The following is an 85,966-nucleotide window of genomic DNA, read 5'->3' as shown; positions in this document are numbered from 1 at the left end:
ATAAAAGGTACTCCGGGGATAACAGGCTGATACCGCCCAAGAGTTCATATCGACGGCGGTGTTTGGCACCTCGATGTCGGCTCATCACATCCTGGGGCTGAAGCCGGTCCCAAGGGTATGGCTGTTCGCCATTTAAAGTGGTACGCGAGCTGGGTTTAGAACGTCGTGAGACAGTTCGGTCCCTATCTGCCGTGGACGTTTGAGATTTGAGAGGGGCTGCTCCTAGTACGAGAGGACCGGAGTGGACGAACCTCTGGTGTTCCGGTTGTCACGCCAGTGGCATTGCCGGGTAGCTATGTTCGGAATAGATAACCGCTGAAAGCATCTAAGCGGGAAACTAGCCTCAAGATGAGATCTCACTGGAACCTTGAGTTCCCTGAAGGGCCGTCGAAGACTACGACGTTGATAGGTTGGGTGTGTAAGCGCTGTGAGGCGTTGAGCTAACCAATACTAATTGCCCGTGAGGCTTGACCATATAACACCCAAGCAATTTGACTACTCTAACGAGCATCAGATTGCGGTGTGTGAAGATGATACGAACCGAAAGTTCGATATCTCACAAAACACCGATCTGTCACATACCCAATTTGCTGAAGCGAGGCCACCAGGTCACGACTCAGTACCCGAATTTCTTGACGACCATAGAGCATTGGAACCACCTGATCCCATCCCGAACTCAGCAGTGAAACGATGCATCGCCGATGGTAGTGTGGGGTTTCCCCATGTGAGAGTAGGTCATCGTCAAGATTAAATTCCAGAACCCCTGTTTGCTAACGCAGACAGGGGTTTTGTTTTGGGCGATCGAAAATGACCTGGAAGATCTGGTAGTCATCCGGATTCAGGCCATGCGCGAGAGCCTTGAGCGGCTTGGGCGATTTAAGTCTGATCGTTCGCGCGAACGAATTCTTGGTGGGGTCGACGCTAACGGCGCACTCTACATAGAGAAAGTATCCTTCACCTGGAGCACCCCTCTGTGCCAACGTTTCATCGGTGTGAACCCCGCGCTGCGTCAGTGCTGAGCGCGGTTTGGACATTCTGGTAGTGGCCTCGAATGCATTCGGTCGCTGAGCGCTCTCCAGTGCCTGTCAGAGGCTTGTGAGCGCGCGATGAGTGGTAGGGCGAATTGTGCTGGTCAGGCGTGTCGCAGGCGCGCCTGGAGGAGGTGCTTGAAGTGCTGAGTCGCTCTCAAAAGAATGACCGTGCGAGTCATGCACTTTTCTATAGGCGAAAAAAAAGACCTTGAATTTCAAGGTCTTTTTTTAAGATGGTGCCCCGAGGGAGACTCGAACTTCACCATTATGACCTTGAATCGCTTTCGGGCCAGTGTATACGCTTTTCTTATATTGTTTTGGATAGAATTTTTGGGTAGAAGTTTGGTTTGAAAATCCTTGAGAATTCTGAAATGTCTGATTTCCTGGTCCTAAAAGCTGGTACTTATCACGTCCGTCTGGACGTTCCCGCAGACGCCCGAGAGGCGTTTGGTGGCCGCAAGGTGCTGACTAAAAGCCTCAAGACAGGAAATCGTTCTGAGGCTCACGTACTTAAGCTGAGATGGTTGCAGCAGTGGAAAACCGAGATTGAGAAAGCACGACGTAAGGAGTTTCCTGATTTCCGTGAAGAAGTAATGTTGATAGTCGAGAAATATCAATCTGAGATTGAGAGAGAAAGTAAGACGCCTCTTAATTATTTCGATCAAACCCCATCTGCTGCTACGAAGCGAATCATTGAAGTAACAGACGTGATTAAGGCTCATCAGCTACGACCTAGCCTACAGCGTGAAGCTATTTCTATTCTTGCTGGTCATAGTGATTACTCCCCTAAAACGCCTTTCTTCAAGAGTCGGTTGGACGCGTTTCATGCTTATGAAACTGAACAACGTAAAGTCGAATTGCACACGGTGGATCGGCACATAAAGCGAATTCGCATGCTCGACGCATTTCTTAAAGAGAGTGAGTTGCTTCTTGATCGCGACACCGTTTCAATTTTTTTAGCATCTCTTAAAGTAGAAGCAAAAACTAAGAAGCAATATCTATTTTCATTTAGTGCTTTTTGGAACTATGCAATAAAAAAAGATGCTGCTTTTAAGTCAGTTTATGGTGCGTTACAAAATCCATTTAAATATCATGAACTAAACGAAGAAAAACGAGGCATATATAAAGAAAGTAGCAGGCGGGCGTTTGCTACAGAAGAAATAGAAATGCTCTATCATAAATCTATTGATGAAGAAAATCGGAAGCTTGCGGATCTTATCCAGCTTGGTGCATACACTGGAGCTAGGATAGAAGAAATCTGTCAACTTCGAATCGACTCGATTGTTGTTGAGGACGGCGTAGATTGCTTCCATATACGTGAGGGTAAGACCGATGCAGCCGTTCGTCATGTGCCTATACACCCTAAGCTGAAACAAACTCTCAAACGCCTTGTGGAAGCGTCAACTGACGGTTTTCTGTTACAGACGGGGAGAGGGGGGAAATATGGTGTAAAATCGAAAGATTTGGGAAATGAATTCTCTCAGTTCAAAACTCGCCTTGGTTTTGATAAAAAGTGTGTATTTCACAGCGTTCGCAAAACTGCCATTACGTTACTTGAACGTGCTGATGTGAAAAACCTTATCGTTATGTCTATCGTAGGGCATGAACCTGGTGGAGCATTGAACATTACTTTTGATAGATATTCAGAGGGTCCTACTCCAAAAGCAAAGCTGTCGGCGATTAAGAAAATTGTTTATAAATTTTAAATTCCTTTTCAAGGCTAATAGCCAAGAATAGCGGCTACTCTTTCGTCATATGTATTTACATGTTTGGTAAATACATAGTTTTCTTTGTCTTTACGTATTGACACTTTCGTTAAATTTGCTATTTGTATATATAGCTCTATAGTTTTTAAGATGCGAGCAATACCCTTGTAAATACAAATCTGCGATTTGCACTTACACATATCGAAACTACTTCGTAGCTTTCTTATGTCGGGTTTGTCGAAAATTCTAGCACTTCGTTTGAATTGTAAATTTAGGAGCAATAACTATTATGTAAGGAGAGTGATTATGTTGAGCGAGTATGAAATATACAAAAATGAAGCGACAAAACAGTTTAATTTTATTAAAGAGCAAAATTCATATTGCCTCTTTTTTGCCGGAACTAGAACGGAAATTGTAAGTTACCTAGCGTATAGAATTGTCTCGATGTCTGAGGTTTTTTCAGACTTGTCAGACAGAAGATATAGCGACGATGAAAAGCTTTTTATTGCAACATGGATGGGTGAACTACACGAAGCTCACATGAGTCTTTTCCCAATAGACTTTACTGACAATAAATGCTATGTCGTGACTCAGAAAAATGGTTATAAGGTAAAACCTATAGTTGAGGCTGCTCGTAAATTCGTCTCTAGAACAAGAGGTGAAGTATGAGTAACAGAAAGAGAAGCAAAATTTGCTCATACGCTACTACTGAAGCAGAGCAACGAGAAATAAACGAAGCTATAAAAATAACCAAACACAAAAGCAAAACAGATTTTATTCTGTCGTTAATCCGTAATTCTAATACAATCGTAGTAAGTGAATTGAAAAGCTACGACGATGTATTCAATCGAGCGGGTAACGTTGGAAATCAAATTTTAAGAGCTTTGAATACGATACTCAGCAATGATATTCAAGAGGCTAAAAAGAACGACGTTTTTCGCAAGCTTGAAAATTTCTTAGAGAAAGACAATGGACAAGTTCTTAACGTCTTAGCAAAGCTAGCTGAAAATCTTGATGCAGCAGTAGATGTTTATTCGAATTACGAAGACAACATAGAATTCGCAACTTCAAAAAAACTCGCTCAAGTCATGAAGCAAAAACGTAAAGAAGCAGGTGGCGTATGAAATTTAAGATTTTGACTAGAAAATCTCATACTGCTGCTACTGTTAATTACATTCAAAAGCATATTATAAACTCTGAGTCGATGCGTTCGACGATACCAAAGTATGAAGGAACAACCCATGCAGAGTATGCACAACTGGTTGAAAGAAAATTCGAAAAGGGTAGAGCAAAAAATCAACAACGTTTGTATTTTCACAAAATTGTAGCGTTTCACCCATCAGACTCTCACAAAACAGATTCTGAACTTCTAGACATTGCTGAAGAAGCTCTGAAAATTTCAATGCCCGGTAAACGACATTACGTCATGGCCATCGAAAGAAATACTGCCCATCCTCACGTTCACATCTGTGTAGCGTTACGATCTCTAGACACTAAGCTTGTGCATAGGGACTTCGTTGACTATATCGAGATTGGAAAGGCTCTAGAGATAAAGCACGGGCTTTACAACGCTGACAGAACGGATGAGCCCTCGCCCTATGCCCCTGCTCCAAACACAGTACAAATCGAGCGTAAAACAGGCTCTAAGACGATCAAGAACGACCTTAAGGAGTCGATTGGGTATGTGTTTGAAAACGCTCAAGACACTGCTGAATTTATCAATCAGCTCGAAGAATTGAATATTTTATTGCTACCTAATCTCAATAGTTCTGGCGTGTCAGGATTGAGTTTCGAAAAAGAAGGTGAGATTTTTAAAGGTTCACAGTTAAACTTCCCAATAAAGAAGATCAAAGAAAAATTTGGTTCTGATCCATTTTTTACTCAGCTTATGAAGTATTCTGCCGAGAAAAATCAGGGGGTTTTGGAGAAGCAGTCAATGGAAGGTACTGGTGAAAAGAAAGGAATTCTAAGGAAATACACAAACAGAACTATTGATAAGCATTTTCTGAGTAACGACGAAAAGACATACTTTTTCAAAGACACAAACAAAATAGCATTTACACATAACAGAGAAAAAAACGAAGTTAACTTCACATCATCTAATTTCAAAAGCATAAAAGCTGGTGCTCAAAAAATCCTCGAAACTGGTACTGCTGTTAGCGTACCCAGTACGTGCAGGGCTGAGTTTAAGAGACAAGCTTGGATAGTTTGTAAGCTGAACAACTACCCTATGAGCGATTTTTACGAGCCAACTGAAGCTGACTATGAGAAAGCTTTGAAGCTGGTTAAAGACGAAAAAGAAAAGGAGCGTTTGAGTCGAGAGTTACAGAACTTTCAAGAAAGGCAGAGGCAAGAAATGCAGCCAAACAAAAAATCTAACAGCCCAAAGCTCAAGCTTTAATAGCATTTCAGCCGCAATTTCTAGACTGTAATGCATTGTATTCTTCGACTAGCTTTGAATAGGCTTCGTCTTGCTGTTTTTTTACAGCCCCCGCTTCATGTCCAAAGACAGAATAGTCAAAACTACTATCGTGTACTTTATCTGCTTTATCTTTGAAGTATTGACTTCTCTTTTTGTCATCTTCGCATAGCTTAGTCATAGCTAGCCTGTTGGCCTTTTCACGAGACAATTTCTTTTTAGCTTGATTAGCTAATATAATATCTTCTGCTGAAACTCTAGAGCTATCAGTGAGCTTACTAAATTGCCCATAACCAAGAACGACAACAAGCACTGCGACAAAAAGGATGACATGAGCGAACCCCCATGCTTTCTGAGCACTCATCAAAGCTCTCTTATTTTAATGACATAATCGTCACCAATTAGACAATTTCCAGATAATCTCCTGATTGAAACCTTTGGACCATTGCTTATTTGTGAGTCTATTTTTCCGCACCCACCGGCAAAACCGCTTGCTCCCCAGTTGCAAAAGCTAGTCTCTACTACACAGGTGTTTTTCTCGTCGTAAAACATCGTATATTTTGTACTGTTTTTAAGTGCTGAAGTTTCAACGAATATGCTCAACCCCAACGAGCTATCGTAAAAAGCACCATTCTGACCGTTGTACCTGGTAGAGCCTGTGATTGGCTTAGGAAAGGTAGTCGTAAACAACGTGGGCTTAGCCGGTTTTACCGGCTCAACAGGCGGCTTAGGAGTGCTAGGGTCTGGATAGGGGTTTGGCGTGGCACCTAACTGTCCCAAATTTATAGAACCATTGGGTAAATGCCCACCCATATTTACTTCCAGCGGGATTTTTACTGAGTATTCAGCAGATACTGCTTGAGCTAAAACTGTTAAAACCAGACCAATTGTTATTTCATACTTCATTCATCCCCCTTCTTTAAGTTTCTCTTGTTTTTATAGTTGCTGACGTGGAAAAACACAACCCATCCGACAAACATTAAAATCGGTATAAAATAACCACTTAATAAACGTATAATTTCAAGAGCTTCTTTACTCATACTTCCCCCTTTTAAAAATTAATCCCGACCTGTTGTAGCGTTGCTTGAAGCATTTGAAATGAATGCGGCAAATCCACAATGAGAGCAGAAGCAATCATCGTAACTATGGGCTTACCGTAGCCTCCATCTTTAGCCGATCCGTTAGACACTTGTACCAGCCCATGCACGCCGACCAAGAAATAAATCAGGCCGATGAGTTGAAATACAGAGACAATAAATTTGAGATTATCCCAAAATATTTTGGCTGTTGATTCACTCGAAAGCTTCTCGACTCTAGCTTTTAATTCACCAGCTAATTCACTCATTTCGTCGTTGAAACATGTGCTGGAAAAGCCATCTTTCTCAGATGCAATGAAACATGGCTGCTCGGAGCTTCCACCCCAAGAACTGATTATTAAGCCTAGTCCAAGTCCCGCATTTAAGAATAAAACTGCTGATATCGCATACACTACTGTCGTTTGGCGTTTAACATCTTTACCGCCTCCGCCTAGGTCAAGCATTTTGAAACCCATTAAAATAAATGTCAGTACGCCCAGGAAATAGCCTGTATATCTAACAATTTGTATAAACGTACCAACAAGCTCAGCTCTGTTAGCAGAAGCTGAAGCTTCATCTAAAGAAGTATTGGCAAAAACTGGTGAAGAAATGATGAACAATAAAATCAATGTACTTAGTTTTTTTACTATTCTTATTGTTTTGTCATTCATCAATTTCCTCTTAGTGATTATCTTTTTTGTTTTTCAAGCTGTTTTGTTGCTTATCTTGGATCTTCCACCTTTTCTTCATCTCATCTAACTCTTTCAGAGCAGTTTCTATGTCAATTTCATTAACAAGATTTAGACTTTGTGACTGACCTCCATTTTTCCCCGCATTAGAAGCGATGATTTGAGTCTTCGCTGTGACGCTCAGAGCGTCTTCAATCACCCTTTTACAGATAGCTATCACTGCGTCTGGGTCTGACCCTTCAGGATCGGTAGACAGCCCTAATAACTGTCTAGTGAGCGACTCGTTGCAGTTTTTATCAGTTACATTAGCGACGTATGATTTAGCTGTGTTAATAGCTGCGAGTACGTCTGTAGGTGAATATTTGCTTTTCTTTTTACTCATTTTTCATTTCCTCCTTTTTTAAATTTATCTACTCTGTAAGCAATTATGCCTACATTCCTGTACCCGACTTTTTCATAACTCTGAAGGTACTCATCAATCATCGACTCAACAAGTTTGCTCATTGAAAAACTTTCAATGCTAGAAACATGTCTAAACTTGCTGAGCGTCCTACTGTCTATCGAAAAATGTGCTCTATGTTTGTTATCCATTTAATGGCTCCTGTCTTTATACTTTTGCACATAAAAAAATCTTTTCAAGAGCAAGTCAAAAATAAATAGACATTAACTGCGTTTTAAGTGGGCACAAAAAAACCGCATTTAAGCGGCTGATCTGTAATTTTTAGCAATTAGAACGGTAGTTCGTCTTCTTCAGATTCAAAATTTAAGCTGCTTGTATCGAGCCAAGCGGACTCAACGCCAGTAGTTTTAACTGACGTAGCAACTGACTGATCATCTGTAGCTGCTGTAGCTGCTGTTTTCTTATTATCCGACACGGGCGTTATTTGAATAGCAAATTTCTCTAGTTTTTTACCATTTTTTATTTCTTTAGCGAAGACTATCAACTTACGCTCAATTAATTCCTTATGAGCTTTTCTAATGCTTCTGTTTATTTCTTTGGTGGGTTGAGTTTCTCTGCACTGTAGGCGATACATTAAATCTTCTATCTTGAATGTATTTACAGCTGTAAAGTTATTCGACTTGTAAAATAAATACAAAGCTCTCGCAAAGGCAGAGTTTAACTTGTTAAATTTTTTAACTTCCAGATTGAAAATCAAATCATGGTCAGCTTCGTAGAAAACTTTTAACCCCTTGGACACTGAAATCATTAACCCTTCGTCATTTTTAACCACATCACTAACAAGCCCTAACAAATACTCTTTCTCGTTTTTTACAAAACGCATTGAAAACATTTTAAGCTTTTCAAAAGTGTCGAGCGTTTTTGTTTTGTACAGTGGGAAATTTTCTCTGCTGACATTTAAGAATTTAAATATACTCTCAAATGAAATGAAAATTTCAGGCTGCTCTCTGACTATCGCTTCTTTTATGTAATAAAGGAAAATATTAAAATCAAAATTCAATGATAGTAACGGAGTTTTTATTCTAACGTTTTGGTATTGAAAAAGACTTCTTATCTCTATATCTAGATAGATGCTATCGTCTTTTTTGTTTACCGCGTTAAATATCGGCAATGACATAAACGACTTTGCTAGCGATATATAGTCGTCGCGAATAAAAATTTTCTTAGCGGTGACTTTTCTTATCTTAAACTCTTCCATAGAACTCCTTTCCTGTTGATATAACACAGTTATACATCAGAAAAAGCGGAAGTCAATATCCCTGCTTATTAGAGCAGCACACCTTGAGTTTATTTTGCGACGTACAATTGCTGTGTTCTTATTATTGAACTACACCCAACCTTATTATTCAACTACACCATGGCTTATTATTAAACTACACCATAGATGTCTGTAGGCCTTGATTTGTATAGTCTGTAGCTAACCTAAAGGGTTTTTTAAATAGTTATTAAATGGAGAACGGTCGATTATTCATCGACTTATGCTGAGAAGGGCGAGCCAAGGCGAGCGGATCTGAAGATGAATCAATACCCTTTAAACAGCCTTAAGTACATGATTTAAACTACTTCTTATGGCCATACATACTTACCTACGTCTTAAATGAAACGCCCAAGACACGGCCCTGAATGAAGCGTATAGCGGAATTAGCTAAACCGGTGAACGAATTGGAAATGCTCAAAAAATTAAAATACTAAAAGTAATAATATAGATATTTTTTGACGTTCTTTGACTTGATACGTAGAGTAATACCGCTAAAAAATTAAGCGATTAAAGCGTTAGTTTCTCAACTTGATGAAAAATCATCGATGTTTTATTTTCTAGAAAATTTTACGATTTTTGAGCACGTCGAATTTTCTTGCGTCAGATTATGGCTTAATAATAGGATAAAGTCGTGTCAATAGTTCGGCAGAAATATATTTAGCGTTGATAGCTAATCAGTTATTATGGTTGGACGCTAAAATATTTATAAGCCCTAGTTTGTGCGGATACAAGTCTCCGTACAAACCAGGACTGAGAATTAGATCAATGTATTAAATCTAGCTCTTCGGCACTTTGACTGCTTTTGTTCCCCTTTCCTGAGGGAGTCTCAGTAAAAAACTTATCCACTTTATTGAATGTGAATTTTGGTCGGTCGGGATAAGCTTGATAGTAAAGGCTCATCGTGTCCGAGCTGCTGTTGTATTTGATATGGATTTGTTTATCCGGCTCTTGATAGCCGTAAATTTCGACAAAGTCTAAAAAGTTGCTCTGCCGTGCATATCCGACATATTCGTCAACTTTTGTTCCAAAATAGAATTTCTTCACGTTTACAAAAATGCCATTTACAAAAGTATCGCTATTCCAATTGCTTTTCATGCCTGTTTCTTGGCTGATTACATAGCCCATCCCATCTTCTTTATGCTCCCACCGAAACCCTTCAGTCTTTTTGAGCAAACCAAGAATTTGAGCTTTGTAAGGTGCACTGTCACGCTTCGGATCAAGTTTTAGAAGCTGATCATCAGCAGCGTAGCTGCACGTAGCGAACGATAGAGAGAGAAACGTAGCGAGAAGTGTTGGTAGTACACGCATTTCCTGGTCCTTGGACAGAGGGTGAAAACCAATGGTGACGTACTATATTTAGCGTAGCAACAGATATCCTTTAGGTAATCAATTTTTGAATTTAAACGCTTTCAAAAAAAAGGGCCGTTTTACGACCCCTTATATACAAATTATAGACATGTTGAATCGCTATTGTAGGGGATCACCCGTGCTTAACTGTCCACGACTATTCAAGTCATTGGCAAGCCATATACCTGCTTTTGTCATAAGTCCATATGTGGCCGCTGTAAAGCCTGCCTGAATATTATCTTTTGCTTTTAAAACCTTGCCGTCGACATGTACTTCAAGATCTTTAGTTGAACCTTCAAATCCATGTTTCGGCCCAACGTCAACTTTAAAAGCCTCAACCAGATCAAAGTATTTCAACATTTCAGACTGTTCAACTTTGTGCTCAAGATTATGGGCGAATTGATTTCTGATTTTATTCAAATGTTTCAAAGCTCTTCCAAGATTGGCAGGTAATCCACTAGCAATAGCCGTGGTTAGCCTTTCGTTGAAATGTCGTAATATTTCAGAGTTGCCTTTGCCAGTAGCAAAGAACTCAATATTTTCTGGCGAGATGCGTTCTTTTAAATAAACATTCAAAAAACGCTCGCAAATCAACTGCATTCTTAAAATACAGGCACCATCATCATTTTTGCCTAGTGCTTCATGGTATAGTTTTGGATCAATAAATTTGGCGAAGTCGTGATTCAGCTTAACGTAGGTCATATTTTTACTCGATAGATTAAAAAACATCTGCTCACTTAGCGGCGAGCAGATGAATTGATCGTTCTTATTCGATATTGTGCCCGAGCTTTTTGCTCAACAATTTGTAAAAATCTGACCTGCTGCGAGGATTGCTCAATTCAGAACAGCACTCGCTCAAAGCTAGCAATGCTTGACTTTCTGTTATTTTAAAATTGCTGACTAGCCGCTTTAATTTTTCGTCATAAATATATTGTAACTCGTTGTAATCACCACATTGACCACACGAAACAAGTGAGGCATCACGCTTACCTCCCCCTTTTGTATCTTCGTAATTGTATTGGTCATTAATATCCTTGATAGAGGTTGGGCTCTCTTTAAGGAGTTGGGCAAGAATTTCGCTGATTCTGGTAGACATGCTGGTCGTATCCCTTGACTGAATGATCAAATCTACATGGTGGCACATTGCTGTGATTTCAAGCCCTAATGCCGTTTCTTGTCGCGATTGCTCCCGGTCTGATCCCGGTGATGATACGACATCCAAAAAATCAAAGATAAAATACTACTGACTTGAACAAGTCGCCAGTAGACGATGAAACTAACCGCGTATGAGTATGCTTATAGAGTTCACTTTTCATCGTCTTGAGAGTTGAGATAGTTCGCGATTACATCACCATGGCAAGCTGCTGGCTTGCAGTGGCAACCAAGTGTCTTACCTCTGAGCTTTTCAATATTTTCATCAAATTTTTCAGGTAACTTCAAAAAACGCTTTTCGAAATCATAAGCAAACTTGGCTATAACTTCGTCGCGAGTGCCTTCTTTACCCATTTGGTAAGGGTTACCCCACAAGGTTCCCCTGCCGATGTAAACATCATAACTGTCACCGTTATCTTTATTAGACACTTTGGTGATTTTCAAATTTATAATTCTTGTGGGTATTTCTTTTTCTCGCAATTGATTATCGAGTATAAAGAAACAATTCCTTTCTTCATCTTGAAAAAGAATAGCGTGCGTGACTTCCTTCAACGCTTCTTTATCTGAGCCGAACGGAACTGCATGCAATCCCTTGGACTGTGAATATTTTTCGATAAAACTATTTTCATCGGACACGAAAATCAGCTCTGCCTTTTCAAGCGAGCTGATAATTTTATCGACTTTCCTTTCAAATTTTGAATATGAAAGGAAGTCAATAGGATATGCGATTAGAACTTTTGCGTCTTTGCTCATACTAAATCTTTAACAACTGCGTCAGATTGATCCCACGCTTGCTTGAGATAATTCGCAACCAGCCTTCTATGGCACTGATGCGGCTGATGCTCACTGCACAACAAGCATCCTTCATCAATAACTTCAGGCTTTACATGTTTCTCAATATTTCTCTTCGCCATAAGATTAAGAAATTTATCCTCATATTGCTGCCAAGAAATCTCTTTTTTCTGGTATGGCGATAAAATTTCCTTGGTAGGAGCTAAATCTGGAAGGTGTATATAATCAACATCACACAGTTCTTTTAGGAAATATTTTAAATCTTCTTTTTTTGCAAATCCTGCAAGCTGTGAAATATTATTGAGCCTCACGTCAACTATTCGCTTCGTGCCGCTGATCTTAATTAGACTGAAAAATCTTTCAGCCTTCTTCTCTGTAAATCCGATAGTATAAATTTTCATAGTGACCTTAGAAGATGCCCGCGATAACTTTGTAAGCAAAGCCCTGGCCCACAACGTAATTCGGCACGTTCGTATGAACCTCGCTTAAACTGATCGTTAGACCGGTGATCTTGTTTAGAGGATAGGTTCCAATTCCCTTTTAAGGAAATAAGCCTCTGCTGGTATATCAGTCAAGCTGAGTGCGTAATTTATGCCGTTATAATCGAAGGTAGCCCGAACGCTAATTTTGTGATTATTCCACTGCTTGCCTTCAGCATCAACTTTAACCGAGACATCTCCATCAGGTTTAATAAAATACAGCGTTTGCCTAGCTTGTGTCAGCAATCGCTCAGGTACACGATCATTCACGCCGGACGTACTTTTGTAATTTGATTCCCACAGACGTGCAGGTGTATCTATCAACTGGCTGAGATTTGCTTGAACGTAATCACCTTTTTTAACCCACTTCTGAGTGGCGTCGATGATGTAGTTTTCCTGCTGAAATACGTGCTGATGCTTTGCAGTATCCCAAATAGAAATTATATCCAATGCATTCACTGCCCCCCCAGCTTGGTAGGTGGCCTCATTCTCCGAGATCCCACGACTGGCTCTGTTGCTTACAGGTCTGTACCAGGTCCCGTCCGCAGGCCCGCCAATGAGTTTACCAGCGATACATCTTTCACCGTGTTTCTTAGAGTTTGCCAAGCACACAAATTCCCTTTGAGTAGCGACCATTTTCTCACCTAATCCATTGGGTGGCCGATTGCCACTCCAGAGGTGATATATGGTGCGGGATTTTTAGTCAATAACACGTTTGATGAAACTGTATAACATAACATATCAAATGCTAAAAAGTAGCTTTCAGTTTTGAGAAACGTTTGTTGATTTCAAGAGGTCGCAGGGGGGGGGGCAAGCGGTGCAGAAGGGAGCCGTCTTTCCGGCTAAGTTCACATGCAAACGCACATTTTTTTGAGCGATTTTGCAAGAAAAGAGTAGAAATTTTGGATAAAAAAAAGGGTAGAAATTTCTTTCTACCCTTTCTCTAAGTCCTTGATTTACAAGGATTTATATGGTGCCCCGAGGGAGACTCGAACTCCCACTCCTTTCGAAAACGGATTTTGAATCCGCCGCGTCTACCAATTCCGCCATCAGGGCTCAATGGCGGCGAAGTATAGAGATGAGATTACCGTTGGTCAATCACGTTTCATGGTCAATTTTCACTATTTCCGCTAAACTTCCCGGCCCTGCTAGACGAACCCCATCATGCGCGTTGCTGACTTTACTTTTGAACTCCCTGATTCGCTGATCGCTCGCCATCCTTTGGCGGAGCGTCGCGCCAGTCGACTGCTGACCCTGGACGGGGTGAGTGGTGCCCTCGCACACCGTCAATTCACTGATTTGCTTGAGCATTTGCGCCCTGGCGATCTGATGGTATTCAACAATACCCGGGTGATTCCGGCGCGGCTTTTTGGCCAGAAAGCGTCCGGCGGCAAGCTGGAAATTCTGGTGGAGCGGGTACTGGACAGTCATCGCGTACTGGCCCATGTGCGCTCCAGCAAGTCGCCGAAACCGGGTTCCTCCATCCTGATCGATGGCGGTGGCGAAGCCGAGATGGTGGCGCGCCACGACGCGTTGTTCGAGCTCAGGTTTGCCGAAGAAGTATTGCCGCTGCTGGAGCGCGTCGGCCATATGCCGTTGCCTCCTTATATAGATCGTCCCGACGAAGATTCGGACCGCGAGCGCTATCAGACGGTGTACTCCCAACGCCTCGGCGCCGTTGCCGCACCGACCGCGGGCCTGCATTTCGATCAGCCGCTGCTGGATGCGATTGCTGCCAAAGGCGTCGAGACCGCCTATGTGACCCTGCACGTGGGGGCCGGCACGTTTCAGCCGGTGCGTGTGGATAACATCGAAGACCACCATATGCACAGCGAGTGGTTGGAAGTCAGCCAGGACGTCGTGGACGCTGTTGCGGCGTGCAAGGCGCGTGGCGGGCGAGTCGTGGCGGTAGGGACCACCAGCGTCCGCTCGTTGGAAAGTGCGGCCCGTGATGGCGTACTCAAGCCGTTCAGTGGCGACACCGATATCTTTATCTACCCAGGCCGGCCATTCCATGTGGTCGATTGCCTGGTGACTAACTTCCATTTGCCGGAATCCACACTGTTGATGCTGGTGTCGGCATTTGCCGGTTACCCGGAAACCATGGCCGCTTATCAAGCCGCCATCGCCAACGAGTACCGTTTTTTCAGCTACGGTGATGCGATGTTTATCACCCGTAATCCGGCGCCACGCGGCCCAGAGGAATAACTATGAGTCGTATGTCGTTTGAATTATTGGCCACCGACGGCAAGGCCCGTCGCGGTCGCCTGACCTTCCCGCGCGGCACCGTCGAGACCCCGGCGTTCATGCCCGTGGGCACTTACGGCACCGTCAAGGGCATGCTGCCGCGTGACATCGTCGCCACCGGTGCCGAGATCATCCTCGGCAACACCTTCCACCTGTGGCTGCGCCCAGGCACGGAAGTGATCAAGAAGCACGGCGACCTGCATGACTTCATGAAATGGCAAGGCCCTATCCTGACTGACTCGGGCGGTTTCCAGGTGTTCAGCTTGGGCGCCATGCGCAAGATCAAGGAAGAGGGCGTGACCTTCGCCTCGCCGGTGGACGGTTCCAAAGTGTTCATGGGCCCGGAAGAGTCAATGCAGGTGCAGCGTGACCTGGGCTCCGACATCGTGATGATCTTTGACGAGTGCACACCGTACCCGGCTGACGAAGACGTCGCGCGAATTTCCATGGAGTTGTCCCTGCGTTGGGCCCAGCGCTCGAAGAATGCCCACGGTGACAACACCGCTGCGCTGTTCGGTATCGTTCAGGGCGGCATGCATGAAAGCCTGCGCAAACGCTCGCTGGAAGGCTTGGACAAGATCGGTTTTGACGGCCTGGCCATCGGCGGTTTGTCGGTGGGCGAGCCCAAGCACGAAATGATCAAGGTGCTGGATTATCTACCGGGCCTGATGCCTGCTGACAAACCTCGTTACCTTATGGGCGTTGGCAAACCCGAAGATCTCGTAGAGGGTGTGCGCCGCGGTGTGGACATGTTCGATTGCGTGATGCCAACCCGTAATGCCCGCAATGGGCATCTGTTCATCGATACAGGCGTGCTGAAGATCCGTAACGCGTTTCATCGCCATGATGATTCGCCGCTGGATCCCACCTGTGATTGCTATACCTGCCAGAACTTCTCCCGTGCTTATCTGCACCATCTGGACAAGTGTGGGGAAATGCTGGGTAGCATGTTGAATACCATCCACAATTTGCGTCACTACCAAGTCCTGATGGCTGGTTTGCGCGAGGCTATTCAACAGGGTACATTGGCCGCCTTCGTCGATGCCTTCTATGCCAAGCGCGGGCTCCCTGTGCCGCCCTTGGACTGAGTTTTCCGACCCTAAGATTCACTATTTGCAACTGGAGTGCTAAATGAGCTTTTTTATCTCTAACGCCATGGCGGATGCCGCTGCGCCTGCTGCTGCCGGCCCTATGGGTGGTGGTTTCGAGTGGATTTTCCTGGTCGGTTTCCTGGTCATCTTCTACCTGATGATCTGGCGTCCACAGGCCAAGCGCGCCAAAGAGCAGAAGAACCTGCTGGGCAGCCTGCAGAAAGGTGACGAAGTTGTGACCACCGGCGGCATCGCTGGCAAGATCACCAAGGTTTCCGACGCTTTCGTGGTTCTGGAAGTGTCCGACACCGTAGAAATGAAGTTCCAGAAGGGCGCCATCGCCGCCACGCTGCCTAAAGGCACGCTCAAAGCGATCTAAGTAACAACCTTTACCAATCGACGGGGCGCGCAAGGCGCCCCGCGTTATAAGCGGGCGGCGTGATGCTGAACAAATACCCTCTGTGGAAATACGTACTGATCCTGGCGGTGCTGGCGATCGGTTTTATTTATTCCGCTCCCAATCTCTATCCTGATGACCCGGCGATCCAGATCTCTGGCGCCAGCACTACGCTGCAGGTCAATCAGGCTGATCTGGAACGCGCGAGCAAAGCGCTCAACGACGCGGGCATCCAGGTTAAAGCGGCAACATTGGCAGCTGGTGCGAAGGGCGGCTTGTTACGCCTGACCAAGCAAGAAGACCAATTGCCGGCCAAAGACGTCGTGCGCAAGGTCATGGGTGACGACTACGTTGTCGCACTCAACCTGGCACAGACCACGCCGCAATGGTTGCGCAGCATTGGCGCGCACCCGATGAAGCTGGGTCTGGACTTGTCCGGTGGTGTGCACTTCCTGCTGGAAGTCGACATGGACAAGGCGCTCGATGCACGTCTTAAAGTCTACGAAGGCGACGTGAAGAGCCTGCTGCGTAAAGAGCGCCTGCGTTATCGCAGCCTGCCGCAGCTCAATGGTGCCATCCAGCTGGGCTTCTCTGACGAAGCGTCCCGCGAACAGGCCCGTGCGCTGATCCGCAAAAACTTCAACGATTTCGATATCGTACCGGCCGACTTGAATGGTCAGGCTGTGCTGCGTCTGGCGATGAGCCCGGCCAAGATCGCGGAAATCCGCGAATACTCGATCAAGCAGAACCTGACCACGGTGCGTAACCGCGTCAACGAGCTGGGTGTGGCCGAGCCTATCGTGCAGCGCCAGGGCGCCAACCGCATCGTGGTTGAGCTGCCGGGTGTGCAGGACACCGCTGAAGCCAAGCGTATCCTGGGCAAGACCGCCAACCTGGAGTTCCGCCTGGCGGCTGAACCGGGTGCTACCCGCGCCACCGCCGAAGAGTTCGAATTCCGCGAAGGCAACCGTCCTCCAGCGTTGATCGAGCGTGGCTTGATCATCACCGGTGACCAGGTGACGGATGCCAAGGCTGGTTTTGGTGAGCACGGCACCCCTGAAGTGAACATCCGCCTGGATGGTCATGGTGGCGAACTGATGAGCCGCGCCACGCGCAGCAACGTCGGTCGCAGCATGGCGGTGATCTTCATCGAGCAACGCCCGATCACCACCTACACCAAGCAGATGGTCAACGGCGTCGAGAAAGACGTACCGGTTCAGACCTTCAAGGAAGAGAAGAAAATCATCAGCCTGGCGACCATTCAGTCGCCACTGGGTGCGCAATTCCGTATCACTGGCCTGAATGGCCAGGGCGAGTCCTCGGAACTGGCGCTGCTGCTGCGTGCCGGTGGCCTGGCGGCACCGATGTACTTCGCTGAAGAACGTACCATCGGCCCGAGCCTGGGTGCCGACAACATTACCAAGGGCGTCGATGCGGCGCTGTGGGGCATGTTGTTCGTGTCGCTGTTCATCATCGCCATCTACCGCTTCTTCGGCGTCATCGCCACCGTGGCCCTGGCGGGCAACATGGTGATGCTGCTGGCCTTGATGTCGCTGCTGGGCGCTACACTGACCCTGCCAGGTATCGCCGGTATCGTACTCACCATGGGTATGGCGGTTGACGCCAACGTACTGATCTTCTCGCGGATTCGTGAAGAGATCGCGGCGGGCATGACCGTGCAGCGTGCAATCAACGAAGGCTTCGGCCGGGCATTTACCGCGATTCTCGACTCCAACCTGACCACTCTGTTGGTCGGCGGGATTCTCTTTGCCATGGGTACCGGCCCGGTCAAAGGTTTTGCGGTGACCATGTCCCTCGGTATCTTTACCTCGATGTTCACGGCCATCATGGTGACCCGCGCAATGGTCAACCTGATCTTTGGCGGGCGTGACTTCAAGAAGTTGTGGATTTAAGGGGCTGCCATGTTACGTACAATCAACTTCATGGGCGTTCGCAACGTTGCGTTCGGCGTCACCGTGCTCCTTACCGTTCTGGCGTTGTTCAGCTGGTTCCATAAGGGCCTGAACTACGGTCTGGACTTCACCGGCGGTACGCTCATCGAGCTGACCTACGAGAAGCCGGCCGACGTCACCCTGGTGCGCAGCGAGCTGGTCAAGGCCGGCTATCACGAAGCCATCGTGCAGAGCTTTGGTGCAACGACCGACCTGCTGGTGCGTATGCCGGGCGAAGACCCGCAACTGGGTCACCAGGTAGCCGAGGCCTTGCAAAAGGTCGGCGGTGACAACCCTGCGTCGGTCAAGCGCGTCGAGTTCGTAGGCCCGCAGGTCGGTGAAGAACTGCGCGACCAGGGTGGCCTCGGCATGCTGATGGCGCTGGTCGGCATCATGATCTACCTGGCGTTCCGCTTTCAGTGGAAGTTCGGTGTCGGCGCCATTGTGTCGCTGATCCACGACGTGATCGTGACCGTAGGCATCCTGGCGTACTTCCAGATTACCTTCGACCTGACGGTGTTGGCGGCGGTGCTGGCGATCATTGGTTACTCCCTCAACGACACCATCGTGGTATTCGACCGGGTTCGTGAGAACTTCCGCGTGCTGCGCAAGGCGACGTTGATCGAGAACATCAACATTTCGACCACCCAGACCCTGCTGCGGACCATGGCGACGTCGATCTCCACCTTGCTGGCGATCGCTGCGCTGATGATCTTCGGCGGCGACAACCTGTGGGGCTTCTCCCTGGCGCTGTTCATCGGCGTTCTGGCAGGCACCTACTCGTCGATCTACATCGCCAACGTGGTGCTGATCTGGCTGAACCTCAACAGCGAAGACCTTATCCCTCCGGCCAGCACTGGCAAGGAGGTCGACGACCGCCCTTGATGGGCGCTTGTTGATCGCTGTGACAAGAAAGGCGCGAGAATTGAACTCGCGCCTTTTTTTTGCTCCAAGGCTGGGTATAGCGCGGACGTTTCGGTCCGCTTGTGATGGTCAGGAGGTTCAACGTGAACAAGTCGTTGCTGGTTGGTGCGGTATTGGGTGCTGTCGGTGTAACTGCCGGGGGTGCTGTTGCCACCTACAGCCTGGTAAAAAGCGGCCCTGAGTATGCGCAAGTGCTGGCGGTGCAGCCGGTTAAAACCCAGATAAAGACTCCCCGTGAAGTCTGCAAGGACGTCACCGTGACCCGGCAGCGTCCGGTGCAGGATCAGCATCAAATCGCCGGTACCGTTGTAGGCGCCCTGGCGGGTGGCTTGCTGGGTAATCAGATCGGTGGTGGTAATGGTAAGAAATTGGCCACCGTGGCCGGTGCGGTCGGTGGTGGCTACGCCGGTAACAAGGTTCAAGAGGGTATGCAGAACCGCGATACCTACACCACTACGCAAACCCGTTGTAACACCGTCAATGACATCAGCGACAAGGTTGTTGGGTACGACGTGCGTTACAACCTGGACGGTAAGGAAGGTTCCGTGCGTATGGAGCGCGACCCTGGCAGCCAGATTCCAGTCGACAAAGAAGGTCGTCTGATCCTGGGTCAGAACCAGCAATAACCGGTTCTGCAGGCATAAAAAAAGCACCCCGAGGGGTGCTTTTTTTGTGCTCGCCCGCTTAGCGCTTCAGCGAGGCCGGCAGGTGCGGCTGGATCGCCGTCAGGACTGCCTTGAAGCATTTGGTGTTGCCGGCAACCACGTGGCCTTTCTCAAGGAAGTCGTGACCGCCGGTGAAGTCGCTCACCAGGCCGCCTGCTTCCTGGATCAGCAGGGCGCCTGCAGCCATGTCCCACTCGGACAGGCCCGACTCCCAGAAGGCATCAAAGCGACCGGCGGCAACGTAAGCCAGGTCCAGGCTTGCTGCGCCAGCGCGGCGGATGCCGGCGGTCTGGCCAACCAGGGCGCGGAACATGCCCAGGTAGTTTTCCAGGTTGTCCATCTGGTCATCACGGAACGGGAAGCCAGTACCCAGCAGGGCGCCGTCCAGGCTGGTGCGGCCACTTACGCGCAGGCGACGACCATTGAGCTGTGCGCCACGGCCACGGCTGGCGGTGAATTCTTCCTGGCGGACTGGGTCGAGAACAACGGCGTGTTCCAGGCGACCACGGTATTTGCACGCGATGCTCACGGCAAAGTGCGGGATGCCGCGCAGGAAGTTGGTGGTGCCATCCAGTGGGTCGATGATCCACAGGTAGTCTTCGCCTTCGCCGCTGCCTTTGTGCAGGCCGGTTTCTTCGCCGAGGATGCCGTGGGTAGGGTAGGCCTTGCGCAGAGCGTCGATGATTTTCTGTTCGGCGGCGCGATCCACCTCGGATACATAATCCTTGGCGTCTTTTTCGTCGACCTTGATGGTATCCAGGCGCTCGATGGAGCGGAAGATCAATTCACTGGCGCTGCGGGCGGCGCGCAGCGCGATATTCAGCATGGGCTGCATGGATGTGTCACCTAAGGTTGTTAAAGAAAGCCGGGCATTCTAGCAGAAACTTTCTTCAGGTGAAGGACGACGTTAGCTTTCATGGCATAACCTTAGGCTGTTCTGTAAGATTTGCTCCCCTTTCCCGTGTCCGAGAGCGCCTCCCTTGCTGCAAAACATTCGTGTCGTCTTGGTCAATACCAGTCATCCCGGCAACATCGGCGGGGTGGCGCGAGCCATGAAAAACATGGGGCTGACGCGCCTGGTGCTGGTCGAACCGCGCGTGTTCCCGCACCACGAGGCCGATGCCCGTGCGTCCGGCGCCAATGACCTCCTCGAAAAGGCCCAGGTCGTCGCCACCTTAGAAGACGCCTTGGTCGGCTGCAATCTGGTGCTCGGCACCAGCGCCCGCGACCGTCGCATCCCCTGGCCGCTGCTCGATCCGCGTGAATGCGGAACCAAAGTGGTCGAGGAGGCCGCGGGCGGCGCTGAAATCGCCTTGGTCTTTGGCCGTGAAGATTCCGGCCTGACCAATGAAGAGCTGCAGCGATGTCATTACCACGTGCACATCCCATCAGACCCTGAGTTCAGTTCGTTGAACCTCGGGGCCGCGGTGCAGGTGTTGACTTACGAAGTGCGCATGGCCTGGCTGGCCGCTGCTGGTCAGCCGAGCAAGGTAGAGAAGGAAGAGGTTGCGTCGACCAAAAGTGGCGAGTTGGCCACCATGGACGAGCTGGAGCGGTTCTATGAGCACCTGGAGCAAACCCTGGTGGCCATCGAATTCCTCGATCCGGAAAAGCCACGGCACTTGATGGCGCGCCTGCGTCGCCTTTACGGACGCAGCTCGGTCAGCCGGGCGGAAATGAATATATTGCGTGGCATCCTCACGGAGACCCAGAAAGCGGCCCGTGGCGAGCTTCTTAAGCGGAAGGATTAAAAATGTTCGAGCGTTTGCGAGAAGATATCCAGAGTGTTTTCCACCGTGACCCGGCGGCGCGCAACGCCTTTGAAGTGCTGACGTGCTACCCGGGCATGCACGCCATCTGGATTCACCGGCTGTCCGGTGCCTTGTGGGGCATGGGTTGGAAATGGCTGGCTCGGTTGGTGTCGAACTTTGGTCGGTGGCTGACCGGGATCGAGATTCATCCGGGGGCCAAGGTAGGGCGCCGCTTCTTCATTGATCATGGCATGGGCATCGTGATTGGCGAGACCGCTGAAATCGGCGATGACGTGACCCTCTACCAGGGCGTGACGCTTGGTGGTACCACCTGGAACAAAGGCAAGCGCCACCCAACCTTGGGTGATGGCGTGGTGGTAGGGGCGGGCGCGAAGGTGCTTGGCCCGTTCACCGTCGGCGCGGGCGCCAAGGTCGGCTCCAATGCCGTGGTGACCAAGGCGGTGCCGCCTGGCGCAACTGTGGTGGGTATTCCTGGCCGAATCATCGTCAAGCCGGAAGTCGGCGATGAGCAGGAAGCCAAGCGCAAGGCCATGGCCGAGAAGATCGGCTTCGATGCCTACGGCGTCAGCGAAGACATGCCCGACCCTGTGGCACGCGCCATTGGCCAATTGCTCGACCATCTGCAGGCGGTGGATGGCAAGTTGGACGGTATGTGCGGCGCGCTGAAGGAGCTGGGCAGCAGCTACTGTGCGAAAGATCTGCCTGAGTTGCGCGAAGAAGACTTCGCCGAGATCAAGAGCGAAACTGCCACCAAGGCTGGCTGAGGTCTGAGGATCACCCGAGATTCCCTGTGGGAGGGGGCTTGCCCCCGATAGCGGTCTGTCAGCCATGGATTTCTTGGCTGACCTGCTGCCGTCGGGGGCAAGCCCCCTTCCACATTTTGGTCTCGATTCCTGCCTGGCCCTGTTCCTGCTGTTCGTGCTCACCCCATTCTGCTATGATTCGCGCGCCCTTTTTACGGGTAATCCTGACTAAAGTACTAGGTCTTATAGTTGACTTAAATACTCGGGAATCGCATACTTGCTCCCATTCTGAAACACCTTGGTACTTGTCCATGAGACTGACTACAAAAGGCCGATACGCGGTGACTGCCATGCTCGACCTGGCTTTGCATGCGCAAACTGGGCCGGTGTCCCTGGCCGATATCTCTGAGCGCCAAGGCATTTCCCTGTCCTACCTCGAACAGCTGTTCGCCAAATTGCGCCGTAGCAACCTGGTTTCCAGTGTGCGCGGGCCAGGCGGTGGTTACCAGTTGTCCCGCGACATGCAGGGTATCCAGGTCGCTCAGGTGATCGACGCGGTCAACGAATCCGTCGACGCCACCAAATGCCAGGGCCTGGGTGATTGCCACGCCGGCGACACCTGCCTGACACACCACCTGTGGTGTGACTTGAGCCTGCAGATCCATGAGTTTTTGAGTGGTATCAGCTTGGCTGATCTTGTGACTCGCCGTGAGGTGCAAGAAGTAGCCCAGCGTCAGGACCAGCGCCGTTGCAATACCAAGGCGCCGCGTCTGGACAAGATCGAAGCGTCCGCCGTCGAGTAACAGCCGCAGAGCTAACGGCACGCCAGCCAGCCTGATTTAGGAGAAAGTCCATGAAATTGCCGATTTACCTTGATTACTCAGCGACCACCCCGGTTGATCCGCGTGTCGCGCAAAAGATGAGCGAATGCCTGCTGGTTGACGGAAACTTCGGCAACCCAGCCTCCCGTTCCCACGTATTCGGCTGGAAAGCCGAGGAAGCGGTCGAGAACGCGCGTCGCCAAGTCGCTGATCTGGTCAATGCCGATCCGCGTGAAATCGTCTGGACCTCCGGTGCCACCGAGTCCGACAACCTGGCTATCAAGGGCGCGGCGCATTTCTACGCGACCAAAGGCAAACACCTGATCACCACCAAGATTGAGCACAAGGCTGTCCTCGACACCATGCGCCAACTGGAGCGTGAAGGTTTCGAGGTCACCTACCTCGAGCCAACCACCGACGGTATCGTCACCCCGGCCATGATCGAAGCCGCGCTGCGTGAAGACACCATTCTGGTTTCCGTGATCCACGTGAACAACGAAATCGGCACCATCAACGACATCGCGGCCATCGGCGAGCTGACTCGCTCGAAGGGTATCCTGCTGCACGTCGACGCTGCTCAGTCCACCGGCAAGGTCGATATCGACCTGTCGAAACTGAAGGTCGACCTGATGTCGTTCTCTGCCCACAAGACCTACGGCCCTAAAGGCATCGGCGCCCTGTACGTGAGCCGCAAGCCACGCGTGCGCATCGAAGCCACCATGCACGGCGGCGGTCACGAGCGCGGCATGCGTTCGGGCACCCTGGCGACCCACCAGATCGTCGGCATGGGCGAAGCCTTCCGTGTAGCCAAGGAAGACATGGCTGCCGAAAACGTGCGCATCAAGGCCCTGAGTGATCGCTTCTACAAGCAGGTCGAGAACCTTGAGGAGCTGTACATCAACGGCAGCATGACCGCCCGTGTACCGCACAACCTGAATTTGAGCTTCAACTACGTCGAAGGCGAGTCGCTGATCATGGCGCTCAAGGACCTGGCGGTTTCGTCCGGCTCGGCCTGCACCTCGGCGTCCCTTGAGCCTTCGTATGTGCTGCGCGCCCTGGGCCGCAACGACGAATTGGCACACAGCTCGATCCGCTTTACGTTCGGCCGCTTCACCACCGAAGAACAAGTCGACTACGCCGCGCAGAAAGTCTGCGAAGCCGTCAACAAGCTGCGCGTTCTGTCGCCGCTGTGGGACATGTACAAAGACGGCGTCGATATTTCCAAGATCGAGTGGGCGGCACACTAACTATAGAAGCCGCCACCCCAGCTCTGTAGGAACGTGGCGGAAAACGCAGGCGTTTCTACAGGGTTCCAGAGCGGCCCTGATGAGTGAGGATTCAGTACCATGGCTTACAGCGAAAAGGTCATCGACCACTACGAAAACCCGCGTAACGTCGGCAAGATGGACGCGGAAGACCCAGATGTCGGCACCGGCATGGTTGGCGCTCCGGCGTGCGGCGATGTGATGCGCCTGCAGATCAAGGTCAACGACAACGGCGTTATCGAAGATGCCAAGTTCAAGACCTACGGCTGCGGTTCCGCTATCGCCTCCAGCTCCCTGGCGACCGAATGGATGAAAGGCAAGACCCTGGATGAGGCTGTCACCATCAGCAACACCCAGCTGGCCGAAGAGCTGGCCCTGCCGCCAGTGAAAATCCACTGCTCGGTACTCGCTGAAGACGCCATCAAGGCGGCCGTTCGCGACTACAAGCAGAAGAAAGGCTTGATCTAAGCATTTGGCGACGAGTAAGGAGTCAACGATGGCTATCAGCATGACAGAAGCGGCTGCACAGCACATTCGCCGCTCCCTGAATGGGCGCGGTAAAGGTGAGGGGATTCGTCTGGGTGTTCGCACCACAGGCTGTTCCGGCCTTGCCTACGTGCTGGAGTTTGTCGACGAGGTGGTTGCGGAAGACCAGGTGTTCGAAAGTCACGGCGAGAAAGTGATCATCGACCCTAAGAGCCTGACCTACCTGGACGGCACCGAACTCGATTTCGTCAAGGAAGGGTTGAACGAAGGCTTCAAGTTCAACAACCCCAACGTGCGCGGTGAATGTGGCTGCGGCGAAAGCTTCAACATCTGAGGCTATTCGTGGGTACTCCTTGTCATTTCGCTTTATTCGAGCTGCAGCCGAGCTTTCGGCTGGACCTTGAGCAGCTTGCCACGCGTTACCGAGAACTGGCGCGTGGCGTGCATCCAGACCGCTTCGCTGACGCTTCCGAGCGTGAGCAACGCCGGGCGCTGGAGCAATCGGCCAGCCTCAACGAAGCCTATCAGACCCTCAAAAGTCCCCCGAAGCGCGCGCGTTACCTGCTCGCGATGAACGGTGGCGAGCTGCCCCTTGAAGTCACGGTGCACGACCCGGATTTCCTGATGCAGCAGATGCAGTGGCGCGAAGAGCTTGAAGATTTGCAGGACGAAGCTGATCTTGCGGGCGTCGCTGTCTTCAAGCGTCGCCTGAAAGCGGCCCAGGATGAGCTCAACGAAAGCTTCGCAGCCTGTTGGGATGATGCAGCGCAACGTGAACAGGCCGAACGCCTGATGCGGCGCATGCAGTTCCTCGACAAGCTCACCTACGAAGTGCGCCAGCTAGAAGAGCGCCTCGACGATTAACCCAGTGTGCTGCCCGTGATGCACGCCTGATAGACAGATAAGACCTGATTACCATGGCCCTACTGCAAATCGCCGAACCCGGCCAAAGCCCTCAACCGCACCAGCGTCGCCTGGCGGTCGGGATTGACCTGGGCACCACCAATTCCCTGGTTGCTGCCTTGCGCAGCGGCCTGTCCGAGCCGTTGCCCGATGCCGATGGCCAGGTCATCCTGCCGTCTGCCGTGCGTTATCACGCCGATCGCACCGAAGTCGGTGAGTCGGCCAAGTTGGCGGCGTCTACCGATCCGTTGAACACCGTGCTGTCGGTCAAGCGCTTGATGGGTCGTGGTTTGTCCGACGTCAAGCAATTGGGCGACCAACTGCCGTACCGCTTCGTTGGCGGTGAGTCCCATATGCCGTTCATCGACACCGTCCAGGGCCCGAAAAGCCCGGTGGAAGTGTCGGCCGATATCCTCAAGGTGCTGCGCCAGCGCGCGGAAAAAACCCTGGGCGGCGAACTGGTGGGTGCAGTCATCACCGTTCCGGCTTATTTCGATGACGCTCAGCGCCAGGCCACCAAGGACGCGGCGAAACTCGCCGGCCTGAATGTGCTGCGCCTGCTCAACGAGCCCACTGCGGCGGCCGTGGCTTATGGCCTCGATCAGCACGCAGAAGGCCTGGTCGCTATTTACGACCTGGGCGGCGGTACCTTTGATATTTCGATACTGCGCCTGACTGGCGGTGTCTTTGAAGTGCTCGCGACCGGTGGCGACAGCGCCCTGGGTGGCGATGACTTCGATCACGCCATTGCGGGCTGGATCATCAGCAGCGCCGGTTTGTCCGCCGACCTGGACCCGGGCGAGCAGCGCAACCTGCTGCAAACCGCGTGCGCCGCCAAAGAGGCGCTGACAGATGCTGCAACTGTTGAAGTGTCCTACGGCACCTGGTCAGCTCAGCTGACCCGTGAAGCCTTCGATGCGTTGATCGAACCGATGGTCGCCCGCAGCCTGAAAGCCTGCCGCCGTGCCGTGCGTGATTCTGGTATCGAGCTGGAAGACGTCGGTGCCGTGGTCATGGTCGGTGGTTCCACTCGCGTGCCACGCGTGCGTGAGGCTGTCGCCGAAGCCTTTGGCCGCCAGCCACTGACTGAAATCGACCCGGACCAGGTGGTTGCCATCGGCGCCGCGATCCAGGCCGATACCCTGGCCGGTAACAAGCGTGATGGTGGCGAATTACTGCTACTCGACGTGATTCCGCTGTCCCTGGGCCTGGAAACCATGGGCGGCCTGATGGAGAAGGTGATTCCACGCAACACCACCATCCCCGTCGCCCGCGCCCAGGATTTCACCACGTATAAAGATGGCCAGACGGCCATGATGATTCATGTGCTGCAAGGCGAGCGTGAGCTGATCAGCGATTGCCGCTCCCTGGCGCGCTTCGAATTGCGCGGCATTCCGGCGATGGTGGCGGGTGCGGCGAAGATTCGTGTGACGTACCAGGTGGATGCCGATGGCCTGCTCAGCGTGGCCGCCCGTGAATTGGCGTCCGGCGTAGAAGCCAGCATCCAGGTCAAGCCGTCGTACGGGCTGACCGACGGCGAAATTGCCAAGATGCTCAAGGACTCGTTCCAGTATGCCAGTGACGACAAGGTCGCCCGCGTGTTGCGTGAGCAGCAAGTGGATGCCCAGCGCCTGCTCGAAGCGGTGCAGGGCGCCTTGGATGCTGACGGCGAGCGCCTGCTGGACGCCGAAGAGCGCATGGTCATCGACCTGCAGATGCAGGAACTGGCCGAACTGATGAAAGGCAATGATGGCTATGCCATCGAGCAACAGACCAAGCGCTTGTCGCAGGTGACTGATGCCTTTGCCGCCCGCCGCATGGATCAGACGGTGAAAGCCGCACTGGCCGGGCGCAACCTGAATGAAATCGAGGAATAATCAATGCCGCAGGTCATTTTTCTGCCACACGCCGAGCACTGCCCGGACGGTATGGTCGTGGAGGCTGAGACCGGCAAGTCCATCCTCGAAGTTGCCCATGACAACCATATCGAGATCGAAAGCGCCTGCGGCGGTGTGTGCGCTTGCACCACGTGCCACTGCGTGATTCGTGAGGGCTTCAACTCGCTCAACGAAGCCGATGAGCTGGAAGAAGACTATCTTGATAGAGCCTGGGGCCTGGAAGCGACTTCGCGCCTGACCTGCCAGGCTATCGTCGGGACTGAAGATATCACCGTCGAAATTCCGAAGTATTCCCTCAACCATGCTGCCGAAGCGCCGCATTGATTCAAGGAAGTGTCATGAGTCTTAAATGGGTTGATGTACAAGAGATCGCTATCCTGTTGGCCGATGCCAACCCCGATCTGGATCCGTACTCCCTGAACTTTGTAGCTTTGCGTGACATGGTCATGGCACTGCCGGGGTTCGAAGATGAGCGTGATCGCGGCGGTGAGAAGGTTCTGGAAGCTATCCAGACTGCCTGGAAAGAAGAACAGGACTGACGCCTCCCTTTACGCAGTTAGGCAATACCCAATAACCCGCGTATAATTCGCGGGTTTAATTTTTCGTAAATTACCGTTTCTGGAGTTACACCATGGCTGTTCAACGTACTTTCTCCATCATCAAGCCTGACGCTGTTGCAAAAAACGTCATCGGCGAGATCACCACTCGTTTCGAAAAAGCCGGCCTGAAGGTTGTAGCTTCGAAACTCAAGCAACTGTCCAAGGCTGAAGCTGAAGGCTTCTACGCTGAGCACAGCGCTCGTGGCTTCTTCGGCGACCTGGTTGCCTTCATGATCTCCGGTCCTGTTGTTGTTCAGGTTCTGGAAGGTGAAAACGCTATCGCTCTGAACCGTGAGCTGATGGGCGCTACCAACCCTAAAGAAGCTGCTGCCGGCACCATCCGTGCTGACTTCGCTGAGTCCATCGACGCCAACGCTGTACACGGTTCGGACTCCGAAGCCGCTGCTGCTCGCGAAATCTCGTACTTCTTCGCAGCTACTGAAGTAACCGCTCGCTAAGCATCGGCTTAAAGAGTGAGGGTGAATCCATGACGACATCGACTGTAAAAACCAACCTGCTGGGTCTGACCCAGCCGGAAATGGAGAAATTCTTCGACTCAATCGGGGAGAAGCGTTTCCGTGCCGGTCAGGTAATGAAATGGATTCACCACTTTGGCGTCGACGATTTCGACGCCATGACGAACGTCAGCAAGGCCCTGCGCGACAAGCTCAAGGCCATTGCTGAGGTCCGTGGTCCCGAAGTGGTCAGCGAGGACATCTCCAGCGACGGCACCCGCAAATGGGTGGTGCGCGTGGCGTCCGGCAGCTGCGTCGAGACCGTGTACATTCCCCAGGGCAAGCGCGGTACCTTGTGCGTTTCGTCCCAGGCAGGCTGTGCCCTGGACTGCAGTTTCTGCTCCACCGGCAAGCAAGGCTTCAATAGCAACCTCACCGCCGCTGAAGTGATCGGCCAGGTGTGGATTGCCAACAAATCCTTTGGCAGCGTCCCGGCGACCGTCGACCGTGCCATCACCAACGTGGTGATGATGGGCATGGGTGAGCCGCTGCTGAACTTCGACAACGTCATTTCGGCCATGCACCTGATGATGGACGACCTGGGCTACGGCATTTCCAAGCGCCGCGTGACCCTGTCGACCTCCGGCGTGGTACCGATGATCGATGAGCTGGCCAAGCACATCGACGTCTCCCTGGCGTTGTCACTGCACGCACCCAATGACGCATTGCGTAACCAATTGGTGCCAATCAACAAGAAGTATCCGCTTAAAATGCTGCTCGAATCTTGCCAGCGTTACATGGCGACCTTGGGCGAAAAACGTGTGTTGACCATTGAGTACACCTTGCTCAAGGACATCAACGACAAGGTCGAGCACGCGGTCGAGATGATCGAGTTGCTCAAGGACACGCCGTGCAAGATCAACCTGATCCCGTTTAACCCGTTTCCACATTCTGGCTACGAGCGGCCGAGCAACAACGCCATCCGCCGTTTCCAGGATCAACTGCACCAGGCTGGCTACAACGTGACCGTGCGCACCACCCGTGGTGAAGACATCGACGCCGCCTGTGGCCAATTGGTAGGGCAGGTGATGGACCGTACCCGCCGCAGCGAACGTTATATCGCCGGACGCGAAGTGAGCGCCGCCGACGATTTACCGCTGATCGCTGTGAATCGAATCTGAGAGAGGATCTCTATGCCATTGCGCCTTGCGCTGCTTTTGCTTGTTACCGGTCTCGCGGCCGGTTGTGTTTCATCGGGTCATGAGAGCCCTTTGCAAACCGGTAAAGGCCGTGAGGAGGCGCGGGTTGCCTATGTGCAGCTGGGCTTGGGTTACCTGCAACAAGGCATGAGCGAGCACGCCAAGGTGCCGTTGAAGAAAGCGCTTGAGCTGGACAGCGACGATCCCGATGCCAATGGCGCACTGGCCCTGGTGTTCCAGGCCCAGGCCGAGCCGGAACTGGCCGAACAGTATTTCCATAAGGCCCTGGCTGCCCGTCCTGCCGACCCACGGCTGCTGAACAATTACGGCAGCTTCCTGTTCGAGCAGACACGTTATGACCAGGCCGCCCTTTATTTCCAGCAAGCCAGCACTGATACCCTCTATCCTGAGCGTTCGAGGGTGTTCGAGAACCTTGGGGTTACCTCGATGCGCCTCGGCCAGCGTGACAGCGCTCGCCAGCACCTGGAAAAAGCCCTGCATTTGAACGGTCGCCAGCCTCGGGCATTGCTTGAAATGGCTGAGTTGTCCTACGAAGACAGGCATTATGTGCCGGCACGTGACTATTACGAGCGCTTTAGCCTGCTCAGCGGGCAAAATGCACGTAGTCTATTGCTCGGCGTGCGCTTGGCGACGGTTCATGAAGAACGCGACACGGCCGCACGTTTTGGCCAGCAACTCGAACGACTCTATCCCGGTACGCCGGAATATCAGCAATACCTGTCGGAGCAATGATGAAAGCGGCGCACCCGGAAGTTGTAGCAGCTAATCGCGTAAACCCAGGCGACACCTTGCGTCAGGCCCGTGAAAGCAATGGTTGGTCGCTGGCGGAAGTGGCCCTCAAGCTCAATCTGACCACGACGTCCCTGGGCAATCTGGAAGCTGGCGCGTTCGATAAGCTGCCTGGGCACACCTTTGCCCGTGGCTATATCCGCGCCTATGCCAAATTGCTGGGTATCGACCAGGCCATACTGGTCCAGGAATTCGACCAGTTCACCGGCACCGACTCCCAGGGCAGCAACGTGCACGGCCTGGGTCGCATCGAAGAGCCTGTACGGGTTTCCCACACGATTTTGCGTATTGTCAGCCTGTTGCTGCTGATCGCGGTCATCGGTGGCGGTTTCGTCTGGTGGCAGGACCAGGCCTCCCAACGTACCAAGGACCTGACCAGCAACGCCATGGAGCACGTCGAAGTCGAAAGCGCCGACGGCACCACTCAGATTCATCCGCTGGACGAGCCGGAAGACCAGGCCGTTGCCGAAGGCCAGGCCTTGCCTGAAGCACCGGTTGCCACCGAGCAGCCAGCAGCACCGGAAACCGCGCCAGCCGCGACCGCTGCCGCACCGACTCCCGCGACGCCGGCTGCTCCGGTTGCCCAGACACCGGCAACTCCCGTGCAGACGCCAGCGACGCCGGCTCCCGCCGCTCCGGTAGCGCCTGCTATTTCGCCGCCCACCTCACCAGCGTTGATCGCCGGTGATGGTCGTGTACAGATCACCTTCATCGCTGACTGCTGGACGCAGGTCACCGATGGCAATGGCAAAGTGCTGTTTAGCGGTCTGAAGCGTAAGGGAGATACGCTTGACCAGGGCGGCAAGCCTCCTTTGACGCTGCGTCTGGGTTTTGCCCGTGGCGCGCAAGTGGCCTACAACGGCCAGCCTGTGGACGTAGCGCCGTTCACCACCGGCGAAACTGCTCGCCTGAAGTTGGGACAATAGTCATGCACGGCGAATCTCCAATCAAACGTCGCGTATCGCGCAAGATCTGGGTCGGCTCGGTGCCGGTGGGTGGCGATGCCCCCATCGCGGTCCAGAGCATGACCAACAGCGACACCAATGACGTGGCCGCCACCGTTGCCCAGATCAACCGTCTGGAAGCTGCGGGCGTGGACATCGTGCGCGTGTCCGTGCCGGACATGGACGCTGCCGAAGCTTTTGGTCGCATCAAGCAACTGGTCAAGGTGCCGTTGGTTGCCGACATTCACTTCGACTACAAGATCGCGTTGCGTGTGGCCGAACTGGGTGTGGACTGCCTGCGTATCAACCCGGGCAACATCGGTCGTGAAGACCGTGTGCGTGCGGTGGTGGACGCGGCCCGCGACCGTGGCATTCCAATCCGTATCGGCGTCAACGCCGGCTCGCTGGAAAAAGACCTGCAAAAGAAATACGGCGAGCCGACGCCGGCAGCGCTGGTTGAATCGGCGCTGCGCCACGTTGAACACCTTGAACGCCTGAATTTCCAGGACTTCAAGGTCAGCGTAAAGGCCTCCGACGTGTTCATGGCAGTAGAAGCCTACCGCCTGCTGGCCAAGGAAATCGTGCAGCCGTTGCACCTGGGTATCACTGAAGCGGGCGGTTTACGCTCAGGCACAGTGAAATCTGCGGTGGGTCTCGGTATGCTGCTCGCCGAAGGAATTGGCGATACTATCCGCATCTCGCTGGCGGCAGACCCTGTAGAGGAAGTGAAAGTCGGTTACGACATCCTCAAGTCCCTGCGTTTGCGTTCCCGTGGCATCAATTTCATTGCCTGCCCGAGCTGCTCGCGGCAGAACTTCGACGTGGTGAAAACCATGAACGACTTGGAGTTGCGCCTTGAAGACCTGCTGGTGCCGCTGGATGTTGCGGTTATCGGTTGTGTGGTCAACGGGCCGGGCGAAGCCAAAGAAGCCCATGTGGGCCTGACCGGTGGTACGCCGAACCTGATCTACATCGACGGCAAGCCGTCGCAGAAGTTGACGAATGACAATCTGGTGGATGAGCTGGAAAAGCTGATCCGCGAGAAAGCGGCCGAGAAGGTCGCGGCTGACGCAGCGCTGATCGCGCGCGGCTAAGAACGAATTTAAGGATTTGATGTGAGCAAGTCTTTGCAAGCCATTCGTGGCATGAACGACATCCTGCCGGAACAGACGCCGCTGTGGCGCTATTTCGAGGGCACTGTCGCGCGCCTGCTGGATAACTACGGTTATAAGCAGATCCGCATGCCGATTGTCGAGTTCACCGAGCTGTTCAAACGCTCCATCGGTGAAGTGACTGACATCGTCGAAAAAGAGATGTACACCTTTGAAGATCGCAACGGCGACTCCCTGACCCTGCGTCCGGAAGGCACTGCCGCGTGCGTGCGCGCCGTGCTTGAGCATGGCCTCACCGGTGCTGGCCAGCCGCAAAAGTTGTGGTACATCGGCCCGATGTTTCGTCACGAACGCCCCCAGAAAGGCCGTTATCGCCAGTTTCACCAGATCGGCCTGGAAGTGTTCAACATCGACGGCCCGGACATCGACGCCGAGCTGATCGTGCTGACCTGGCGCCTGTGGGGCCTGCTGGGTATCCGCGACGCGGTCAAGCTTGAACTCAACAGCCTGGGTACCAGCGAATCCCGCGGCCGCTATAAAGTGGCCCTGGTCGAGTACCTGTCGGCCCACCTGGACAAGTTGGACGAAGACAGCCAGCGCCGTCTGAAGACCAACCCGTTGCGCGTCCTCGATACCAAGAACGCCGACACCCAGGCCGTGCTGGTCAATGCGCCGAAAATGGCCGATTACCTGGACGACGAGTCCCGTATCCACTTCGAGGGCCTCAAGGCTCGTCTGGAGGCGGCCGGTATTCCGTTCGAAATCAACACCAAACTGGTGCGCGGCCTCGATTATTACAGCAAGACCGTGTTCGAGTGGGTCACCGACAAACTCGGCGCCCAGGGCACCGTGTGTGCCGGTGGTCGTTACGACGGCCTGGTCGAGCAGATGGGCGGCAAACCGACCACCGGTGTGGGCTTCGCTATGGGCATCGAGCGGCTGATCCTGCTGCTGGAAACCCTGGAGAAGGTCCCGGAAGAGATCTCCCGTCAGGTGGACGTGTACCTGTGCGCCTTTGGCGAGGCCGCCGAACTGGCTGCCCTGGCCCTGAGCGAAAAGGTCCGCGACCAACTGCCAAACCTGCGCCTGCAAGTCAATGCCGGCGCCGGCAGCTTCAAGAGCCAGTTCAAGAAGGCCGACAAGAGCGGTGCGCTGTATGCATTGATCCTTGGCGATGACGAGCTGGCCCAGCAAGTGATAGGTTTCAAACCCCTGCGTGGCCAGGGCGAGCAACAGAACATTGCCTTTGATGCGCTCGCTGCGCACTTGGCCACCTGCGTCGTGCAGGGTTGAAGCTGTCGAACAGCCGAATTTAGCGATTAAGGAGTATTGGGGTGTCGAGTACTGATGATGAGCAACTGGCCGAGTTCAAGGACTGGTGGCAGCGTAACGGCAAGCCCCTGGTTACTGGCGGCCTGCTGGCTTTAGTGGTGGTGTTCGGCTGGCAAGCCTGGACCAAGTATCAGGCCAACCAGTCCCAAGGCGCCTCGATCGTCTATCAGCAATTGCTGGAAACCACCCTGACGCCGGACGGCAAGCCTGATCCTGCGCAGGTTGCAGACCTGGCCGGCAAGCTGAAGAACGAATTCGGCGGTAGCACCTACGCCCAATACGGCAGCCTGTTCGTCGCGAAAGTCGCGGTAGACACCGGCAAGCTGGATGACGCCGCCGCAGAGCTGAAGGCCATCGCCGACAAACCGACCAACCCAACCCTGGGTGAAATCGCACGTCAGCGCCTGGCTCAGGTCCTGGCGGCACAGAACAAGGCTGACGAAGCACTCAAACTGCTCGACGGCGATGCTGACAAGGCATTTGTAGCCACTCGCGAAGAGCTCAAGGGCGACCTGTTGGTCCAATTGGGTCGTACCGACGAAGCCAATGCTGCGTACCAAAAAGCCAAGGCGGCGCTGTCTGATGAAGCGGCGGTCGGTGGCTTACAAATCAAGCTGGACGACTTGGCCAAAGGGGATGCGTGACGTGATCCGTTGGAAACATGCAGCATTGCTGGCTCTGGCCGTTCTGGCCGCGGGTTGCAGCAGCAACAGTAAAAAAGAACTGCCGCCTGCGGAGCTGACCAGCTTCAAGGAAGAAGTGGTCCTGCAAAAGCAGTGGAGTCGCTCCATCGGTGACGGTCAGGGCGAAACCTACAACATGCTGGTACCGGCAATCGACGGTGACAACATTGTGGCCGCTGATGTCACCGGCGTGGTGATCTCCATGGATCGCATGAACGGCGACGTCAAGTGGAAGAAAGACCTCGAATTGCCAGTTTCCGGCGCCGTAGGCGTGGGTTACGGCATGGTCATGCTCGGCACGCTGAAAGGCGAAGTCGTAGCCCTGGATTCCAGCACCGGTGAAGAGAAATGGCGCGCCCGCGTGACCAGTGAAGTACTCGCACCGCCTGCCACCAACGGCGATATCGTCGTGGTGCAAACCCAGGACGACCGTGTGATCGGCCTCGACGCCAGCACTGGCGAACAGCGCTGGTTGTATGACAGCACCCCAGCGGTGCTGACGCTGCGCGGTACCAGTGGTCCGATTGTGACCAACAATCTGGCCGTTGCTGGCCTGTCGACCGGTAAAGTGGTCGCGCTGGATACCCAGAACGGCGTGCCGGCCTGGGAAACCCGTGTGGCCATCCCGCAAGGCCGTTCCGAACTGGACCGCGTAGTGGACATCGACGGTGGCTTGCTGCTGTCCGGTGAAACCCTCTACGTCGCCACTTACCAGGGCCGTGTTGCGGCACTGGACCTGCAGAGCGGCCGTGTGAACTGGCAGCGTGATGCTTCCAGCTACGCCGGTGTCGCCCAAGGGTTTGGCAGCGTCTACGTCAGCCTGGCGTCCGGTACCGTTGAAAGTGTCGACGAACGTTCCACGACCGCGCTGTGGAGCAACGACTCCCTGGCCCGCCGTCAACTGTCGGCACCGGAAGTGTTCTCCAGCTACGTCGCCGTGGGTGACTTCGAAGGCTACCTGCACCTGTTGAGCCAGGTAGACGGTCGCTTCGTGGGTCGCGAGCGTATCGACAGCGACGGCCTGCGTGCGCGTCCGCTGGTCGTGGGTAACATGCTTTATGTGTATGGCAACAGCGGCAAGCTGGAAGCCCTGACCATCAAGTAAGAACTATGCTTGGGGTAACACCCAGGCGGCCCCGCTTCGGCGGGGCATGCGGCATCTGACGATGCTGCCCCGAGCACCAGCCGCTGCCTTGCAGCGGCTTTTGTATTTTCTGAAATAACGAAGTGGAGAGCCGCATGGTTCCCGTAATCGCCCTGGTGGGCCGACCTAACGTCGGCAAGTCCACCTTGTTCAACCGCCTGACCAGGACTCGCGACGCCATCGTCGGCGACTTGTCCGGTCTGACCCGTGATCGCCAATACGGTGAGGCAAAGTGGCAAGGGCGCTCCTACATTATTGTCGACACCGGTGGTATCTCCGGTGATGAGCATGGCATGGACGAGAAGATGGCCGAGCAGTCGCTGCTGGCCATTGAAGAAGCCGATGTCGTGTTGTTCCTGGTGGACGCCCGTGCAGGCTATACCGCCGCCGACCAGATGATTGGCGAGCACCTGCGCAAACGCAACAAGCGTTCCTACGTGGTCGCCAACAAGATCGACAACATCGATCCTGAACTGGCCCGTGCCGAATTCAGCCCGATGGGCCTGGGCGATGCGATCCCGATCGCCGGTGCCCACGGTCGTGGCATTACCCAGATGTTGGAAATTGCCCTCAGCAGCTTTCCGAAGGATAACGCCGAGGAAGAAGAGGGTGAGGAAGAGATCGTCGCCGAAGGTGAGGAAGCCAAGCGCATTCCAGGCCCGAGTGAAAAAGACGGTATCAAGATCGCCATCATCGGCCGTCCAAACGTTGGTAAGTCCACGCTGGTCAACCGTATGCTCGGTGAAGACCGGGTCATCGTCTACGACCAACCCGGCACCACCCGCGACAGCATCTACATCCCGTTCGAACGTAACGAGGAAAAGTACACGCTGATCGACACCGCCGGTGTGCGCAAGCGCGGCAAGATCCACGAGGAAGTTGAAAAGTTCTCGGTGGTGAAAACCCTGCAAGCGATCAAAGACGCCAACGTGGTGATCTTCGTGATGGACGCCCGCGAAGGCGTGGTGGACCACGACCTCAACCTGCTGGGCTTCGCCCTGGAGGCCGGTCGGGCACTGGTGATCGCGATCAACAAGTGGGACGGCATGACGCCGAGCGAGCGCGATTTCGTCAAGATTGAGCTGCAGCGTCGGTTGTTCTTCGTCGAGTTCGCCGATATCCACTTTATCTCGGCACTGCACGGCACCGGTGTGGGCAACCTCTACGCGTCCGTACAGAACTCGTTCAAGTCTGCCGTCACCCGCTGGCCGACCAACCGCCTGACCCAGATCCTGGAAGATGCCGTTGGCGAGCACGCGCCGCCGATGGTCAACAACCGCCGGATCAAACTGCGTTACGCCCACTTGGGTGGTGCCAACCCGCCGATTATCGTGATCCACGGTAACCAGATCGAGAAGGTGCCGAAGTCCTATGTGCGTTACCTGGAAAACACCTACCGCCGTGTCTTGAAACTGGTCGGTACGCCGATCCGTATCGAGTTCAAGGGTGGCGAGAACCCATACGAAGGCAACAAGAACACACTGACTGACCGTCAGGTGAACAAGAAGCGTCGTTTGATGACTCACCACAAAAAGGCCGACAAGAAGCGCCGCGACAAGCGCTGATTCCGACCTCGCAAAAAGGGCTCTTGATGAGCCCTTTTTTGTGCGCGACGGTTTGTGCCTTGACCCGATGCGGTCGGCAGCTTAAAACTTGGGGCTCACCTGCAGGGGCTTCCGATGATCACCAGCAAGCTGCCGAATGTCGGCACGACTATTTTCACCACCATGTCGCAACTCGCTGCCGAAACCGGCGCGCTCAACCTGTCCCAAGGCTTCCCGGACTTCAATGGCCCCCAGGGTTTGCTCGACGCGGTGGGCAAGCATATCGCCCTTGGGCATAACCAATATGCGCCAATGACCGGCCTGCCGGTGCTGCGGCAGCAAGTGGCCGCCAAGATCGCCCGCGGTTACGGGGCCACGGTCGATGCCGACAGTGAAGTGACCATCACCCCTGGCGCCACCGAGGCAATCTTCTGCGCGATCCACGCGGTGATTCGTAATGGCGATGAAGTGATCGTGTTCGACCCCAGCTACGACAGCTATGAGCCTTCAGTGGAGCTGGCCGGTGGTCGCTGCGTGCATGTGCAACTGAGCCTGAGCGGCTTTGCCCTCGACTTCGAGAAAATAAAGGCGGCGCTGTCTCCGCGCACGCGCATGATCATTCTCAATACCCCCCACAACCCGACAGGTGCCTTGATCAGCCGCGCTGAGCTGGACCAGTTGGCCGAATTGATCCGTGACCGCGACATCTACCTGGTCAGCGATGAAGTCTACGAACACCTGGTATTTGACGGCGTGGCTCATGTCAGCGTGTTGGCGCACGAAGAACTCTACCCACGGGCGTTCGTGGTCAGCTCTTTCGGCAAGACTTACCACGTCACCGGTTGGAAAACCGGTTATGTGGTCGCGCCGCCAGCCCTCACTGCCGAACTGCGCAAGGTGCACCAATACGTCAATTTCTGCGGTGTGACCCCCCTGCAATACGCGCTGGCCGACTTCATGGCTGAACACCCTGAACATGTCGAGGAACTCCCGGCTTTCTACCAGGCCAAGCGTGACCTGTTCTGCGACCTGTTGGCAGCGTCCCGTTTCAGCTTTACCCGAGTGACAGGAACCTACTTCCAACTGGTGGATTACTCACAGATCCGCCCGGACCTGGATGACGTCGCCATGTCCCTGTGGATGACCCGCGAACACGGCGTGGCAACGATCCCGGTCTCGGTGTTCTGCCAGACCCCACCCCAAGGCCAGCGCCTGGTGCGCCTGTGCTTTGCCAAACGCGAGGAAACGCTGCGCCAAGCGGCGGAAAAACTATGCGTGATCTGAGTGCACTGCCGAACCTGAACATCGCCCTGGTCCAGACCAACCTGGCCTGGCATGACCGCCAAGCCAACCTTGAACACTTCGAGCTGCTGCTTGAACAAGCCCAAGGCGCCGACCTGATTGTGCTGCCGGAGATGTTCACCACCGGCTTCTCGATGGAGTCACAAACCCTCGCGGAGCCTGAGTACGGCCCGACCCATCATTGGCTCCAGGCCCAGGCGGCGAAGTACAACGCGGTGATCACCGGCAGTGTGATCATCCAGGCCGCGGACGGCAGCCACCGCAACCGCTTGTTATGGGCGCGTCCGGATGGCGAGGTGCTGCATTACGACAAGCGCCATCTGTTCCGCATGGCCGGTGAACACAATCATTACACCCCCGGCGAACGCCAGGTGCAGTTCGAATTGAAGGGCTGGCGTATTCGCCCGTTGATCTGCTACGACCTGCGCTTTCCGGTGTGGAGTCGCGACGCTCAGGACACTGACCTACTGTTGTACACCGCCAACTGGCCGGGTGCGCGGCGTTCACACTGGAACCGGCTGCTGCCGGCGCGGGCTATTGAAAACCTGTGCTACGTGGCGGCAGTGAATCGGGTGGGCACGGATGGGAAGGGCTTTGCCTACACTGGGGACAGCCAGGTGTTGGACTTCCAGGGTGAGACCCTGCTGAGTGCGGGGGAGGCGGACGGGGTGTTCCAAGTGAACCTGGATGCGGCGGAATTGGCGGCTTACCGCACGCGGTTTCCCGCGAACTTGGACGCCGATACTTTTCAGTTTGTCTGAAGCACCGCCTTCGCGAGCAAGCCCGCTCCCACACTTGACCGCGTTTATCCTGTAGGAATACGGTCAAAATGTGGGAGCGGGCTTGCTCGCGAAGAGGCCATCAGCATCACCCACAACCCAAAGCAAAAAAGGCCCCTGGATTCTCACCCAGAGGCCTTTCATATTTCAGCAGCCAGTTACGCCGCCTTGGCTTCCTGCTGGCTCAACGAGCGATTCAGCGCACTGAACAGCGCCTTGAAGCTGGCGGTGGTGATGTTCTCATCAATACCCACACCATGCACCGGACGCTCACCGTTCACGCGCAGCTCGATGTAGGCCGCCGCTTTAGCATTGGTGCCCGCACCGATTGCATGTTCGTTGTAGTCCATGATCTCCACACCAATCGGCAGGCCCGCCACGAGCGCTTCCAGCGCGCCATTGCCTTTGCCTTTCCAGTGCAGGTTGGTTTCGCCCTGGCCCTTGCCGGAGACTTCTACCTCGACAAAGCTGTTGCCGTTTTCTTCTTGCAGGCGATGGCTGACCAGCGCGTACGGCGTATTGGCTTGCAGGTACTCACGCTGCAGCAAGGCGTAGATCTGCGGCGCTGTCATCTCCAGGCCCACGCGGTCGGTTTCGGCCTGTACCACTTGGCTGAACTCGATCTGCATGCGACGCGGCAAGCTGATGTCGTATTCCTGCTCCAGCAGGTAGGCGATGCCGCCTTTGCCCGACTGGCTGTTCACACGAATCACCGCCTCGTAGCTGCGGCCAATGTCGGCTGGGTCGATCGGCAAGTACGGCACTTCCCACAGCGCATCGTCTTTCTGCTGGGAGAAGCCCTTGCGGATCGCGTCCTGGTGAGAGCCGGAGAAGGCGGTGTGCACCAGATCACCGACGTAGGGGTGACGTGGGTGCACCTGAATCTGATTGCACTCCTCGACGACCTTGCGCACGCCGTCGATGTCGGAGAAGTCCAGTTGCGGGTCGAGGCCCTGGGTGTACATGTTCAGGGCCACGGTGACCAGGTCGACGTTACCGGTACGCTCGCCGTTGCCGAACAGGCAGCCTTCGACTCGGTCGGCGCCGGCCATCAGGCCCAGCTCGGTGGCGGCCACGCCGGTGCCACGGTCGTTGTGGGTGTGCAGGCTGATGATCACGCTGTCACGACGGTTGATATGACGACCGAACCACTCGATCTGGTCGGCATAGATGTTCGGCGTGGCGCATTCCACGGTGGCCGGCAGGTTGAGGATCATCTTGTGCTCAGGCGTCGGGTTCCACACCTCGATCACCGCGTCACACACTTCCTTGGCGAACTCCAGCTCGGTAGCGCTGAAGGTCTCCGGGGAGTATTCAAAGGTCCACTGGGTTTCCGGCTGCTGAGCGGCGTACTTGACGAACAGCTTGGCGGCGTTGACCGCGATGGCCTTGATGCCTTCCTTGTCCTGGTTGAACACGATGCGGCGGAAGGACGGCGACGTGGCGTTGTACAAGTGCACGATGGCTTTCTTGGCACCGCGCAAGGATTCGAAGGTACGTGCGATCAAGTCTTCACGGCCCTGGGTCAGCACCTGAATGGTGGTGTCCTCGGGGATGTGGTTGTCTTCGATCAGGGTGCGTACGAAGTCGAAGTCGGTTTGCGAGGCGGCCGGGAACGAGGCTTCGATTTCCTTCACGCCGACGGCGACCAGGGTCTTCCAGAAACGCAGTTTTTTCACCGCATCCATTGGCTCGATCAGTGACTGGTTGCCATCACGCAGGTCGGAGCTGCACCAGATCGGCGCTTCAGTGATGGTCTTCGACGGCCAGGTGCGGTCCGGGATGTCGATGGTCGGGAACGCGCGGTACTTCGAAGACGGGTCTTTGAGCATGCTCATCGGGAAATCCTTTGTTGTAGGGGCCGAGAAAAGGCGGCCTGCCGTGGAACTGTTTTTGGGATGCTTTTTAGAGGCGAGGCAGATCGATTCAGCCTGGCAGTCGTGCGCTGACGAGGCACAAACTGCGGTGCTGGCGGAGCTGAATGAGGGTGTGAGAGGTTTTCATAAGCTCAACCCTAACCGCCGGGGTGAAAGATGGCAAGCAGTCGCGAAAAATTGAGAGAAGTTCTGCTATCTACGTAGGAAACGAGATTTTGTGCCTGAAGATGTGTCGAGGGCTGGTTTTAATTGCGCGCCCATTATCAGGCGCGCAATCGAGCATTTCAGGGCTGGAACGCGCCGATAAAGATCGCCGGGTCGACCCGTGCATCGTTCAGGCTGATGTTCCAGTGCATATGCGGCCCGGTCGCGCGGCCCGTGGCGCCGACTTTGCCAACCACCGTGCCACGCGTGAGCTGATCACCGACTTTCACGTCGATCTTCGACATGTGGCAGAACATGCTGATAAAGCCCTGTCCGTGGTCGACGAACACGGTATTGCCGTTGAAGAAGTAGTTGCCCACCAGAATCACTTTACCGTTGGCCGGCGTCTTGATCGGTGTACCGGCCGGCACGGCAAAGTCCAGGCCTGAATGGGGGTTGCGCTCCTCACCGTTGAAGAACCGCCGCACGCCAAACTTGCTCGACAGTGGCCCGTTTACGGGTTTGTCCAACACCAAGTTGCTCGGCAGGTTCGGGCTGAAACTGCGGTAAGCCTTGATCTGCACCGCCAGTTCCGCCTCGATGCGCTTGAGCTGCGCCGGGTCGGGATTCACCTGGCTTTTGTTTTTCAGGGTGATGCGCTGTTCGGGGTACTTCTTGTAGCCGACGATAAACGGCAGGTTGCGCCCGCCGCTGGTGATACGTTCATTGCCGGGCTTGACCGTCAACGGAATGCCGACAATCGCCAGCCAGTTGTCCGCCTCCTTCACCACCAACACCGGCTTGCCCTGGTACGTGGCTTTGGGCGCAGCGGCGGAAGGGCCCAGTTCGACCACGGCAACCCCACCCGGCACCGGCTTGTTCAAGGTGCGGATGATGTAGCTATCGGCGTGAGCATTAAAGGCAAGGCACAGCAGCATCAACACACTAAAGAGGCGTGGCATCAGTTAGTCCAATAACGAAAGGGTGACGGGTGTCAGGTGGTTGTCTTCCACCCGCACTTGCAATTGGCCCTCACCGAGACGTGCGGTGAGGCGCTGGCCGGTGTGGGTTTGGGCGGCATTGCGAATGGCCTGGCCGCGTTCGTCCAGCAGGATGCTGTAACCACGGCCCAGGGTCGCCAGCGGGCTGACCACGTGCAGCGTCTGCATCTGGCTTTGCAGCTGCAGGCGCCGCGCCTTGAGGCCTTCGCGCATGGCGCGGGGCAGGCGTTCGGCGAGGCTGTCCAGGCGTTGGCGCAGCAGCGCAAGTTGCCTGCCAGGGTGTTGGCCGGCGAGGCGGGTTTCCAGGCGGATCAGGCGCTCACGGCGGGTATTGAGGCTGCGCTCGAAAGCTCGGCGCAGGCGCATGTCCAGATCATCCAGGCGCTGGGCTTGCTGGCGCAGGCGCTCGCCAGGGTGACGCAGACGTCGCGCCATGCCCTCCAGGCGCAGGCGGTCGTGGCTCAGGCGGTTGCGCATCAGCATCACCAGGCGGCGATGCAGGTTCTCGACCTGGCGCACCAGATGGCTGGCGTCCGGCGCGAGCAATTCCGCTGCAGCGGAGGGCGTCGGGGCGCGGACGTCGGCCACGAAATCGCTGATGGACACATCGGTCTCATGCCCGACAGCGCTGACGATTGGCGTGACGCAAGCGTCCACCGCACGGGCCACAGCTTCTTCGTTGAAACACCAGAGGTCTTCCAGCGAACCACCGCCCCGGGCCAGGATCAGCGCATCGAAGCCACGCGCATCTGCCAGTTTCAATGCGCGCACAATTTGCGGGATCGCTTCGCGGCCTTGCACGGCGGTCGGGATCAGCGTCAGTTCAATGTTGGGTGCGCGACGCCGGAACACACTGATGATGTCGCGGATTACCGCGCCAGTCGGCGAACTGATGATGCCAATGCGCCGAGGGTGCGCCGGCAACGGCACTTTGCGTTCGGCGCTGAACAAGCCTTCGGCGCTGAGTTTTTCCTTCAGTGCATCGAACGCCAGGCGCAATGCTCCATCACCGGCGGGCTCCACGGTATCCAGGATCAGCTGGTAATCACCCCGGCCCTCGAACAGCGAAACCTTGCCGCGCACCTTCACTGCCAGGCCATCTTTCAACGCCTGACGCACCCGCGCGGCGTTGTTGCGAAACAGCGCGCAACGCACCTGCGCGCCGCTGTCCTTGAGGGTGAAATACACATGACCAGAGGCCGGGCGGGCAAGGTTGGAGATCTCGCCTTCGACCCAGATATTGGTGAACACGTCTTCCAGCAACACCCGCGCACGGCCGTTGAGCTGGCTGACAGTCAGGACTTCGCGGTCCAGGCCCAGGCGGGCAAAAGGATCTTTAATCATGGGCGGCAGTTTATAGGCATTCGTGCAAGGTTTGGCAGAATTGCTCCACCAGCGCGCTTGGCGTCTGTACGCAGGCCAGGGCCACGGTGCTGAGGCAGTCCGGGTCGGCCAGAGGCAGAAAGTGCAGGTTGGTGGGGGCGATGTCCTGCATGGATTTTGGTAACAAAGCAATACCGAAGCCGGCCTGGATCAACTGCAATTGGGTGGTCTTGCGTGACATCACCCGTGCGGCCTTGGGGAAGAATCCTGCACGCATGCACAATTCGGCTGACAGATAACTCAAGCCGCCGCGCTGGGGATGGGGAATCGAGATGAACGCTTCGTCCTTCAACTGCTCCAGTGCGATAGGCGAATGGCTGCGCGCGAGTGCGTGATTCGGCGGCACCGCCAGCAACAGCTGCTCGCTATATAAAGGCACGACGCGTACGCCTTCGCGCTGGCGCAACACGGGCAGGCGCAACAGCCCAACGTCCAGGCGACCATCAGCGATCTGTTCCAGCTGCGCTTCGGAGGACAGTTTGACGATATCCATCGACACCCCTGGGCAGCGTTCCAGCCAGGTGCTGATACCCTGCAGCAATGGACCGCTCATCGGCACCGTGCTCGAATGGCTCAGGCGCAGCGTCCCCCGTTCGCCATTACCTACCTGCGTCGCCATCTCGCTGGCCTTGAGCAGTTCGCTCAGCAGATTGCGTGCTCGCGGGTAGAACGCTTCACCTGCCGCAGTGAGTCGTGGTTGGCGTGCAGTGCGCTCGAACAGTGGCGTTTGCAACTGTGTTTCCAGCTCTTTGATCTGCCGGCTCAAGGCTGACTGCGCCACAAACAGGCGCTCGGCGGCGGCGCTGAAGCTGCCGCTGTCGGCAATTTCGACGAAGTAACGCAGTTGGCGGGTGGATATCACGCGTCATGCCTTTTCGAGATGGGTGGAGGGCTTTGAAGATATTAGTCGCATCCCTGGCCGCTGGCTAAAGTGAAGGCCATCTCTAATAAGGAATTACCCATGAGCCCGGTTGAGCTGATGAGTCAGTGGTCGTTTGGTGGTGCGGATTGGTTGGTGATCGGCGTGGGTGTGGTGGTGGCCTACATCGTGTTTGGCATCGCCGGTTTCGGCACAGCGCTGGTCGCGGGGCCGATCCTGATACTGTTTATGCCGCTGTCGAAGATCATCCCACTGCTGGTGCTGCTGGATTTTGTCGCGGCGTTTGGCAACCTGCTGCAATCGCGGCGGGACGTGAACAAACCGGAATTGCTGCGCTTGCTGCCGTGCATGGCTATCGGTTGCACACTCGGCGTGGTGTTTTTGCTCAATCTGCACTCGGATCTATTGCTGCTATTGATGGGGCTGTTTATCAGTGCCTACGCGATTTACAGCTTGGCGGTGAAAGCGCGACCGACGCAGCTCGCGAGCGCTTGGTCGATTCCCATGGGTACGGTTGGCGGGTTGTTTGGGGCGCTGTTTGGCAGTGGTGGCTTTTTATATGCGATCTACCTGAACAGCCGCCTGCCCAAGGACGCGGCGCGTGCCACGCAAAGCGCGCTGATCAGCTGCAGCACGGTGGTGCGCCTGAGCCTGTTCCTGGTTGCCGGGGTGTATGCGGATCTGCCGCTGCTGATGTTGGCGCTGTGCCTGTTGCCGGCGATGGCCCTGGGGCTGTGGTGTGGGCGCAGGCTGACGATGCGCATGTCGCGCGAGGCGTTTGTGCGGTTGGTGACCTGGCTGGTGCTTGCCAGTGGCATAGCATTGATTGGACGGTATTTGAGTACTTGACCTGTGTGGAGCAGGGATTAAGCTGCCAGCCTTCAGGGCCCCATCGCGGGCAAGCCCGGCTCCCACACTGGAATGCGATCAACCGTGGGAGCCGGGCTTGCCCGCGATGGCGTCAGACGCCACACCGCAGGACTCCCATGAATTCCCAAAGCATCCTTGTTCCGAAAATCTCCACCTTGCCCGTCCACGAACCCCGCGCCCGGGCGATCGTGCGCTGGCTGGTGCGCAAGAACATCATCAAGGAAGAGCTGACCACCTGTGGCCGCACCGGCAACCGCATGGCCTATGCCTTGGCCGACGGCGCCCGCGCTGTGGTGTTGTACCCCGAGGCGTTGCCGTTCAACGAGCCGATCAACGGCCTGGAGATCATCTACAAGCGTTGCATCTACACGCCGGCCAAGGGCTTTCTCGAAGAAGCCGGTTGCCCGGAATGCCGCAAGGAAGTCGGCGAAGCGCTGTTCGAAAGCCTGGAAGACTGGATGCCCGGCCACACCGACAACTTCACGTGCCCGCTGTGTGGGCATGAAGACGACATCAACGGGTTCCTTTTCCTGCAGGAGTGCGGGTTTTCCAACTTGGGATTCATCTTCAATAACTGGGCAGAAGCGGGGTTCAAGCAGAGCTTTATCGACGAATTTGCCGATTGGTTGGACCAGAAGATGAGTTGGGTCAAAGTCGAGCTTTAATCTGTCTGTAGGTGCGAGCTCGCGCCGACAGAAAGGCAGCAGATTTTCTCCATCTATCAGTATTACCAAGTTTGTCAGAGTTTTACATTGAGCCCGACAGGGTGCATGTATATAATGGCGCGCTTCCATTTTCCCGCTCGGGAGCCCCCGCGATGCTGCGTATCAGCCAAGAAGCTCTGACATTCGACGACATTCTCCTAGTGCCCGGTTATTCCGAGGTGCTTCCTAACGAAGTCAGTCTCAAGACCCGCCTAACCCGTGGCATCGAGCTGAATATTCCTCTTGTTTCCGCTGCCATGGACACCGTCACTGAAGCCCGTCTGGCCATCGCCATGGCTCAGGAAGGCGGCATCGGCATCATCCACAAGAACATGACCATCGAGCAGCAAGCTGCCGAAGTGCGCAAGGTCAAGCGTTACGAAGCCGGTGTGGTGAAAGATCCAATCACCATCGAAGCCGACGCCACCGTGCGTGACCTGTTCGACCTGACCCGTCTGCACAACATCTCCGGCGTTCCGGTGCTGCACGATGGCGACCTGGTCGGCATCGTCACTTCCCGTGACGTGCGTTTCGAGAACCGTCTTGAAGTCACTGTCCGTGAAGTGATGACGCCGAAAGAGCGTCTGGTCACTGTCAAGGAAGGCGCCGACAAGAACGATGTGCGCGAACTGCTGCACAAGCACCGCATCGAGCGCGTGCTGATCGTCGACGACAAGTTCGCCCTCAAAGGCATGATGACCGTCAACGACATCGAAAAAGCCAAGGCTTACCCACTGGCCAGCAAGGATGACCAAGGTCGTCTGCGCGTCGGCGCGGCGGTCGGCACTGGTAAAGACACCGGTGACCGTGTTTCGGCCCTGGTCGCTGCCGGTGTTGACGTGGTGGTGGTCGACACTGCCCACGGTCACTCCAAAGGCGTGATCGACCGCGTGCGTTGGGTCAAACAGAACTTCCCTGAAGTGCAAGTGATCGGCGGCAACATCGCCACCGGCGCTGCTGCCAAGGCTCTGGCCGAAGCGGGCGCGGACGCCGTCAAGGTCGGTATCGGCCCAGGTTCGATCTGCACCACGCGTATCGTTGCGGGTGTGGGCGTGCCGCAAATCAGCGCCATCGCCAACGTCGCCGCCGCCCTTGAAGGCACTGGCGTTCCGTTGATCGCCGACGGCGGCATCCGTTTCTCCGGTGACCTGTCCAAGGCCATCGTGGCCGGCGCTTCCTGCGTGATGATGGGCTCGATGTTCGCCGGTACTGAAGAAGCGCCAGGCGAGATCGAACTGTTCCAGGGCCGTTCCTACAAGGCTTACCGTGGCATGGGTTCGCTGGGCGCCATGTCCCAGGCGCAAGGTTCTTCCGACCGTTACTTCCAGGACTCCTCGGCAGGCGCCGAGAAGCTCGTACCGGAAGGCATCGAAGGCCGTGTGCCGTACAAAGGCACCCTGAGCGCGATCATCCATCAACTGATGGGCGGCCTGCGTTCCTCGATGGGCTACACCGGCAGCGCCGACATCGAAGAAATGCGCACCAAGCCAGAGTTCGTACGGATCACCGGCGCCGGCATGGCTGAATCCCATGTCCACGACGTGCAGATCACCAAGGAAGCGCCAAACTACCGCGTAGGTTGAAGCTTCCAGCAAAATGTTAAGTAACCGGGGCTGTTCTTCAGCCCCGAGTTGTTTCTGATTCATTAGACGAGACTGACTTCATGGCCCTCGACATTCACGCCCACCGCATCCTGATCCTCGATTTCGGTTCCCAGTACACCCAGCTGATCGCCCGCCGCGTGCGTGAAATCGGCGTGTACTGCGAACTGCATCCGTTCGACATGGACGACGAAGCGATCCGCGAATTCGCACCGAAAGGCGTCATCCTCGCCGGTGGTCCAGAATCCGTGCACGAAGCCAACAGCCCGCGCTGCCCGCAAGCGGTCTTCGACCTGGGCGTACCGGTGTTCGGCATCTGCTACGGCATGCAGACCATGGCCGAGCAACTGGGCGGCAAGGTGGAAGGCTCCGAGCTGCGTGAATTCGGTTATGCCCGTGTGGACGTGGTCGGCAAGAGCCGTCTGTTGGACGGCATCGAAGACCACATCGACGCCGACGGCCTGTTCGGCCTCGACGTGTGGATGAGCCACGGTGACAAAGTCACCAAGATGCCGGAAGACTTCCACATCCTGGCCAGCACCCCAAGCTGCCCGATCGCCGGCATGTTCAGCGACGAACGTCGTTACTACGGCGTGCAGTTCCACCCGGAAGTGACCCACACCAAGCAAGGCGGCCGCATCCTGTCGCGCTTCATCCTCGACATCTGCGAGTGTGAAGCCCTGTGGACCCCGTCGAAAATCGCTGAAGACGCCATCGCCCAGGTGCGCGCCCAGGTCGGCACCGACAACGTATTGCTCGGCCTGTCCGGCGGCGTTGACTCCTCCGTGGTAGCCGCCCTGCTGCACAAAGCCATTGGCGATCAACTGACCTGCGTGTTCGTCGACAACGGCCTGCTGCGCCTGCACGAAGGCGAGCAAGTGATGGCTATGTTTGCCGAGAACATGGGCGTCAAGGTGATCCGCGCCAACGCCGAGGACCAGTTCCTCAACAACCTGGCCGGCGAGTCCGACCCGGAGAAGAAGCGCAAGATCATCGGCCGTACCTTCATTGACGTGTTCGATGCCCAGTCCAGCAAACTGGACAACATCAAATACCTCGCCCAAGGCACCATCTACCCCGACGTGATCGAGTCGGCCGGCGCCAAGAGCGGCAAGGCCCACGTGATCAAGTCCCACCACAACGTGGGTGGCCTGCCTGAGGAAATGAACCTCAAGCTGGTAGAGCCGCTGCGCGAACTGTTCAAGGACGAAGTCCGCCGTCTGGGCCTGGAGCTGGGCCTGCCGTACGACATGGTCTACCGCCACCCATTCCCAGGCCCAGGCCTGGGCGTGCGGATCCTCGGTGAAGTGAAGAAGGAATACGCCGACCTGCTGCGTCGCGCCGACCACATCTTCATCGAAGAACTGCGCAAAGCCGACTGGTACCACAAAGTCAGCCAGGCTTTCGTGGTGTTCCAGCCGGTCAAGTCCGTTGGCGTTGTCGGCGATGGCCGTCGTTACGCCTGGGTCGTGGCCCTGCGTGCCGTGGAAACCATCGACTTCATGACCGCCCGCTGGGCACACCTGCCGTACGAACTGCTGGAAACTGTCAGCGGCCGTATCATCAATGAAATCGAAGGCATTTCGCGCGTGACCTATGACGTGTCGAGCAAGCCGCCGGCGACGATTGAGTGGGAGTGATCCCTCATCGCAATAAACAAAGGCCCGCGTAAAGCGGGCTTTTGTTTTTGTCGGTACAGGCGTTAAACATTATCTCAGCCAGCTGCGCCAGCCCGAATCCGTCAAGGCACATTTTTATATAGATGTGCTGTCTCATTGGCAGCCGCTGCGCCGCTCATCGGGACTGAGATTTTTTCAGTGCCGCTGACGAAGCCCACGTCACCCAGCGAAACCGAGCTTGAGGGCGTTTTGCATCGTCGTCAGGCTGGATTCCGTAGGCTCGGTCAGCTCGGGCGTATGTGGAACTTTCACTCTGCAGATGGCTCTACAAAGGCCTTCTTTTAGACTATTCAGGGATCGAATGAAAACTTCTTTGGCGTTTCCGCTCGCGATCACTTTCGCTCTTATCATGACTGGCTGCAGCAGCCGTCAGGCGGGTGATCTTACTTCAGAGCCGGTCGTTCCACTGGCCATGAATGACCATCAAGCCAGCGTGACTTTCCGTACCATAGGCGGTGAGGGTGATCGTCCTGTCAGTTACACGTACGGGTATGCCAATACTGGATTTGTGAGCGTGGGGGAGCGGGTTTACGACTCTGCTTACTTCAAGCGCATACCGGCTTATCTGAAGAAAATCGGCGGTGGTACTGACAGCGTCAGTAAGCTGGTCGAGGCGGACAAAACGTTGTTCGTGAAAGGGGAGGTCAAGGACAAACCGTTTACCTTTAACGGTATTCCCATGCCTACGCCGTTCGACAAAGAGCAGCCTGTTGCGCAGCAATTCACCCCGCAAGCGAAGAAAAATTACGTGGTTGAAACCGTGATCGCCGACACGTGGGTCATGAACGTGTACGAAGTCTCCGCAACGGGTGAGCGCAAGACCATTGGCGTTCCGAAAAAAGATGCCGGCGCAAACTGACTGCGCAGAGATCCTTGAGAGGCAAAGGCTGAGCGTGATGGGGTGTTATCGACGCGCTTGACACCGTCGATGACCACGCCGCGAGAGTGATGCAGTACTCAGGCGAGCGTTGAATAACAAAACCCCGGCCAGGTGCCGGGGTTTTGTGTTTCAGGCTGCAGGCCAGGTCAAAAAAACTCGTCCAGCAAACAATAGAACTTCAGACGCTGCTCATCGGGCTCCACACCATACACCTGAAAAAAGGGCTTCACCCATGCCTGGCCCAGGTTGCGTTCAATACTTCGCGCTGCCAGGGCCAGGTCTTGATAACGGTCACTGATCCCCAGGCGACCGCAGTCGATGAAACCGCTGAAGCGACCATCGGCTGTCATGAAGTTCGGCAGGCAGGCGTCGCCGTGGGTGACGACCCGATCATGGGTCTTTGGCTGGGTCGACAACAGTTCGGCAAACACGTCCTCGGCACTTCGCCCCAGTCGCTCGTCGTCAAAGTCCGACGCGTCCACCAGCCCCGCGCTGACGTGTTCCCGGGCGCGGGTGATACGTTGATCAAGTGAGTGATCGAAGGGGCAAAGTGCGACAGGAAGCTGATGCAACGTACGCAGCGCTGTCGCCAGTATGTGGATGACCTGCGCGGCAGAAAGCTCGTTGGCGCTGGCCAGGTTCTGTCCGGGCACGGTGGTCATCAGCAGCCAATGGCGATGGTCTTCTTTCACTTCATCCAGGACCCCAGGCGCAGGCAGATCAACTTGCCGCAGCCACCGAAGCCGCTCGATTTCGTCTGCCAGCTCACCATGTTCCTCAAGGGGTTCGGACTTCAGGAACAGGTCCGTGCCGTCGTCCTGGCGCAGGCGAAAGACATCTGCGCGCGATTCGCCGATGACTTGCTGCTCAATGAGCGCATGAGGGTATTGTTCACGCCATTTGTTTGGAATTTTCATGGATGTTTCCGGCTTACCGACGCGCAATGTCCGAAAAATAAAACTTATCCAACGTATGCCGCGACTCGGTGTACTCGAACTGCCGCCCGTCCTGCAAAAACGTCTGGTTACTCACCACGATCACATGGCTCTGCCCTTCGAGGTCCAGGTGGGTCTGGTCGTCCTTGCCGCGTGGCAGGGCTTCGATGGTGCGTTGGGCGTAGGCAATTTGCAGCTGCAATGTCTGTTCGATAAAGGCGTAGATCGACTGTTCGGCAATCGAGCGGTCCAGGCCGGGGATCACGTCGGCCACGAAGTGGTTGATGTCGAGGATCACCCGTTTGCCGCCGATGCGCCGTACCCGTTTGATACGGGTGATCAGGGTGCCGGGTTCTGCTTCGATGTGTTGCAGCAGTGAACCTTCCAGCGGGAATTGAGTGAATTCGACCACTTCTGTGTGCACGTCATCGCCCAGGTCGGCGTGGGTTTCGTGGAAGCTGACGATACCGCCCAGTTGGAACTCGATCGGGTTGGGCGACAACACGAAAGTACCCTTGCCGTGGATCTTTTGCGCAAACCCTCGCTCCTGCAACTGCTCGATGGCCCGACGCACGGTGCCTCGGCTGGCCTGGTAGCTGTCCATCAGTTCGGTTTCGGAGGGAAGGCGTGTGCCGCGCTGCAGGCGTTCGGTGGTGATGCTGGCAAGCAGATCCGTATAGATCTGGTTGTATTTGCTCATGGGGATGGCTCTTTGCCGGGGTTGCGGTCAAGGCAGGAACCTTAGTGGCAGAGAGGGTGTTTGTCCATTAGACCCTTGGCTTTATGCGGCTTGCAGCGATGCGCTGTCCTACAAAAAATAAACAAAGTGTAACTCGTACAGACGAGTTGTTGCTTTAACTCGTACAGACGAGTACTTTTGGCCTCGGCGTGCTGCCAATGACTGTCCCCCAATAAAAAAATCAAAGTGGAAACCAAGCATGAGCCACGACTATTCGACCATCGCCCGCGAGATTCTCGAGAACCTCGGGGGCAGCGACAATCTTGAGCAAGCTGCCCATTGTGTTACCCGCCTGCGCCTGGCACTCAAGGACCCGAGCCTGGTCAACAGCAGCGCACTGAACCAGGTCGACCTGGTCAAGGGGTCGTTCTTCACCGGTGGGTTGTTCCAGGTGGTGATCGGCCCCGGCGAAGTGGAGAAGGTCTACGCCGCCCTGCGCGAACAGACCGGCCTCGCCGCCGCCACCATCGCCGACGTGAAGAAGAAGGGCGCCGACAAGACCAACGCGATGCAGCGTCTGGTGCGGGTGTTCTCCGACGTGTTCATGCCGATCCTGCCTGCGCTGATCATTGCCGGCCTGTTGATGGGTGTGAACAACCTGATGGGCGCCCAGGGCATGTTCATCGAGGGCAAGACGCTGCTGGAGGCCTATCCGAACCTGGATGGCCTGTGGAGCCTGATCAACCTGATGGCCAACACCTCGTTCGTGTTCCTCCCGGCGCTGGTGGGCTGGTCGGCGGCCAAACGTTTTGGCGGCAGTGAAATCCTCGGCATCGTGCTTGGCCTGATGCTGGTGCATCCGGATTTGCTCAACGCCTGGAACTACGGCAAGGCGGTCGCCGGGCTGGACGGCCAGAGCCTGCCGTACTTCGATATTTTCGGTTGGTTCAAGATTGAGAAAGTGGGTTATCAGGGGCAGATCCTGCCGATCCTGATGGCCGCCTATGTGATGAGCGTGATTGAGAAATGGCTGCGGGCGCGAGTGCCCAATGCGATTCAACTGCTGGTCGTGCCGATTACCACCATCGTCGTCACTGGCGTGCTCGCCCTGGCCATTATCGGTCCGGTGACCCGTCACCTCGGCATCCTGATCACCGAAGGCGTGGTCACCCTGTTTGACCTAGCGCCGATGGTGGGCGGGGCGATTTTCGGCCTGCTGTACGCCCCGCTGGTGATCACCGGCATGCACCACATGTTCCTCGCCGTGGACCTGCAACTGATCTCCACCCAGGGCGGCACCTTCATCTGGCCGATGATCGTCATGTCCAACCTGGCCCAGGGCAGCGCCGCGCTCGCGGTGTTCTACACCACCCGCAATGCGCGGGACAAAAGCATGGCGTCCACCTCAGCGATTTCCGCGTACTTCGGCATCACTGAACCGGCGATGTTCGGGGTGAACCTGCGCTTCAAGTTTCCCTTTTATGCGGCCCTCGTGGGCTCGGCGTTGGGCAGCATTTTCCTCGCGCTGAACAAGGTGCAGGCGTCGGCCATTGGGGTGGGGGGCTTGCCTGGGTTTATCTCGATCGTGCCGCAATCCATTGCGGTGTTTGTGATCGGCATGGTCATCGCGATGGTGGTGCCGTTTGTTTTGACCTGTGCGTTGAGCATGAAAATTGTTCGGCCGGGGTATCGCGTCGCTTGATCGATGGCTATCGCAGGCAAGCCAGCTCCCACATTTGAAATGCATTCCAACCTGTGGGCGCGGCGGTGCGACGACTCGACTCGCTCGCGAAGGGGCCCTGAAGGCCAGCACACAACTCTACTGAAGGAACCCACCATGCAAGACTGGCAACACTCGGTGATCTACCAGATCTACCCCAAAAGCTTCCACAGCCACGCGGGTAACGCCACCGGTGACCTGCTGGGCATCGTGGACAAACTCGACTACCTCAAATGGCTCGGTGTCGACTGCCTCTGGATCACGCCATTCCTGCGCTCGCCGCAACGGGATAACGGCTACGACATCAGCGACTACTACGCCATCGACCCCAGCTACGGGACCATGGCTGACTGCGATCTGCTGATCAGCGAAGCGGCCAAGCGTGGCATCAAGCTGATGCTCGACATCGTGGTCAACCACACGTCCATCGAGCACGAGTGGTTCCAGCAGGCGCGCAGCAGCCTCGACAACCCCTACCGCGACTTCTACATCTGGCGCGACCAGCCGAACAACTGGGAATCCAAGTTCGGCGGCTCGGCCTGGGAATACGAGGCGCAGACCGGCCAGTACTTCCTGCACCTGTTCGATCACACCCAGGCCGACCTCAATTGGGACAATCCCAAGGTGCGCGCCGAGGTGTTCAAGCTGATGCGCTTCTGGCGCGACAAGGGTGTGGGTGGTTTCCGCCTGGACGTGATCAACCTGATCTCCAAGCCCGCCGATTTTCCCGAGGACAACACTGACGGCCGCCGGTTCTACACCGACGGCCCGAACGTGCACGAATACCTGCAGGAAATGCACCGCGAAGTCTTCGAAGGGCATGACCTGATCAACGTCGGCGAAATGTCGTCCACCAGCCTGGAGCACTGCATCCGCTACTCGCGGCCGGAGTCGAAAGAGCTGTCGATGACCTTCAACTTTCATCACTTGAAAGTCGACTACCCGAACCTGCAAAAGTGGGTGAAGGCGGATTTCGACTTCCTGCAACTCAAGCAGATCTTCACCGACTGGCAACTGGGCATGCAGGCCGGCGGTGGATGGAACGCGTTGTTCTGGTGTAACCACGACCAGCCACGGGTGGTCTCGCGTTTCGGCAATGACGGCGAGCATCGTGTGGTCTCGGCGAAGATGCTGGCGACTGCGCTGCACTTCCTCCAGGGCACGCCGTATGTGTACCAGGGCGAAGAGCTGGGCATGACCAATCCGGGCTTTGACAGGATCGAGCAATACCGTGACGTGGAGTCGCTGAACATCTTCCGCCTCAAGCGCGATGCCGGTGAGCCCGAGGCGTCAAGCATGGCGGCGATCATGCAGAAGTCGCGGGATAACGGGCGTACGCCAATGCAGTGGAATGCCGGGGAAAACGCCGGTTTCAGCACCGGTGAGCCCTGGATTGGCATTCCGGCCAACGCGGCGCAGATCAACGTCGAAAGCCAACTGGATGACCCGGACTCGGTGCTGCATCACTACCGCGCGCTGATTGCCTTGCGTCGTCACGAACCGCTGATCCAGGAAGGTGTTTACCGCCCACTGCTGCAAGACCACTTGCGGGTCTGGGCGTACCTGCGTGAAGGCCATGGCGAGCGCCTGCTGGTGCTGAACAACTTCTACGGCACGCCCTGCGAGATCCAACTGCCGGACAACGTGATCAACCCGGCCCGCGAACAGCGCGTGCTGATCAGCAACTACCCCGACTGCCCGCAACGTACCGCCACGGTCACGTTGCGTCCTTACGAATCGTTTGTGCTGCACCTCACGGATTGAGACCCGCTGCAACCCCGTGTGGGAGCACGGGGCGCTTCAAAAACCATAATAAAAATATCGGAGTGCTTCATGAAAACAACAATAAAGCTGGGCCTTGTTGCGTCTTGTCTGGGCCTGCCGTTTGGCGCTCAAGCCCTGGAATTTGCCGGTTACCTGCGCAGCGGCGCGGGTACTTCGACGGGCAGCGGCCCACAGCAATGCTTCCAGCTGCCAGGGGCGCAAACCAAGTACCGTCTGGGTAACGAATGCGAACAGTACGCCGAGCTGGAATTGCGCCAGGACCTGCTCACCCTCGATGACGGCTCAGTGCTCAGCGTCGATGCCATGGCATCGCTCTACAACAAGTACGACCGCGCGCTGAAGTTCCAGGGCGAAAACAACGGCTCGGCGCGCATGCCGCAGATGTATGCGCAGTGGTCCAACCTGCCCAGCCTCAATGGCGGTTCGCTGTGGGCCGGCCGGCGTTACTACAAACGTAACGACATCCATATCTCCGACTTCTACTACTGGAACCAGAGCGCCACGGGCGGGGGTATCGAGGACGTGCTGATCGGTGATCTCAAATACAGCTACGCTATTTCGCGCAAGGACAACCTGTACCAGAAGGAATACGCTACCCGTCACGACTTCAACGTCGCGGGCTTCAAGACCAACCCCGGCGGCGAGCTGGAGCTGGGTCTAAGCTACATCGAAAAAGCCGGCGGGCGTGACACCAACAGTGGTTGGGCGCTCACCGCGCAGCACGTGCAAAAGCCTTTCCTCGGAGGCAAGAACAAGTTCGCCCTGCAGTACGGCGAAGGCCCCGGCACCGGCCTGGGCTATACCGGCAATACCTTCCTGGATAAGAGCAGCAAAAGTTACCGCGCCGTGGAGTTTTTCGACTGGCAGGTAACCCCGCGTTTTGGTGGGCAGATCGAGGCGGTGTACCAGAAGGATATTCTTCCCGGCAGCCAGGATCAGACCTGGATGTCCCTCGGTGTGCGCCCGGCTTACGCGATCAGCGAGCAGTTCAAACTGGTCACCGAACTTGGGCATGACCAAGTCGACGCCACCGGTGGCACGCGCAAACTGAGCAAATTTACCTTCGCCCCGACCTGGTCGCCCAAAGGCCCGGAGTTCTGGGCCAGGCCGGAAGTGCGTTTGTACTACACCTATGCCACCTGGAACAAAGCGGCCAAGCGCGCGGCGAATGAATGGGCGGCGGGCTCGGCGTTGTCCGACACCGGTTCCTATGGCACGGCGCGGCATGGGTCGAATGTTGGCGTGCAAGTCGAATATTGGTGGAAATAGCGAACTCATGTGAATGCGCTTTGTGTGGGAGCTGGCTTGCCTGCGATGCGGGAGACTCGGTCTCTCAGTAAAACTGAGGCGATGCTATCGCAGGCAAGCCAGCTCCCACATTGGATCGTCGTCATCTTGGGGGTGTATCAGCCCAATGATTTTTACAGAACAAAACAGCAGGTGAAGTCATGACCACAACTCAACCCCTGGAATTGCTGGCGCCCTTATCGGGTGTACTGCTGGCGCTGGACAAAGTGCCTGATCCGGTTTTTTCCAGCCGCCTGATCGGCGATGGCCTGTGCATCGACCCTACGTCACAGACGCTTTGCGCGCCGCTGGCCGGGGTGATCAGCAATATCCAGGACAGTGGGCATGCGGTCAGTGTCACTGACGACAACGGCGTCCAGGTGTTGATGCATATCGGCCTGGACACCGTGAACCTCGCGGGCCAAGGCTTCACCCGGCTGGTGCAGGAAGGCCAGCGGGTGGAGGCCGGGCAGCCGCTGATCGAATTCGATGCCGACTACGTGGCGCTCAATGCACGCAGTTTGCTGACGTTGATGCTGGTGGTCAGCGGCGAGCCATTCAGCCTGTTGGCAGACGGCCTGGTGGAAACGGGCCAGCCGCTGTTGCAGTTATCCCCAAGTGGAGCCGTCGAAGCAGTGGACGAGGAGGAGGGCGATGCGCTGTTCTCGAAGCCGCTGACCTTGCCCAACGCCAACGGTCTGCACGCGCGTCCGGCAGCGGTGTTCGCCCATGCGGCGAAGGGGTTCAACGCAAGCATTTACCTGCACAAGCAAACCCAGAGCGCCAACGCCAAGTCGCTGGTGGCGATCATGGCGTTGCAAACCGTGCAGGGCGATACCTTGCAAGTGAGCGCGGCGGGGGAGGACGCCGAGGCGGCGATCAAGGCGTTGGTGGCCTTGTTGGCTGAAGGGTGTGGCGAGGCGGTGGTGAACGTTGCCGAGCCGGTCGCAACGCAGTCGTCGGCGACCTTGCTGCGGGGCGCGTGTGCATCGCCGGGCTCGGCGTTTGGGCAAGTCGTTCAAGTGACTGATCCGGAGCTGGTCATCACGGAGCAAGGCACCGGCGGAGCAACGGAACGTGCTGCTTTGACCCGTGGCCTGCTCGCCGCCAATGAAGCGTTGCAGGTGTTGCAGGACAAGGCTGCCGGCAGCGCCCAGGCAGAGATTTTTCGCGCACATCAGGAGCTGCTCGAAGACCCGACCTTACTGGAACACGCCCACCGCCTGCTGGCTGAAGGCAAGAGTGCCGCCTTTGCCTGGAACAGTGCAACGCTCGCCACCGTCACGCTCTTCCAGGGGTTGGGCAACGCACTGATCGCCGAGCGTGCGGCAGACCTGGCGGACGTCGGCCAGCGCGTGCTGAAACTGATCCTGGGTATTCAGGACAGTGCCTGGGATTTGCCGGAGCGCGCGATCCTGATCGCCGAGCAACTGACGCCTTCGCAGACGGCCAGCCTGGATACACGCAAGGTGCTGGGATTTGTCACTGTCGCGGGTGGTGCGACCAGCCACGTCGCGATCCTCGCCCGCGCCCTGGGCCTACCGGCTATTTGCGGTGTTCCGGCCCAGGTGCTGGCGCTGGCCAACGGCAAACAGGTGCTGCTCGACGCCGACAAAGGCGAGCTGCACCTGGAGCCGAACCTGGCCGAGATCGAACAGTTGGAGGCCGCCCGCAAACACCAGGTGCTGCGCCATCAGCGCGACGTGGCGCAGGCATCTCTACCGGCCACCACCCGCGACGGCCATCACGTCGAAGTGACCGCCAACGTGGCCTCGTTGCAGGAAGTCGAGCAGGCCCTGACCCTCGGCGGCGAAGGCGTTGGCCTGTTGCGTTCGGAGTTTCTCTACCTGGACCGCAACCGCGCGCCAAGCCCCGAGGAACAAGCCGGCACCTACACCGCGATCGCCCGTGCCCTGGGCACCGAGCGCAACCTGGTGGTGCGCACCCTCGACGTCGGTGGCGACAAACCTTTGGCCTATGTGCCGATGGACGCCGAGACCAACCCCTTTCTCGGCCTGCGCGGTATCCGTTTATGCCTGGAGCGTCCGCAACTGCTGCGCGAACAATTCCGCGCGATCCTCGCCAGTGCCGGTTTTGCGCGGCTGCACATCATGTTGCCGATGGTCAGCCTGCTGTCGGAGCTGCACCTGGCACGCAAGATCCTGGAGGAGGAAGCGCTGGCACTGGGGCTCACTGAGTTGCCGAAGCTGGGCATCATGATTGAAGTGCCCTCGGCGGCGCTGATGGCGGACGTGTTCGCGCCCCATGTGGATTTCTTCTCCATCGGCACCAACGACCTGACCCAATACACCCTGGCCATGGACCGCGACCACCCGCGCCTGGCCAACCAGGCCGACAGCTTCCACCCGGCGGTGTTGCGCCTGATCGCCACCACGGTCAAGGCCGCCCATGCCCACGGCAAGTGGGTAGGCGTATGCGGCGCATTGGCCTCCGAAGCGCTGGCCGTGCCGGTGTTGATCGGGCTGGGCGTCGACGAGTTGTCAGTCAGCGTGCCGTTGATCCCCACCATCAAGGCCACTGTGCGCGAGCTGGATCTGGCTGACTGCCAGATCATCGCCCGCCAGGTGTTGGGCTTGGAAGAAGCCGCCGAAGTGCGTGAGGCCCTGCGCCAATATCACGCGGCTACTGTTGAATCCTCACCTGTCGTGGAGCACTGAGCATGTTCGAGAAATTACAGAGGGCATTCTGGAAAGCCCTGACGCCGGATTTGATTGCCGAGACCGTCACTGCGCCGAAGCAAAGTCTGTTGTCGGCCGAGGTGCTGAACGCGTTGGGTGGGGCGGATAACCTCAAGTCGCAGCAGCGCGTGGCGCTGACGCGGGTGAGGGTGCAGTTGCAGGATGTGGCGAAGATGGATGCTGCGGCGTTAAAGGCTGCGGGTGTTCCGGGGGGTATGGTGTTGGCAGATGGGGTGGTGCATCTGATCACCGGCCTCTAAGCCTAGTGGAGATCCAAATGTGGGAGCGGGCTTGCTCGCGAATGCGGTGTATCAGTCAGCCTGTGTAGCGACTGACTCACCGCTTTCGCGAGCAAGCCCGCTCCCACATTAGTCTTAGGGTGTTTGGGAGTGCGTCTTACAACTGCGGGTTATCTTCCGGCGGCTTGGTCTTATCCACACCCGGCACGTGCAGGTTGCCCTCAACCACCTGGTTACCCTCTAACTGTGGCTGCGTCACCCAGGTAAGAATGTCGTAATACCGCCGGATGTTCGCCACAAAATGCACCGGCTCACCGCCGCGCGCATAACCGTAGCGGGTCTTGCTGTACCACTGCTTCTGCGACAGGCGCGGCAGCATCTTCTTCACGTCCAGCCACTTGTTCGGGTTCAAGCCTTCGCGCTTGGCCAGCGTGCGGGCATCTTCCAGGTGGCCGGTGCCGACGTTGTAGGCGGCAAGGGCGAACCAGGTGCGATCCGGTTCGGCAATGCTGTCGTCCAGCTCGTCCTTGATCTTGGCCAGGTACTTGGCGCCGCCCATAATGCTTTGCTTGGGGTCCAGGCGGTTGGACACGCCCATCGCCTGGGCGGTGTTCTGGGTCAGCATCATCAAACCGCGTACGCCGGTCTTGGAGGTGACGGCCGGCTGCCACAGCGATTCCTGATAACCGATGGCGGCCAGCAGGCGCCAATCGACCTTTTCTGCCTTGGCATAGGCGCGGAAGTGTTTCTCGTATTTGGGCAAGCGCTGCTGCAGATGCTGGGCGAAGGTGTAGGCACCCACATAGCCGAGAACATCGACGTGCCCGTAGTAGCGGTCTTTCAGACGCTGCAACGTGCCGTTCTTTTCGACTTTATCCAGGTAGCTGTTGATTTCGTTGAGCAGGCTGTTGTCTTCCCCCGCGGCCACGGCCCAGCTCTGGTTGCTGGCGTTGCCCAGGTCGAACGCCACGCGCACGTTGGGGAAGTACACCTGGTTCATCGCCACTTCGTTGGAGTCCACCAGGGTCAGGTCGATTTGCCCTTCGTCCACCATGCGCAACAGGTCGACGACTTCAACGGCGTCGGATTCTTCGTATTCAATCGCAGGGTTCTGTTTTTTAAGCTCTGCCAGTTGTTCGGCGTGGGTGCTGCCCTTGAGCACCATGATCTTCTTGCCCACCAGGTCTGCCGCGTTGGTCGGGCGCGACTGGCCGTTGCGGTAGATGATCTGCGGGGTAACTTCCAGGTAAGGATGGGAGAAACGTACCTGGGTCTGGCGCTGTTCGCTGCTGACCAGGCCGGCCGCCGCGAGAACCGGGCCATTGGGTTTGCCCAGTTGGCCGAACAGGTCGTCGAGGTTGTCGGCGGTCTCGATCTCCAGTTTCACGCCCAGGTCATCGGCGAAGCGCTTGACCAGTTCGTATTCGAAACCGGTTTCACCGCTGCGGTCTTGGAAATAGGTCGCCGGACTGTTCCGGGTGACCACCCGCAATACGCCATCCTCCTTGATTCGCTCGAGCGTGCTGGGTTTATCAACACAGGCGCTGAGCATCAGGAAGAGTCCGGTGGCGATGAGCCATTTGGCGCATCGCGGGCGCAAAGCAGTTGGGGAGAACATCTGCGCAGTATACGCAAACGGCCCACGGCGCCATATCTCGACAGCGCGGGTCTTGTCTGCTAGCGCCGGCAAAACTGTGCTGCAGCCCGCAGAAACGGGGCTTGGCGAGGGATTGTGACGGTTAAAATAACTGCGCCGAATGCCCGGCCTGGCCCCTCGAAAGGGGTGTAATCCAGCCAACTGACGTCCGGCAGCAGCCACCGGTAGCGTTTCGGGTGCCGTTGGCGGCGGTTTACGCTAGAATGCACGGCCTCAAAGCACACCCCCTTCCCGAGGCTGTCCCGAAGATGTTGATCCTGCGCGGCGCTCCTGCCCTTTCTGCCTTTCGCCACAGCAAACTCCTTGAGCAACTGAGCCAAAAGGTTCCAGCTGTTACAGGCCTGTACGCTGAATTTGCTCACTTCGCCGACGTTACCGGCGTATTGACCGCCGACGAACAGCAAGTGCTGGCACGCCTTCTGAAGTACGGCCCAAGCGTTCCGGTTCAAGAGCCTAACGGCCGCTTGTTCCTGGTTCTGCCGCGGTTCGGCACCATCTCGCCCTGGTCGAGCAAGGCCAGCGACATCGCCCGCAACTGCGGCCTGGAGAAAATCCAGCGCCTGGAGCGGGGTATCGCTTTCTACGTCGCCGGCCAATTCAGCGATGCCGAAGCCGAGCTGATCGCCAGCAGCCTGCACGACCGCATGACCCAGATCATCGTCAGCCAGCTGGAACAGGCTGGCGGTCTGTTCAGCCACGCCGAGCCCAAGCCGCTGACCGCGATTGACGTGCTTGGCGGTGGCCGCGCCGCCCTCGAGAAGGCCAACACCGAGCTGGGCCTGGCCCTGGCCGAAGACGAGATCGACTACCTGGTCAACGCCTTCAACGGCTTGAAGCGCAACCCACACGACATCGAACTGATGATGTTCGCCCAGGCCAACTCCGAGCACTGCCGTCACAAGATCTTCAACGCCAGTTGGGACATCGACGGCGAAAGCCAGGAAAAAAGCCTGTTCGGCATGATCAAGAACACCTACGTGATGCACAGCGAAGGCGTTCTGTCGGCTTATAAGGACAACGCTTCGGTGATCGTCGGCTCCGTCGCCGGCCGTTTCTTCCCGGACCCTGAGACCCGCCAATACGGCGCGGTGCAGGAGCCGGTGCACATCCTCATGAAGGTTGAAACCCACAACCACCCGACCGCAATTGCTCCGTTCCCGGGTGCAGCCACCGGTTCCGGCGGCGAGATCCGCGACGAAGGTGCCACCGGCCGTGGCGCCAAGCCGAAAGCTGGCCTGACCGGTTTCACCGTGTCCAACCTGCAGATCCCAGGCTTCGAACAGCCATGGGAAGTGCCGTACGGCAAGCCCGACCGCATCGTCACCGCGCTGGACATCATGATCGAAGGCCCGCTGGGCGGTGCTGCGTTCAACAACGAATTCGGCCGTCCTGCCCTGACGGGTTATTTCCGTACCTTCGAACAATCGATCACCACCCCACGTGGCGATGAAGTGCGCGGTTACCACAAGCCAATCATGTTGGCTGGCGGCATGGGCAACATCCGTGAAGAACACGTCAAGAAAGGCGAGATCCTGGTCGGCTCCAAGCTGATCGTCCTCGGCGGCCCGGCGATGCTGATCGGCCTGGGCGGCGGCGCGGCTTCCTCCATGGCCACGGGTACCAGCTCGGCGGACCTGGACTTCGCTTCCGTACAGCGCGAAAACCCAGAAATGGAACGCCGCTGCCAGGAAGTCATCGACCGTTGCTGGCAGTTGGGTGACAAGAACCCGATCAGCTTCATCCACGACGTCGGTGCCGGTGGTTTGTCCAACGCCTTCCCGGAACTGGTCAACGATGGCGACCGGGGTGGCCGTTTCGAACTGCGCAACATTCCAAACGACGAGCCGGGCATGGCCCCGCACGAAATCTGGAGCAACGAATCCCAGGAGCGTTACGTTCTGGCGGTTGGTGCAGAAGACTTCGCGCGCTTCCAGGCCATCTGCGAGCGCGAGCGCTGCCCGTTCGCCGTGGTTGGCGAAGCCACTGCCGAGCCGCAGCTGACTGTGACGGATAGCCACTTCGGCAACAGCCCAGTGGACATGCCGCTCGAAGTGCTGCTGGGCAAAGCCCCGCGCATGCACCGTTCCGCGGTTCGTGAAGCCGAGCTGGGCGATGATTTCGACCCAAGCCAACTGGAACTGGCCGACAGCATCGAACGCGTGCTGCATCACCCGGCTGTGGCGAGCAAAAGCTTCCTGATCACCATTGGCGACCGCACCATCACCGGCCTGGTGGCCCGTGACCAAATGGTTGGCCCTTGGCAGGTTCCGGTGGCTGACGTTGCCGTCACCGCCACCAGCTTCGACGTTTACACCGGTGAAGCCATGGCCATGGGCGAGCGTACGCCGCTGGCCCTGCTCGACGCTCCGGCGTCGGGCCGCATGGCCATTGGTGAAACCCTCACCAACATCGCGGCTTCGCGCATCGGTAAATTGTCCGACATCAAACTGTCGGCCAACTGGATGTCCGCTGCCGGTCACCCGGGTGAAGACGCGCGCCTCTATGACACCGTCAAGGCTGTCGGCATGGAGCTGTGCCCTGAGCTGGGTATCACCATTCCGGTGGGCAAGGACTCCATGTCCATGGCCACCCGTTGGAACGAAGACGGCGTCGACAAGACGGTCACTTCGCCGCTGTCGCTGATCGTCACCGGTTTCGCACCGGTCACCGACATCCGTCAGACCCTGACCCCGCAATTGCGCATGGACAAGGGCACCACCGATCTGATCCTGATCGACCTGGGCCGTGGCCAGAACCGCATGGGCGCGTCGATCCTGGCACAGACCCATGGCAAGCTCGGCAAGCAGGCACCGGACGTCGATGACGCCGAAGACCTGAAAGCCTTCTTCGCCGTGATCCAGGGCCTGAATGCCGACGGTCACCTGTTGGCTTACCACGACCGTTCCGATGGCGGCTTGCTGACCAGCGTTGTCGAGATGGCCTTCGCCGGTCACTGCGGCCTGAACATCGTGCTCGACAGCGTTGCCGAGGATGCCTCCGAAATCAACGGTATCCTGTTCAACGAAGAGTTGGGCGCCGTGATCCAGGTTCGCCAGGACGCTACCCCGGACGTACTCGCCCAATTCAGCGCCGCTGGCCTGGACGACTGCGTGGCGGTGATCGGCCAGCCGATCAACAACGGCGAGATCAACATCTCGTTCAATGGCGACACCGTGTTTGCCGGCCAGCGCCGCTTGCTGCAACGCCAGTGGGCCGAGACCAGCTACCAGATCCAACGCCTGCGTGATAACGCCGACTGCGCCGAGCAGGAATTCGACGTGATCCTGGAAGAAGACAACCCGGGCCTGAGCACCAAGCTCAGCTTCGACGTCAATCAGGACATCGCCGCGCCTTACATCAAGAAAGGCATTCGTCCACAGGTTGCCGTACTGCGTGAGCAGGGCGTCAACGGCCAGGTGGAAATGGCGGCCGCGTTCGACCGTGCCGGCTTCAATGCGATCGACGTGCACATGAGCGACATCCTCGCCGGTCGCGTTGACCTCAATGCGTTCAAAGGCCTGGTGGCCTGCGGTGGTTTCTCCTACGGCGACGTGCTGGGTGCCGGCGAAGGCTGGGCCAAGTCGGCCCTGTTCAACAGCCGTGCCCGCGACGCGTTCCAGGGCTTCTTCGAGCGCAACGACAGCTTCACCCTGGGTGTGTGCAACGGTTGCCAGATGATGTCCAACCTCAGCGAACTGATCCCGGGCAGCGAGTTCTGGCCGCACTTTGTGCGCAACCGGTCCGAGCAGTTCGAAGCCCGTGTCGCCATGGTGCAGGTGCAGGAGTCCAACTCGATCTTCCTGCAAGGCATGGCCGGTTCGCGTATGCCAATCGCCATCGCCCACGGCGAAGGCCATGCCGAGTTCGCCAGCGAAGAAGCGTTGCTTGAAGCCGACCTGTCCGGCACCGTGGCCCTGCGCTTCGTCGACAACCACGGCAAGGTCACCGAAACCTACCCGGCCAACCCGAACGGCTCGCCGCGCGGGATCACCGGCCTTACCAGCCGCGACGGTCGCGTGACCATCATGATGCCGCACCCGGAGCGTGTATTCCGCGCCGTGCAGAACTCGTGGCGCCCGGAAGAGTGGAACGAAGACGGCGCCTGGATGCGCATGTTCCGCAACGCTCGCGTGTGGGTGAACTAAGGCCGTGTACAAGCTCAGCTTCTTCGTGCCCGACAGCCATGTGGAGACGGTGAAAACCGCCGTCTTCGCCGCTGGCGGCGGGCGCATCGGCAACTATGACAGCTGCGCCTGGCAAGTGCTGGGTCAGGGCCAATTTCGCGCGTTGGATGGCAGTCAGCCGTTTATCGGGCAGGTGGGCCAGGTTGAAGGCGTTGAAGAGTGGAAGGTTGAGCTGGTGGTGGCGGATGAGTTGATTGGGGCTGTTGTTGCTGCACTCAAGCTTAGCCATCCGTATGAGACACCGGCGTATGAGGTGTGGCAGTTGGCGGATTTTTGATTCGCACGTTGCATAAACAAGAAACCCGCTGGGCCAGTTTGGCCGGCGGGTTTTTTGTTGGCTGTGGGGGCCTATTCGACGTGCTCGCGAAGGCGTCCGCTCAGACACTTTCCTACAAACCGTTCAGGTTGTCCCTCGGAACCCATCTCCCTAGCCTCCCTGCTTTGCATTGTCTCAGTGGTGGAATGTTATGAGTCTGACGACCAGAACTGATATGCGGCTATTGCATGGCGTGATGTATCACATCACAGTCGCGCCATGATCGTTAGTTGGAAACATAAAGGCCTTCGCATCTTTATGAAACGGGCTCAACGAAAGGGATCAATGCCAACCACGTGCATCGCTTGCGCCGTGTCTTGCTGATTTTAGATAGCGCGACTCATTGGGGCGATCTGGAACTGCCAGGTGGGCGCTTCCATCGCTTGAGGGGGGATTTTGTCGACTGCTGGTCAGTGAGCATCAGTGGTAACTGGCGCATCATTTTTCGCATGTATGACGATCAAGTCGAGCGGGTCGACTATCTGGATTACCACTGAGAAGGCGTCTGTTTATGGGTATGCACAATCCTCCTCACCCAGGGGAAATACTGCTTGAGGATGTCATTCCCGGGCTGGGCATGACGATCACTGAGGTGGCTCGACGCCTGGGTTTCGCGAGGGAAACCTTTTCAAGAATTCTTCATGGGCATGCGCCTGTTAGCCCTGATCTCGCTGTACGGCTTGAGCGCGCAGGCATCAGCAAGGCCCAGATGTGGCTTTCAATGCAGAGCAGTTATGACCTGTGGCAGGCGGAGCATAGAGAACAGCCTGTTATTGAGCGGTTTGCTCGGATTGAGTAACCGAGATTAAAGAACCCGGCGTTAGCCGGGTTTTCGTTGCTCGCGAAGAGGCCTTTTCAAACGATGAAGCTTTAAGCGCTCGCCCCGATCTGCTGAGCACCGACCAACCGCTCAAGTGCCTCACCCAATCCTGTGGCCTTGTCACCAATCAACAGGTGCCAAACACCGCTTTCCAGCTGGCTCACACCTTGGCAACCCAGTGCGGTGAGATCAGCTTCAGACAACCCCGAATCATCCCCCAACTCCACCCGCAACCGGGTCATCGCCACCGCTTCCAGCTGGCGCACATTCCCTCGGCCACCCAGCGCATTCAGCCATTTCTCGGCCTCCTGAACATTCACTGCAACTGGCTTTTCCACAGGCGCAACCACTACAGGCGCTGCTGCAACAAACCCTGGCATCGCCAAGCGAATCTCATCAGCAATACTGTCCGCCATCGGCCCGACCACCACCTGCAAGCTGCCGCCGTTACCTGGTCGAACGACTGCCATGGCACCCAGCGCTTTCAGCTCCGCATCCACCGCTTTGTTACGATCAACCATGTCCAACCGTAGGCGCGTGGTGCAGGCGCCGACGCTCAGCAGATTCTCCGCACCACCCAGCGCCTGAATGTAAGCCGTGGCCCGCTGGTTATCACTCATCGCTTCAGCCTGCACCACCTGGGTATCTTCCCGGCCCGGTGTCTTCAAGTTGAAACGACGGATGCAGTAGTTGAACACGCTGTAGTAGATCAGCGCATAGGCCAGGCCGACCGGGAACACCAGCCAGCCATTGGTGGACTTGCCCCAACCCAGCACCATGTCGATAAACCCACCGGAGAAGGTAAACCCGAGGTGGATATTCAGCATGTTGGTGACCGCCATCGACAGGCCCGTCAGCACCGCGTGGATCAGGTACAGGAACGGTGCGAGGAACATGAACGCGAACTCAATCGGCTCGGTCACCCCTGTCAAAAACGAGGTCAACGCCATGGACAGGAAAATCCCGCCCATCACTTTACGGCGCTCGGGCAAGGCGTTGCGGTACATCGCCAGGCACGCGGCGGGCAGGCCGAACAGCATCACCGGGAACATGCCGGTCATGAATTGGCCGCCTTTCGGGTCACCGGCAAAATAGCGGGTGAGGTCGCCAGTGACCACGGCGCCGGTCACCGGATCGGTGAAGGTGCCGAACACAAACCACGCCATATTGTTGAGGATATGGTGCAGCCCGGTAACGATCAGCAGGCGGTTGAACACGCCAAACACAAAGGCGCCCAGGCTGCCGCTTTCCATCAGCAACACGCCAAAGCTATTGATGCCGTGCTGGATCGGCGGCCAGATCAAACCAAAGATCACGCCCAGCCCAACTGCCGAAAAGCCGGTGACAATCGGCACAAACCGTCGCCCGCCAAAGAACGCCAGATACTCCGGCAGCTTGATGTCCTTGAAGCGGTTGTACAGCCCACCCGCCATCAGGCCGCTGGCGATACCGGCGAGCATCCCCATGTTGATGGACGTGTCCATGACCTTGAGCGTGGAGACCATCACCAGGTAACCAATCGCACCGGCCAAACCGGCCGTGCCGTTGTTGTCGCGGGCAAAACCCACCGCGATGCCGATGGCGAAGATCAGCGCCAGGTTGGCGAAGATCGCCTGCCCCGCGTCGTGCATCACCGCGATGTTCAAAAGATCGGTGTCGCCCAGTCGCAGCAGGAGGCCGGCGATCGGCAGGATCGCGATCGGCAGCATCAGTGCACGGCCCAGGCGTTGCAGGCCTTCGATGAAATGTTGGTACATGGCGAGACTCCTTTTTTCTTGTTGTTGTCAGCTCAGCGGCCAGTGGTGTTGACAGGCTTGGCGAACGGCCTTGGCATTGCTCAGGTCGAGCAGGCCTTGGCTCAGTTGCCGGCATTGCGCCGCGTCCAGGTGGCGGACGCGGTCCTTGATTTCTGCGATCTGCGGCGGGCTCACCGACAGCTCGCTGACCCCCAGTCCCACCAGTACCGGCGTAGCCAACGGGTCGGAGGCGAGGGCGCCACATACGCCGACCCAACGCCCGTGTTTCGCCGCGCCTGCACAGGTCTGGGCGATCAGCCGCAGCAGCGCCGGGTGCAGGGCATCGACCCGAGCGGCGAGGCCGGCGTGGTCGCGGTCCATGGCCAGGGTGTACTGGGACAGGTCATTGGTGCCGATGGACAGGAAGTCCGCATGCTTGGCCAAGTGTTCGGCCATCAGCGCAGCGGCGGGCACTTCGATCATCACCCCCAGTTCGGGGCGCTGGGTCAGCTCCAACTCCACGCACAGCTCATCCAGGCGCTGGCGGATCTGCAGCAGCTCATCCACTTCGCTGACCATCGGCAATAGAATGCGGCAACGCTCCAGTGGAGACACTTGCAGCAGCGCGCGCAGTTGCTGGTCTAGCAGCTCCGGGCGCACCTGGGCCATGCGGATACCGCGCAGGCCCAGCACCGGGTTGGCCTCGACCGGCAGCGGCAGGTAGTCGAGTTGCTTGTCGCCGCCCACGTCGATGGTGCGGATGATCACTGACTTGTCGCCCATGGCATCCAGCACGGCTTGGTAGGCGTGGCGTTGTTCGTGCTCATCCGGTGCGGTGCGGCGGTCGACGAAGAGAAACTCGGTGCGCAGCAGGCCGACCCCATCGGCACCGTTTTCAAACGCCACCTGGGCTTCGGCGCTGGAGGCGACATTCGCGGCGACCTCGATACTCACGCCATCCGTTGTGCGCGCCGGCTCCTGGGCTTGGGCCTGTTGCTGCTGGCGCCGCAGTTTCTGCGCGTCGCGAATCTGGTGCACTTCGGCGTGACGCGCTTCGGTGGGCTCCAATTCCAGACGGCCGTTGACGGCGTCGAGTACCACGCGTTGGCCTTGGGGCACGTCGAGAACTTCGGCGCCCAACGCCACCACACAGGGCAAGCCTTTACCGCGGGCCAGAATCGCCACGTGGGATGTGGCGCCGCCTTCGGCCATGCAAATGCCGACGGCGTGTTGCGCACTCAATTGCAGCAGGTCAGACGGGGTCAGTTCATGGGCGCTGACAATCGATCCGGCGGGCAATTCGAAATGCCAGGCTTCACCGAGCAGCGCGCGCAATACGCGTTGCTGCAAATCCCGCAGATCGTTGGCACGTTCGGCAAACAACGGTTTGCCCAGGGCCAGCAACACCGCGCATTGCGCCTGGATTGCATCGCGCCAGGCATGGGTGGCTGCGCTGCCTTGTTCAATTGAACGGGTTGCGGCTTCCAGCAGATTCGGGTCTTCCAACAGAGCGAGGTGGGCGGCGAAGATGTCCTCTTCCTCGACGTTCTTGCGCTGGCGGGCATGCGCCAGAGTGCTGCGAATTTCGCTGCGTACTTGCTCCAGGGCGGTGTCCAGGTGTTGCAGTTGTTCGTCGGCAGAGTGGTTGCCGACGTCTGCCGGCAATTCGATGCCGGTCAGGCGGAACAACGGCCCGCAGACCAGGCCCGGCGCAGCACACACACCTTGCAGCACGCCGGCTTCGGTATGCGCTCGGCGTGGGGGGCAACGACAGGGACGTGGTGTTCTTCCTTGATGACGGCTGACAACGCCGCGACCAATGCCTGCAATGCGGCTTCGGCGTCTTTGCCGCGACAGGTCACGCGTACTTCGTCCCCTTCGCCAATACCCAGGCCCATCAAGCCGATCAGGCTGTCACAGGACGCCGATTTATCACCGAAATGCAGCTGTGCCTGGCTGCTGAAGTCCTGGGCGGTCTTGCGAATCAACGCTGCCGGACGCGCGTGCAAACCGCCACGATGCGTGATGCGTACGCTGGCGCTGACGTCAGCTTCCGAGTTATCCACAGCGGTTTGAACCGCTGCCGCCGAACGCGCCACGATCTGCAACAACGGCTCGCCGACCTTGACCTTTTGCCCGGCCACCGCACGCAATTCAAAGCGCTCGCCATTGGTCAGGATGATCAGGCTGACCAGGCTCTTGCACTGACGCGCAATGCGGTCCAGGTCAAACTGCACCAACGCCTGGCCCTTGCTCACCCGTGCGCCGTCCTTGACCAGCAAGGCAAAGCCTTCGCCATTCAGTTCCACCGTGTCGATGCCCACGTGCATCAGCACCTCGGCACCGTTCTCGGCGCGAATCGTCAGGGCGTGCCCGGTACGCGCGACATGGATGATCACGCCGTCACAGGGCGCGTACAGGCAATCGTTCAAGGGGTCGATAGCAATACCATCGCCCATCGCGCCGCTGGCGAACACTTCGTCGGGAACGTTGCCCAGGGTCAGCACTGGCCCGCTTAACGGTGCGCTGAGGGTCAATTCATTATTGTTGTAGGACATGGGCACGGTACTCATCAGGAAAACGCCACTCAGTGAGTGCGGGTAACTTTGCTCAGGTGGCGCGGCTGGTCAGGGTCCATGCCCCGAGCGACCGCCAGGCCTGCAGCCATGATGTAGAAACTCTGAATCGCCAGGATCGGGTCCAGGGTCGGGTGTTCGGCGCGGCTCAGGGTCAGGTCGCGCTCGGCGATATCATCCGGTGCGGCGAGCAGCACGCGGGCGCCGCGTTGACGCATGTCGGCGGCCAGGCTCAGCAAGCCGGCTTGCTCGGCGCCGCGCGGGGCGAAGACCAGCAGGGGGTAGTTGTCGCCAATCAGGGCCATCGGGCCGTGACGCACTTCGGCGCTGCTGAAGGCTTCGGCCTGGATCGCCGAGGTTTCCTTGAGCTTGAGTGCGGCTTCCTGGGCAATGGCAAAACCGGCGCCACGGCCGATGACCATCAGTTGCTGGCAGTCGCGCAGGGCCTCGATGGCAACCGTCCAATCCTGCTTGGCAGCGGCACGCAGGTCATCGGGCAGGGCGCGGCACGCTTGCAGCAACTCGGTTTCCTGATTCCAGTGGCCGATCAACTGCGCGCTGGCGCTGAGGGTGGCGATAAAGCTTTTGGTGGCGGCCACGCTCTGTTCCGGCCCGGCGCACAGCGGCACATGGAATTCGCAGGCGGCTTCCAGCGGCGAGTCTTCGGCGTTGACCAGCGAAATGCTCAGGGCACCGCGCTTGCGCAGCAGGCGCAGGCTGTTGACCAGGTCCGGGCTCTGGCCCGACTGGGAGAAGCCAAACGCGACTTGGCCGCTGACTTTCATCGGCGCTTGCAACAAGGTCACCACCGACATCGGCAACGACGCCACCGGAATGCCTACATGCTGCATGGCCAGGTAGGCGAAGTAACTCGCGGCGTGGTCCGAGCTGCCACGGGCGATGGTCATCGCCACTTGCGGCGGCTGGCGGCGCAGGCGGCCGGCGACTTCTTCCAGCAGCGGGTCCAGGCGTTGCAGTTGAGCGGCGACGGCGTCGCAGGAGGCCAGGGCCTCTTCAAGCATTTTTGAAGTCAATGGTTTCTCCTTCGACCATTACGTCGGTGAGTGTCAGGGAGCGGTCCAGGCGCACGCAGTCGGCGAAGCTGCCGGGTTGCAAGCGGCCGCGTTCTTCCAGGCCCAGGTAGTCCGCAGGAAATTGCGACAGGCGTTGTGAGGCTTCGCTGATGGGCAGGCCGATTTTCACCAGATTGCGCAGCGCCTGGTCCATGGTCAGGGTGCTGCCGGCCAGGGTGCCGTCGGCCAGGCGTACGCCGCCCAGGCATTTGGTCACGGTATGGCTGCCCAGCTTGTATTCGCCGTCGGGCATGCCGGCGGCGGCGGTGGAGTCGGTGACGCAGTACAGGCACGGGATCGAGCGCAGGGCCACACGCATGGCACCGGGGTGAACGTGGAGCAGATCCGGGATCAGTTCGGCAAATTTGGCATGAGCCAGGGCGGCGCCGACGATGCCCGGTTCGCGGTGATGCAACGGGCTCATCGCGTTATACAAATGGGTAAAGCTGGTGGCGCCGGCGGCGAGGGCGGCGACGCCTTCTTCGTAGCTGCCCAGGGTGTGGCCGATCTGCATGCGCACGCCGCGTTCGCTGAGGGCGCGGATCAGACCGTCATGGCCGGCGATCTCCGGCGCGATGGTGATCACGCGGATCGGTGCCAGGCGCAGGTAGGCTTCGACTTCGGCCATCAGTGCGGTGTGGGCGAAGTTAGGTTGGGCGCCGAGTTTTCCGGGATTGATGTAGGGCCCTTCCAGGTGTACGCCGAGTACACGGGCGCTGCCTGCAGGGCGCCGCTCGCAGAACGTGCCGAGCTGACCGAGCACGCGGGAGATTTCCTCCACCGGTGCGGTCATGGTGGTGGCCAGCAACGACGTGGTGCCAAAGCGCACGTGGGTGCGGGTGATGGTTTCGAAAGCCGCGCCGCCTTCCATGATGTCTGCGCCGCCACCGCCATGCACGTGCAGGTCGATAAAGCCCGGCAGCAGGTAGGGCAAGTCGTTTTCAGCCGGGTCGCACGGTGTGCCTTCAATCGCAATCACCTTACCGTGCTCGTGCACCAGGCGGCCGCGAATCCAGCCGTCGGGCGTGAGGATGTTGTCTTCGGACATGGGCAGTTCTCTAAATTCGCAGTTCAGCGGAATAGTCGTGGCGGCGCAGTTCTGCGACGAAGTCGTAGTAGTCGTTGCGGCAGTAGGTGTCGGTGATTTCGATCGGCGTGTTGTCGGCGGTGTAGCCAACCCGGGTCATCAGCAGCATGGCGGTGCCGGGGGCGATGCCCACCAGGCGCGCGAACTCGTCCGAGGCGTTGATCGCCTGCACATGCTGCAAGGCGCGGACGATAGGTTTGCCGATGCTTTCAAAGTATTCGTACAACGAACTGCCCAGGGCTTGCGGCTGCGGCAGCACCGAGGCTGGGACGACGGTCATTTCGATCGCCATCACGGTGTCATCGGCTTTGCGCAGGCGCTTGAGTCGCGCCACTTTGTCGCTGGTCGACAGGCACAGGCGGATCAGTTCTTCGTGGGTCGGCGGGGTGATGTCGCGTTCCAGCCATTGCGAGCTGGGCACAAAGCCTTTGAGGCGCAACATCTCACTGAAGCCCGACAAGCGTGACAGCGGTTGTTCCAGGCGCGGCGTGATAAAGGTGCCGGAACCCTGGCTGCGGCGAATCAGGCCTTGGTCGAACAGCACTTCGAGGGCTTTGCGGGCGGTGACCCGGGAAATGCTCAGTTGCTCACTGAGAGCCCGTTCCGATGGCAGTGCCTGTTCGGACGTCCACTGGCCGGCATGGATCGCCGCTTCGAGCTTGCGCGCCAATTGCAGGTACAGCGGCGTGGATTGTTTGTCGTCGGGGCGCAGGCCCAGGATGGGATTCATCTGTCAGGTTTCCGATGCGGTTATTGGAGTGTTGTCGCCCGGTATTGGCCGGAAATTAATACCACTTAAATACCATGTCAATGCAGCCAAAACGGTGCAAACGCCGGTTTCAGGGCGCTGCAATTGGGCTTGGTATCAAGTGGTATTAGAGAGGTCTATATCGCGCGCAGAACTGCAAAGCCCGCGGGAGTGAACTGGTATTCACCCGCGGGTGCGGGGCAGGGCGGGAAATATTTTCGAATTATTTTACGAACGGTACGAGATTACGGACGAATCTCGATGAGGGTGCCGTCTTTGACCAGGTTCCACACTTCGCGCATATCCACGTTGCGCATGCCGATGCAGCCGTCGGTCCAGTCCAGGGTGTGGAACCATTGTTCCGGGTAATCCTCGGTATCCGGCGTGCCGTGGATCATGATCATGCTGCCGGGGCTCACGCCTTCGCGGCGGGCACGGGCGGCGTCGCTGATGTTCGGGTAGGAAATGTGCATGGCGAGGTTGAAGCGGTCGCTGGTCTTGCGCCAGTCGATCCAGTAGAGGCCTTCCGGCGTGCGGCGATCACCCTCGATCAGCTTATGGCCCTTGGGGTTCTTGCCCAGGGAAATGCGGTAGGTCTTGAACGGCTTGCCGTCGTTGATCAGCTGCAATTGGTGGGCGGACTTGAGCACCAGGACTTTTTCGACAGGCTTGCCGCCCAGGGTTTGCACCGTGGAGGCCGATGACAGGGTAGCGAACGACAGGCAGATAAGAGCAAGCAACCAACGCATTAAAACGGTATCCCCTTAAAGGCCATCTGCCGGAGTGTTATTGGGCGGGCTTGCCCAGCGGCGGCACGGCCTCGCTGCGCACCGGGTACGACTGAAGCCTGCGGTCAGCGAAAAAGCATTCTAGGGTACGCCCGACCGTGCGGAAAGCCAGCTCGGACCAAGGGATGTCGGCTTCGTCGAACAACTGCACTTCCAGGCTCTCGGGGCCGGCGGCAAACTCCAGGTCGAGCAGGTCGGCGCGGTAGAAGATATGCACCTGGTTGATATGTGGCACGTCGATCAGAGTGTAAATATTCATGTTGTGCACGCGGGCGCAGGCTTCTTCCAAGGTTTCGCGCATGGCGGCCTGTTCCACCGTCTCGCCGTTTTCCATGAAACCGGCGGGCAGGGTCCAGTAGCCCAGGCGCGGTTCGATGGCGCGGCGGCACAACAGCACTTTATCGCCCCACACTGGCACGGTGCCAGCGACGATATTGGGGTTCTGGTAGTGAATGGTCGAGCAGTGATCGCACACAAAGCGCAAGCGGCCGTCGCCTTCGGGGATGCGTTGGGTAACCGGTTTACCGCACTGGCTGCAGAAATTCATGCTGGGGTTCCTGGAAAGTGCGTCTATCTTGGCGTGACGGGCAGGGCGCTGCAACAAGTTGTCGTTTAGCGACACCACGCGGGTTTTGGGGTTGGGCGCCCGCGTGCTTTGGTGCATGATGCAAGGTAGCCAACAGACCGAGATGACTCATGCTGGACGAGCTACTTCGCCGGGTAACCAATCACACCCCCCACACGCTGGAAACCGATGGGCGTTTCCCCGAGGCCGCGGTGCTGGTGCCGATTACCCGCAGTGACGAACCTGAGCTGATCCTGACCCTGCGTGCCAGCGGCTTGTCGACCCACGGCGGTGAAGTGGCCTTTCCTGGCGGGCGCCGCGACCCCGAAGACCCGGACCTGATTTTCACCGCGCTACGTGAAGCCGAAGAAGAGATAGGCCTTCCACCCGGCCTTGTGGAGGTCATTGGCCCATTGAGCCCATTGATCTCCCTGCACGGTATTCGGGTTACGCCGTATGTCGGCGTCATCCCCGACTACGTCGAATACCTGGCCAACGATGCCGAGATCGCCGCCGTTTTTAGCGTGCCGTTGGACTTCTTCCGACAGGACCCGCGCGAACATACCCACAGGATCGATTACCAGGGACGTAGTTGGTACGTGCCCAGTTATCGGTTCGGCGAATACAAGATCTGGGGGCTGACGGCGATCATGATCGTCGAGTTGATCAATCTGCTCTATGACGACGCCCAGATCAGCCTGCACCAGCCCCCCAAGAGTTTCATCAACATCTAAGCCATCGCTTGAATGGCAATGCCGTGAGGAAACACCATGAAATACCGCCTGGGCGACGCCCGCGTCGAGACTCACCCTCAGAGCTGGGTGGCACCGAATGCCACGCTGGTGGGCAAGGTCAAGCTGGAGGAGGGCGCCAACGTCTGGTTCAACGCGGTGTTGCGTGGCGACAACGAACTGATCCTGATCGGTAAGAACAGCAACGTGCAGGATGGCAGTGTGATGCACACCGACATGGGCTACCCGCTGACCCTGGGCACCGGTGTGACCATCGGTCATAACGCGATGCTGCATGGTTGCACGGTGGATGATTACAGCCTGATCGGTATCAACGCGGTGATCCTCAACGGCGCGAAGATCGGCAAGCACTGCATCATCGGCGCCAATTCACTGATCGGCGAAGGCAAGGAAATCCCCGATGGTTCACTGGTGATGGGCTCGCCGGGCAAAGTGGTGCGTGAATTGACCGACGCGCAGAAACGCATGCTCGAAGCCAGCGCTGCGCACTATGTGCATAACTCTCAGCGTTATGCGCGGGATTTGGTAGAGCAGGAAGAATGAACCCGATTGAACGCCCCGTCGCCTCGCCGTGCGTGAGTATCTGCGCGTTGGACGATGACGATATTTGCACCGGCTGCCAGCGTACCGTAGATGAAATTACGCGCTGGAGCCGCATGGATAACGCCGAGCGCCGGGTCGTGTTGGGGTTGTGCCATGAGCGGGCGGTGGCGAGTGGATTGGTGTTTATGGCTTCCGGGAAATCTGGCGGCGGATAGACCGCTATCGCAGGCAAGCCAGCTCCCACATGAATGCATTCAAAATGTGGGAGCCGGCTTGCCTGCGATGAGGCCCTCCCAGACGACATATTTCTGAATGTGAAGTAACCTGTGGCCCTTGTTCACAGGTCCCTCGCCCCATGCTCTTCCTGATCGCCTACATCAGCAGCGTCGTGCTGATCAACTTTGCCTTTTCCACCGCCCCGCACCTGGACGTCATCTGGTCGGCCTGGGGTGGCCTGGTCTTCATCCTGCGCGACATGGTGCAAACCCGCTTCGGTCACGGAGCGATCATCGCCATGCTGGCGGCGTTGGTGCTGTCGTATGTCACGTCCGACCCGGCCATCGCCCTGGCCAGCGCCACGGCGTTTGCGGTATCCGAGTGCATCGACTGGCTCGTGTTCAGCATCACCAAACGCCCGCTGCACGATCGCCTGTGGATAAGTTCGGCGCTGAGCATTCCCCTCGACACCTTTATCTTCTTCGGCCTTATCGGCGCGCTCACGCCGGCAGTGGCGGGCACCGCGCTGGTGTCGAAGTTCGCCGGGGTCACGGTCGTGTGGCTGATCATGGCCTGGCGTATCCGCAAGCGGGCCGTCGTCAACTGAGGCCAATTCCTGCAGTTCATGTAAAATGCCGGCCTTTCTCCCAATGATCCGCTCCCCTGAGGACCTGAGATGACCCGAATCGGAACTCCATTGTCGCCAACCGCGACCCGCGTTTTGTTGTGTGGCTGCGGTGAGCTGGGCAAGGAAGTGGTAATCGAACTGCAACGCCTGGGCGTTGAAGTGATTGCCGTGGATCGCTACGCCAATGCGCCGGCCATGCAGGTTGCGCACCGTAGCCACGTGATCAACATGCTCGACGGCGCCGCCCTGCGTGCGGTGATCGAGGCCGAGAAGCCGCATTTCATCGTTCCGGAAATCGAAGCCATCGCCACTGCCACCCTGGTGGAACTGGAAGCCGAAGGCTTCACTGTGATTCCGACCGCGCGCGCGACCTCGCTGACCATGAACCGCGAAGGCATCCGCCGTCTTGCCGCCGAAGAGCTGGACCTGCCGACCTCGCCGTACCACTTCGCCGATACCTTCGAAGATTACAGCAAGGCCGTCCAGGACCTGGGCTTCCCGTGCGTGGTCAAGCCGGTGATGAGTTCGTCGGGCAAGGGCCAGAGCCTGCTGCGCAGCCCCGACGACGTGCAGAAAGCCTGGGATTACGCCCAGGAAGGTGGCCGTGCCGGTAAAGGCCGCGTGATCATCGAAGGCTTTATCGACTTCGACTACGAAATCACCCTGCTGACCGTGCGCCACATCGGCGGCACCACGTTCTGTGCGCCGGTGGGTCACCGTCAGGAGAAGGGCGACTATCAGGAATCCTGGCAGCCACAAGCCATGAGCCCGATTGCCCTGGCAGAATCCGAGCGCGTTGCCAAAGCCGTGACCGAGGCCCTGGGTGGTCGTGGCCTGTTTGGTGTGGAGTTGTTCATCAAGGGTGATCAGGTGTGGTTCAGCGAAGTTTCGCCGCGTCCGCATGACACCGGTTTGGTGACCTTGATTTCTCAGGACCTGTCGCAGTTTGCGCTGCATGCGCGCGCCATTCTGGGCTTGCCGATCCCGTTGATCCGTCAGTTCGGGCCGTCGGCCTCGGCGGTGATCCTGGTGGAAGGGCAGTCGACCCAGACGGCGTTCGCCAACCTGGGCGCTGCGCTGAGCGAGCCGGACACGGCGTTGCGTCTGTTTGGCAAACCGGAAGTGAATGGGCAGCGTCGGATGGGTGTGGCGTTGGCGCGGGATGAGTCGATTGAAGCGGCTCGGGCGAAGGCGACCCGTGCTTCGAAGGCGGTTGTTGTAGAGCTGTAACCGCGTCGCGCCCTTCGCGAGCAAGCCCGCTCCACATTCGATCGCATTGCCAAGTCTGGCACTGATCACAATGTGGGCGCGGGCTTGCTCGCGAAAGCGGTCTATCAGGCAACCTTGTTCAAATCGTTATCCCGCGTCTCTTTCAGGCACAGCACAGCAATCAAGCTGAGCAACGCTGCCGCCGATACATACCCACCGACATAACTCAGCCCACCCATCGCCACCAGCTTGGTCGCGAAGAACGGTGCGGCCGACGCGCCCACGATCCCACCCAGGTTATACGCCGCCGAAGCACCGGTATAACGCACACGGGTCGGGAACAGTTCCGGCAGCATGGCGCCCATCGGCGCGAAGGTCACGCCCATCAGGAACAGCTCCAAGGCCAGGAACAAAGCCACCGCCCAAGTCGAACCGTGAGTCAGCAGCGGCTCCATGGTGAAGCCCGACAGGATTGCCAGGAGCGCGCCGACGATGAGCACCGGCTTGCGTCCGAAACGGTCACTGGCCAAGGCTGCCAACGGCGTCGCCAGGCCCATGAACAAGACTGCAAAGCACAACAGGCCGAGGAAGGTCTCACGGCTGTAGCCCAAGGTGGAGACGCCATAACTCAGGGAAAACGCAGTGGTGATGTAGAACAGTGCATAACACACCACCATCGACGCAGCGCCCAGCAACACCGGCAGCCAATGCTGGCTGAATAATTCCACCAGCGGCACCTTGACCGGGGCTTCCTTGGCGACGGCGTTGGCGAACACCGGCGTCTCATGCAGCTTCAGCCGCGCGTACAGGCCAACCATCACCAGCGCAGCGCTGAGGATGAACGGGATGCGCCAGCCCCAGCTGCGGAACTGTTCGTCGCTCAGGCTCATGGCCAGGATCAGGAACAAGCCGTTGGCTGCCAGAAAGCCGATCGATGGGCCCAGTTGCGGAAACATGCCGAACCAGGCGCGTTTGCCCTTGGGCGCGTTCTCGGTCGCCAGCAGCGCCGCGCCGCCCCATTCACCGCCCAAGCCCAGGCCCTGGCCGAAGCGCAGCACACACAACAGGATCGGCGCCCAGGCCCCGATGCTGTCATAGCCGGGCAGCAAGCCAATCAGCGTCGTACAGACGCCCATCAGCAACAGCGAAGCCACCAGGGTCGATTTACGCCCGATGCGGTCGCCAAAGTGGCCGAACAGTGCCGAGCCCAGCGGGCGGGCGATGAAGGCGATACCGAAGGTCAGGAACGACGCCAGCATCTGCGCGGTACCGGAGGTCTGCGGGAAGAACACTGGCCCGATCACCAGCGCAGCTGCCGTGGCGTAGATATAGAAGTCGTAGAACTCGATGGCGGTGCCGACGATGCTCGCCGTGGCGACTCGTGCGGTCGAGTTGGTCGGGGCGGCGGCGGGCGCGGCCTCGTTGTAGGTAGTGCTCATGGTAGTGTCCCTGATGGTCATTGCGCGTTTGGACGCGGATTATTATTGGTCGATCACCCATGGATCAGGGTTGTGCGCGGGAAGGCTCGGGATGGGAGCGGACGCCGGTCAGACACGATAAAGCGGTGCTTGGACACGCGGGGTGCGGGTAGCACGCGGTCAGGCGCGGCTCTGGTAAGCCGCCCCGATTATAGGAAGGGGGTTGAACATACAACAAGGGGGGCTGGCGAGGATCTACGGTTTGGAGTGGGGTGTATGTGGGAGCTGGCTTGCCTGCGATAAGATCACCTCGCTTTCACTGAATGACCGAGGTGTTTGCATCGCAGGCAAGCCAGCTCCCACATGGACCGAGTTGATTCAGGCAGCGACCGGCATCCGGCTGGTGTGCCAGATCAGCACCTTGCTCACGCGGTTGTCCTCGGTCTCGAGGATTTCCAGGCGGTAGCGACCGATTTTCAGGCAGACCGCGCAATCCGGGATGGTCTCCAGTGCTTCGGTGACCAGGCCGTTGAGGGTCTTGGGGCCGTCGCTGGGCAGGTGCCAGTTCAGGCTTTTGTTCAGCTCGCGGATCGAGGCGGCGCCATCGATGATGTAGCGGCCGTCCGGCTGGGGCTCGATATGCGGGTTGTCAGCACTCTGCTCGCTTTCGAATTCACCGACGATTTCTTCGAGGATGTCTTCCAGGGTCACGATACCCAGCACTTCGCCGTATTCATCCACCACCATGCCCAGGCGGCGTTGTTGCTTGTGAAAGTTCAGCAGCTGCAGTTGCAGGGGTGTGCTTTCCGGGACGAAGTAGGGTTCGTGGCAGGCGGCGAGCAACGCTTCCTTGGTCAGGCTGGCGTCGGGCAGCAGGTGCTGGATCTGCCGGGTATTGAGCACTGCCTGGACCTGGTTGATGTCGCTGTGGAACACCGGCAGGCGCGTACGTTGAGAGGTGCGCAATTGTTCGATGATCTCTTCGATCGAGTCATCCAGGTTGATGCCGTCCACTTCACTGCGTGGCACCAGGATGTCGTTGACGGTGATGTTGTCCAGGGCGTGGATGCCGGGCATGCCTGGGGTGCGGCTTTCGTCGGACTCGGGCTCTGTCTCATCGTCATGGTCGGGCAGCGGTTCGTCGCTCTTTTTCACCACGCCGGATTTACGTGCGAATGGGCGCAGCAGCAACAGGCTGATGCCATTGAGCAGCCAGGCCAGCGGGTAGAGGATTTTCAGCGGCACGCCCAGCAGCGTGTTGCCAAAGCCCAGCACGGCTTGCGGATGGCGGACGGCGAGGGCACGGGGCAGGTAATCGGCCAGAATCAACAGGATTGCGCAGGAAATCATCCAGCCGAGCCAGGGCCCGTTCTGCGCCCAGGCGTAGATCGCCAGTAGCGTGCAGAGGATCACCACGGCGGCGCGACACAGGCTGTTGCACAGGATCAGGCTGTGGCGTGGGAAGCTTAGCCGGGCGGCTGCCTTGTCACCCTGGCGTGTACCGGGGCGCAGGGCCAGCAGGTGTTGTTGCGCGGCTTCAATGGCGGTGAACAGTGCGGCCCATAAGACCAGCAGGGCGATTACCGCGAGCATCGGCTCCAGGGGCAAGTTGTCCATGATCGCTGCCCGTCAGATGTGCAGGATATATTCGCGGACCAGCTTGCTGCCGAAATAGGCCAGCATCAGCAGGCAGAAGCCCGCCAGGGTCCAGCGAATTGCCTTGTGCCCGCGCCAGCCGAGCCGGTTGCGGCCCCACAGCAACACACTGAACACCACCCAGGCCAGACACGCCAGCAGGGTCTTATGCACCAAGTGCTGGGCGAACAGGTTTTCGACGAACAGCCAGCCGGAGATCAGCGACAGTGACAGCAGGGTCCAACCGGCCCACAGGAAGCCGAACAGCAGGCTTTCCATGGTTTGCAGCGGCGGGAAGTTCTTGATCAGCCCCGAGGGATGCTTGTGCTTGAGCTGGTGGTCCTGCAGCAGCAGGAGCAGGGCCTGGAACACCGCGATGGTGAACATGCCGTACGCCAGGATCGACAGCAGGATGTGCGCGAGGATGCCCGGCTCTTCATCAATGACCTGCACCGTGCCGGTAGGGGCGAATTGCGCCATCAACACGGTCAGCATTCCCAGCGGGAATAACAGCACCAGCAGATTCTCGACGGGAATCCGGTAGCAGGCCAGCAAGGTCAGCGCGATGACAGCGGCCGCGATCAAGCTGGCGGCGCTGAAAAAATCCAGGCCCAGGCCGACGGGTGTCATCAAATGGGTAAACAGGCTGGCAGCATGGGCCAGCAGGGCGAGAACGCCCAGGCCTACGAGCAGGCGTTTGTCCGCCTTGGCGCCTTGGGCCAGACGAGTGCCCTGATAGAGAGTCGCAGCGGCATACAAGATGGCGGCGGCGAGGCTGGGTAGCAAACTGGGTGACAAAGGGAGCATAAGTCCTGTTAGGCAAGCCTGAAAGGCGCTGAGTTTGGCATACCCCCGCGTAACACGAAAGACTCTCAGGCCAGACAGCGGGTGTGCATGGCGGCAGTCTTCGCTATAATCCGCGACCTGCCCACGCCGCAGGCTCGCCGAGCGCTGTTTTTAATAGCGATTTACCACAGCCTGGGCCGCCATTACCTCGGTCTATGAATAGGGCCTGAAAGGATCGCGCATGTTTGAAAATCTGACTGACCGTCTCTCGCAGACGCTGCGCCATGTAACCGGCAAGGCCAAGCTGACCGAGGACAATATTAAAGACACCCTGCGTGAAGTGCGCATGGCGTTGCTGGAAGCCGACGTGGCCTTGCCGGTGGTGAAGGACTTCGTCAACTCGGTCAAAGAGCGCGCGGTGGGCATCGAAGTGTCCCGCAGCCTGACCCCGGGCCAGGCGTTTGTGAAGATCGTCCAGGCCGAACTCGAAAGCCTGATGGGCGCGGCCAACGAAGACCTGAACCTCAGTGCCGTGCCACCTGCCGTTGTGCTGATGGCCGGTCTGCAAGGTGCGGGTAAGACCACCACCGCCGGCAAGCTGGCGCGCTTCCTTAAAGAGCGCAAGAAGAAGTCCGTGATGGTGGTGTCGGCCGACGTATACCGTCCGGCTGCTATTAAACAGCTGGAAATGCTCGCTGGCGAAGTAGGGGTGACCTTCTTCCCGTCCGACCTGAGCCAGAAGCCGGTCGACATCGCCAACGCGGCTATTAAAGAAGCCAAGCTCAAGTTCATCGACGTGGTCATCGTCGATACCGCCGGTCGCCTGCACATCGACGAAGAGATGATGGGCGAGATCAAGGCGTTGCATGCCGCGATCAACCCGGTCGAGACGCTGTTTGTGGTCGACGCCATGACCGGCCAGGATGCGGCCAACACCGCCAAGGCCTTCGGCGACGCGTTGCCGCTGACCGGCGTGATCCTCACCAAGGTCGACGGTGACGCCCGTGGCGGTGCCGCGCTGTCGGTGCGTGCCATCACCGGCAAACCGATCAAGTTCATCGGTATGGGCGAGAAGAGCGACGCGCTCGAACCGTTCCATCCTGAGCGTATTGCTTCGCGCATCCTCGGTATGGGTGACGTGCTCAGCCTGATCGAGCAGGCCGAAGCCACGCTCGACAAGGACAAGGCCGACAAACTGGCCAAGAAGCTGAAGAAGGGCAAGGGCTTCGACCTCGAAGACTTCCGCGACCAGCTGCAGCAGATGAAGAACATGGGCGGCCTCGGCGGCCTGATGGACAAACTGCCGAACATCGGCGGTGTGAACCTGGCGCAGATGGGCAATGCCCAGGGCGCGGCAGAGAAGCAGTTCAAGCAGATGGAAGCCATCATCAACTCCATGACCCCGGCCGAGCGCCGTGACCCTGAGCTGATCAGCGGTTCGCGCAAACGTCGGATCGCCATGGGTTCCGGCACCCAGGTGCAGGACATCGGTCGCTTGATCAAGCAGCACAAGCAGATGCAGAAGATGATGAAGAAATTCTCCGCCAAGGGCGGAATGGCCAAGATGATGCGCGGCATGGGCGGTATGTTGCCCGGCGGTGGCATGCCGAAAATGTAAAGTATTCGCGCGCAAGCACGCTTGCGCTCCGACCCACAGGGACGTGGGATCTCCAGCAAACCCGCCGTTGGCGGGCGCTGACTCGCCGTTTTAACCGACGGCTCTATAGCAGATCTGAGTGGCACGCTGATAGGCGCCAGAAAAAGACATTTGCAAAAGTCCGGATATTCCTTAGAATATGCGGCCTTTCGGGCACCTATGCCCGCTGTGCATTTAGATTTGCAGCACCGACTACAGGAACGATGTTCACATGCTAACAATCCGTCTTGCCCTTGGCGGCTCCAAAAAGCGCCCGTTTTACCACTTGACCGTAACCGACAGCCGCAACCCGCGCGACGGTTCGCACAAGGAACAGGTTGGTTTCTTCAACCCTGTTGCTCGTGGTCAAGAAGTTCGTCTGTCCGTGAACCAAGAGCGCGTAGCCTACTGGCTGAGCGTGGGTGCACAGCCATCCGAGCGCGTTGCAAAACTGTTGAAGGACTCGGCTAAGGCCGCAGCCTGAGCAATATGAACGCGACGCCAGCTGTTGCTGATGATTTGATCGTTATCGGCAAGATTTACTCTGTTCATGGCGTTCGCGGCGAAGTGAAGGTGTATTCCTTTACTGATCCGACTGAAAACCTGTTGCAGTACAAGACCTGGACGCTCAAGCGCGAGGGTAGTGTGAAGCAGGTTGAGCTGGTCAGTGGACGCGGGAGCGATAAGTTCCTGGTCGCAAAGCTCAAGGGTCTTGATGATCGTGAGGAAGCTCGTCTTCTGGCCGGTTATGAGATCTGCGTGCCGCGCAATCTGTTCCCTGAATTGACCGACGGCGAGTACTACTGGTACCAGCTGGAAGGTCTGAAGGTTATTGATCAACTCGGGCAATTGTTCGGGAAAATCGATCATCTTCTGGAAACCGGCGCCAATGATGTAATGGTGGTCAAGCCTTGCGCTGGCAGCCTGGATGATCGCGAACGTCTGTTGCCCTATACGGCGCAATGCGTGTTGGCCGTCGACCTGGCCGCGGGCGAGATGAAGGTGGAATGGGACGCGGACTTCTAAGCGTGGCTAATTTGCGCATTGAAGTGATCAGTTTGTTTCCCGAGATGTTTTCCGCCATCAGCGAGTACGGCATCACCAGTCGGGCGGTGAAACAGGGGCTGTTGCAGCTCACCTGTTGGAACCCGCGAGACTACACGACGGATCGACATCACACTGTGGACGATCGCCCATTTGGCGGTGGCCCGGGCATGGTGATGAAGATCAAGCCCCTGGAAGACGCATTGGTTCAGGCCAAGGCCGCTGCCGGGGAGAAGGCGAAGGTAATTTACCTGTCCCCTCAAGGCCGTCAGCTGAAACAGGCTGGGGTCCGCGAACTGGCGAATGAGGAAGCACTGATCCTGATTGCCGGTCGCTATGAAGGCATTGACGAGCGGTTTATTGAAGCTCATGTCGATGAAGAGTGGTCGATTGGGGACTATGTTCTGTCTGGCGGCGAGCTGCCGGCGATGGTCCTGATAGATGCGGTTACACGACTGCTGCCTGGAGCTTTAGGGCATGCGGACTCCGCGGAGGAAGACTCCTTCACGGATGGTTTGCTGGATTGCCCGCACTACACCCGACCGGAGGTGTATGCGGATCAGCGTGTTCCCGACGTATTGCTAAGTGGCAATCACGCACACATCCGGCGTTGGCGTTTACAGCAGTCCCTTGGTCGGACCTATGAACGACGCGCCGATCTTCTGGAAAGCCGCTCGCTTTCTGGAGAAGAGAAGAAGCTGCTCGAGGAA

General features: G+C 57.3%; 82 protein-coding genes, 1 tRNA gene, 2 rRNA genes and 2 pseudogenes (2 of these 87 running past the window's edge). 56 read left to right on the top strand and 31 right to left on the bottom strand.

Going from position 1 to position 85,966, the window contains the following annotated elements; all coding sequences use genetic code 11:
- From AB4N92_RS07145 to AB4N92_RS07120, 6 genes are all read left to right on the top strand, one after another.
- A 23S ribosomal RNA gene (locus AB4N92_RS07145) occupies window positions 1-475 on the top strand; it begins 2,417 nt to the left of the window's first position.
- Between the two features lie 156 nt (window positions 476-631).
- Window positions 632-747, top strand: a 5S ribosomal RNA gene (gene rrf / locus AB4N92_RS07140).
- Window positions 748-1,402: 655 nt separating this feature from the next.
- Window positions 1,403-2,737, top strand: coding sequence for a tyrosine-type recombinase/integrase (locus tag AB4N92_RS07135; protein ID WP_460129663.1), 1,335 nt, complete (start codon window positions 1,403-1,405; stop codon window positions 2,735-2,737).
- Window positions 2,738-3,043: 306 nt separating this feature from the next.
- Window positions 3,044-3,406 carry a hypothetical protein gene (locus AB4N92_RS07130; RefSeq protein WP_460129661.1) on the top strand — a complete coding sequence of 121 codons (363 nt, stop codon included), beginning with the start codon at window positions 3,044-3,046 and terminating at the stop codon, window positions 3,404-3,406.
- Window positions 3,403-3,861, top strand: a complete 459-nt coding sequence (locus AB4N92_RS07125; protein ID WP_460129658.1) for a hypothetical protein — start codon at window positions 3,403-3,405, stop codon at window positions 3,859-3,861. The genes AB4N92_RS07130 and AB4N92_RS07125 overlap by 4 nt, the downstream gene beginning before the upstream one ends.
- A complete protein-coding gene (locus tag AB4N92_RS07120) occupies window positions 3,858-5,138 on the top strand; it encodes a relaxase/mobilization nuclease domain-containing protein (protein WP_460129655.1) in 1,281 nt (426 codons plus the stop codon). Before AB4N92_RS07125 ends, AB4N92_RS07120 begins: the two co-directional genes overlap by 4 nt.
- Window positions 5,139-5,145: 7 nt before the next feature.
- Here AB4N92_RS07120 and AB4N92_RS07115 read toward each other — a convergent pair whose 3' ends face one another.
- The 13 genes from AB4N92_RS07115 to AB4N92_RS07055 form a co-directional block, all read right to left on the bottom strand.
- The gene (locus AB4N92_RS07115) at window positions 5,146-5,520 is read right to left on the bottom strand and encodes a hypothetical protein (RefSeq protein WP_460129652.1); all 375 of its coding nucleotides are present in this window, start codon (window positions 5,518-5,520) and stop codon (window positions 5,146-5,148) included.
- Window positions 5,520-6,062 (bottom strand): hypothetical protein, encoded by a 543-nt coding sequence (locus AB4N92_RS07110; RefSeq protein WP_460129649.1) that lies wholly within the window; start codon window positions 6,060-6,062, stop codon window positions 5,520-5,522. Before AB4N92_RS07110 ends, AB4N92_RS07115 begins: the two co-directional genes overlap by 1 nt.
- A 145-nt stretch (window positions 6,063-6,207) precedes the next feature.
- The gene (locus AB4N92_RS07105; protein ID WP_460129646.1) at window positions 6,208-6,903 is read right to left on the bottom strand and encodes a hypothetical protein; all 696 of its coding nucleotides are present in this window, start codon (window positions 6,901-6,903) and stop codon (window positions 6,208-6,210) included.
- Window positions 6,904-6,913: 10 nt separating this feature from the next.
- Complete coding sequence (locus tag AB4N92_RS07100; RefSeq protein ID WP_460129644.1) at window positions 6,914-7,303, bottom strand: hypothetical protein; 390 nt, start codon at window positions 7,301-7,303, stop codon at window positions 6,914-6,916.
- On the bottom strand, window positions 7,300-7,512 hold the full coding sequence (locus AB4N92_RS07095) for a hypothetical protein (protein WP_460129641.1): 213 nt from the start codon (window positions 7,510-7,512) through the stop codon (window positions 7,300-7,302). Before AB4N92_RS07095 ends, AB4N92_RS07100 begins: the two co-directional genes overlap by 4 nt.
- Before the next feature lie 137 nt (window positions 7,513-7,649).
- Window positions 7,650-8,579, bottom strand: coding sequence for a hypothetical protein (locus AB4N92_RS07090; protein ID WP_460129638.1), 930 nt, complete (start codon window positions 8,577-8,579; stop codon window positions 7,650-7,652).
- Between the two features lie 822 nt (window positions 8,580-9,401).
- Complete coding sequence (locus tag AB4N92_RS07085) at window positions 9,402-9,947, bottom strand: hypothetical protein (RefSeq protein ID WP_460129635.1); 546 nt, start codon at window positions 9,945-9,947, stop codon at window positions 9,402-9,404.
- Between the two features lie 159 nt (window positions 9,948-10,106).
- Window positions 10,107-10,688 carry a hypothetical protein gene (locus AB4N92_RS07080; protein ID WP_457370588.1) on the bottom strand — a complete coding sequence of 194 codons (582 nt, stop codon included), beginning with the start codon at window positions 10,686-10,688 and terminating at the stop codon, window positions 10,107-10,109.
- Between the two features lie 64 nt (window positions 10,689-10,752).
- Window positions 10,753-11,082, bottom strand: coding sequence for a hypothetical protein (locus tag AB4N92_RS07075; RefSeq protein ID WP_457370589.1), 330 nt, complete (start codon window positions 11,080-11,082; stop codon window positions 10,753-10,755).
- Window positions 11,083-11,291: 209 nt separating this feature from the next.
- Window positions 11,292-11,891, bottom strand: a complete 600-nt coding sequence (locus tag AB4N92_RS07070; protein WP_457370590.1) for a DUF4326 domain-containing protein — start codon at window positions 11,889-11,891, stop codon at window positions 11,292-11,294.
- A complete protein-coding gene (locus AB4N92_RS07065; RefSeq protein ID WP_460129630.1) occupies window positions 11,888-12,331 on the bottom strand; it encodes a DUF488 domain-containing protein in 444 nt (147 codons plus the stop codon). Before AB4N92_RS07065 ends, AB4N92_RS07070 begins: the two co-directional genes overlap by 4 nt.
- Before the next feature lie 114 nt (window positions 12,332-12,445).
- Window positions 12,446-13,015 (bottom strand): dual OB domain-containing protein, encoded by a 570-nt coding sequence (locus AB4N92_RS07060; RefSeq protein ID WP_460129627.1) that lies wholly within the window; start codon window positions 13,013-13,015, stop codon window positions 12,446-12,448.
- Window positions 13,016-13,380: 365 nt separating this feature from the next.
- Window positions 13,381-13,465, bottom strand: a tRNA-Leu gene (locus AB4N92_RS07055).
- A 108-nt stretch (window positions 13,466-13,573) separates the two neighbouring features.
- Between AB4N92_RS07055 and queA the strand changes: the two genes are divergently transcribed.
- The 6 genes from queA to AB4N92_RS07025 all read left to right on the top strand — a co-directional run bounded on the left by queA (window position 13,574) and on the right by AB4N92_RS07025 (window position 19,646).
- A complete protein-coding gene (gene queA, locus AB4N92_RS07050) occupies window positions 13,574-14,617 on the top strand; it encodes a tRNA preQ1(34) S-adenosylmethionine ribosyltransferase-isomerase QueA (RefSeq protein WP_010207886.1) in 1,044 nt (347 codons plus the stop codon).
- An 11-nt stretch (window positions 14,618-14,628) separates the two neighbouring features.
- On the top strand, window positions 14,629-15,744 hold the full coding sequence (gene tgt, locus AB4N92_RS07045) for a tRNA guanosine(34) transglycosylase Tgt (RefSeq protein ID WP_003175976.1): 1,116 nt from the start codon (window positions 14,629-14,631) through the stop codon (window positions 15,742-15,744).
- 43 nt (window positions 15,745-15,787) lie between these two features.
- Window positions 15,788-16,126 carry a preprotein translocase subunit YajC gene (gene yajC / locus AB4N92_RS07040; RefSeq protein WP_003175975.1) on the top strand — a complete coding sequence of 113 codons (339 nt, stop codon included), beginning with the start codon at window positions 15,788-15,790 and terminating at the stop codon, window positions 16,124-16,126.
- Window positions 16,127-16,188: 62 nt separating this feature from the next.
- Entirely contained in the window at window positions 16,189-18,057 is a 1,869-nt protein-coding gene (gene secD / locus AB4N92_RS07035; RefSeq protein ID WP_010207890.1) for a protein translocase subunit SecD, read from the top strand.
- A gap of 9 nt (window positions 18,058-18,066) precedes the next feature.
- Window positions 18,067-18,981: a protein translocase subunit SecF gene (gene secF / locus AB4N92_RS07030; protein WP_010207892.1), complete on the top strand. Its 915-nt coding sequence runs from the start codon at window positions 18,067-18,069 to the stop codon at window positions 18,979-18,981.
- Window positions 18,982-19,103: 122 nt separating this feature from the next.
- Complete coding sequence (locus tag AB4N92_RS07025) at window positions 19,104-19,646, top strand: glycine zipper 2TM domain-containing protein (protein WP_010207894.1); 543 nt, start codon at window positions 19,104-19,106, stop codon at window positions 19,644-19,646.
- Window positions 19,647-19,704: 58 nt separating this feature from the next.
- Here AB4N92_RS07025 and suhB read toward each other — a convergent pair whose 3' ends face one another.
- Window positions 19,705-20,520, bottom strand: coding sequence for a type III secretion system regulator SuhB (gene suhB / locus AB4N92_RS07020; protein WP_003175971.1), 816 nt, complete (start codon window positions 20,518-20,520; stop codon window positions 19,705-19,707).
- Window positions 20,521-20,665: 145 nt separating this feature from the next.
- Between suhB and trmJ the strand changes: the two genes are divergently transcribed.
- The 21 genes from trmJ (at window position 20,666) to AB4N92_RS06915 (ending at window position 39,458) form a co-directional block, all read left to right on the top strand.
- A complete protein-coding gene (gene trmJ / locus AB4N92_RS07015) occupies window positions 20,666-21,436 on the top strand; it encodes a tRNA (cytosine(32)/uridine(32)-2'-O)-methyltransferase TrmJ (RefSeq protein ID WP_010207895.1) in 771 nt (256 codons plus the stop codon).
- 2 nt (window positions 21,437-21,438) lie between these two features.
- A complete protein-coding gene (gene cysE / locus AB4N92_RS07010; protein WP_124364300.1) occupies window positions 21,439-22,221 on the top strand; it encodes a serine O-acetyltransferase in 783 nt (260 codons plus the stop codon).
- 290 nt (window positions 22,222-22,511) lie between these two features.
- A complete protein-coding gene (gene iscR / locus AB4N92_RS07005) occupies window positions 22,512-23,003 on the top strand; it encodes a Fe-S cluster assembly transcriptional regulator IscR (RefSeq protein WP_003194020.1) in 492 nt (163 codons plus the stop codon).
- 50 nt (window positions 23,004-23,053) lie between these two features.
- On the top strand, window positions 23,054-24,268 hold the full coding sequence (locus AB4N92_RS07000) for an IscS subfamily cysteine desulfurase (RefSeq protein WP_010207898.1): 1,215 nt from the start codon (window positions 23,054-23,056) through the stop codon (window positions 24,266-24,268).
- A gap of 99 nt (window positions 24,269-24,367) precedes the next feature.
- On the top strand, window positions 24,368-24,754 hold the full coding sequence (iscU, locus tag AB4N92_RS06995; RefSeq protein WP_010207899.1) for a Fe-S cluster assembly scaffold IscU: 387 nt from the start codon (window positions 24,368-24,370) through the stop codon (window positions 24,752-24,754).
- A 28-nt stretch (window positions 24,755-24,782) separates the two neighbouring features.
- Window positions 24,783-25,106: an iron-sulfur cluster assembly protein IscA gene (gene iscA / locus AB4N92_RS06990; RefSeq protein WP_003175963.1), complete on the top strand. Its 324-nt coding sequence runs from the start codon at window positions 24,783-24,785 to the stop codon at window positions 25,104-25,106.
- Window positions 25,107-25,114: 8 nt separating this feature from the next.
- On the top strand, window positions 25,115-25,636 hold the full coding sequence (gene hscB, locus AB4N92_RS06985) for a co-chaperone HscB (RefSeq protein WP_042571611.1): 522 nt from the start codon (window positions 25,115-25,117) through the stop codon (window positions 25,634-25,636).
- A gap of 53 nt (window positions 25,637-25,689) precedes the next feature.
- On the top strand, window positions 25,690-27,552 hold the full coding sequence (gene hscA, locus AB4N92_RS06980) for a Fe-S protein assembly chaperone HscA (protein WP_010207902.1): 1,863 nt from the start codon (window positions 25,690-25,692) through the stop codon (window positions 27,550-27,552).
- A 3-nt stretch (window positions 27,553-27,555) separates the two neighbouring features.
- Window positions 27,556-27,897 carry an ISC system 2Fe-2S type ferredoxin gene (gene fdx, locus AB4N92_RS06975; RefSeq protein ID WP_010207904.1) on the top strand — a complete coding sequence of 114 codons (342 nt, stop codon included), beginning with the start codon at window positions 27,556-27,558 and terminating at the stop codon, window positions 27,895-27,897.
- Window positions 27,898-27,911: 14 nt separating this feature from the next.
- Complete coding sequence (iscX, locus tag AB4N92_RS06970; RefSeq protein ID WP_016977667.1) at window positions 27,912-28,112, top strand: Fe-S cluster assembly protein IscX; 201 nt, start codon at window positions 27,912-27,914, stop codon at window positions 28,110-28,112.
- A gap of 92 nt (window positions 28,113-28,204) precedes the next feature.
- The gene (gene ndk, locus AB4N92_RS06965; protein WP_003175956.1) at window positions 28,205-28,630 is read left to right on the top strand and encodes a nucleoside-diphosphate kinase; all 426 of its coding nucleotides are present in this window, start codon (window positions 28,205-28,207) and stop codon (window positions 28,628-28,630) included.
- A gap of 29 nt (window positions 28,631-28,659) precedes the next feature.
- Window positions 28,660-29,808 carry a dual-specificity RNA methyltransferase RlmN gene (gene rlmN, locus AB4N92_RS06960; RefSeq protein WP_010207907.1) on the top strand — a complete coding sequence of 383 codons (1,149 nt, stop codon included), beginning with the start codon at window positions 28,660-28,662 and terminating at the stop codon, window positions 29,806-29,808.
- 12 nt (window positions 29,809-29,820) lie between these two features.
- Window positions 29,821-30,579, top strand: coding sequence for a type IV pilus biogenesis/stability protein PilW (gene pilW / locus AB4N92_RS06955; RefSeq protein ID WP_010207908.1), 759 nt, complete (start codon window positions 29,821-29,823; stop codon window positions 30,577-30,579).
- Window positions 30,579-31,562 carry a RodZ domain-containing protein gene (locus AB4N92_RS06950; protein ID WP_460129614.1) on the top strand — a complete coding sequence of 328 codons (984 nt, stop codon included), beginning with the start codon at window positions 30,579-30,581 and terminating at the stop codon, window positions 31,560-31,562. The genes pilW and AB4N92_RS06950 overlap by 1 nt, the downstream gene beginning before the upstream one ends.
- Window positions 31,563-31,564: 2 nt before the next feature.
- The gene (gene ispG / locus AB4N92_RS06945) at window positions 31,565-32,674 is read left to right on the top strand and encodes a flavodoxin-dependent (E)-4-hydroxy-3-methylbut-2-enyl-diphosphate synthase (protein WP_003175952.1); all 1,110 of its coding nucleotides are present in this window, start codon (window positions 31,565-31,567) and stop codon (window positions 32,672-32,674) included.
- A gap of 21 nt (window positions 32,675-32,695) precedes the next feature.
- Window positions 32,696-33,985, top strand: a complete 1,290-nt coding sequence (hisS, locus tag AB4N92_RS06940) for a histidine--tRNA ligase (protein WP_010207913.1) — start codon at window positions 32,696-32,698, stop codon at window positions 33,983-33,985.
- Window positions 33,986-34,026: 41 nt separating this feature from the next.
- Window positions 34,027-34,668, top strand: coding sequence for a YfgM family protein (locus tag AB4N92_RS06935; protein ID WP_010207915.1), 642 nt, complete (start codon window positions 34,027-34,029; stop codon window positions 34,666-34,668).
- Window positions 34,661-35,812, top strand: a complete 1,152-nt coding sequence (gene bamB, locus AB4N92_RS06930; RefSeq protein ID WP_021492276.1) for an outer membrane protein assembly factor BamB — start codon at window positions 34,661-34,663, stop codon at window positions 35,810-35,812. The genes AB4N92_RS06935 and bamB overlap by 8 nt, the downstream gene beginning before the upstream one ends.
- Before the next feature lie 134 nt (window positions 35,813-35,946).
- A complete protein-coding gene (gene der, locus AB4N92_RS06925; protein ID WP_010207919.1) occupies window positions 35,947-37,416 on the top strand; it encodes a ribosome biogenesis GTPase Der in 1,470 nt (489 codons plus the stop codon).
- A 114-nt stretch (window positions 37,417-37,530) separates the two neighbouring features.
- Window positions 37,531-38,679 (top strand): pyridoxal phosphate-dependent aminotransferase, encoded by a 1,149-nt coding sequence (locus AB4N92_RS06920; RefSeq protein WP_236267374.1) that lies wholly within the window; start codon window positions 37,531-37,533, stop codon window positions 38,677-38,679.
- Entirely contained in the window at window positions 38,667-39,458 is a 792-nt protein-coding gene (locus tag AB4N92_RS06915; RefSeq protein ID WP_021492274.1) for an amidohydrolase, read from the top strand. The genes AB4N92_RS06920 and AB4N92_RS06915 overlap by 13 nt, the downstream gene beginning before the upstream one ends.
- A 176-nt stretch (window positions 39,459-39,634) precedes the next feature.
- On the opposite strand, the gene leuA is transcribed toward AB4N92_RS06915, so the two are convergent.
- From leuA to AB4N92_RS06895, 4 genes are all read right to left on the bottom strand, one after another.
- The gene (gene leuA / locus AB4N92_RS06910) at window positions 39,635-41,314 is read right to left on the bottom strand and encodes a 2-isopropylmalate synthase (RefSeq protein WP_010207924.1); all 1,680 of its coding nucleotides are present in this window, start codon (window positions 41,312-41,314) and stop codon (window positions 39,635-39,637) included.
- A 323-nt stretch (window positions 41,315-41,637) separates the two neighbouring features.
- Complete coding sequence (locus AB4N92_RS06905; RefSeq protein ID WP_010207926.1) at window positions 41,638-42,459, bottom strand: M23 family metallopeptidase; 822 nt, start codon at window positions 42,457-42,459, stop codon at window positions 41,638-41,640.
- Between the two features lie 3 nt (window positions 42,460-42,462).
- Window positions 42,463-43,842, bottom strand: a complete 1,380-nt coding sequence (gene xseA, locus AB4N92_RS06900) for an exodeoxyribonuclease VII large subunit (RefSeq protein WP_033898617.1) — start codon at window positions 43,840-43,842, stop codon at window positions 42,463-42,465.
- 10 nt (window positions 43,843-43,852) lie between these two features.
- Window positions 43,853-44,743 carry a LysR family transcriptional regulator gene (locus tag AB4N92_RS06895; RefSeq protein WP_154846674.1) on the bottom strand — a complete coding sequence of 297 codons (891 nt, stop codon included), beginning with the start codon at window positions 44,741-44,743 and terminating at the stop codon, window positions 43,853-43,855.
- Between the two features lie 99 nt (window positions 44,744-44,842).
- Here AB4N92_RS06895 and AB4N92_RS06890 point away from each other — a divergent pair, with 99 nt between their 5' ends.
- From AB4N92_RS06890 to AB4N92_RS06870, 5 genes are all read left to right on the top strand, one after another.
- Window positions 44,843-45,610 (top strand): sulfite exporter TauE/SafE family protein, encoded by a 768-nt coding sequence (locus AB4N92_RS06890; protein ID WP_010207934.1) that lies wholly within the window; start codon window positions 44,843-44,845, stop codon window positions 45,608-45,610.
- A 137-nt stretch (window positions 45,611-45,747) separates the two neighbouring features.
- Complete coding sequence (locus tag AB4N92_RS06885) at window positions 45,748-46,296, top strand: hypothetical protein (protein ID WP_044287834.1); 549 nt, start codon at window positions 45,748-45,750, stop codon at window positions 46,294-46,296.
- Window positions 46,297-46,448: 152 nt separating this feature from the next.
- Window positions 46,449-47,918, top strand: a complete 1,470-nt coding sequence (gene guaB, locus AB4N92_RS06880; RefSeq protein WP_010207937.1) for an IMP dehydrogenase — start codon at window positions 46,449-46,451, stop codon at window positions 47,916-47,918.
- A gap of 80 nt (window positions 47,919-47,998) precedes the next feature.
- Window positions 47,999-49,576: a glutamine-hydrolyzing GMP synthase gene (gene guaA, locus AB4N92_RS06875; protein ID WP_010207938.1), complete on the top strand. Its 1,578-nt coding sequence runs from the start codon at window positions 47,999-48,001 to the stop codon at window positions 49,574-49,576.
- A gap of 340 nt (window positions 49,577-49,916) precedes the next feature.
- Window positions 49,917-50,474, top strand: a complete 558-nt coding sequence (locus AB4N92_RS06870) for a hypothetical protein (RefSeq protein ID WP_010207940.1) — start codon at window positions 49,917-49,919, stop codon at window positions 50,472-50,474.
- A gap of 167 nt (window positions 50,475-50,641) precedes the next feature.
- On the opposite strand, the gene AB4N92_RS06865 is transcribed toward AB4N92_RS06870, so the two are convergent.
- Together AB4N92_RS06865 and treR are read right to left on the bottom strand one after the other, a co-directional pair.
- Window positions 50,642-51,412, bottom strand: coding sequence for an APH(3')-II family aminoglycoside O-phosphotransferase (locus AB4N92_RS06865; protein WP_021492270.1), 771 nt, complete (start codon window positions 51,410-51,412; stop codon window positions 50,642-50,644).
- A 13-nt stretch (window positions 51,413-51,425) separates the two neighbouring features.
- Window positions 51,426-52,130, bottom strand: a complete 705-nt coding sequence (treR, locus tag AB4N92_RS06860) for a trehalose operon repressor (protein WP_010207942.1) — start codon at window positions 52,128-52,130, stop codon at window positions 51,426-51,428.
- Window positions 52,131-52,368: 238 nt separating this feature from the next.
- Between treR and treP the strand changes: the two genes are divergently transcribed.
- From treP to AB4N92_RS06835, 5 genes are all read left to right on the top strand, one after another.
- Window positions 52,369-53,811 (top strand): PTS system trehalose-specific EIIBC component, encoded by a 1,443-nt coding sequence (gene treP, locus AB4N92_RS06855; RefSeq protein WP_021492269.1) that lies wholly within the window; start codon window positions 52,369-52,371, stop codon window positions 53,809-53,811.
- A 135-nt stretch (window positions 53,812-53,946) separates the two neighbouring features.
- A complete protein-coding gene (treC, locus tag AB4N92_RS06850; protein WP_010207945.1) occupies window positions 53,947-55,593 on the top strand; it encodes an alpha,alpha-phosphotrehalase in 1,647 nt (548 codons plus the stop codon).
- Between the two features lie 69 nt (window positions 55,594-55,662).
- Window positions 55,663-56,883, top strand: coding sequence for a maltoporin (locus tag AB4N92_RS06845; RefSeq protein WP_045791652.1), 1,221 nt, complete (start codon window positions 55,663-55,665; stop codon window positions 56,881-56,883).
- Window positions 56,884-57,062: 179 nt separating this feature from the next.
- Entirely contained in the window at window positions 57,063-59,579 is a 2,517-nt protein-coding gene (gene ptsP / locus AB4N92_RS06840; protein WP_236266859.1) for a phosphoenolpyruvate--protein phosphotransferase, read from the top strand.
- Between the two features lie 2 nt (window positions 59,580-59,581).
- Window positions 59,582-59,860, top strand: coding sequence for a PTS transporter subunit EIIB (locus AB4N92_RS06835; RefSeq protein ID WP_010207949.1), 279 nt, complete (start codon window positions 59,582-59,584; stop codon window positions 59,858-59,860).
- A 136-nt stretch (window positions 59,861-59,996) separates the two neighbouring features.
- On the opposite strand, the gene mltF is transcribed toward AB4N92_RS06835, so the two are convergent.
- Window positions 59,997-61,457 (bottom strand): membrane-bound lytic murein transglycosylase MltF, encoded by a 1,461-nt coding sequence (mltF, locus tag AB4N92_RS06830; RefSeq protein ID WP_236266858.1) that lies wholly within the window; start codon window positions 61,455-61,457, stop codon window positions 59,997-59,999.
- 287 nt (window positions 61,458-61,744) lie between these two features.
- Between mltF and purL the strand changes: the two genes are divergently transcribed.
- The 4 genes and pseudogenes from purL to AB4N92_RS06810 all read left to right on the top strand — a co-directional run bounded on the left by purL (window position 61,745) and on the right by AB4N92_RS06810 (window position 66,795).
- Window positions 61,745-65,641 carry a phosphoribosylformylglycinamidine synthase gene (gene purL, locus AB4N92_RS06825; RefSeq protein ID WP_010207951.1) on the top strand — a complete coding sequence of 1,299 codons (3,897 nt, stop codon included), beginning with the start codon at window positions 61,745-61,747 and terminating at the stop codon, window positions 65,639-65,641.
- A gap of 4 nt (window positions 65,642-65,645) precedes the next feature.
- The gene (locus AB4N92_RS06820) at window positions 65,646-65,957 is read left to right on the top strand and encodes a YqfO family protein (RefSeq protein WP_021492266.1); all 312 of its coding nucleotides are present in this window, start codon (window positions 65,646-65,648) and stop codon (window positions 65,955-65,957) included.
- Between the two features lie 258 nt (window positions 65,958-66,215).
- A pseudogene (locus AB4N92_RS06815) lies at window positions 66,216-66,493 on the top strand (type II toxin-antitoxin system RelE/ParE family toxin).
- 14 nt (window positions 66,494-66,507) lie between these two features.
- Window positions 66,508-66,795, top strand: coding sequence for a HigA family addiction module antitoxin (locus AB4N92_RS06810; RefSeq protein WP_010207958.1), 288 nt, complete (start codon window positions 66,508-66,510; stop codon window positions 66,793-66,795).
- Between the two features lie 71 nt (window positions 66,796-66,866).
- Here the strand turns inward: AB4N92_RS06810 and nagE are convergent, their stop codons facing one another.
- From nagE to AB4N92_RS06775, 7 genes and pseudogenes are all read right to left on the bottom strand, one after another.
- Window positions 66,867-68,573, bottom strand: coding sequence for an N-acetylglucosamine-specific PTS transporter subunit IIBC (nagE, locus tag AB4N92_RS06805; protein ID WP_236266857.1), 1,707 nt, complete (start codon window positions 68,571-68,573; stop codon window positions 66,867-66,869).
- A gap of 27 nt (window positions 68,574-68,600) precedes the next feature.
- A pseudogene (gene ptsP, locus AB4N92_RS06800) lies at window positions 68,601-71,110 on the bottom strand (phosphoenolpyruvate--protein phosphotransferase).
- A 29-nt stretch (window positions 71,111-71,139) separates the two neighbouring features.
- Window positions 71,140-72,162 (bottom strand): SIS domain-containing protein, encoded by a 1,023-nt coding sequence (locus tag AB4N92_RS06795; protein WP_029529045.1) that lies wholly within the window; start codon window positions 72,160-72,162, stop codon window positions 71,140-71,142.
- The gene (gene nagA, locus AB4N92_RS06790; protein WP_010207962.1) at window positions 72,143-73,249 is read right to left on the bottom strand and encodes an N-acetylglucosamine-6-phosphate deacetylase; all 1,107 of its coding nucleotides are present in this window, start codon (window positions 73,247-73,249) and stop codon (window positions 72,143-72,145) included. Before nagA ends, AB4N92_RS06795 begins: the two co-directional genes overlap by 20 nt.
- A gap of 10 nt (window positions 73,250-73,259) precedes the next feature.
- Window positions 73,260-74,018 carry a GntR family transcriptional regulator gene (locus AB4N92_RS06785; protein WP_010207963.1) on the bottom strand — a complete coding sequence of 253 codons (759 nt, stop codon included), beginning with the start codon at window positions 74,016-74,018 and terminating at the stop codon, window positions 73,260-73,262.
- A 263-nt stretch (window positions 74,019-74,281) separates the two neighbouring features.
- Complete coding sequence (locus AB4N92_RS06780; protein WP_021492263.1) at window positions 74,282-74,785, bottom strand: L,D-transpeptidase family protein; 504 nt, start codon at window positions 74,783-74,785, stop codon at window positions 74,282-74,284.
- A gap of 37 nt (window positions 74,786-74,822) precedes the next feature.
- Window positions 74,823-75,371 (bottom strand): NUDIX hydrolase, encoded by a 549-nt coding sequence (locus AB4N92_RS06775; protein ID WP_010207968.1) that lies wholly within the window; start codon window positions 75,369-75,371, stop codon window positions 74,823-74,825.
- Between the two features lie 149 nt (window positions 75,372-75,520).
- Between AB4N92_RS06775 and AB4N92_RS06770 the strand changes: the two genes are divergently transcribed.
- The 5 genes from AB4N92_RS06770 to purT all read left to right on the top strand — a co-directional run bounded on the left by AB4N92_RS06770 (window position 75,521) and on the right by purT (window position 78,758).
- The gene (locus AB4N92_RS06770; protein ID WP_010207970.1) at window positions 75,521-76,123 is read left to right on the top strand and encodes a CoA pyrophosphatase; all 603 of its coding nucleotides are present in this window, start codon (window positions 75,521-75,523) and stop codon (window positions 76,121-76,123) included.
- Window positions 76,124-76,159: 36 nt separating this feature from the next.
- Window positions 76,160-76,684, top strand: a complete 525-nt coding sequence (locus AB4N92_RS06765) for a gamma carbonic anhydrase family protein (RefSeq protein ID WP_010207972.1) — start codon at window positions 76,160-76,162, stop codon at window positions 76,682-76,684.
- On the top strand, window positions 76,681-76,899 hold the full coding sequence (locus AB4N92_RS06760; protein WP_010207973.1) for a DUF1289 domain-containing protein: 219 nt from the start codon (window positions 76,681-76,683) through the stop codon (window positions 76,897-76,899). The genes AB4N92_RS06765 and AB4N92_RS06760 overlap by 4 nt, the downstream gene beginning before the upstream one ends.
- Before the next feature lie 140 nt (window positions 76,900-77,039).
- Window positions 77,040-77,507 (top strand): VUT family protein, encoded by a 468-nt coding sequence (locus AB4N92_RS06755; protein WP_010207975.1) that lies wholly within the window; start codon window positions 77,040-77,042, stop codon window positions 77,505-77,507.
- 69 nt (window positions 77,508-77,576) lie between these two features.
- Window positions 77,577-78,758, top strand: coding sequence for a formate-dependent phosphoribosylglycinamide formyltransferase (purT, locus tag AB4N92_RS06750; protein ID WP_010207976.1), 1,182 nt, complete (start codon window positions 77,577-77,579; stop codon window positions 78,756-78,758).
- A gap of 104 nt (window positions 78,759-78,862) precedes the next feature.
- Here the strand turns inward: purT and AB4N92_RS06745 are convergent, their stop codons facing one another.
- From AB4N92_RS06745 to AB4N92_RS06735, 3 genes are all read right to left on the bottom strand, one after another.
- A complete protein-coding gene (locus AB4N92_RS06745) occupies window positions 78,863-80,176 on the bottom strand; it encodes an MFS transporter (protein WP_010207979.1) in 1,314 nt (437 codons plus the stop codon).
- Window positions 80,177-80,533: 357 nt separating this feature from the next.
- Window positions 80,534-81,772, bottom strand: coding sequence for a transporter associated domain-containing protein (locus AB4N92_RS06740; RefSeq protein WP_047542944.1), 1,239 nt, complete (start codon window positions 81,770-81,772; stop codon window positions 80,534-80,536).
- Window positions 81,773-81,784: 12 nt separating this feature from the next.
- Entirely contained in the window at window positions 81,785-82,597 is an 813-nt protein-coding gene (locus AB4N92_RS06735; protein ID WP_016977712.1) for a cytochrome C assembly family protein, read from the bottom strand.
- Between the two features lie 220 nt (window positions 82,598-82,817).
- Here AB4N92_RS06735 and ffh point away from each other — a divergent pair, with 220 nt between their 5' ends.
- The 4 genes from ffh to trmD form a co-directional block, all read left to right on the top strand.
- On the top strand, window positions 82,818-84,194 hold the full coding sequence (gene ffh / locus AB4N92_RS06730; RefSeq protein ID WP_460129592.1) for a signal recognition particle protein: 1,377 nt from the start codon (window positions 82,818-82,820) through the stop codon (window positions 84,192-84,194).
- 250 nt (window positions 84,195-84,444) lie between these two features.
- The gene (rpsP, locus tag AB4N92_RS06725) at window positions 84,445-84,696 is read left to right on the top strand and encodes a 30S ribosomal protein S16 (protein WP_003175899.1); all 252 of its coding nucleotides are present in this window, start codon (window positions 84,445-84,447) and stop codon (window positions 84,694-84,696) included.
- Between the two features lie 5 nt (window positions 84,697-84,701).
- Window positions 84,702-85,238, top strand: a complete 537-nt coding sequence (gene rimM / locus AB4N92_RS06720; RefSeq protein ID WP_010207983.1) for a ribosome maturation factor RimM — start codon at window positions 84,702-84,704, stop codon at window positions 85,236-85,238.
- Window positions 85,220-85,966: the 5' portion of a tRNA (guanosine(37)-N1)-methyltransferase TrmD gene (gene trmD / locus AB4N92_RS06715; protein WP_016977714.1), read on the top strand. It continues 27 nt past the right edge of the window; 747 of the gene's 774 nt are visible here — the first part of the coding sequence; it begins with the start codon at window positions 85,220-85,222; the stop codon falls past the right edge of the window. Before rimM ends, trmD begins: the two co-directional genes overlap by 19 nt.

It is taken from the genome of Pseudomonas sp. S3_A09, assembly GCF_054668065.1.
This window is presented reverse-complemented; position numbering and strand designations above follow the sequence as displayed.

Excerpts from the sequence above, each read along its gene's own strand:
- AB4N92_RS07135 (WP_460129663.1), top strand. The coding sequence starts at position 1,403 with ATGTCTGATTTCCTGGTCCTAAAAGCTGGTACTTATCACGTCCGTCTG.
- AB4N92_RS07130 (WP_460129661.1), top strand. The coding sequence starts at position 3,044 with ATGTTGAGCGAGTATGAAATATACAAAAATGAAGCGACAAAACAGTTT.
- AB4N92_RS07125 (WP_460129658.1), top strand. The coding sequence starts at position 3,403 with ATGAGTAACAGAAAGAGAAGCAAAATTTGCTCATACGCTACTACTGAA.
- AB4N92_RS07120 (WP_460129655.1), top strand. The coding sequence starts at position 3,858 with ATGAAATTTAAGATTTTGACTAGAAAATCTCATACTGCTGCTACTGTT.
- AB4N92_RS07115 (WP_460129652.1), bottom strand. The coding sequence starts at position 5,520 with ATGAGTGCTCAGAAAGCATGGGGGTTCGCTCATGTCATCCTTTTTGTC.
- AB4N92_RS07110 (WP_460129649.1), bottom strand. The coding sequence starts at position 6,062 with ATGAAGTATGAAATAACAATTGGTCTGGTTTTAACAGTTTTAGCTCAA.
- AB4N92_RS07105 (WP_460129646.1), bottom strand. The coding sequence starts at position 6,903 with ATGAATGACAAAACAATAAGAATAGTAAAAAAACTAAGTACATTGATT.
- AB4N92_RS07100 (WP_460129644.1), bottom strand. The coding sequence starts at position 7,303 with ATGAGTAAAAAGAAAAGCAAATATTCACCTACAGACGTACTCGCAGCT.
- AB4N92_RS07095 (WP_460129641.1), bottom strand. The coding sequence starts at position 7,512 with ATGGATAACAAACATAGAGCACATTTTTCGATAGACAGTAGGACGCTC.
- AB4N92_RS07090 (WP_460129638.1), bottom strand. The coding sequence starts at position 8,579 with ATGGAAGAGTTTAAGATAAGAAAAGTCACCGCTAAGAAAATTTTTATT.
- AB4N92_RS07085 (WP_460129635.1), bottom strand. The coding sequence starts at position 9,947 with ATGCGTGTACTACCAACACTTCTCGCTACGTTTCTCTCTCTATCGTTC.
- AB4N92_RS07080 (WP_457370588.1), bottom strand. The coding sequence starts at position 10,688 with ATGACCTACGTTAAGCTGAATCACGACTTCGCCAAATTTATTGATCCA.
- AB4N92_RS07075 (WP_457370589.1), bottom strand. The coding sequence starts at position 11,082 with ATGTCTACCAGAATCAGCGAAATTCTTGCCCAACTCCTTAAAGAGAGC.
- AB4N92_RS07070 (WP_457370590.1), bottom strand. The coding sequence starts at position 11,891 with ATGAGCAAAGACGCAAAAGTTCTAATCGCATATCCTATTGACTTCCTT.
- AB4N92_RS07065 (WP_460129630.1), bottom strand. The coding sequence starts at position 12,331 with ATGAAAATTTATACTATCGGATTTACAGAGAAGAAGGCTGAAAGATTT.
- queA (WP_010207886.1), top strand. The coding sequence starts at position 13,574 with ATGCGCGTTGCTGACTTTACTTTTGAACTCCCTGATTCGCTGATCGCT.
- tgt (WP_003175976.1), top strand. The coding sequence starts at position 14,629 with ATGTCGTTTGAATTATTGGCCACCGACGGCAAGGCCCGTCGCGGTCGC.
- yajC (WP_003175975.1), top strand. The coding sequence starts at position 15,788 with ATGAGCTTTTTTATCTCTAACGCCATGGCGGATGCCGCTGCGCCTGCT.
- secD (WP_010207890.1), top strand. The coding sequence starts at position 16,189 with ATGCTGAACAAATACCCTCTGTGGAAATACGTACTGATCCTGGCGGTG.
- secF (WP_010207892.1), top strand. The coding sequence starts at position 18,067 with ATGTTACGTACAATCAACTTCATGGGCGTTCGCAACGTTGCGTTCGGC.
- suhB (WP_003175971.1), bottom strand. The coding sequence starts at position 20,520 with ATGCAGCCCATGCTGAATATCGCGCTGCGCGCCGCCCGCAGCGCCAGT.
- cysE (WP_124364300.1), top strand. The coding sequence starts at position 21,439 with ATGTTCGAGCGTTTGCGAGAAGATATCCAGAGTGTTTTCCACCGTGAC.
- iscR (WP_003194020.1), top strand. The coding sequence starts at position 22,512 with ATGAGACTGACTACAAAAGGCCGATACGCGGTGACTGCCATGCTCGAC.
- AB4N92_RS07000 (WP_010207898.1), top strand. The coding sequence starts at position 23,054 with ATGAAATTGCCGATTTACCTTGATTACTCAGCGACCACCCCGGTTGAT.
- iscU (WP_010207899.1), top strand. The coding sequence starts at position 24,368 with ATGGCTTACAGCGAAAAGGTCATCGACCACTACGAAAACCCGCGTAAC.
- iscA (WP_003175963.1), top strand. The coding sequence starts at position 24,783 with ATGGCTATCAGCATGACAGAAGCGGCTGCACAGCACATTCGCCGCTCC.
- hscA (WP_010207902.1), top strand. The coding sequence starts at position 25,690 with ATGGCCCTACTGCAAATCGCCGAACCCGGCCAAAGCCCTCAACCGCAC.
- fdx (WP_010207904.1), top strand. The coding sequence starts at position 27,556 with ATGCCGCAGGTCATTTTTCTGCCACACGCCGAGCACTGCCCGGACGGT.
- iscX (WP_016977667.1), top strand. The coding sequence starts at position 27,912 with ATGAGTCTTAAATGGGTTGATGTACAAGAGATCGCTATCCTGTTGGCC.
- ndk (WP_003175956.1), top strand. The coding sequence starts at position 28,205 with ATGGCTGTTCAACGTACTTTCTCCATCATCAAGCCTGACGCTGTTGCA.
- rlmN (WP_010207907.1), top strand. The coding sequence starts at position 28,660 with ATGACGACATCGACTGTAAAAACCAACCTGCTGGGTCTGACCCAGCCG.
- pilW (WP_010207908.1), top strand. The coding sequence starts at position 29,821 with ATGCCATTGCGCCTTGCGCTGCTTTTGCTTGTTACCGGTCTCGCGGCC.
- AB4N92_RS06950 (WP_460129614.1), top strand. The coding sequence starts at position 30,579 with ATGAAAGCGGCGCACCCGGAAGTTGTAGCAGCTAATCGCGTAAACCCA.
- ispG (WP_003175952.1), top strand. The coding sequence starts at position 31,565 with ATGCACGGCGAATCTCCAATCAAACGTCGCGTATCGCGCAAGATCTGG.
- bamB (WP_021492276.1), top strand. The coding sequence starts at position 34,661 with ATGCGTGACGTGATCCGTTGGAAACATGCAGCATTGCTGGCTCTGGCC.
- der (WP_010207919.1), top strand. The coding sequence starts at position 35,947 with ATGGTTCCCGTAATCGCCCTGGTGGGCCGACCTAACGTCGGCAAGTCC.
- AB4N92_RS06920 (WP_236267374.1), top strand. The coding sequence starts at position 37,531 with ATGATCACCAGCAAGCTGCCGAATGTCGGCACGACTATTTTCACCACC.
- AB4N92_RS06915 (WP_021492274.1), top strand. The coding sequence starts at position 38,667 with ATGCGTGATCTGAGTGCACTGCCGAACCTGAACATCGCCCTGGTCCAG.
- leuA (WP_010207924.1), bottom strand. The coding sequence starts at position 41,314 with ATGAGCATGCTCAAAGACCCGTCTTCGAAGTACCGCGCGTTCCCGACC.
- AB4N92_RS06905 (WP_010207926.1), bottom strand. The coding sequence starts at position 42,459 with ATGCCACGCCTCTTTAGTGTGTTGATGCTGCTGTGCCTTGCCTTTAAT.
- xseA (WP_033898617.1), bottom strand. The coding sequence starts at position 43,842 with ATGATTAAAGATCCTTTTGCCCGCCTGGGCCTGGACCGCGAAGTCCTG.
- AB4N92_RS06890 (WP_010207934.1), top strand. The coding sequence starts at position 44,843 with ATGAGCCCGGTTGAGCTGATGAGTCAGTGGTCGTTTGGTGGTGCGGAT.
- AB4N92_RS06885 (WP_044287834.1), top strand. The coding sequence starts at position 45,748 with ATGAATTCCCAAAGCATCCTTGTTCCGAAAATCTCCACCTTGCCCGTC.
- guaB (WP_010207937.1), top strand. The coding sequence starts at position 46,449 with ATGCTGCGTATCAGCCAAGAAGCTCTGACATTCGACGACATTCTCCTA.
- guaA (WP_010207938.1), top strand. The coding sequence starts at position 47,999 with ATGGCCCTCGACATTCACGCCCACCGCATCCTGATCCTCGATTTCGGT.
- AB4N92_RS06870 (WP_010207940.1), top strand. The coding sequence starts at position 49,917 with ATGAAAACTTCTTTGGCGTTTCCGCTCGCGATCACTTTCGCTCTTATC.
- AB4N92_RS06865 (WP_021492270.1), bottom strand. The coding sequence starts at position 51,412 with ATGAAAATTCCAAACAAATGGCGTGAACAATACCCTCATGCGCTCATT.
- treR (WP_010207942.1), bottom strand. The coding sequence starts at position 52,130 with ATGAGCAAATACAACCAGATCTATACGGATCTGCTTGCCAGCATCACC.
- treP (WP_021492269.1), top strand. The coding sequence starts at position 52,369 with ATGAGCCACGACTATTCGACCATCGCCCGCGAGATTCTCGAGAACCTC.
- treC (WP_010207945.1), top strand. The coding sequence starts at position 53,947 with ATGCAAGACTGGCAACACTCGGTGATCTACCAGATCTACCCCAAAAGC.
- AB4N92_RS06845 (WP_045791652.1), top strand. The coding sequence starts at position 55,663 with ATGAAAACAACAATAAAGCTGGGCCTTGTTGCGTCTTGTCTGGGCCTG.
- ptsP (WP_236266859.1), top strand. The coding sequence starts at position 57,063 with ATGACCACAACTCAACCCCTGGAATTGCTGGCGCCCTTATCGGGTGTA.
- AB4N92_RS06835 (WP_010207949.1), top strand. The coding sequence starts at position 59,582 with ATGTTCGAGAAATTACAGAGGGCATTCTGGAAAGCCCTGACGCCGGAT.
- mltF (WP_236266858.1), bottom strand. The coding sequence starts at position 61,457 with ATGTTCTCCCCAACTGCTTTGCGCCCGCGATGCGCCAAATGGCTCATC.
- purL (WP_010207951.1), top strand. The coding sequence starts at position 61,745 with ATGTTGATCCTGCGCGGCGCTCCTGCCCTTTCTGCCTTTCGCCACAGC.
- AB4N92_RS06810 (WP_010207958.1), top strand. The coding sequence starts at position 66,508 with ATGGGTATGCACAATCCTCCTCACCCAGGGGAAATACTGCTTGAGGAT.
- nagE (WP_236266857.1), bottom strand. The coding sequence starts at position 68,573 with ATGTACCAACATTTCATCGAAGGCCTGCAACGCCTGGGCCGTGCACTG.
- nagA (WP_010207962.1), bottom strand. The coding sequence starts at position 73,249 with ATGTCCGAAGACAACATCCTCACGCCCGACGGCTGGATTCGCGGCCGC.
- AB4N92_RS06785 (WP_010207963.1), bottom strand. The coding sequence starts at position 74,018 with ATGAATCCCATCCTGGGCCTGCGCCCCGACGACAAACAATCCACGCCG.
- AB4N92_RS06780 (WP_021492263.1), bottom strand. The coding sequence starts at position 74,785 with ATGCGTTGGTTGCTTGCTCTTATCTGCCTGTCGTTCGCTACCCTGTCA.
- AB4N92_RS06775 (WP_010207968.1), bottom strand. The coding sequence starts at position 75,371 with ATGAATTTCTGCAGCCAGTGCGGTAAACCGGTTACCCAACGCATCCCC.
- AB4N92_RS06770 (WP_010207970.1), top strand. The coding sequence starts at position 75,521 with ATGCTGGACGAGCTACTTCGCCGGGTAACCAATCACACCCCCCACACG.
- AB4N92_RS06765 (WP_010207972.1), top strand. The coding sequence starts at position 76,160 with ATGAAATACCGCCTGGGCGACGCCCGCGTCGAGACTCACCCTCAGAGC.
- AB4N92_RS06760 (WP_010207973.1), top strand. The coding sequence starts at position 76,681 with ATGAACCCGATTGAACGCCCCGTCGCCTCGCCGTGCGTGAGTATCTGC.
- AB4N92_RS06755 (WP_010207975.1), top strand. The coding sequence starts at position 77,040 with ATGCTCTTCCTGATCGCCTACATCAGCAGCGTCGTGCTGATCAACTTT.
- purT (WP_010207976.1), top strand. The coding sequence starts at position 77,577 with ATGACCCGAATCGGAACTCCATTGTCGCCAACCGCGACCCGCGTTTTG.
- AB4N92_RS06745 (WP_010207979.1), bottom strand. The coding sequence starts at position 80,176 with ATGAGCACTACCTACAACGAGGCCGCGCCCGCCGCCGCCCCGACCAAC.
- AB4N92_RS06740 (WP_047542944.1), bottom strand. The coding sequence starts at position 81,772 with ATGGACAACTTGCCCCTGGAGCCGATGCTCGCGGTAATCGCCCTGCTG.
- AB4N92_RS06735 (WP_016977712.1), bottom strand. The coding sequence starts at position 82,597 with ATGCTCCCTTTGTCACCCAGTTTGCTACCCAGCCTCGCCGCCGCCATC.
- ffh (WP_460129592.1), top strand. The coding sequence starts at position 82,818 with ATGTTTGAAAATCTGACTGACCGTCTCTCGCAGACGCTGCGCCATGTA.
- rpsP (WP_003175899.1), top strand. The coding sequence starts at position 84,445 with ATGCTAACAATCCGTCTTGCCCTTGGCGGCTCCAAAAAGCGCCCGTTT.
- rimM (WP_010207983.1), top strand. The coding sequence starts at position 84,702 with ATGAACGCGACGCCAGCTGTTGCTGATGATTTGATCGTTATCGGCAAG.